The 115343-nt window shown below is 60.1% G+C and carries 99 protein-coding genes (2 of these 99 only partly in view); 59 read left to right on the forward strand and 40 right to left on the reverse strand.

Going from position 1 to position 115343, the window contains the following annotated elements; translation table 11 throughout:
• The 5 genes from serS to ftsK form a co-directional block, all read right to left on the reverse strand.
• Nucleotides 1-1131, reverse strand: the 5' portion of a protein-coding gene (serS, locus tag ACP7D9_RS23145; protein WP_065616030.1) for a serine--tRNA ligase. 150 nt of this gene lie to the left of the window's left edge; 1131 of the gene's 1281 nt are visible here — the first part of the coding sequence; it begins with the start codon at nt 1129-1131; the stop codon falls past the left edge of the window.
• Nucleotides 1132-1146: 15 nt separating this feature from the next.
• On the reverse strand, nt 1147-1521 hold the full coding sequence (gene crcB / locus ACP7D9_RS23150) for a fluoride efflux transporter CrcB (RefSeq protein ID WP_016775261.1): 375 nt from the start codon (nt 1519-1521) through the stop codon (nt 1147-1149).
• Complete coding sequence (locus ACP7D9_RS23155; RefSeq protein ID WP_426159715.1) at nt 1521-2843, reverse strand: replication-associated recombination protein A; 1323 nt, start codon at nt 2841-2843, stop codon at nt 1521-1523. The genes crcB and ACP7D9_RS23155 overlap by 1 nt, the downstream gene beginning before the upstream one ends.
• Before the next feature lie 152 nt (nt 2844-2995).
• Nucleotides 2996-3616, reverse strand: a complete 621-nt coding sequence (gene lolA / locus ACP7D9_RS23160; RefSeq protein ID WP_426159716.1) for an outer membrane lipoprotein chaperone LolA — start codon at nt 3614-3616, stop codon at nt 2996-2998.
• A gap of 67 nt (nt 3617-3683) precedes the next feature.
• The gene (ftsK, locus tag ACP7D9_RS23165; RefSeq protein ID WP_041477069.1) at nt 3684-6092 is read right to left on the reverse strand and encodes a DNA translocase FtsK; all 2409 of its coding nucleotides are present in this window, start codon (nt 6090-6092) and stop codon (nt 3684-3686) included.
• 522 nt (nt 6093-6614) lie between these two features.
• On the opposite strand from ftsK, the gene aat reads away from it, so the two are divergent.
• From aat to infA, 3 genes are all read left to right on the forward strand, one after another.
• Nucleotides 6615-7295, forward strand: a complete 681-nt coding sequence (aat, locus tag ACP7D9_RS23170) for a leucyl/phenylalanyl-tRNA--protein transferase (RefSeq protein ID WP_101159099.1) — start codon at nt 6615-6617, stop codon at nt 7293-7295.
• Nucleotides 7296-7353: 58 nt separating this feature from the next.
• Complete coding sequence (locus ACP7D9_RS23175; protein ID WP_101159100.1) at nt 7354-8061, forward strand: arginyltransferase; 708 nt, start codon at nt 7354-7356, stop codon at nt 8059-8061.
• Nucleotides 8062-8173: 112 nt separating this feature from the next.
• Nucleotides 8174-8392, forward strand: a complete 219-nt coding sequence (gene infA, locus ACP7D9_RS23180) for a translation initiation factor IF-1 (protein WP_002553999.1) — start codon at nt 8174-8176, stop codon at nt 8390-8392.
• 535 nt (nt 8393-8927) lie between these two features.
• Here the strand turns inward: infA and clpA are convergent.
• Both clpA and clpS read right to left on the reverse strand, forming a co-directional pair.
• Nucleotides 8928-11198: an ATP-dependent Clp protease ATP-binding subunit ClpA gene (gene clpA / locus ACP7D9_RS23185; RefSeq protein ID WP_016775266.1), complete on the reverse strand. Its 2271-nt coding sequence runs from the start codon at nt 11196-11198 to the stop codon at nt 8928-8930.
• 30 nt (nt 11199-11228) lie between these two features.
• Entirely contained in the window at nt 11229-11612 is a 384-nt protein-coding gene (gene clpS / locus ACP7D9_RS23190) for an ATP-dependent Clp protease adapter ClpS (protein ID WP_011334948.1), read from the reverse strand.
• A 224-nt stretch (nt 11613-11836) separates the two neighbouring features.
• Here clpS and cspD point away from each other — a divergent pair, with 224 nt between their 5' ends.
• Complete coding sequence (cspD, locus tag ACP7D9_RS23195) at nt 11837-12097, forward strand: cold shock domain-containing protein CspD (RefSeq protein WP_101159101.1); 261 nt, start codon at nt 11837-11839, stop codon at nt 12095-12097.
• 74 nt (nt 12098-12171) lie between these two features.
• Here the strand turns inward: cspD and icd are convergent, their stop codons facing one another.
• Nucleotides 12172-13428, reverse strand: coding sequence for an NADP-dependent isocitrate dehydrogenase (gene icd / locus ACP7D9_RS23200; protein WP_024013414.1), 1257 nt, complete (start codon nt 13426-13428; stop codon nt 12172-12174).
• A gap of 481 nt (nt 13429-13909) precedes the next feature.
• Here icd and ACP7D9_RS23205 point away from each other — a divergent pair, with 481 nt between their 5' ends.
• The 30 genes from ACP7D9_RS23205 to ACP7D9_RS23350 all read left to right on the forward strand — a co-directional run bounded on the left by ACP7D9_RS23205 (nt 13910) and on the right by ACP7D9_RS23350 (nt 48085).
• On the forward strand, nt 13910-16135 hold the full coding sequence (locus ACP7D9_RS23205; RefSeq protein WP_426159717.1) for an NADP-dependent isocitrate dehydrogenase: 2226 nt from the start codon (nt 13910-13912) through the stop codon (nt 16133-16135).
• A gap of 211 nt (nt 16136-16346) precedes the next feature.
• On the forward strand, nt 16347-16793 hold the full coding sequence (locus ACP7D9_RS23210) for an NUDIX hydrolase (protein ID WP_426159718.1): 447 nt from the start codon (nt 16347-16349) through the stop codon (nt 16791-16793).
• Nucleotides 16794-16852: 59 nt separating this feature from the next.
• Nucleotides 16853-17977, forward strand: coding sequence for a tRNA 2-thiouridine(34) synthase MnmA (gene mnmA / locus ACP7D9_RS23215; protein WP_313002364.1), 1125 nt, complete (start codon nt 16853-16855; stop codon nt 17975-17977).
• Entirely contained in the window at nt 17974-18597 is a 624-nt protein-coding gene (gene hflD / locus ACP7D9_RS23220) for a high frequency lysogenization protein HflD (RefSeq protein ID WP_016775273.1), read from the forward strand. The genes mnmA and hflD overlap by 4 nt, the downstream gene beginning before the upstream one ends.
• A gap of 126 nt (nt 18598-18723) precedes the next feature.
• The gene (gene purB, locus ACP7D9_RS23225; protein WP_003223822.1) at nt 18724-20094 is read left to right on the forward strand and encodes an adenylosuccinate lyase; all 1371 of its coding nucleotides are present in this window, start codon (nt 18724-18726) and stop codon (nt 20092-20094) included.
• 85 nt (nt 20095-20179) lie between these two features.
• Nucleotides 20180-21349, forward strand: a complete 1170-nt coding sequence (locus tag ACP7D9_RS23230) for a cupin domain-containing protein (RefSeq protein WP_130900627.1) — start codon at nt 20180-20182, stop codon at nt 21347-21349.
• Nucleotides 21342-21767 carry a GNAT family N-acetyltransferase gene (locus ACP7D9_RS23235; protein ID WP_025108996.1) on the forward strand — a complete coding sequence of 142 codons (426 nt, stop codon included), beginning with the start codon at nt 21342-21344 and terminating at the stop codon, nt 21765-21767. The genes ACP7D9_RS23230 and ACP7D9_RS23235 overlap by 8 nt, the downstream gene beginning before the upstream one ends.
• A 145-nt stretch (nt 21768-21912) precedes the next feature.
• Nucleotides 21913-22674 carry a secretin N-terminal domain-containing protein gene (locus ACP7D9_RS23240; RefSeq protein ID WP_426159719.1) on the forward strand — a complete coding sequence of 254 codons (762 nt, stop codon included), beginning with the start codon at nt 21913-21915 and terminating at the stop codon, nt 22672-22674.
• Nucleotides 22675-23148: 474 nt separating this feature from the next.
• Entirely contained in the window at nt 23149-24474 is a 1326-nt protein-coding gene (aceA, locus tag ACP7D9_RS23245) for an isocitrate lyase (RefSeq protein WP_016775277.1), read from the forward strand.
• Between the two features lie 380 nt (nt 24475-24854).
• Nucleotides 24855-26279, forward strand: a complete 1425-nt coding sequence (locus ACP7D9_RS23250) for an amino acid permease (protein WP_101159106.1) — start codon at nt 24855-24857, stop codon at nt 26277-26279.
• 141 nt (nt 26280-26420) lie between these two features.
• Nucleotides 26421-26957, forward strand: a complete 537-nt coding sequence (locus ACP7D9_RS23255; RefSeq protein WP_313002334.1) for a 2,4'-dihydroxyacetophenone dioxygenase family protein — start codon at nt 26421-26423, stop codon at nt 26955-26957.
• 42 nt (nt 26958-26999) lie between these two features.
• Nucleotides 27000-27911, forward strand: coding sequence for a LysR family transcriptional regulator (locus tag ACP7D9_RS23260; protein ID WP_426159720.1), 912 nt, complete (start codon nt 27000-27002; stop codon nt 27909-27911).
• A gap of 31 nt (nt 27912-27942) precedes the next feature.
• Entirely contained in the window at nt 27943-29112 is a 1170-nt protein-coding gene (locus tag ACP7D9_RS23265; protein ID WP_426159721.1) for an aminotransferase class III-fold pyridoxal phosphate-dependent enzyme, read from the forward strand.
• A 365-nt stretch (nt 29113-29477) separates the two neighbouring features.
• Entirely contained in the window at nt 29478-29891 is a 414-nt protein-coding gene (locus ACP7D9_RS23270) for an NADH-quinone oxidoreductase subunit A (protein ID WP_003223812.1), read from the forward strand.
• A gap of 10 nt (nt 29892-29901) precedes the next feature.
• On the forward strand, nt 29902-30576 hold the full coding sequence (locus tag ACP7D9_RS23275) for a NuoB/complex I 20 kDa subunit family protein (protein WP_016775278.1): 675 nt from the start codon (nt 29902-29904) through the stop codon (nt 30574-30576).
• A 69-nt stretch (nt 30577-30645) separates the two neighbouring features.
• Entirely contained in the window at nt 30646-32430 is a 1785-nt protein-coding gene (gene nuoC / locus ACP7D9_RS23280) for an NADH-quinone oxidoreductase subunit C/D (protein WP_426159722.1), read from the forward strand.
• A 2-nt stretch (nt 32431-32432) separates the two neighbouring features.
• Nucleotides 32433-32930, forward strand: a complete 498-nt coding sequence (gene nuoE / locus ACP7D9_RS23285) for an NADH-quinone oxidoreductase subunit NuoE (protein ID WP_003223804.1) — start codon at nt 32433-32435, stop codon at nt 32928-32930.
• Complete coding sequence (gene nuoF / locus ACP7D9_RS23290) at nt 32927-34282, forward strand: NADH-quinone oxidoreductase subunit NuoF (RefSeq protein ID WP_064363636.1); 1356 nt, start codon at nt 32927-32929, stop codon at nt 34280-34282. Before nuoE ends, nuoF begins: the two co-directional genes overlap by 4 nt.
• Nucleotides 34283-34418: 136 nt before the next feature.
• A complete protein-coding gene (nuoG, locus tag ACP7D9_RS23295) occupies nt 34419-37133 on the forward strand; it encodes an NADH-quinone oxidoreductase subunit NuoG (protein ID WP_426159723.1) in 2715 nt (904 codons plus the stop codon).
• The gene (nuoH, locus tag ACP7D9_RS23300; protein WP_039763316.1) at nt 37130-38137 is read left to right on the forward strand and encodes an NADH-quinone oxidoreductase subunit NuoH; all 1008 of its coding nucleotides are present in this window, start codon (nt 37130-37132) and stop codon (nt 38135-38137) included. The genes nuoG and nuoH overlap by 4 nt, the downstream gene beginning before the upstream one ends.
• Before the next feature lie 11 nt (nt 38138-38148).
• Nucleotides 38149-38697, forward strand: coding sequence for an NADH-quinone oxidoreductase subunit NuoI (gene nuoI / locus ACP7D9_RS23305; protein WP_016775283.1), 549 nt, complete (start codon nt 38149-38151; stop codon nt 38695-38697).
• 9 nt (nt 38698-38706) lie between these two features.
• Complete coding sequence (gene nuoJ / locus ACP7D9_RS23310; RefSeq protein WP_090284375.1) at nt 38707-39207, forward strand: NADH-quinone oxidoreductase subunit J; 501 nt, start codon at nt 38707-38709, stop codon at nt 39205-39207.
• A 3-nt stretch (nt 39208-39210) separates the two neighbouring features.
• Entirely contained in the window at nt 39211-39519 is a 309-nt protein-coding gene (nuoK, locus tag ACP7D9_RS23315) for an NADH-quinone oxidoreductase subunit NuoK (RefSeq protein ID WP_003180046.1), read from the forward strand.
• On the forward strand, nt 39516-41369 hold the full coding sequence (nuoL, locus tag ACP7D9_RS23320; protein WP_101159112.1) for an NADH-quinone oxidoreductase subunit L: 1854 nt from the start codon (nt 39516-39518) through the stop codon (nt 41367-41369). The genes nuoK and nuoL overlap by 4 nt, the downstream gene beginning before the upstream one ends.
• Nucleotides 41370-41408: 39 nt before the next feature.
• Nucleotides 41409-42941 carry an NADH-quinone oxidoreductase subunit M gene (gene nuoM, locus ACP7D9_RS23325; RefSeq protein ID WP_016775285.1) on the forward strand — a complete coding sequence of 511 codons (1533 nt, stop codon included), beginning with the start codon at nt 41409-41411 and terminating at the stop codon, nt 42939-42941.
• Between the two features lie 7 nt (nt 42942-42948).
• Nucleotides 42949-44412 (forward strand): NADH-quinone oxidoreductase subunit NuoN, encoded by a 1464-nt coding sequence (gene nuoN / locus ACP7D9_RS23330; RefSeq protein ID WP_101159113.1) that lies wholly within the window; start codon nt 42949-42951, stop codon nt 44410-44412.
• Between the two features lie 467 nt (nt 44413-44879).
• On the forward strand, nt 44880-45008 hold the full coding sequence (locus ACP7D9_RS23335; protein WP_256589828.1) for a hypothetical protein: 129 nt from the start codon (nt 44880-44882) through the stop codon (nt 45006-45008).
• Between the two features lie 46 nt (nt 45009-45054).
• Entirely contained in the window at nt 45055-46281 is a 1227-nt protein-coding gene (locus ACP7D9_RS23340) for a YcaO-like family protein (protein WP_426159724.1), read from the forward strand.
• Between the two features lie 41 nt (nt 46282-46322).
• Complete coding sequence (locus tag ACP7D9_RS23345; RefSeq protein WP_426159725.1) at nt 46323-47240, forward strand: class I SAM-dependent methyltransferase; 918 nt, start codon at nt 46323-46325, stop codon at nt 47238-47240.
• Nucleotides 47231-48085 carry an alpha/beta fold hydrolase gene (locus ACP7D9_RS23350; RefSeq protein WP_426159726.1) on the forward strand — a complete coding sequence of 285 codons (855 nt, stop codon included), beginning with the start codon at nt 47231-47233 and terminating at the stop codon, nt 48083-48085. Before ACP7D9_RS23345 ends, ACP7D9_RS23350 begins: the two co-directional genes overlap by 10 nt.
• A 101-nt stretch (nt 48086-48186) precedes the next feature.
• Here ACP7D9_RS23350 and ACP7D9_RS23355 read toward each other — a convergent pair whose 3' ends face one another.
• Genes ACP7D9_RS23355 through ACP7D9_RS23380 form a run of 6 tightly spaced genes read right to left on the reverse strand, consistent with a single transcriptional unit; the run spans nt 48187 to nt 54139 of the window.
• Nucleotides 48187-49929, reverse strand: a complete 1743-nt coding sequence (locus tag ACP7D9_RS23355) for an ABC transporter substrate-binding protein (protein ID WP_101159117.1) — start codon at nt 49927-49929, stop codon at nt 48187-48189.
• Between the two features lie 47 nt (nt 49930-49976).
• Nucleotides 49977-50249 (reverse strand): DUF2160 domain-containing protein, encoded by a 273-nt coding sequence (locus tag ACP7D9_RS23360; protein WP_038861868.1) that lies wholly within the window; start codon nt 50247-50249, stop codon nt 49977-49979.
• Between the two features lie 10 nt (nt 50250-50259).
• The gene (locus tag ACP7D9_RS23365; RefSeq protein ID WP_426159727.1) at nt 50260-51060 is read right to left on the reverse strand and encodes a carbohydrate ABC transporter permease; all 801 of its coding nucleotides are present in this window, start codon (nt 51058-51060) and stop codon (nt 50260-50262) included.
• Nucleotides 51061-51069: 9 nt separating this feature from the next.
• A complete protein-coding gene (locus ACP7D9_RS23370) occupies nt 51070-51936 on the reverse strand; it encodes a carbohydrate ABC transporter permease (protein ID WP_101159118.1) in 867 nt (288 codons plus the stop codon).
• On the reverse strand, nt 51933-53045 hold the full coding sequence (locus tag ACP7D9_RS23375; protein WP_426159728.1) for an ABC transporter ATP-binding protein: 1113 nt from the start codon (nt 53043-53045) through the stop codon (nt 51933-51935). The genes ACP7D9_RS23370 and ACP7D9_RS23375 overlap by 4 nt, the downstream gene beginning before the upstream one ends.
• Nucleotides 53045-54139, reverse strand: coding sequence for an ABC transporter ATP-binding protein (locus ACP7D9_RS23380; RefSeq protein WP_426159729.1), 1095 nt, complete (start codon nt 54137-54139; stop codon nt 53045-53047). Before ACP7D9_RS23380 ends, ACP7D9_RS23375 begins: the two co-directional genes overlap by 1 nt.
• A 384-nt stretch (nt 54140-54523) precedes the next feature.
• On the opposite strand from ACP7D9_RS23380, the gene ACP7D9_RS23385 reads away from it, so the two are divergent.
• Complete coding sequence (locus tag ACP7D9_RS23385; RefSeq protein ID WP_426159730.1) at nt 54524-56359, forward strand: sigma-54-dependent Fis family transcriptional regulator; 1836 nt, start codon at nt 54524-54526, stop codon at nt 56357-56359.
• 201 nt (nt 56360-56560) lie between these two features.
• Here the strand turns inward: ACP7D9_RS23385 and cysS are convergent, their stop codons facing one another.
• The gene (gene cysS, locus ACP7D9_RS23390; RefSeq protein ID WP_426159731.1) at nt 56561-57943 is read right to left on the reverse strand and encodes a cysteine--tRNA ligase; all 1383 of its coding nucleotides are present in this window, start codon (nt 57941-57943) and stop codon (nt 56561-56563) included.
• A 21-nt stretch (nt 57944-57964) separates the two neighbouring features.
• Nucleotides 57965-59662, reverse strand: a complete 1698-nt coding sequence (locus ACP7D9_RS23395; protein ID WP_426159732.1) for a glutamine--tRNA ligase/YqeY domain fusion protein — start codon at nt 59660-59662, stop codon at nt 57965-57967.
• A gap of 249 nt (nt 59663-59911) precedes the next feature.
• On the opposite strand from ACP7D9_RS23395, the gene ACP7D9_RS23400 reads away from it, so the two are divergent.
• Together ACP7D9_RS23400 and lpxH are read left to right on the forward strand one after the other, a co-directional pair.
• Nucleotides 59912-60415, forward strand: a complete 504-nt coding sequence (locus tag ACP7D9_RS23400; protein ID WP_426159733.1) for a peptidylprolyl isomerase — start codon at nt 59912-59914, stop codon at nt 60413-60415.
• Nucleotides 60412-61164: a UDP-2,3-diacylglucosamine diphosphatase gene (lpxH, locus tag ACP7D9_RS23405; protein ID WP_426159734.1), complete on the forward strand. Its 753-nt coding sequence runs from the start codon at nt 60412-60414 to the stop codon at nt 61162-61164. Before ACP7D9_RS23400 ends, lpxH begins: the two co-directional genes overlap by 4 nt.
• 126 nt (nt 61165-61290) lie before the next feature.
• On the opposite strand, the gene ACP7D9_RS23410 is transcribed toward lpxH, so the two are convergent.
• The 8 genes from ACP7D9_RS23410 to ACP7D9_RS23445 all read right to left on the reverse strand — a co-directional run bounded on the left by ACP7D9_RS23410 (nt 61291) and on the right by ACP7D9_RS23445 (nt 73665).
• On the reverse strand, nt 61291-62820 hold the full coding sequence (locus tag ACP7D9_RS23410) for a DHA2 family efflux MFS transporter permease subunit (protein WP_397479662.1): 1530 nt from the start codon (nt 62818-62820) through the stop codon (nt 61291-61293).
• 156 nt (nt 62821-62976) lie between these two features.
• Entirely contained in the window at nt 62977-64179 is a 1203-nt protein-coding gene (locus tag ACP7D9_RS23415; protein ID WP_426159735.1) for an HlyD family efflux transporter periplasmic adaptor subunit, read from the reverse strand.
• Nucleotides 64180-64194: 15 nt separating this feature from the next.
• Nucleotides 64195-65664, reverse strand: coding sequence for an efflux transporter outer membrane subunit (locus ACP7D9_RS23420; RefSeq protein ID WP_426159736.1), 1470 nt, complete (start codon nt 65662-65664; stop codon nt 64195-64197).
• The gene (locus ACP7D9_RS23425; protein WP_426159737.1) at nt 65654-66136 is read right to left on the reverse strand and encodes a MarR family winged helix-turn-helix transcriptional regulator; all 483 of its coding nucleotides are present in this window, start codon (nt 66134-66136) and stop codon (nt 65654-65656) included. Before ACP7D9_RS23425 ends, ACP7D9_RS23420 begins: the two co-directional genes overlap by 11 nt.
• 566 nt (nt 66137-66702) lie before the next feature.
• Nucleotides 66703-67122: a hypothetical protein gene (locus tag ACP7D9_RS23430; protein ID WP_426159738.1), complete on the reverse strand. Its 420-nt coding sequence runs from the start codon at nt 67120-67122 to the stop codon at nt 66703-66705.
• Nucleotides 67123-67549: 427 nt separating this feature from the next.
• Nucleotides 67550-71224 (reverse strand): translocation/assembly module TamB domain-containing protein, encoded by a 3675-nt coding sequence (locus ACP7D9_RS23435; RefSeq protein WP_426159739.1) that lies wholly within the window; start codon nt 71222-71224, stop codon nt 67550-67552.
• The gene (locus tag ACP7D9_RS23440) at nt 71221-72948 is read right to left on the reverse strand and encodes an autotransporter assembly complex protein TamA (protein WP_426159740.1); all 1728 of its coding nucleotides are present in this window, start codon (nt 72946-72948) and stop codon (nt 71221-71223) included. The genes ACP7D9_RS23435 and ACP7D9_RS23440 overlap by 4 nt, the downstream gene beginning before the upstream one ends.
• Nucleotides 72949-73014: 66 nt before the next feature.
• Nucleotides 73015-73665, reverse strand: a complete 651-nt coding sequence (locus tag ACP7D9_RS23445) for a GNAT family N-acetyltransferase (RefSeq protein ID WP_101159132.1) — start codon at nt 73663-73665, stop codon at nt 73015-73017.
• A 297-nt stretch (nt 73666-73962) separates the two neighbouring features.
• Between ACP7D9_RS23445 and xthA the strand changes: the two genes are divergently transcribed.
• Together xthA and ACP7D9_RS23455 are read left to right on the forward strand one after the other, a co-directional pair.
• Nucleotides 73963-74775, forward strand: coding sequence for an exodeoxyribonuclease III (gene xthA / locus ACP7D9_RS23450; protein ID WP_426159741.1), 813 nt, complete (start codon nt 73963-73965; stop codon nt 74773-74775).
• Between the two features lie 103 nt (nt 74776-74878).
• Nucleotides 74879-76213, forward strand: coding sequence for a substrate-binding domain-containing protein (locus ACP7D9_RS23455; RefSeq protein WP_426159742.1), 1335 nt, complete (start codon nt 74879-74881; stop codon nt 76211-76213).
• A gap of 138 nt (nt 76214-76351) precedes the next feature.
• Here ACP7D9_RS23455 and ACP7D9_RS23460 read toward each other — a convergent pair whose 3' ends face one another.
• On the reverse strand, nt 76352-77581 hold the full coding sequence (locus tag ACP7D9_RS23460) for an acyl-CoA dehydrogenase (RefSeq protein ID WP_101159135.1): 1230 nt from the start codon (nt 77579-77581) through the stop codon (nt 76352-76354).
• A gap of 170 nt (nt 77582-77751) precedes the next feature.
• Between ACP7D9_RS23460 and ACP7D9_RS23465 the strand changes: the two genes are divergently transcribed.
• From ACP7D9_RS23465 to ACP7D9_RS23475, 3 genes are all read left to right on the forward strand, one after another.
• Entirely contained in the window at nt 77752-78681 is a 930-nt protein-coding gene (locus tag ACP7D9_RS23465) for a LysR family transcriptional regulator (protein ID WP_426159743.1), read from the forward strand.
• Between the two features lie 189 nt (nt 78682-78870).
• Nucleotides 78871-79269, forward strand: coding sequence for a MerR family transcriptional regulator (locus tag ACP7D9_RS23470; protein WP_101159136.1), 399 nt, complete (start codon nt 78871-78873; stop codon nt 79267-79269).
• Between the two features lie 144 nt (nt 79270-79413).
• The gene (locus ACP7D9_RS23475) at nt 79414-80313 is read left to right on the forward strand and encodes a hydroxymethylglutaryl-CoA lyase (protein ID WP_426159744.1); all 900 of its coding nucleotides are present in this window, start codon (nt 79414-79416) and stop codon (nt 80311-80313) included.
• A gap of 592 nt (nt 80314-80905) precedes the next feature.
• On the opposite strand, the gene ACP7D9_RS23480 is transcribed toward ACP7D9_RS23475, so the two are convergent.
• Nucleotides 80906-82603: an AMP-binding protein gene (locus ACP7D9_RS23480; protein WP_426159745.1), complete on the reverse strand. Its 1698-nt coding sequence runs from the start codon at nt 82601-82603 to the stop codon at nt 80906-80908.
• A 296-nt stretch (nt 82604-82899) separates the two neighbouring features.
• Between ACP7D9_RS23480 and ACP7D9_RS23485 the strand changes: the two genes are divergently transcribed.
• From ACP7D9_RS23485 to ACP7D9_RS23500, 4 genes are read left to right on the forward strand one after another with little or no spacing between them, the layout of a single operon-like run.
• Nucleotides 82900-84063 carry an isovaleryl-CoA dehydrogenase gene (locus tag ACP7D9_RS23485; RefSeq protein WP_426159746.1) on the forward strand — a complete coding sequence of 388 codons (1164 nt, stop codon included), beginning with the start codon at nt 82900-82902 and terminating at the stop codon, nt 84061-84063.
• A gap of 12 nt (nt 84064-84075) precedes the next feature.
• Nucleotides 84076-85683, forward strand: coding sequence for a carboxyl transferase domain-containing protein (locus ACP7D9_RS23490; RefSeq protein WP_101159140.1), 1608 nt, complete (start codon nt 84076-84078; stop codon nt 85681-85683).
• 13 nt (nt 85684-85696) lie between these two features.
• Complete coding sequence (locus ACP7D9_RS23495; protein WP_426159747.1) at nt 85697-86509, forward strand: gamma-carboxygeranoyl-CoA hydratase; 813 nt, start codon at nt 85697-85699, stop codon at nt 86507-86509.
• Complete coding sequence (locus ACP7D9_RS23500) at nt 86509-88458, forward strand: acetyl/propionyl/methylcrotonyl-CoA carboxylase subunit alpha (protein WP_426159748.1); 1950 nt, start codon at nt 86509-86511, stop codon at nt 88456-88458. Before ACP7D9_RS23495 ends, ACP7D9_RS23500 begins: the two co-directional genes overlap by 1 nt.
• A 42-nt stretch (nt 88459-88500) precedes the next feature.
• Here the strand turns inward: ACP7D9_RS23500 and ACP7D9_RS23505 are convergent, their stop codons facing one another.
• Nucleotides 88501-89157, reverse strand: coding sequence for a LexA family protein (locus tag ACP7D9_RS23505; RefSeq protein ID WP_101159143.1), 657 nt, complete (start codon nt 89155-89157; stop codon nt 88501-88503).
• Nucleotides 89158-89287: 130 nt separating this feature from the next.
• On the opposite strand from ACP7D9_RS23505, the gene ACP7D9_RS23510 reads away from it, so the two are divergent.
• The gene (locus ACP7D9_RS23510) at nt 89288-89641 is read left to right on the forward strand and encodes a DUF6124 family protein (RefSeq protein WP_101159216.1); all 354 of its coding nucleotides are present in this window, start codon (nt 89288-89290) and stop codon (nt 89639-89641) included.
• Nucleotides 89642-89790: 149 nt separating this feature from the next.
• Here the strand turns inward: ACP7D9_RS23510 and ACP7D9_RS23515 are convergent, their stop codons facing one another.
• On the reverse strand, nt 89791-90009 hold the full coding sequence (locus ACP7D9_RS23515; protein ID WP_157830902.1) for a hypothetical protein: 219 nt from the start codon (nt 90007-90009) through the stop codon (nt 89791-89793).
• Nucleotides 90010-90104: 95 nt separating this feature from the next.
• Between ACP7D9_RS23515 and ACP7D9_RS23520 the strand changes: the two genes are divergently transcribed.
• Nucleotides 90105-91256 (forward strand): M14 family metallopeptidase, encoded by a 1152-nt coding sequence (locus tag ACP7D9_RS23520; protein WP_426159749.1) that lies wholly within the window; start codon nt 90105-90107, stop codon nt 91254-91256.
• A gap of 60 nt (nt 91257-91316) precedes the next feature.
• Here ACP7D9_RS23520 and ACP7D9_RS23525 read toward each other — a convergent pair whose 3' ends face one another.
• Nucleotides 91317-91862 (reverse strand): cytochrome b, encoded by a 546-nt coding sequence (locus ACP7D9_RS23525; protein ID WP_426159750.1) that lies wholly within the window; start codon nt 91860-91862, stop codon nt 91317-91319.
• On the reverse strand, nt 91859-92965 hold the full coding sequence (locus ACP7D9_RS23530; protein ID WP_426159751.1) for a catalase family peroxidase: 1107 nt from the start codon (nt 92963-92965) through the stop codon (nt 91859-91861). Before ACP7D9_RS23530 ends, ACP7D9_RS23525 begins: the two co-directional genes overlap by 4 nt.
• Nucleotides 92966-93121: 156 nt before the next feature.
• Here ACP7D9_RS23530 and ACP7D9_RS23535 point away from each other — a divergent pair, with 156 nt between their 5' ends.
• The 4 genes from ACP7D9_RS23535 to ACP7D9_RS23550 all read left to right on the forward strand — a co-directional run bounded on the left by ACP7D9_RS23535 (nt 93122) and on the right by ACP7D9_RS23550 (nt 97082).
• Nucleotides 93122-93628: a sigma-70 family RNA polymerase sigma factor gene (locus tag ACP7D9_RS23535; RefSeq protein WP_041477125.1), complete on the forward strand. Its 507-nt coding sequence runs from the start codon at nt 93122-93124 to the stop codon at nt 93626-93628.
• Complete coding sequence (locus ACP7D9_RS23540; RefSeq protein ID WP_426159752.1) at nt 93625-94380, forward strand: anti-sigma factor family protein; 756 nt, start codon at nt 93625-93627, stop codon at nt 94378-94380. The genes ACP7D9_RS23535 and ACP7D9_RS23540 overlap by 4 nt, the downstream gene beginning before the upstream one ends.
• 117 nt (nt 94381-94497) lie before the next feature.
• Complete coding sequence (gene zapE / locus ACP7D9_RS23545; protein WP_426159753.1) at nt 94498-95628, forward strand: cell division protein ZapE; 1131 nt, start codon at nt 94498-94500, stop codon at nt 95626-95628.
• Between the two features lie 140 nt (nt 95629-95768).
• On the forward strand, nt 95769-97082 hold the full coding sequence (locus ACP7D9_RS23550; RefSeq protein WP_426159754.1) for a leucine-rich repeat-containing protein kinase family protein: 1314 nt from the start codon (nt 95769-95771) through the stop codon (nt 97080-97082).
• Between the two features lie 102 nt (nt 97083-97184).
• On the opposite strand, the gene ACP7D9_RS23555 is transcribed toward ACP7D9_RS23550, so the two are convergent.
• Complete coding sequence (locus tag ACP7D9_RS23555; RefSeq protein ID WP_073471330.1) at nt 97185-97889, reverse strand: YebC/PmpR family DNA-binding transcriptional regulator; 705 nt, start codon at nt 97887-97889, stop codon at nt 97185-97187.
• Between the two features lie 221 nt (nt 97890-98110).
• Here ACP7D9_RS23555 and ACP7D9_RS23560 point away from each other — a divergent pair, with 221 nt between their 5' ends.
• The gene (locus ACP7D9_RS23560) at nt 98111-99499 is read left to right on the forward strand and encodes a type VI secretion system Vgr family protein (protein ID WP_426159755.1); all 1389 of its coding nucleotides are present in this window, start codon (nt 98111-98113) and stop codon (nt 99497-99499) included.
• Nucleotides 99500-99507: 8 nt separating this feature from the next.
• On the opposite strand, the gene ACP7D9_RS23565 is transcribed toward ACP7D9_RS23560, so the two are convergent.
• The gene (locus ACP7D9_RS23565) at nt 99508-100899 is read right to left on the reverse strand and encodes an FAD-dependent oxidoreductase (protein WP_426159756.1); all 1392 of its coding nucleotides are present in this window, start codon (nt 100897-100899) and stop codon (nt 99508-99510) included.
• 72 nt (nt 100900-100971) lie between these two features.
• On the reverse strand, nt 100972-102297 hold the full coding sequence (locus ACP7D9_RS23570; protein WP_101159153.1) for an MFS transporter: 1326 nt from the start codon (nt 102295-102297) through the stop codon (nt 100972-100974).
• A 270-nt stretch (nt 102298-102567) separates the two neighbouring features.
• On the opposite strand from ACP7D9_RS23570, the gene ACP7D9_RS23575 reads away from it, so the two are divergent.
• Entirely contained in the window at nt 102568-103446 is an 879-nt protein-coding gene (locus ACP7D9_RS23575; protein ID WP_101159154.1) for a LysR family transcriptional regulator, read from the forward strand.
• A 107-nt stretch (nt 103447-103553) separates the two neighbouring features.
• Here the strand turns inward: ACP7D9_RS23575 and ACP7D9_RS23580 are convergent, their stop codons facing one another.
• Nucleotides 103554-104420 (reverse strand): LysR substrate-binding domain-containing protein, encoded by an 867-nt coding sequence (locus ACP7D9_RS23580; RefSeq protein WP_426159757.1) that lies wholly within the window; start codon nt 104418-104420, stop codon nt 103554-103556.
• 113 nt (nt 104421-104533) lie between these two features.
• Here ACP7D9_RS23580 and ACP7D9_RS23585 point away from each other — a divergent pair, with 113 nt between their 5' ends.
• Nucleotides 104534-105643, forward strand: a complete 1110-nt coding sequence (locus ACP7D9_RS23585; protein ID WP_426159758.1) for a 2-aminoethylphosphonate--pyruvate transaminase — start codon at nt 104534-104536, stop codon at nt 105641-105643.
• Nucleotides 105644-105704: 61 nt separating this feature from the next.
• Nucleotides 105705-106532: a phosphonoacetaldehyde hydrolase gene (phnX, locus tag ACP7D9_RS23590; RefSeq protein WP_426159759.1), complete on the forward strand. Its 828-nt coding sequence runs from the start codon at nt 105705-105707 to the stop codon at nt 106530-106532.
• A gap of 107 nt (nt 106533-106639) precedes the next feature.
• On the opposite strand, the gene ACP7D9_RS23595 is transcribed toward phnX, so the two are convergent.
• Nucleotides 106640-107380, reverse strand: coding sequence for a hypothetical protein (locus ACP7D9_RS23595; RefSeq protein WP_426159760.1), 741 nt, complete (start codon nt 107378-107380; stop codon nt 106640-106642).
• A 324-nt stretch (nt 107381-107704) separates the two neighbouring features.
• Here ACP7D9_RS23595 and ACP7D9_RS23600 point away from each other — a divergent pair, with 324 nt between their 5' ends.
• Complete coding sequence (locus tag ACP7D9_RS23600; RefSeq protein WP_426159761.1) at nt 107705-108253, forward strand: cytochrome b; 549 nt, start codon at nt 107705-107707, stop codon at nt 108251-108253.
• 3 nt (nt 108254-108256) lie between these two features.
• Here the strand turns inward: ACP7D9_RS23600 and ACP7D9_RS23605 are convergent, their stop codons facing one another.
• Complete coding sequence (locus ACP7D9_RS23605; RefSeq protein ID WP_426159762.1) at nt 108257-109183, reverse strand: 1-aminocyclopropane-1-carboxylate deaminase/D-cysteine desulfhydrase; 927 nt, start codon at nt 109181-109183, stop codon at nt 108257-108259.
• Between the two features lie 125 nt (nt 109184-109308).
• Complete coding sequence (locus ACP7D9_RS23610; protein WP_313002115.1) at nt 109309-111348, reverse strand: NADPH-dependent 2,4-dienoyl-CoA reductase; 2040 nt, start codon at nt 111346-111348, stop codon at nt 109309-109311.
• Between the two features lie 207 nt (nt 111349-111555).
• Here ACP7D9_RS23610 and ACP7D9_RS23615 point away from each other — a divergent pair, with 207 nt between their 5' ends.
• Nucleotides 111556-112686 (forward strand): nitrilase-related carbon-nitrogen hydrolase, encoded by a 1131-nt coding sequence (locus ACP7D9_RS23615; RefSeq protein WP_426159763.1) that lies wholly within the window; start codon nt 111556-111558, stop codon nt 112684-112686.
• Between the two features lie 3 nt (nt 112687-112689).
• Nucleotides 112690-113730, forward strand: coding sequence for an AraC family transcriptional regulator (locus ACP7D9_RS23620; RefSeq protein WP_426159764.1), 1041 nt, complete (start codon nt 112690-112692; stop codon nt 113728-113730).
• 3 nt (nt 113731-113733) lie between these two features.
• Here the strand turns inward: ACP7D9_RS23620 and ACP7D9_RS23625 are convergent, their stop codons facing one another.
• The 3 genes from ACP7D9_RS23625 to ACP7D9_RS23635 all read right to left on the reverse strand — a co-directional run.
• Nucleotides 113734-113925 carry a hypothetical protein gene (locus ACP7D9_RS23625; RefSeq protein WP_157830904.1) on the reverse strand — a complete coding sequence of 64 codons (192 nt, stop codon included), beginning with the start codon at nt 113923-113925 and terminating at the stop codon, nt 113734-113736.
• 129 nt (nt 113926-114054) lie between these two features.
• Nucleotides 114055-114921 (reverse strand): DUF2242 domain-containing protein, encoded by an 867-nt coding sequence (locus ACP7D9_RS23630; protein ID WP_426159765.1) that lies wholly within the window; start codon nt 114919-114921, stop codon nt 114055-114057.
• A gap of 293 nt (nt 114922-115214) precedes the next feature.
• Nucleotides 115215-115343 carry the 3' portion of a SurA N-terminal domain-containing protein gene (locus ACP7D9_RS23635; protein WP_426159766.1) on the reverse strand. Its footprint extends 1743 nt past the window's final position, so 129 of the gene's 1872 nt are visible here — the last part of the coding sequence; its start codon lies off the right edge, out of view — the gene reads right to left on this strand; the stop codon is at nt 115215-115217.

Here is a 115343-nt window from a genome sequence, read left to right on the forward strand (position 1 = left end):
CTTGCCGGTTTCCGGGTTGCGGAAACGCGCTTGCATACGACGGGCCTGGAAGTCGCCGCAGTTGGAGCACGAAGAGATTTCGCGGTATTTGTCCTGGCTCGGAATCCACACTTCGAGGTCGTAGGTCTTGACCGCGCTGAAGCCCATGTCACCGGTGCAAAGTGCCAGAGTGCGGTAAGGCAGACCGAGCAATTGCAGAACCTTTTCAGCGTTGGCGGTCAGGCCTTCCAGCGCTTCCATCGATTGCGACGGCTCGACGATCTGGACCATTTCGACTTTGTCGAACTGGTGCTGGCGGATCATCCCGCGAGTGTCACGGCCCGACGCACCGGCTTCACTACGGAAGCACGGGGTATGCGCGACGAACTTGATCGGCAGCGATTTGGAATCGACGATTTCGCCGGCAACGATGTTGGTCAGCGACACTTCAGCAGTCGGGATCAGATACAGGTCGGCTTCGCCTTCGCGGGCGATCTTGAACAGGTCTTCTTCGAACTTCGGCAGTTGCCCAGTGCCTTGCAGCGCCGGGGCCTGAACCAGATAAGGCGTGTATGCCTCTTCGTAGCCATGTTCATTGACGTGCAGATTGATCATGAACTGTGCCAGCGCGCGATGCAGACGCGCGATCGGGCCACGCAACAGCGCGAAACGTGCGCCAGACAGCTTGGCAGCGGTTTCGAAGTCCAGCCAGCCGAACTTCTCGCCGAGGGCGACGTGGTCTTTGACTTCGAAATCGAACTGGGTCGGGGTGCCCCAGCGGCGCACTTCGACGTTGTCGTCTTCGTCCTTGCCGACCGGAACCGACTCGTGCGGCAAATTCGGGATACCGAGCAGGATCGAATCCAGTTCGGTCTGGATCGCATCCAGCTCGACCTTGCCAGCGCTCAGTTCGCCCGCCATGCGCTCGACATCCGCCATCAACGGCGCAATGTCTTCACCGCGCTGCTTGGCCTGCCCGATGGATTTGGAACGCGCGTTACGCTCAGCCTGCAGTGCTTCGGTGCGGGTCTGGACGGTCTTGCGCTGTTCTTCTAGCGCTTCGATGCGCGCGGTGTCCAGGGCAAAGCCACGGGAAGCCAGGCGGTCCGCTACGTCCTGAAGGTTGCTACGTAACAGTTTGGAATCGAGCATGTCGGTTTCTCGTTATCAAAGTTTGGTCAGGGACAGGCCGGCCCACGTGGCGAGCAGCCCGCCGAATACGCTGAGTGCCGCGTAGCCCAGGGCCAGCAACACTTGCCCGCTTTCCAGCAGGCGCACCGTATCCAGTGAAAAGGATGAAAAAGTCGTCAGCCCCCCAAGGAAGCCGACCATCAACCCGGCACGCACCTCGATCGGCACCTCCGGACGTATCAAAAACAGGCCGTACAACACGCCAATCAGCAGGCAGCCCACGATATTAACGGCCAGCGTCGCGGTATAGAAGTGCCGCGGCCAATTGGCGCTGACCCAATTACCGGTGGCGAAGCGCAACAAGGTGCCGGCAACGCCGCCAACCGACACTGCGAGGATCAAGGGAACCACTATTTTCTCCGCTGCCGAGGGCTCAACCGGTCGAGTTGGGCAAGGTGATTGAGCTTCTCACCGATCTTCAACTCCAGGCCACGGGGCACTGGCTGATAGAACGGAATCGGCTCGAGTTCTTCAGGAAAATAGTCTTCACCGGCGGCGTAAGCGTCCGGCTCGTCGTGGGCGTAACGGTACTCGTCGCCGTAACCCAGTTGCTTCATCAGTTTGGTCGGTGCATTGCGCAGGTGCAGCGGCACTTCCAGCGAGCCGTTTTCGGCAGCCGCACGCAGTGCGGTTTTGAAGCCCATGTACACCGCATTGCTTTTCGGCGCGCAGGCCAGATAAGTGATGGCCTGGGCCACCGCCAATTCGCCTTCCGGGCTGCCGAGACGCTCCTGCACCTCCCACGCGGCGAGACACAGGCTCAGCGCACGCGGGTCGGCGTTGCCGATGTCTTCGCTGGCCATGCGCACCACGCGCCGGGCCAGATAAAGCGGATCGCAGCCACCGTCGATCATCCGCGCAAACCAGTACAGCGCGCCGTCGGGGTTGGAGCCGCGCACCGATTTGTGCAGCGCCGAGATCTGGTCGTAGAACGCTTCACCGCCTTTGTCGAAACGCCGGCGTGTATCACCGAGCAGGCTTTGCAGCAGCTCGGTGCCGATTTCGCTGTTGTCTTCAGCCAGGTCGGAGGCGTTCTCCAGCAGATTGAGCAGACGCCGCCCATCGCCATCAGCGGCGGACAGCAGCATATGAAAACCTTCATCGCTCAGCGTCAGGTTGCGCTTGCCCAGCCCGCGCTCTTCGGTGAGTGCGCGGTGCACCAGTTTGCGCAGCGCCGCTTCGTCGAGGCTTTTCAGCACATAGACGCGAGCACGCGACAACAGAGCGTTATTGAGTTCGAAAGAGGGGTTTTCAGTGGTGGCACCGATAAAGATCAGCGTGCCGTCTTCAACGTAGGGCAGAAAGGCATCCTGCTGCGACTTGTTGAAGCGGTGCACTTCATCGACAAAGAGGATCGTGCGTTTGCCGTACTGGCCGGCCTGCTGCTTGGCGATTTCAACGGCCTGACGGATTTCCTTGACCCCGGCGAGCACCGCCGAAACCGTTTCGAAGTGCGCATCGGAGACTTCCGCGAGCAAGCGTGCAAGGGTGGTTTTGCCCACGCCCGGCGGCCCCCAGAAGATCATCGAATGCAGCGCGCCCTGCTCCAGCGCCTCACGCAGAGGCTTACCGCGAGCGAGCACGTGTTCCTGACCGACGTACTCATCCAGATTGGCCGCACGCAGACGCGCGGCCAGAGGTTGGGCAATCGGTGCACTGCGAAACAGATCCATCACGTAGCGTTGAAACCTCTATTTGAATACCAGGACCAACATTACACCCTGTGGGAGCGGGCTTGCTCGCGAATGCGGTGTGTCAGTTGGCATGTGAATAAACTGATACACCGCACTCGCAAGCAAGCCCGCTCCCACATTTGGAATGGTGGTTACTCCTGGATAACGTCGGCACCCTTGGGAATGTCGAACTTGAATTTGGACGACGGCACGGCTTCGTTGGCCTTAACCCCGGTAAACAGGATATTGGTGCGCTGGCCAACGCTGTCAATCAGTTGCATGTCATTGAGCAGGCCGTTGCGGAACGACAGGCGCAGGTTGTCGAACAGGGTATCTTTGGTCTTCGGCTTGAGGGTGAAATCGATCACACCGCCCGCCTCTTTCGCGCTGATATCGAAGCTCTGGCTGATCTTCGACACATCACCGGACAGCAGCAGCGCCGGCGTCTGGGTCAGACGCTCGTCGAGCTTCTTGATAGTCGCCTGTTCCAGGTCCGGGTCCCACAGGGTAACCTTCTTGCCGTCGGAAACCATGGTCTGCTCGGCCGGTGCGTTGGTGTGCCAGTAAAACAGGCCCGGACGCTGCAGGGTCATGTTGCCGGTCGTCTCCTGCAATTGGGTGCCGCTGCCGTCGAGGGTCAACTGCGAAAAGTTCGCCGACAGGGTTTTCGATGTTTCGAGCAATTGGGTCAGACGCGCCACGTCCTTTTCATCGGCGTGCGCCGTGAGTGTGGTCAGCGCCAGTACTGGCAACAGCATGCGGATAAGGCGCATGAGAGTCCTCTTGAATACTCGTGGAAGAGCAGGTGGCGCGTCATTGCGCCACCCGAGTCGTAGCGTTTCAGTCGCGTACCGGGCCCGGGGCCAGGACTTCACGCGAACCGTTGGTGTTCATTGAGGTAACGACGCCGGCCATTTCCATCGCCTCGATCATACGCGCGGCACGGTTGTAGCCGATCTTCAGCTTGCGCTGAACGGCGGAAATCGACGCACGACGGCTTTCGAGGACGAACTGCACCGCTTCGTCATACAGCGCGTCGGCTTCCGGATCATCACCGTCGCCACCACCGCTACTGCCTTCAAAGCCGCTGCCCGCCTCTTCGACACCGTTGAGGATGTCGTCGTTGTACTCCGGCGCGCCGCGCAGTTTCCACGCCTCGACCACGCGGTGAACCTCATCGTCGGAGACGAACGCACCGTGGACCCGGATCGGCAGGCTGGTGCCCGGCGGCATGTAGAGCATGTCACCGTGACCCAGCAGTTGCTCGGCGCCACCCTGATCGATGATGGTTCGCGAGTCGATCTTGCTCGAAACCTGGAACGCCATGCGAGTCGGGATGTTGGCCTTGATCAGGCCAGTGATCACGTCTACCGAAGGACGCTGGGTCGCAAGAATCAAGTGAATCCCCGCCGCACGCGCCTTCTGCGCAATACGGGCGATCAGTTCTTCAACCTTCTTGCCGACGATCATCATCATGTCGGCGAATTCGTCGACCACCACGACGATGGTTGGCAGTTTTTGCAGCAGCGGCGCTTCATCGTGAATGCTTTCGCGCTTGTACAGCGGATCGCTCAACGGTTCTCCGGCATCCTGGGCCTCCTTGACCTTGGCGTTGAAGCCGGACAGGTTACGCACGCCCATTTTCGCCATCAGCTTGTAGCGCCGCTCCATCTCGGCAACGCTCCAGCGCAAGGCATTGGCAGCGTCCTTCATGTCCGTCACTACCGGGCAGAGCAGGTGCGGAATACCTTCGTAGATCGACAGCTCGAGCATTTTCGGGTCGATCATGATCAGCTTGGCATCGTCCGGGCCGGACTTGAACAGGATCGACAGGATCATTGCGTTCACGCCCACGGATTTACCGGAACCGGTGGTACCGGCCACCAGCAAGTGCGGCATCTTCGCCAGGTCGGTGATGACCGGCTTGCCGCCGATGTCATGACCGAGCGCCAGGGTGACCGGCGATTTGAAGTTGTCGTACTCGGGGGTCGACAGCACCTCGGAGAAACGCACGATCTGGCGGTCTTCGTTGGGGATTTCGATACCGACGGTAGTCTTGCCCGGAATCACCTCGACCACCCGCACACTGGTCACCGCCAGCGAACGCGCCAAGTCTTTGGCCAGGTTGGCGATGCGGCTGACTTTCACGCCTGCAGCCGGCTGGATTTCGTAACGGGTAATCACCGGGCCCGGATGGATCGAATCCACCGTGACCTCGACACCGAACTCCTTGAGCTTGATTTCCAGCAAGTGACCGACCGCTGCCAGCGACTCGGGCGAATAGTTGAGCTGTTTCTTTTCCGCAGGATCAAGAATCGAGATCGGCGGCAACGTGCCTTCCACCGCGCTGTCGACGAACAATGGCGCCTGCTTCTCTTTCTGCACGCGCTTGCTCGGCTCTGGCGCCTTGGCCGGTGCCGGCGCAATGACCGGTGGCACCTGCTTCTCGCGGTCGGACATGTGCTTGCTCAGCGCTTGCTCGCGCTCGATGAGGCGTTCCTTGACCTTGGCCTGCTCGCGCTTGTCGGTGACAGTCGGTGCAACCACATCGTGGACGCGGTCATCGACCTCACGCAATTGCGCGACCAGTTGTTTGCGCTCGGTGCGCGCCGACCACCAGCGGTTGAGCGCCCCCTGGAACAGTTCGAACAGGTCGAGGGTGATCTTGCCGGTGACGTCCATCACCTTGAACCACGACAGATCGGTGAATACGGTCAGACCGAACAGGAACAAAGCGATAAACAGCAGCGTACTGCCCTGAATGTTCAGCGCATTCTTCGCCAGATCGCCAAGGCTTTCGCCCAGGGCCCCGCCAGCGCCGGCCGGCAAACCGGTCGCGGCGTGGAAATGAATGTGCGCCAGCGCAGCACCGGAGAGCACGAGGAATACCAGACCGATCAGGCGCCAGGAAAACAGCCAGCCGCTCCACTGCCACGGTTCATGGCGTTGACGGAAGATCTGATACGCCTTGACCGCCAGCAGCAACGGGAAGATATAGGCGAAGTAGCCGAGCACCATGAACAGGATATCGGCGCTGTACGAGCCGGCCGGGCCGCCGAAGTTCTGCACATCGTCGATCTTGCTGTTATGGCTCCAGCCCGGATCGTCCTTGCCGTAGGTCAGCAAGGCCATCATCAGGAACAGGCACAAGGCGCCAATGGCAATCAGTGCACCTTCCTTGAGCCGGTAGTGCAGTTGCTGGCGCCAGAGCGGAACGACTGTTTTGGGTGCTTCGGTGGTCTTCTTCAAAACGCTTCTTTTCCTGCGCCCGAGGCGCGTCCATCTATTGAATGACGATAAAAAACTGCCCAGTCCAGGCAGATAGAAAAGGTGAAAAGCTCAACTGAGACTACTTTTAACACTGTGCCACTGGTTTTATAAACACAGCCATAAACACGGTGCGCAACATAAAGTGCGTCACAACCCGGCATTGTACGGGTTTGCGCGTCCGATGCCATGCTTGCGGCCTCGACCTTGAGCATCGCCAAATGCACACGCACTGGGTTGCAATTGGAGCATGCATTGTCTTTTGTGACAAAGGCTTATGAGCTGTAATTGATGAACGTAGCGAAGCTTGCCAGCGCCACCGCACGTAAATGCCTAAAAGGCATCGATACGGTCACGCTTACGACCACGGACGACACATCAAGTTGCAGCTCAATGCGCAACCGCACCAGACATCTGTGCAGGACATCGGCGCCGTTTCGCGGCAAACTCTTTCACGGGCGTGCGCGCCCCTGACCGCCCTCCCCTTCTGCAAGCCTGGATGCCATGCTGACTTGGTTACAACGTACCTCCCTGACCTTTCCGCCACTGGAAAAAGCCATGCGCGAGCCGAACGGATTGCTCGCCGCCGGTGGTGATCTGTCCGCTGATCGCCTGATCCAGGCCTATCGCCATGGTTGCTTCCCCTGGTTTTCCGAGGGCCAGCCGATTCTCTGGTGGTCACCGGACCCACGCACCGTGCTGTTTCCCGACGAGCTGCACGTTTCGCGCAGCCTCGGCAAACTGCTGCGCAAGCAGCGTTACCAGGTGACCTTCGATCAGGATTTCGACGCCGTCATCCGTGCCTGCGCCGCGCCCCGCGACTACGCCGACGGCACCTGGATCACTGAGCCCATGCAAAACGCTTACGTGGAGTTGCATCGGCGTGGTTTCGCCCATTCGGTAGAGGTCTGGGACGATGGACAACTGGTTGGCGGGCTGTATGGCCTGGCGATGGGCCAATTGTTTTTTGGCGAGTCGATGTTCAGCCGCGCTGACAATGCTTCCAAATACGGCTTCGCCACCCTGGTAGCGCATTTGAAAGCCACCGGATTTGTACTGATCGACTGTCAGATGCCGACCGATCACCTGCACAGCCTGGGTGCGCGCTCGATCCCGCGCGGCGAATTCGCCGAGTATCTGCAGCGTCATCTTGATCAACCGAATTCGGCGACCTGGGTTTGCTGAGCGACATTTGCGCAGGTGGCTTACACTTAATCCACCAGCTTATCCCGAGGGTTGATTCATGACCGAGTTGGCGCGTTTGAAGTTCTATGCCACTCAGCCCCATTCCTGCAGTTATCTGCCCGAGGAGCAGGCCACGACGCTGTTCCTCGACCCGAGTCAGCCCATGGATGTGCATGTCTACGCAGACCTGTCGGAAATGGGCTTTCGTCGCAGTGGCGATCATCTGTACCGGCCGCATTGCCAGAACTGCAATGCCTGCGTACCTGCGCGCATTCCTTCCGGGCAGTTCCTCGCCAATCGCCAGCAGAAGCGTATCTACAAACGTAACGCCGATTTGCAGGTGCAACCGGTCAAACCACAATTCAGCGAAGAGTATTTCGACCTCTACCAGCGCTACATCGAACAGCGCCATGCCGACGGCGACATGTACCCGCCGAGCCGTGATCAGTTTTCGACATTCCTGGTGCGTGACCTGCCCTTTTCGCGCTTCTATGAATTCCGGCTCGACGGACGGTTGCTCGCGGTGGCGGTGACCGATCTGCTGCCTAACGGCTTGTCGGCGGTGTACACCTTTTACGAACCGAACGAAGAACGCCGCAGCCTCGGTCGTTACGCGATCCTTTGGCAAATCGCCGAAAGCCAGCGGCTGGGGCTTGAGGCGGTGTACCTGGGTTACTGGATCAAGAACTGCAAAAAGATGAACTACAAGACGCAATATCGGCCCATAGAATTGCTGATCAATCAGCGCTGGGTCGTCCTGAACTAAACCTGCGGCCTAAACCCCTTGGCGTAAACCCCATTTTTCGGGCACAATGCACGCCGCTTTTGCCTGGCGCAGTTGCACCGGGCCATTCATTGGATACCGAGGGCTTTACTGCATGTCGAAAGAAGACAGCTTCGAAATGGAAGGCACTGTCGTCGACACCCTGCCCAACACCATGTTTCGTGTGGAGTTGGAAAATGGGCACGTCGTAACCGCGCATATTTCCGGCAAGATGCGCAAGAACTACATTCGTATTCTTACCGGTGACAAAGTGCGCGTCGAGCTGACGCCCTATGACCTGAGCAAAGGGCGTATCACTTACCGCGCTCGCTAATCAAGTCAATACAGAACGCCCGGGTTATGCCGGGCGTTTTTGTGTCTGCGGTTTGAGGCTTGGGGGCTGGGGACTTATCCGTTGCTGGGGGCGTTGCCGCTGGCGGTTTCGCGCTTACAGCATGCAAATCAAAAGATCGCAGCCTTCGGCAGCTCCTACACAATGAGCGTTAGCTCGAGTACCGCTTTTGATCTTGATCCACCGGCGACGTCGGAAGGCTGAGTGGAGGGATTGATCCGGGCGTAGGAGCGCAGCGACCGTACGACGCAGTCGTACACAGCGCAAGGAGGTGCAGCGAAGCAAACCGTAGCCGCTGCGCCCGGATCAGTCCCGGAGCGAAGGAACCCGAGCCTGCGAGGGCCGAACGCAGGAGCTAGCGTTTTGGGTTACCTTTTTGGCGCTTGAAAAAGGTGACTCGCCGTAAGGGCGAAACCGCAATAAGCCATCCCCGCAGCAACGGATATGCACCCAAAGCCCAAAAACACCGGACAACAAAAAGGCGCCCGAAGGCGCCTTTCCAATCCACATCAAGCCGTCAGGCCATTTCTGCCGTAGTCTCGAAGTCAAACGTCAGCTCACCATCCTTGATGTCGATGTGCACCACACCGCCATGCTCGGCGAGTTCGCCAAACAGAATCTCTTCCGCCAGCGGACGCTTGATCTTGTCCTGGATCAGACGCGCCATCGGACGTGCACCCATCGCCGAGTCATAACCACCCGCCGCCAGCCAGCTGCGCGCCGCATCGGTCACCTCGAGCAACACACGCTTGTCTTCCAGCTGCGCCTGCAACTCGGTGAGGAACTTGTCCACCACGCTTTTGATGACCTCATGACTGAGGCGACCAAACTGGATAATGGTGTCCAGACGGTTACGGAATTCCGGCGTGAAACTCTTCTTGATCACTTCCATCGCATCGGACGAGTGGTCCTGATGGGTGAAACCGATCGAAGCGCGAGCAGCCGTTTCGGCACCGGCGTTAGTGGTCATGATCACGATCACATTGCGGAAATCCGCCTTGCGCCCGTTGTTGTCGGTCAGCGTACCGTGATCCATGACCTGCAACAGCAGGTTGAAGACTTCCGGATGCGCCTTCTCGATTTCATCGAGCAGCAATACGCAATGCGGCTGCTTGGTGATCGCCTCGGTCAGCAGACCGCCCTGATCAAAACCGACATAGCCCGGAGGCGCACCGATCAGACGCGATACGGTGTGCCGCTCCATGTACTCGGACATGTCGAAACGCACCAGTTCAATGCCCAGCGCCTTGGCCAGCTGTCGCGCGGCCTCGGTTTTACCGACACCGGTAGGCCCGGCGAACAGGAACGAACCGACCGGTTTGTCCGGCGACTTGAGGCCGGCGCGGGACAGCTTGATCGCCGTCGACAGCGAATCAATCGCCGCGTCCTGACCAAACACCGTGAGCTTCAGGTCACGCTCAAGATTACGCAGCAGCTCCTTGTCGGAACTGGTGACGTGTTTTGGCGGAATTCGGGCGATTTTCGCAACGATGTCTTCGACCTGCGGCACTTCGATACGTTTAACGCGCATCTCCACCGGCTGCAGACGCTGGTAGGCGCCCGCCTCGTCGATTACATCGATGGCTTTGTCCGGCATATGCCGATCATTGATGTAGCGCGACGCCAGTTCAGCGGCGGCACGCAACGACTCGTCGCTGTATTCGATATTGTGATGCTGCTCGAAACGCCCTTTCAACCCGCGCAGGATACCGATGGTGTCTTCCACCGACGGCTCCACAACATCGACCTTCTGGAAGCGACGCGCCAAGGCACGGTCCTTCTCGAAGATGCCGCGAAACTCCTGGAACGTGGTCGAGCCGATGCAACGAATGTCGCCAGACGACAGCAGCGGTTTGAGCAGGTTGGACGCGTCCATGACACCACCGGACGCAGCACCCGCACCAATGATGGTATGGATCTCGTCGATGAACAGGATCGCCTGCGGGCGTTTTTTCAGCTCATTGAGCAGCGCCTTGAAGCGCTTCTCGAAATCACCGCGATATTTGGTGCCCGCGAGCAAAGCGCCAAGATCGAGGGAATAAACAACCGCATTGGCCAGCAGATCCGGCACCTGGTTGTCGACGATGCGCTTGGCCAGGCCTTCGGCAATTGCGGTTTTACCCACGCCTGCTTCGCCGACCAGCAGCGGATTGTTCTTGCGCCGGCGCGCGAGGATCTGCGCGACTCGCTCAACTTCCGATTCACGACCGACCAGCGGATCAATGCGACCCTGGCGCGCAAGTTCGTTGAGGTTGCTGGCATAAGCATCCAGAGGATTGCCTGAAGAAGAAGACTCACCGCCCTCGTCGTCCTGCATATCTTGTTCACCTTCAGAGTGATCGCCGTGCCCCGGCACTTTCGAAATGCCATGGGCGATGTAATTGACGACATCAATGCGTGCCACGCTCTGCTGTTTCAGCAGGAACACGGCCTGACTCTCTTGCTCACTGAAGATGGCCACAAGCACGTTGGCGCCGGTCACTTCGCGCTTGCCCGAGCTCTGTACGTGAAAAACAGCACGCTGCAGGACACGCTGGAAGCCCAGGGTAGGCTGGGTTTCGCGATCCTCGTCATGCACGGGGATCAATGGTGTGGTGGAGTCGATGAACTCCTGCAGATCATGCTTGAGTTTGTCGAGGTTTGCGCCGCAGGCACGCAAAACGGTGGCGGCAGCCTCATTATCCAATAGGGCCAGCAGGAGATGTTCGACGGTCATGAACTCATGACGCTTCGAACGAGCCTCCTTGAAGGCAAGATTGAGGGTGACTTCGAGCTCGCGGTTTAACATAGCTTCACCTCATACCCAAGTGGTCGGCGATTAACCGTCCTTCTCGATTTCACAGAGTAGCGGATGCTGGCTTTCCCTGGCGTACTGGTTGACCTGCATGGCCTTTGTCTCGGCGATGTCGCGGGTAAACACTCCACATACTGCCCGCCCTTCTGTATGGACGGCCAGCATGACCTTGGTCGCCAGCTCGCGATTCAGGTTAAAAAACACCTCGAGCACTTCGACGACGAAATCCATCGGTGTGTAGTCATCATTGAACAAAACCACCTTGTACATAGGCGGCGCCTGTAACGCGGGCTTTGCTTCCTGAACAGCAACGCCTGCCGAATCGTCGTCGTGCTCCTGTGGAAGATCCTTTTGGAGAAGCGGGCGATCCTGATTGAATGTTAGTCGAATCTGGCTGATTGCATGCATGGAAAAAAAGGTTCGTCAGTTGTGCGAATACAGTGGTGGGGGCGGTTGCACACGTTTTCAACTACGACTGCCCGGTCACCTTGACTATCGGGAAAACGGTGTTACAACCAATAGAGCCCACAGTGGGTAAAAAAGATCCGCAGAGTCAATTCTTTTATCGAATTCGATTGCGGATGTCGTGGATGATACTCCAGCGATGGAGACTGTTGCAGAGGGATTTGAGCATGGCGGTCGGCAAGGTGAAATGGTTCAACAATGCCAAGGGGTACGGGTTCATCAACGAGGATGGCAAGACAGAAGATCTGTTTGCACATTACTCGGCAATCAAGATGGATGGATACAAGACCCTCAAGGCCGGCCAGGCCGTGAAATTCGATATCATTCAAGGGCCAAAGGGCCTGCATGCGATCGAAATTCACAACGTCGTTGTTGCCGCGTCCGACCCCGCTGTCGGCGTTGCGGCGACGGCTCAAGCGATCAGCTGACTGATTTCCGCCTGAACCCCAGCCATTAAAAAAACCGCCTGAAAAATCAGACGGTTTTTTTGGTTGTCCGCGCTTTACATATGCGAAATCAACGCATCTCCAAACCCGGAAGACGACACCAGCTTCGCGCCATCCATCAAACGCTCGAAATCATAAGTAACAGTCTTCGCGCCGATCGCACCGTTGGTGCCCTTGATGATCAGGTCTGCAGCTTCTGTCCAGCCCATATGACGCAGCATCATCTCGGCCGAGAGAATCAGCGAACCGGGGTTGACCTGATCCTTGCCGGCGTACTTCGGCGCAGTACCGTGGGTCGCCTCGAACATCGCCACGGTGTCGGACAGGTTGGCGCCCGGCGCAATACCGATACCCCCCACTTCCGCAGCGAGGGCGTCGGACAGGTAGTCGCCGTTGAGATTAAGCGTAGCGATCACATCGTATTCGGCCGGACGCAGCAGGATCTGCTGGAGCATGGCGTCGGCAATAGCGTCCTTCACCACCACGTTCTTGCCGGTTTTCGGGTTCTTGAACTGCATCCACGGACCGCCGTCGAGCAGGGTCGCGCCGAATTCTTCGGCCGCTACTTCGTAAGCCCACTCCTTGAAGGCACCTTCGGTGAACTTCATGATGTTGCCTTTATGCACGATGGTCAGCGAATCGCGGTCGTTATCGACCACATATTGCAGAGCCTTGCGTGCCAGACGCTTGGTGCCTTCGCGCGATACCGGCTTGACGCCTATGCCGCAGTTTTCGTCGAAACGGATCTTGGTAACGCCCATTTCTTCTTTAAGGAATTTGATGACCTTGGTGGCTTCCGGCGAACCGGCCTTCCATTCGATACCGGCGTAAATGTCCTCGGAGTTTTCGCGGAAGATGGTCATGTCGACATCGCCGGGCTTTTTCACCGGGCTCGGCACGCCTTCGAACCAGCGCACCGGACGCAGGCAGACGTACAGGTCGAGTTGCTGACGCAGGGCCACGTTCAGCGAGCGGATGCCACCACCGACCGGTGTGGTCAGCGGACCTTTGATGGAAACCACGTAATCCTTGACGGCGTCGAGGGTTTCCTGCGGCAGCCAGGTGTCCTGATCGTAAACCTGGGTGGCTTTCTCGCCAGCGTAGACTTCCATCCAGGAAATCTTGCGCTTGCCGCCGTAGGCCTTTTCAACAGCAGCATCGACAACCTTGATCATCACCGGACTGATGTCGACACCAATACCGTCACCCTCAATGAAGGGGATGATCGGGTTATCAGGAACATTGAGAGAATGGTCTGCATTGACGGTGATTTTGTCGCCGACGGCCGGAACCTGAATCTTCTTGTAACCCATGCTGAACTCCATTGTTTGGATTGAACACCTGGCTTGCTTCGAGCGTAACCCAGTTGAATCAACACGCAAACCCTATGTTCCGGCGCCGCGCACATCTCGTTTCGTACAAGCCTGAATGCAAAGGGAAAAGCGCCAAACTCCAGCATTCATGACAAGTCTCTGCCCGGCCGCGCCCTGCGACCTTTAGACCAATGGACGAGAATCGTTGCATATGAACCATCGGCAGATTGCCAGCTACCTATGTATAATGCCGCCCGCTGACCACAGGGTCACGACGGCTGGCCTCTCTAGCACGAGACTTTCCGCCTGATTGGTCGGGTTGTTACCGCAGCCTGACTGCTTGACGCTCTACTGATGCACCCAACATCACCGCGAAGAATCTCGACATTCGGTTCATGGATGACTTTGAACGAACGCGCTTACCCGGCGCCCCTCGAGTTTCTGCGCACGCTTTAGCAAAGAAGAGAGAGTTAATCCGAATATGCCCACCCGCTCGAAGATCATCTATACCTTCACCGACGAAGCTCCTGCCCTCGCCACCTATTCCCTGCTGCCGATCATCGAGGCCTACACCGCCTCGGCCGATATCGCCGTGGAAACCCGCGATATCTCTCTTGCAGCACGTATTCTGGCCAGCTTCCCCGAGCAACTGGGCGACAAAGCCGTAGCCGACCACCTCGCCGAACTGGGCGACCTGGCCGTTACGCCTGAAGCCAACATCATCAAGCTGCCGAACATCAGTGCTTCGGTGCCACAACTGCAAGCCGCGATCAAAGAGCTGCAGGCGCAGGGCTACAACCTGCCGGACTATCCGGAAACCGTGATCAGCGACGCCGACAAAGACGCCAAGGCGCGTTACGACAAGGTCAAGGGCAGCGCCGTGAACCCGGTTCTGCGTGAAGGCAACTCTGACCGTCGCGCACCGCTGTCGGTGAAGAACTATGCGCGCAAGCACCCGCACAAAATGGGCGCTTGGGCCAAAGACTCCAAGTCCCACGTCGCTCACATGAGCACCGGCGATTTCTACGGCAGCGAAAAAGCTGCCCTGATCGACGCCGCTGACGCCGTGAAGATCGAACTGATCGCCAAAGACGGCACCGCGACCGTTCTGAAAGAAAAAACCACCGTTCAGGCCGGCGAGATCCTCGACTGCGCCGTGATGAGCAAAAACGCCCTGCGCGCGTTCATCGCTGCTGAAATCGAAAGCGCCAAAGCCCAAGGCGTACTGCTCTCGGTTCACCTGAAAGCGACCATGATGAAGGTCTCCGACCCGATCATGTTCGGCCAGATCGTTGCCGAGTTCTATAAGGACGCGCTGACCAAGCACGCTGACGTGCTGAACCAGATCGGCTTTAACCTGAACAACGGCATCGGTGATCTGTACGCACGGATCAAGGCCCTGCCAGCCGAGCAGCAAGCGCAGATCGAAGCGGATATCGCAGCGGTCTACGCGGTTCGTCCGTCGCTGGCGATGGTCAACTCCGACAAAGGCATCACCAACCTGCACGTGCCGAGCGACGTTATCGTCGACGCCTCGATGCCAGCGATGATCCGTGATTCGGGCAAGATGTGGGGCACCGACGGTCAACTGCACGACACCAAGGCTGTGATCCCGGATCGTTGCTACGCGACCATCTACCAGGCCGTGATTGAAGACTGCAAAGCCAATGGCGCTTTCGACCCAACCACCATGGGCAGCGTGCCGAACGTCGGTCTGATGGCGAAAAAAGCCGAAGAATACGGCTCGCACGACAAGACCTTCCAGATCAAGGCTGACGGCGTGGTTCGCGTGACCGACAGCAAAGGCAAGCTGCTGATGGAACAGGCTGTCGAAGCCGGCGACATCTTCCGCATGTGCCAGACCAAAGACGCGCCGATCCAGGACTGGGTCAAACTGGCCGTCAACCGCGCTCGCGCGAGCAGCACTCCGGCAATTTTCTGGCTCGACCCGATGCGCGCTCACGACGGCGTGGTGATCGAGAAGGTTCAGGCTTACCTGAAGGATCACGACACCGCCGGTCTGGACATCCAGATCATGGCGCCGGTCGATGCAATGAAATACACCCTGCAGCGCACTCGCGAAGGCAAGGACACCATTTCGGTGACTGGCAACGTACTGCGTGACTACCTGACCGACCTGTTCCCGATCATGGAACTGGGCACCAGCGCCAAGATGCTGTCGATCGTGCCGCTGATGAATGGCGGCGGTCTGTTCGAAACCGGCGCTGGCGGTTCGGCACCGAAGCACGTGCAGCAACTGGTTGAAGAAAACTTCCTGCGCTGGGATTCGCTGGGTGAGTTCCTCGCCCTCGCCGCCTCCCTCGAGCATCTGGGCGTGAACTACAACAACCCGAAAGCACTGGTGCTGTCGAAAACCCTGGACCAGGCTACTGGCCAGTTCCTCGACAACAACAAGTCGCCATCGCGCAAAGTCGGCAACATCGACAACCGCGGCAGCCACTTCTATCTGGCGATGTACTGGGCTCAGGCCCTGGCCGCCCAGACTGAAGACGCTGCACTGCAAGCGCAGTTCGCGACTCTGGCGAAAACCCTGACCGAGAACGAAGCAACCATCGTTGCCGAGCTCAACGCCGTTCAGGGCAAGCCAGTCGACATCGGCGGTTACTACCACGCCGACGCCGAGCTGATCAGCAAGGCCATGCGCCCAAGCGCAACCTTCAACGCGGCGATTGCTGCGCTGGTTTAAGGTTGTAATGCGGTAAACAAACCCCGGCCCTGTGCCGGGGTTTGTGTTTGTGCCTCACATCCATTTACCTTTGAAATACAGATCGATGTAGGAGCGGGCTTGCTCGCGAATGCGGTTTATCATTCAACCTCTTCGGTGACTGACCCGTCGCTTCGCGAGCAAGCCCGCTCCCACATCGATTTCATTACGTTTTCAAAATTGAGGATGACTTATGGAATGGCTCCCCCACATCACCGTCGCCACGATCGTCGAGGACAATGGCCGTTTCCTGATGGTCGAAGAGCACAAAGGCGGGCGTAATGTGCTCAACCAGCCCGCCGGGCATCTCGATCCGGATGAAACGCTGATCGACGCTGCCATTCGCGAAACCCTCGAAGAAACCGGCTGGGACGTCGAACCCACCGGGGTGATCGGCATTTATCTGTACACCGCGCCGAGCAATGGCGTGACTTACCAGCGCGTATGCTTCAGCGCCAAAGCGGTGCAGCACCATCCGGATTACCCGCTAGACGACGGCATCGTCGGCGCCAAGTGGCTGACCCGCGAGGAATTAATCGCCCAGCGCGACAACTGGCGCAGCGAGCTGATCATCCGTTGCATCGACGATTATCTGGCCGGTCATCACTTCAGCCTCGAACTCATCCGCCCTTCTCTTTAGCCTTGCGGCTGCGAGCCTGCTAGAATCGCGCCCTTTTCCAAGACACTCATTGAATCCCTATGCGTGATCCAGCCCCTTCTGATACATCCAAGAAGCGCGTCATTGTCGGCATGTCCGGCGGCGTGGACTCTTCCGTTTCTGCCCTTCTGCTGATCGAGCAGGGTTATGAGGTGGAAGGCCTGTTCATGAAGAACTGGGAAGAAGACGACGGAACGGAATACTGCACCGCCATGGACGACCTGGCGGATGCTCAGGCTGTCTGCGACAAGATCGGCATAAAACTGCACACCGCCAACTTCGCTGCCGAGTACTGGGACAACGTGTTCGAGCACTTCCTGGCCGAATACAAGGCCGGACGCACGCCGAACCCGGACATCCTGTGCAACCGCGAGATCAAGTTCAAGGCGTTCCTCGACTACGCGATGATGCTGGGCGCCGACCTGATCGCCACCGGCCATTACGTGCGCCGCCGCGACATCGATGGCCGCACCGAACTGCTCAAGGGCCTCGATCCGAACAAGGATCAGAGCTACTTCCTGCACGCCGTCGGCGGCGAACAGATTGCCAAGACCCTGTTCCCGGTCGGCGAACTGGAAAAGCCTGAAGTCCGCGCGATTGCCGAGAAATACGAACTGGCGACCGCCAAGAAGAAGGATTCCACCGGAATCTGCTTCATTGGCGAGCGCCGTTTCAGCGATTTCCTCAAGCAATACCTGCCGGCGCAACCGGGTGAGATCAAAACCACCGAAGGCGAAGTCATCGGCCGTCACCACGGCTTGATGTACCACACCATCGGCCAGCGCCAGGGCCTTGGCATCGGCGGTTTGAAAGATGCCGGCGATGAGCCGTGGTACGTGCTGCGCAAGGATCTGGAAACCAACGAGCTGATCGTCGGCCAAGGCAACAACCATCCGTGGCTGTTCTCCGGCGCCCTGCTCGCTTCGGACATCTACTGGGTCAACCCGATCGACCTGAGCCAACCGCTGCGCCTGACGGCGAAAGTGCGTTATCGCCAGAGCGATCAGGCCTGCACCCTGGAAAAAACCGCCAGCGGTTATCGCGCCGTGTTCGACGAACCGCAGCGCGCGGTGACGCCGGGCCAATCGGTGGTGTTCTATGACGGCGAGATCTGCCTCGGCGGTGGTGTGATTGAAGTGGCAGAGCCGTGGAGCGGCCAGGCATGAGCCCGACTCAGGAGCAACTGACGGCGCTGGGTGGTGTGTTTCTCGCCGCCGTGCTGGTCGACCGCATCGCCAAGACCGGCCAGACCAACGAGGCCGGCCTGAGCTGCATGCTCGGCAGCCTGCTGGTGCGTGATCCGAAAGATACCCTCGATGTGTACGGCGGCGATGACATCAATCTGCGCGAGGGTTACCGCGCATTGATTGGCGCCCTGGAGCGCGATCCGAGCACCTTGCAGCGCGAGCCATTGCGCTACGCCTTGTCGATGCTGGGTCTGGAGCGGCAACTGGCCAAGCGTGACGACATGCTCGAAACGATCGCCAAACGCCTGCCGCAGATCCAGGCGCAGGTGGAGCACTTCGGCCCGGCCCACGAAAACGTCGTGGCCGCTTGCGGTGCGCTGTACCAGGACACCTTGAGCACCCTGCGCCAGCGCATTCAGGTGCATGGCGACATGCGCAACTTGCAGCAACCAAGCAACGCTTCGAAGATTCGCGCCCTGCTGCTGGCCGGGATTCGTTCGGCACGCCTGTGGCGACAACTCGGCGGCCACCGCTGGCAGCTGGTGATCAGCCGCCGCAAGCTGCTCAAAGAGCTTTATCCGTTGATGCGCAGCGAGTAAACGTCGCGTGATGAAGGCTTTATAGTCTGTAACGCGTAATACGCCGGTCAGTTGGCGACGGACCGGCGGATTTTTTCATGTATGATACGCGCCCCATTTCGTTGCCCGACTGTCCGAGAACACCCCATGCAGCTCTCTTCGCTCACTGCGGTTTCCCCTGTTGACGGCCGCTACGCCGGCAAAACCCAGGCCCTGCGCCCGATTTTCAGCGAGTACGGCCTGATCCGTGCCCGCGTTCTGGTTGAAGTGCGCTGGCTCCAGCGCCTGGCCGCCCACGCTGGCATCCCTGAAGTGCCGGCCTTCTCCGCCGAGGCCAACGCCGTTCTCAACGAACTGGCTGAAAACTTCTCGCTGGAGCACGCCGAGCGCGTCAAAGAGATCGAGCGCACCACCAACCACGACGTCAAAGCGATCGAATACCTGCTCAAAGAGCAGGCGGCCAAGCTGCCGGAGCTGGCCAAGGTCAGCGAATTCATCCACTTTGCCTGCACCAGCGAAGACATCAACAACCTGTCCCACGCGCTGATGCTGCGCGAAGGCCGTGACGACGTGATGCTGCCGCTGATGCGCCAGACCGCCAACGCCATCCGCGAACTGGCCATCCGTTTCGCCGACGTGCCGATGCTGTCGCGCACCCACGGTCAGCCGGCTTCGCCGACCACTCTGGGTAAAGAGCTGGCGAACGTGGTTTACCGCCTCGAGCGCCAGATCGCTCAGGTCGCTGCGGTGCCACTGCTGGGCAAGATCAACGGCGCTGTGGGCAACTACAACGCGCACCTGTCGGCCTACCCGCAGATCGACTGGGAAGCCAACGCCCGCGCCTTTATCGAAGACGAGCTGGGCCTGGGCTTCAACCCGTACACCACGCAGATCGAACCGCACGATTACATCGCCGAGCTGTTCGACGCGATCGCGCGCTTCAATACCATCCTGATCGACTTCGACCGTGACATCTGGGGCTACATCTCCCTGGGTTATTTCAAGCAGCGCACCATCGCGGGCGAAATCGGTTCGTCGACCATGCCGCACAAGGTCAACCCGATCGACTTCGAAAACTCCGAAGGCAACCTGGGCATCGCCAACGCATTGTTCCAGCATCTGGCGAGCAAACTGCCGATCTCCCGCTGGCAGCGCGACCTGACCGACTCCACCGTCCTACGCAACCTCGGCGTCGGCTTCGCCCACAGCGTGATCGCTTACGAAGCCAGCCTCAAAGGCATCAGCAAACTCGAACTCAACGAGCAGAAGATTGCCGCTGACCTCGACGCGTGCTGGGAAGTCCTGGCCGAGCCGATCCAGACCGTGATGCGCCGCTACAACATCGAAAACCCGTACGAAAAGCTGAAAGAACTGACCCGTGGCAAGGGCATCAGCCCTGAAGCGTTGCAGACTTTCATCGATGGTCTGGACATGCCAGCCGAAGCCAAAGCCGAGCTCAAGCAACTGACGCCGGCCAACTACATCGGCAACGCTGTGGCACAAGCCAAACGCATCTGATCGACCGTTTGCCCGTTTGAGACGCCCGGCCGCGCCGGGCGTTTTTATTCCCGTCTGAAAAAGCACTTTTTTCAATAGGTTACATATGAATTCCGATATTCCTCTTCAACTTCTGGGCGGCCTCACAGCACGCGAATTCCTGCGCGACTACTGGCAGAAAAAACCGCTGCTGATCCGTCAGGCAATTCCTGACTTCGAAAGCCCGATCGACGCCGACGAACTGGCTGGCCTGGCCCTTGAAGAAGAAGTCGAATCGCGTCTGGTCATCGAACACGGCGAGCGCCCGTGGGAACTGCGTCGCGGCCCGTTCGCCGAAGACGAGTTCAGCAAACTGCCGGAGAAAGAGTGGACTCTGCTGGTGCAGGCGGTGGATCAGTTCGTGCCGGAAGTCAGCGAACTGCTGGAAAACTTCCGCTTTCTGCCGAGCTGGCGCGTCGACGACGTGATGATCAGCTTCGCCGCACCGGGCGGCAGCGTCGGCCCGCATTTCGACAACTACGACGTCTTCCTGCTGCAGGGCCACGGCAAGCGCAACTGGAAAATCGGCCAGATGTGCGATTCCGAGAGCCCGTTGCTGCAACACGCCGATTTGCGCATCCTCGCCGAATTCCATGAGACCGAAGAATGGGTGCTGGAGCCGGGCGACATGCTCTACCTGCCGCCGCGTCTGGCCCATTGCGGTGTCGCAGTCGATAACTGCATGACCTACTCGGTCGGCTTCCGCGCGCCAAGTGCCGCTGAAGTGCTGACCCACTTCACCGACTTCCTCAGCCAGTTCCTGACTGACGAAGAGCGCTATACCGATGCCGACGCCAAGCCGGCGGTCGACCCGCACCAGATTCAACACGATGCGCTGGATCGCCTGAAAAGCCTGCTCGCCGAACACATGAGCGACGAGCGCCTGCTGCTGACCTGGTTCGGCCAGTACATGACCGAGCCGCGCTACCCGGAACTGGTGGTCGGTCCGGAAGACGTCGAGGAGGAAGATTTCCTCGCCGCCCTGCAGGACGGCGCCGTGCTGATCCGCAACCCGAGCGCGCGTCTGGCCTGGTCGGAAGTCGATGACGACCTGCTGCTGTTCGCCAGCGGCCAGAGCCGTTATCTGCCGGGCAAATTGCGCGAGCTGCTGAAGCTGATCTGCGCCGCTGACGCCCTGCACGCTGACAACCTCGGCCAGTGGCTGAGCGATGAAGACGGTCGCAGCCTGCTCTGCGAACTGGTCAAGCAAGGAAGTCTGGGGTTCGCCGATGAATAAAATTCGCGTTCGTGTCGCAGACTGGCAGAAGGATATCGCCGAGATCCGGCGCATTCGTGAAACGGTGTTCATCGCCGAACAATCGGTGCCACCCGAGCTTGAGTGGGACGCGGATGACGCGACCGCCGTGCATTTTCTGGCGTTCGAAGGCGACTTCCCGATTGGCACGGCACGACTGCTGCCCGATGGGCACATCGGGCGGGTCTCGGTGCTGAAAGACTGGCGCGGAATGAAGGTCGGCGATGCGCTGATGCAAGCGGTCATCGCCGAAGCTGAAGCGCGCGGATTGAAGCAGCAAATGCTCAGCGCACAGGTGCAGGCCACGGCGTTCTATGAGCGCCTGGGTTTCAGCCTGGTCAGCGAGGAATTCCTCGAGGCCGGGATTCCGCATGTCGACATGGTTCGGCATTCGGCTTAAGACCGCGGCGCGACCTTCGCGAGCAGGCAAAACACGCCCCGCCATCCACCGATGCCGGGGCGTTTTGCTGTCTACGATTCAACTTGCCCCACCCCGGGCCGACAAACTGGCAATATCAAGCCTTTCGAACGAGGAGATAACGGACATGTCCCTACGCACCCTGCTCACCACCCTGCTGCTCGGCTGCAGTTTTTCGGTGCTGGCAGCCACAGAAATCGTCCCCCTCAAGTACCACACCAGCGCCGACATGCTGCCGGTCGCGCAGGACTTCATCGGCCAGGACGGTCAGGTCAGCGCTTACGGCAACCAACTGATCGTCAAAGCCGAGCCGGGCAAGATTCAGGAGCTGAAGGACCTGCTGGCGCAACTCGACACTGCGCCCAAGCGCTTGCTGATCACCGTCGATACCAATGAAAACAATGGCCGCGGCGACGAAGGCTACTCGGTCAACGGCGCCCAGCCGAGTCAGACCCGGATCATCAGCCGCAGCACCACCAGCCGTAACGGCGGCGTCCAGCAAGTGCACACCAGTGAAGGCACGCCGGCGCTGATTCAGGTCGGCCAGAGCGTACCGATCACCAACACGCAAAGCGATTCCTACGGCGGTTACAGCAGCGAGACTCAATACCGCAACGTCACCCAGGGTTTCTATGTCACCGCCAGCGTCACTGGCGAAACCGTTCATCTGGCGATCAGTACCAACCGTGACCGCATGAGCCAGGAACGTCCCGATGTAGTGAACGTGCAAAGCACCGACACAACAGTCACCGGACGCCTCGGCGAATGGATCACTCTGGCAGGTGTCAACAGCCAGACACAGGCCGATAAACAAGGCCTGACCCGCAGCTACTCGACTCAAGGCCGCGATGACATGACCTTGCGGGTGAAAGTCGACACGCTGGACTAAAGCACCGAAAACTGACTGATTAGTCGTATTAGACGAAAGATGTAGTGCCTCAAAAAAAGCACTACAAAACGTTTGACGAGGCAAAAAAGCGAAGGCATGATGGCCTCGCTCCCGCTAATCAGAGGCCCTGGCAAGGGCCTTCGAAGCGCCCCTCGCACCTACCCCGCGAACCGCTTCGTGTCTGTACCGCCCACAAGGTGTGTTTGACGAGGTTGCCGACTGGAACGAAGTTGTCCCGAGGGACGGAAGCGTATTTAGGTAACCCGGCTTCACGCTGTTGTCCGTATAAAGGCCCACGACGCCCGCATGCGCCCGCAGTCCGCCACTACCTGCTCACTTCCCCTCGAGCTCATCGTTCATCCCGTCGCCTACCCCGCCAAATCCCACTTGACCACCTAAGCTTCTGGTCAGCGAGCGCAGGAATTTTCCACCGCAGAACAACTTTTCATAAAAGACGCGACGAGGTTTATCTCCATGGCACTGACACGCGAACAGCAAATTGCAGCCCTCGAAAAAGACTGGGCTGAGAACCCGCGCTGGAAAGGCGTGACACGCACTTACTCCGCTGCTGACGTGGTCCGTCTGCGTGGCTCGGTTCAGCCTGAGCACACTTTCGCGAAGATGGGCGCCGAGAAGCTGTGGAACCTGGTCACCCAGGGTGCCAAGCCGTCCTTCCGTCCAGAGAAAGATTTCGTCAACTGCATGGGCGCCCTGACTGGCGGCCAGGCTGTTCAGCAGGTCAAGGCCGGTATCCAGGCGATCTACCTGTCCGGCTGGCAGGTGGCTGCGGACAACAACTCCGCCGAATCCATGTACCCGGATCAGTCGCTGTACCCGGTGGACTCGGTGCCGACCGTGGTCAAGCGCATCAACAACTCGTTCCGTCGCGCTGACCAGATCCAGTGGAAAGCCGGCAAGAACCCGGGCGATGACGGCTACATCGATTACTTCGCGCCAATCGTCGCGGACGCTGAAGCCGGTTTCGGCGGCGTACTGAACGCCTACGAGCTGATGAAAAGCATGATCGAAGCAGGCGCCGCCGGCGTTCACTTCGAAGACCAGCTGGCTTCCGTGAAGAAATGCGGCCACATGGGCGGCAAGGTTCTGGTGCCAACCCAGGAAGCCGTGCAGAAGCTGACCGCTGCGCGTCTGGCGGCTGACGTTGCCGGCACCCCAACCATCATTCTGGCGCGTACCGATGCCAACGCGGCAGACCTGCTGACTTCCGACTGCGACCCGTACGACCAGCCCTTCGTGACTGGCGAGCGCACCCAGGAAGGTTTCTACAAGGTTCGCGCCGGTCTGGATCAGGCCATCGCCCGTGGTCTGGCTTACGCGCCATACGCCGATCTGATCTGGTGCGAAACCGCCAAGCCGGATCTGGAAGAAGCCCGTCGCTTCGCTGAGGCGATCAAGAAGGAATACCCGGACCAGCTGCTGTCGTACAACTGCTCGCCGTCCTTCAACTGGAAGAAGAACCTGGACGACGCGACCATCGCCAAGTTCCAGCGTGAACTGTCTGCCATGGGTTACAAGCACCAGTTCATCACCCTGGCCGGCATTCACAACATGTGGCACAGCATGTTCAACCTGGCGCACGACTACGCCCGCAACGACATGACTGCCTACGTGAAGCTTCAGGAGCAGGAATTCGCTGACGCCGCCAAGGGTTACACCTTTGTTGCGCACCAGCAGGAAGTGGGCACCGGCTACTTCGACGACATGACCACCGTGATCCAGGGCGGCTCGTCGTCGGTGACCGCGCTGACCGGTTCGACCGAAGAAGAGCAGTTCCACTGATAGTGCTTCGCTGAGCAAACGGCCTCTGCGGATCGAACAAAAGCTAACCGCAGAGCCGCAAGACTGACGCCCCGACTGGTTCGGGGCGTTTTTTTGTCTGCGATTCAGCCCCGCAATGCGCCCTTGAACAAATGCCCCCGCCCCAGCAGGAGTCGCCACAGGCTGCGATCTCTTGATCTTTATCCTGAAAAACCAGATCAAAGGATCTCAGCCTACGGCAACTTCAACGTCAATTCCCGCTACCTGTGACGACAGTTCACACCCTGTTTGAACCGTTTGGGGCTAATGCCTTTTTCTCTAAACGCTTAGGGTACGGCCCATCGCCGTGTCGTTGCGGCGCTCCAGACAATAATAAAGACGTTCATTCGAGGTATCAGCCGATGCGTGATGACAAAGACAAGGCTAACAACGAGCTAGGGAATGGCTTGAAAGGACGGCAGGTGACGATGATTTCGATCGGCGGCGTGATTGGCGCCGGTCTTTTTGTCGGTTCAAGCAATGCCATCGCCACCGCCGGCCCTGCGGTGCTGGTGTCGTATGTCTGCGCAGCGGTCATCGTGGTGCTGGTCATGCAGATGCTCGGCGAAATGGCGACTGCACGGCCTGACACGGGGTCGTTCTCTTCCTACGCCGATCAGGCGATCGGTCGCTGGGCCGGTTTTTCCATTGGCTGGCTGTACTGGTGGTTTTATGTGTTGGTGATTGCCATTGAAGCCATTGTCGCCGGCAACATTCTTGGCGACTGGCTGGGGATTGCCCATTGGATGGCGGCTTTCGGCGTGACGTTTGCGTTGATCCTGTGCAACAGCCTCAGCGTCGGCTCGTTCGGTACTCTGGAATACTGGTTGTCATTGTTCAAGGTCGTGTCGATCGTGGGTTTCATCATCCTCGGCGTGCTGGCGATTTTCGGCATTTTGCCGGGTTCCTCAACGAGCGGGATTTCCAATCTCTACGCCAACGGTGGCTTCGCCCCCAATGGCAATGTGGCAATCGTCGCCGGGTTGCTGACCGCCATGTTCAGCTTTCAGGGCAGCGAAGTGGTCACTATTGCCGCCGCTGAATCCAGGGATCCCAAGGCTAATATCAAGAAAGCCATTCGCGCCGTGGTCTGGCGTCTGGGCCTGTTCTACCTCGGCTCGATGTTCGTGGTGGTCTGCCTGATTCCGTGGAACGCTGCGGATCTGGCGCAGGGTTCTTACCAGGCGGTATTGAGTGCGATGAACATTCCATGGGCGCCGCAGATCATGAGCATCGTCGTGCTGGTGGCGGTAACCAGTTGCCTGAACTCGGCGATTTATACCGCTTCACGCATGGCTTATTCGCTGGCCCGTCGCGGTGATGCGCCTAAAGCCGTTTCGCACACCACCCGTCACGGCGTGCCGTTGCTGGCCGTCGCGCTGACATCGCTCGCCGCCCTGACGGCACTGACCGCCAACTACCTGCTACCCAGGCAAGTGTTTCAGTTCCTGCTGGCCACCAGCGGCGCATTGGCCTTGCTGATGTATCTGGTGATTGCCGTTACGCAATTGTGCATGCGCCGAAAACTCGTCGCCCAAGGCAAGAAACTCGAAGTGCGAATGTGGATGTTTCCGTACCTGACCGTTCTGACGATCGGGTTCATCCTCGGGGTATTCGCGATCATGGCGGCCTTCCCCGGCCAACGCGCAGAACTGCTCTCCACCCTCGGCCTTACGACGGTGCTGGTGATCATCGGCGCTTGTTTGCAGAAATCGCAGCCCGAGCTGTCGGCGCGACGCAGCGCCATGGCCCCGACTGAAAACGTCACGGCGCAAGCATTGTCCTGAAAACCGGCTGCCGCTATGACGTGGCGTCATAGTGAGTGTGCCGACGAGCCTCTTTTTCACAACCGATCCGCTCCCTAATCTGCTTAAGCCCCGGCCAACCTACCTATCGCCGGGGTTTTCAAAAACCACAAGGAACGCCTGATGACGATTGCGCCCAAACCTGACGAACTGGCCATCCCTTATCAACTGCCGCAAGTGCCATACATGGCACCTGACATGGTCCACCCTGGCGTACTCGACCAATGGCTGGAAGACGATCAACTGTGGGTGCCGGTGACGGATTCGGTGTCGTTCAAACCGGTACTGCTCAGTGTTTCCGGTGGCTACTACATCAATCTGTTGCGCGTGCGCAAAAGCGGTGTGCTCTCGCGTCACCGCCACACCGGCGGGGTCCACGCGATGGTGCTGAAGGGCCGCTGGTATTATCTGGAGCATGACTGGGTCGCCGAGCAAGGTTCATTCGCGTTCGAGCCGCCGGGAGAGACTCACACATTGTTCGTGCCGGAAGATGTCGAAGAAATGATCACCTGGTTTCATGTACAGGGCGGTTATACCTACGTCGATCCACAAGGCGTAGCGGTCGGCTACGAAGACGTTTTCACCAAACTGGAAACGGCCCGCGCGCATTACAAAAAGCTCGGACTGCCAGACGACTACATCGAACAGTTCATTCGCTGATCCGCGCCGTGGCAGGCGCCTGATCGACACGGGAGGCAAGCATTGGATAACTACTCGCAGCTGTTGGCGTTTCTTTGGGCCACAGAGCACGGTAACTTTTCAGCGGCCTCTCGCGCGCACGGTCTGACGCCTTCGGCCATCAGCAAGCTGATCTCCCGCCTGGAGGATCGCTTGCAGGTGCGCCTGTTTCAACGCGGCACACGCAGTTTGTCGCTGACTGAAGAAGGCGCCGCGTATCTGGTCAGCGCCCGTGCGGTAATCAATGCGATGGCCGAGGCGGACTCACTGGCCGAAGCGTTTCCGACGCGGGTCAGTGGCACGCTGCGGATTCACACGATGTCGACGTTCGCCAAACACCAGATCATTCCATGGCTGCCGGAGTTTTTAGCGGCCTACCCCGGGCTTGCTGTCGATATCCAGATCGGCGCGCAGTTCTCCGATCAGTTCGACCAAGGCCTGGATCTGGCGATTCACAGCGGCGTATTGCCTGACTCCACACGGATCGCTCGCAAAATCGGCCAGAGTCGCTGGATCATCTGCGCGTCCCCGGACTACCTCGCCCGCCAGGGAACGCCGGAGCACCCGCGGGAGTTACTCGATCACACGTGTTTCAGCTTTGGCTTCAATAGTGTGTGGAATGACTGGGATTTTCTCATCGATGGCCACCCGATCAGCATCCCGGTGATTCCCAAAGCGACGTTCGCCCAAGGCGATCTGCTGCGTGACCTGGCACTCAGCGGGGCCGGCATTGTGCAGTTGGCCGAGTTTCATATCGGCCACGACATCCGCGAAGGCCGCTTGATCCCGCTGCTGCAAAGCTACGGCCCGGACCGTTTCGAACCGATTTATCTGATCTACACCAATCGCAAGCACCTCAGCCCCAGGATCCGCGTGTTCCGCGACTTTCTTGAACAGAAACTCGCGCAGAGTCCGTGGAACACCGAGCGCGGCTGATCGCTCACCTATCATTAGTACAGAGGCTTCTATGCGTAACCTGATTGGCGATGTATCCAGCGCCGCGCGCATCCTCCCGCAACTCAATGGCGAAACGCTGTTTATCCGCAACGGCAAGGATGCTTACGTTTATGACGATAAAGGTCGCCGCTACATCGACACCGCGCTCGGCTTTGGCGCGGTACTGCTGGGGCATGCCAATAATCGCGTCAATGAACAAGTCGCGGCGGCACTGGCTGACTCTGCCGCGCCGTCATGGGCGCATGTTCGCGAACACCCTGCGGCCTCAGCACTGGCGGCGCACACCGGCGCGCTGAGCAAAGTGATTTTCACCAACTCCGGCAGCGAAGCGGTGCATCTGGCCTGCCGCGCTGCCCGCGCCTATACCGGGCGCGGGCGCATTGCGAAAATGGCTGCGGGCTTCGACGGTTGGTTCGACGACGTCAGCTTCGGCAACGTTTCGTCCAGTGAGGCGAATTTCGTTGATGGTCAGCGACCGGCCACGCCGCGCACCACGCTGCTGCGTTTCAATGACTTCGATGATGTCGAGCGACTGTTCGCTGAGGACTCGGATATCGCTGCGGTGATCCTCGAACCGATGCTCGCCAATGCTGGCTGCATCATGCCGGCACCCGGCTATCTGCTGCATGTGCAGCAAGTCGCACATCGGCATGGCGCGCTGGTGATCTGCGATGAAGTGCTGATGGGTTTTCGCTTGTTCGCCGGGCTCGCGGGTTTACAGGCGGGGCTGGATCCGGACATCGCCAGTGTCGGCAAGGCCATTGGCAATGGTGTGCCGGTGTCGGCGATCGTCGGCAAGCCACATATTCTCGCGGGCTTTGAGCAAGGTCGCGTGCTGCGTGGCGGGACGTTCAGCGGCAATCCGATGGCGTGTGCAGCGGTCACCAGCACCCTGGATCAATTGGATGACGCGGATTATCAGCGCTTGATTGCCCGGGGCGAGGCCCTGCGAGTTTCGGTGCAGGCCTCGTTCAAGGCGCATGGGTTGACGGTGAGTACCAGCGGTTACGGGAATGTGTTCGGGATCTGGCCGTCGGCGCAGGTGCCGAGCAATTATGCCGAGGCGCTGGAGCGTGGAGATGCGCAGTTTAGCCAGGCGCTGCATCTGGCCTTGCGCGAAGCCGGCGTGCTGGTGATGCCCTCGCCTTATGGTCGGATTTATCTGTCGTTCCGCACATGATGAAGCGGTGGTTGAAGAGATGAAGGCAGCAGTAATCGGCAAGTAAGACAACTTCCCAACCCTTAACTCGTTAAACAGTTACAAAACCACCGCAAACGATATCAATTATCATTTAGCCGCAACTATGTTCATTACATAGCCCACAAAACATAATTGACGCAAACCCGGCTAATGCCCGCAACGCATGGGCCGCAGGGCGTTGAGCAAGCGCTATGTCCTTAATCCGGTAAATAATTTCGCCTTTGGAATTTTACTTGCCGGGTGTTTAGCCATAAAATCAGCCCGATTGATTGCTGCGACATATCGTCACTGCCATTTTCTTTATCAAGCTCAGAGACCTTTGCTCTCTGTTAAGGATTACCAGCATGCCCGAAGCGACAGGACTCATGGCCCACAACTGGGGCTTTGCCATTTTCCTTCTGGGTGTCGTCGGCCTCTGTGCCTTCATGCTTGGCGTCTCCAGCCTCCTCGGGTCAAAAGCCTGGGGTCGCAGCAAAAACGAACCGTTCGAGTCGGGCATGCTACCTACCGGTGGCGCCCGCTTGCGGCTCTCAGCCAAATTCTATCTGGTCGCGATGCTCTTCGTGATCTTCGATATCGAAGCCCTCTTTCTCTTTGCCTGGTCTGTGTCCGTCCGCGAAAGCGGCTGGACCGGATTCGTCGAAGCTCTCGTTTTCATAGCAATTCTGTTGGCAGGTCTTGTCTACCTGTTCCGAGTGGGCGCCCTTGACTGGGCTCCGGAAGCTCGTCGCAAGCGGCAGGCGAAGCTGAAACAATGAGGCTTTGGCAATGCAATACAATCTCACCAGGATCGACCCCGATGCTCCTAACGAGCAGTATCCGATTGGCCAGCGGGAAACCGTTGCTGATCCGTTAGAAGATCAAGTCCACAAAAACATTTTCATGGGCAAGCTGGAAGACGTGCTGAGTGGCGCGGTCAACTGGGGACGTAAAAACTCCCTGTGGCCGTACAACTTCGGCCTGTCGTGCTGCTACGTGGAAATGACCACCGCCTTCACGGCGCCCCACGACATCGCGCGCTTTGGTGCCGAAGTCATCCGGGCCTCGCCGCGTCAGGCCGACTTCATGGTTATCGCCGGGACCTGCTTCATCAAGATGGCGCCGATCATTCAGCGTCTCTACGAGCAGATGCTCGAACCGAAATGGGTTATTTCCATGGGTTCGTGCGCCAACTCCGGCGGCATGTACGACATCTACTCCGTGGTTCAAGGCGTGGACAAGTTCTTGCCCGTGGACGTCTACGTACCTGGCTGCCCGCCCCGTCCGGAAGCATTTCTGCAAGGCTTGATGCTGTTGCAGGAATCGATTGGACAGGAGCGCCGTCCGCTTTCCTGGGTCGTTGGTGATCAAGGCGTCTATCGCGCCGACATGCCATCGCAGAAGGAACAGCGCCGCGAACAGCGAATCGCAGTCACCAACCTGCGCAGCCCTGACGAAGTCTGATCCAGATCTGTTCCTAGTAACGAGAAGCTGGCTTCATTCTTTACGTTGACCGAAAGCGAAAAAATAACCATGACTACAGGCAGTGCTCTGTACATCCCGCCTTACAAGGCAGACGACCAGGATGTGGTCGTCGAATTGAACAACCGCTTTGGCGCCGAAGCGTTCACCGCTCAGGCAACCCGCACCGGCATGCCGGTGCTGTGGGTGGCCCGCGCCAGACTGGTTGAAGTCCTGACTTTCCTGCGCAACCTGCCCAAGCCGTACGTCATGCTCTATGACCTGCACGGCGTGGACGAGCGTCTGCGCACCAAGCGTCAAGGGCTGCCGACCGGCGCCGATTTCACCGTGTTCTATCACCTCATGTCGCTGGAGCGTAATAGTGACGTGATGATCAAGGTCGCCTTGTCCGAAGGCGACCTCAGCATGCCTTCCGTCACCAGCATCTGGCCGAACGCCAACTGGTACGAGCGCGAAGTCTGGGACATGTTCGGCATCGACTTCAAAGGCCACCCGCACCTGTCGCGCATCATGATGCCGCCGACCTGGGAAGGTCACCCGCTGCGCAAGGACTTCCCGGCGCGCGCCACCGAATTCGATCCGTTCAGCCTCAACCTCGCCAAGCAGCAGCTTGAGGAAGAAGCCGCGCGTTTCCGCCCTGAAGACTGGGGCATGAAGCGTTCCGGCGCCAACGAGGACTACATGTTCCTCAACCTCGGCCCGAACCACCCTTCGGCGCACGGTGCGTTCCGCATCATCCTGCAGCTGGACGGTGAAGAGATCGTCGATTGCGTTCCCGACATCGGTTACCACCACCGTGGTGCCGAGAAGATGGGCGAGCGTCAGTCCTGGCACAGCTACATTCCCTACACCGACCGCATCGACTACCTCGGCGGCGTGATGAACAACCTGCCGTACGTGCTCTCGGTCGAGAAGCTGGCCGGCATCAAGGTGCCGCAGAAGGTCGACGTCATCCGCATCATGATGGCCGAGTTCTTCCGGATCACCAGCCACCTGCTGTTCCTGGGTACCTACATCCAGGACGTCGGCGCGATGACCCCGGTGTTCTTCACCTTCACCGACCGCCAGAAGGCGTACACGGTGATCGAAGCCATCACCGGTTTCCGTCTGCACCCGGCCTGGTACCGCATCGGTGGTGTTGCCCACGACCTGCCGCGCGGCTGGGAAAAACTGGTCAAGGATTTCGTCGAGTGGATGCCCAAGCGTCTGAACGAATACACCAAGGCTGCGCTGCAGAACAGCATCCTCAAGGGGCGTACCGTCGGCGTTGCTGCGTACAACACCAAAGAAGCCCTGGAATGGGGCGTCACCGGTGCCGGCCTGCGTTCGACCGGTTGCGATTTCGACCTGCGTAAAGCGCGTCCGTACTCGGGCTACGAGAACTTCGAATTCGAAGTGCCGCTGGCCGTCAACGGCGATGCCTACGACCGCTGCATGGTCCGCGTCGAAGAGATGCGCCAGAGCATCAAGATCATTGATCAATGCATGCGCAACATGCCGGAAGGCCCGTACAAGGCGGATCACCCGCTGACCACGCCGCCGCCCAAAGAGCGCACGCTGCAGCACATCGAAACCCTGATCACGCACTTCCTGCAGGTTTCGTGGGGCCCGGTCATGCCGGCCAACGAATCCTTCCAGATGATCGAAGCGACCAAGGGCATCAACAGTTATTACCTGACGAGCGACGGCGGCACCATGAGCTACCGTACCCGGATCCGCACACCGAGTTTCCCGCACCTGCAGCAGATCCCTTCGGTGATCAAAGGCAGCATGGTCGCGGACTTGATTGCGTACCTGGGTAGTATCGACTTCGTTATGGCCGACGTGGACCGCTAAGCATGAACAGCACGCTTATCCAGACAGACCGTTTCACCTTGAGTGAAACCGAGCGCTCGGCCATCGAGCACGAGCTGCATCACTACGAAGACCCGCGCGCGGCGTCGATCGAAGCCCTGAAGATCGTTCAGAAGGAACGCGGCTGGGTGCCGGACGGCGCGTTGTACGCCATCGGCGAGATCCTCGGCATCCCGGCCAGCGACGTTGAAGGCGTGGCGACGTTCTATAGCCAGATCTTCCGTCAACCGGTCGGCCGCCACATCATTCGCGTCTGCGACAGCATGGTCTGCTACATCGGTGGCCACGAATCGGTGGTCAGCGAAATCCAGAACAATCTGGGCATCGGCCTGGGTCAGACCACCGCCGACGGTCGTTTCACCCTGCTGCCTGTCTGCTGCCTCGGCAACTGCGACAAGGCACCGGCGCTGATGATCGACGATGACACCTTTGGCGACGTGCAGCCTGCTGGCGTGGCCAAACTGCTCGAGGGCTACGTATGACCCTGACATCTTTCGGTCCTGCCAACCGCATTCAGCGATCGGCCGAGACTCACCCGCTGACCTGGCGTCTGCGCGATGACGGCGAAGCCGTATGGCTCGACGAGTACCAGGCCAAGAACGGTTACGCTGCTGCGCGCAAAGCCTTCGCCGACATGGATCAGGACGCCATCGTTCAGACCGTGAAAGACGCCGGCCTCAAAGGTCGCGGCGGTGCAGGTTTCCCCACTGGCGTGAAGTGGGGCCTGATGCCCAAGGACGAATCCATCAACATCCGCTACCTGCTGTGCAACGCGGATGAAATGGAGCCGAACACCTGGAAAGACCGCATGCTGATGGAGCAACTGCCCCATCTGCTGATCGAAGGCATGCTGATCAGCGCTCGCGCGCTGAAAACCTACCGTGGCTACATCTTCCTGCGCGGGGAATACACCACCGCCGCCAAGCACCTCAACCGTGCCGTGGAAGAAGCCAAGGCTGCGGGCCTGCTGGGCAAGAACATTCTGGGCAGCGGTTTCGATTTCGAGCTGTTCGTCCACACCGGCGCCGGGCGTTACATCTGCGGTGAAGAAACCGCACTGATCAACTCCCTCGAAGGCCGCCGCGCCAACCCTCGCTCCAAGCCGCCCTTCCCTGCCGCCGTTGGCGTGTGGGGCAAGCCGACCTGCGTGAACAACGTCGAAACCCTGTGCAACGTGCCGGCGATCATCGCCGACGGCGTCGACTGGTACAAATCGTTGGCTCGCGAAGGCTCCGAAGACATGGGCACCAAGCTCATGGGCTTCTCCGGCAAGGTCAAGAACCCGGGCCTGTGGGAGCTGCCGTTTGGCGTCACCGGTCGCGAGTTGTTCGAAGACTACGCCGGCGGCATGCGCGACGGCTTCAAGCTCAAGGCCTGGCAGCCAGGTGGCGCCGGTACCGGTTTCCTGTTGCCGGAACACCTCGACGCACAGATGTATGCCGGCGGCATCGCCAAGGTCGGCACCCGTATGGGTACCGGTCTGGCGATGGCGGTGGACGACAGCGTCAACATGGTCTCGCTGCTGCGCAACATGGAGCAGTTCTTCGCCCGTGAATCGTGCGGTTTCTGCACTCCGTGCCGCGATGGCCTGCCATGGAGCGTCAAGCTCTTGATGGCCATCGAACAGGGCAAGGGTCAGCCAGGCGACATCGAGACCCTGCTGGGTCTGGTCGGTTTCCTCGGCCCGGGCAAGACCTTCTGTGCTCACGCACCGGGTGCCGTGGAGCCATTGGGCAGTGCCATCAAATACTTCCGTCCAGAGTTCGAAGCCGGTATCGCGCCTGTCAGCGCCGCCGTCCCGCCTCTGGCAAGGCCGATCGTAGTCGGCGCGTAAACGCTTAAAAAGGCGAAGGGTCCGTGCCCTTCGCCTTTCGTCCGATGACGCCCTTCGGGGCTGACTGGATTCGGACGCATCACAAGATTCCATTAGCCACGCCCGCTGACACCGGGCCAACGAAGACCTTTGAACCATGGCCACTATCCACGTAGACGGCAAAGCGCTCGAAGTCGACGGGGCAGACAACCTGTTACAGGCATGTCTGTCGCTGGGCCTCGACATTCCATATTTCTGCTGGCACCCCGCGCTTGGTAGCGTCGGGGCCTGCCGCCAGTGCGCGGTCAAGCAGTACACCGACGAGAACGACACCCGTGGTCGCATCGTCATGTCCTGCATGACGCCTGCCACCGACAACACCTGGATCTCCATCGACGATGAAGAATCCAAGGCGTTCCGCGCCAGTGTTGTCGAATGGCTGATGACCAACCACCCGCACGACTGCCCGGTGTGCGAAGAAGGTGGCCACTGCCACCTGCAAGACATGACGGTGATGACCGGCCACAACGAGCGCCGTTATCGCTTCAGCAAACGCACCCACCAGAACCAGCAACTGGGCCCGTTCATTTCCCACGAAATGAACCGCTGCATCGCCTGCTACCGCTGCGTGCGTTTCTACAAGGACTACGCTGGCGGCACCGACCTCGGTGTATTCGGCGCCCACGACAACGTGTACTTCGGTCGCGTTGAAGACGGCACCCTCGAAAGCGAGTTCTCCGGCAACCTCACCGAGGTCTGCCCGACCGGTGTGTTCACCGACAAGACTCACTCCGAGCGCTACAACCGCAAGTGGGACATGCAATTCGCCCCGAGCATCTGCCATGGCTGCTCGAGCGGCTGCAACATCTCGCCGGGCGAGCGTTACGGTGAACTGCGTCGCATCGAAAACCGTTTCAACGGTTCGGTGAACCAGTACTTCCTCTGCGACCGTGGCCGTTTCGGTTATGGCTACGTCAACCGCACCGATCGCCCACGTCAGCCGCTGCTGGCCGACGGCACCAGGCTGAGCCTGGACGACGCGCTGGATAAAGCCGCCGACCTGCTGCGCGGCCGCAACATCGTCGGTATCGGTTCGCCGCGTGCCAGCCTCGAAAGCAACTACGCGTTGCGCGAACTGGTCGGCGCCGAGCACTTCTACTCGGGTATTGAAGCGTCCGAACTGGAGCGCATCCGTCTGGTTCTGCAGGTGCTGAAAGACAGCCCGCTGCCCGTGCCGAACATGCGCGACATCGAAGATCACGACGCGATCTTCGTCCTCGGCGAAGACCTGACCCAGACCGCCGCGCGTATGGCGCTGGCCCTGCGCCAATCGGTCAAGGGCAAGGCTGAAGACATGGCTGAAGCCATGCGCGTCCAGCCCTGGCTCGACGCCGCTGTGAAGAACATCGGTCAGCACGCGCTGAATCCGCTGTTCATCGCCAGCCTCGCTGAAACCAAACTCGACGACGTCGCCGAAGAATGTGTACACGCCGCTCCCGACGATCTGGCACGCATCGGTTTCGCCGTTGCTCACGCGCTGGATGCCAGCGCCCCGGCCGTTGAAGGCCTGGACGCCGAAGCTCTGGAACTGGCGCAGCGCATCGCCGACGCCCTGCTCGCGGCCAAACGTCCGCTGATCATCGCCGGCACTTCGCTCGGTTCGAAAGCGCTGATCGAAGCCGCAGCGAACATCGCCAAAGCCTTGAAGCTGCGCGAGAAGAACGGTTCGATCAGCCTGATCGTGCCGGAAGCCAACAGCCTCGGTCTGGCCATGCTCGGTGGCGAATCGGTCGACGCCGCGCTGCAAACGGTCATTGATGGCCAGGCTGATGCGATCGTCGTGCTGGAAAACGATCTGTACACCCGCACCGCCAAAGCCAAGGTCGACGCTGCACTGAACGCTGCGAAAGTGGTGATCGTTGCCGACCATCAGAAAACCGCGACGACCGAACGCGCGCAACTGGTTCTGCCAGCAGCGAGCTTCGCCGAAGGCGACGGTACGCTGGTCAGCCAGGAAGGTCGCGCCCAGCGCTTCTTCCAGGTTTTCGACCCGCAGTACCTCGACGCGAGCATTCTGGTACACGAAGGCTGGCGCTGGCTGCACGCTCTGCGTGCGACCCTGCTGAACCAGCCGATCGACTGGACGCAACTCGACCACGTCACCGCTGCCGTGGCCTCGAGCACCGAACAGCTGGCGCGCATCGTCGATGCCGCGCCGTCCGCGGCGTTCCGCATCAAGGGTCTGAAACTGGCGCGTGAGCCGCTGCGTTATTCCGGTCGCACCGCGATGCGCGCCGATATCAGCGTCCACGAACCACGCATGCCGCAAGACCAGGACACCGCGTTCGCCTTCTCCATGGAAGGTTACTCGGGCTCTGCCGAACCGCGTCAGCAGGTGCCGTTTGCCTGGTCGCCGGGCTGGAACTCGCCACAAGCGTGGAACAAGTTCCAGGACGAAGTCGGTGGTCACCTGCGTGCTGGCGATCCGGGCACCCGCCTGATCGAAAGCACCGGCGACTCGCTGAACTGGTTCGCCGCCGCGCCGCGTGCATTCAACCCGGCGCCGGGTACCTGGCAAGCCGTGCCGTTCTTCCACCTGTTCGGCAGCGAAGAAAACTCTTCGAAAGCCGCACCGGTGCAAGAGCGCATTCCGGCCCCTTACGTGGCACTGGCGAAATCCGAAGCGGATCGTCTGGGCGTCAACGACGGTGCCCTGCTGAGCCTGAACGTGGCCGGCCAGACCCTGCGTCTGCCGCTGCGCATCAATGAAGAACTGGGCGCCGGTCTGGTGGCATTGCCTGCGGGCATCGCCGGCATTCCACCGGCATTCGCCGGTGTGTCCGTCGACGGTCTGCAGGAGGCAGCGCAATGACCTGGTTCACCCCTGAAGTGATCGATGTGATCCTGACGGTCATCAAAGCCATCGTGATTCTGCTGGCCGTGGTGGTCGCAGGTGCGTTGCTGAGCTTTGTCGAACGTCGCCTGCTGGGCTGGTGGCAGGACCGTTACGGTCCGAACCGCGTTGGCCCGTTCGGCATGTTCCAGATCGCCGCCGACATGTTGAAGATGTTCTTCAAGGAAGACTGGACCCCGCCGTTTGCCGACAAGGTGATCTTCACCCTGGCACCGGTGGTGGCCATGTCCGCCCTGTTGATCGCCTTCGCGATCATCCCGATCACCCCGACCTGGGGCGTGGCGGATCTGAACATCGGCCTGCTGTTCTTCTTCGCAATGGCTGGTCTGTCGGTGTACGCGGTGCTGTTCGCCGGCTGGTCGAGCAACAACAAGTTCGCCCTTTTGGGCAGCTTGCGTGCCTCGGCGCAGACCGTGTCCTACGAAGTGTTCATGGGCCTGGCCCTGATGGGCATCGTGGTGCAGGTCGGTTCGTTCAACATGCGCGACATCGTCGAATACCAGGCGCAGAACCTGTGGTTCATCATTCCGCAGTTCTTCGGCTTCTGTACCTTCTTCATCGCTGGCGTCGCCGTGACTCACCGTCACCCGTTCGACCAGCCGGAAGCGGAACAGGAACTGGCCGACGGTTACCACATTGAATACGCCGGTATGAAATGGGGCATGTTCTTCGTCGGTGAATACATCGGCATCATCCTGATCTCGGCGCTGCTGGTCACCCTGTTCTTCGGTGGCTGGCACGGTCCGTTCGGCATCCTGCCGCAACTGTCCTTCGTCTGGTTCGCACTGAAGACCGCGTTCTTCATCATGCTGTTCATCCTGCTGCGCGCGTCCATCCCGCGTCCGCGTTATGACCAGGTGATGGATTTCAGCTGGAAATTCTGCCTGCCACTGACCCTGATCAATTTGCTGGTGACCGCTGCGGTTGTGTTGTTGAACACGCCTGCGGTTGCGGTTCAGTGAGGATTTGACCCATGTTCAAATATATTGGCGACATCGTTAAGGGTACCGGTACCCAGTTGCGCAGCCTGGTCATGGTCTTCGGCCACGGCTTTCGCAAGCGCGACACCCTGCAATACCCCGAGGAGCAGGTCTACCTGCCGCCGCGCTACCGTGGCCGCATCGTCCTGACCCGCGACCCCGATGGCGAAGAACGCTGCGTAGCCTGCAACCTGTGCGCCGTGGCGTGCCCGGTGGGTTGCATCTCGCTGCAGAAAGCTGAAACCGAAGACGGTCGCTGGTACCCGGACTTCTTCCGCATCAACTTCTCGCGCTGCATTTTCTGCGGTCTCTGCGAGGAAGCCTGCCCGACCACCGCGATCCAGCTGACGCCGGATTTCGAGATGGCCGAGTTCAAACGTCAGGACCTGGTGTACGAGAAAGAAGATCTGCTGATCTCCGGCCCCGGCAAAAACCCTGATTACAACTTCTATCGTGTTGCAGGTATGGCAATCGCTGGCAAGCCGAAAGGCGCTGCGCAGAACGAAGCCGAACCGATCAACGTGAAGAGCTTGCTGCCTTAAGGAAGAACGATGGAATTCGCTTTCTATTTCGCATCGGGTATTGCTGTGGTGTCCACGCTTCGTGTGGTCACCAACACCAACCCTGTGCACGCCCTGCTCTACCTGATCATCTCGTTGATCGCTGTGGCCATGACGTTTTTCGCGCTCGGCGCACCGTTTGCCGGTGTGCTGGAAGTGATCGCCTACGCCGGCGCCATCATGGTGCTGTTCGTGTTCGTGGTGATGATGCTGAACCTTGGCCCGGCCTCGGTTCAGCAGGAACGCACCTGGCTCAAGCCCGGCATCTGGGCGGGCCCGGTGATTCTTGCCGGTCTGCTGCTGGCCGAACTGCTGTATGTGCTGTTCGCTCACCAGAGCGGTCAGGCCATCGGCCACACCACCGTAGACGCCAAGGCCGTGGGCATCAGCCTGTTCGGCCCGTACCTGCTGGTGGTCGAACTCGCCTCGATGCTGCTGCTCGCCGCAGCCGTCACGGCGTTCCATTTGGGCCGTAACGAGGCGAAGGAGTAAGACATGCCTGCTATCCCTCTCGAACATGGTTTAGCCGTTGCCGGCATCCTGTTCTGCCTTGGTCTGGTCGGCCTGATGGTCCGCCGCAACATTTTGTTCGTGTTGATGAGTCTGGAAGTGATGATGAACGCCTCTGCCCTGGCCTTCATCGTCGCGGGCGCCCGCTGGGCGCAGCCGGATGGACAGATCATGTTCATCCTGGTGATCAGCCTGGCAGCCGCCGAGGCCAGTATTGGTCTGGCGATCCTGCTGCAACTGTATCGCCGCTTCCACACGCTCGATATCGACGCTGCCAGTGAGATGCGCGGATGAACCTGATCTTTCTGACTTTCGTATTTCCTCTCATCGGTTTCCTGCTGCTGTCGTTCTCCCGTGGACGCTGGTCGGAAAACCTCTCGGCGCTGGTCGGCGTGGGTTCCATTGGCTTGTCGGCGATTGTCACCGCCTACGTCATCTGGCAATTCAACGTCGCGCCGCCCGAAGGCGGTCACTACACCCTGGTGCTGTGGCAGTGGATGGCGGTGGAAGGCTTCAAGCCTGATTTCGCCCTGTACATCGACGGCCTGTCGATCACCATGCTCGGCGTGGTGGTCGGCGTCGGTTTCCTGATCCACCTCTTCGCGTCGTGGTACATGCGCGGCGAAGCGGGCTACTCGCGCTTCTTCTCGTACACCAACCTGTTTATCGCCAGCATGCTGTTCCTGGTGCTCGGCGATAACCTGTTGTTCCTGTACTTCGGCTGGGAAGGCGTGGGCCTGTGCTCGTACCTGTTGATCGGTTTCTACTACAGCAACCGCAACAACGGTAACGCGGCACTCAAGGCCTTCATCGTGACCCGGATCGGTGACGTGTTCATGGCCATCGGCCTGTTCATCCTGTTCCAGCAAGTGGGCACGTTGAACATTCAGGAACTGCTGGTGCTGGCACCGCAGAAATTCCAGGTCGGCGACTTCTGGATCACCCTGGCCACCCTGATGCTGCTGGGTGGCGCGGTCGGTAAATCGGCACAACTGCCGCTGCAAACCTGGCTCGCTGATGCGATGGCCGGCCCTACCCCGGTGTCGGCACTGATTCACGCCGCGACCATGGTAACCGCCGGTGTCTACCTGATCGCCCGTACCCACGGTCTGTTCACCCTGGCGCCGGATATCCTGCACCTGGTCGGCATCGTCGGTGGTGTGACGCTGGTACTGGCCGGTTTCGCCGCGCTGGTGCAAACCGACATCAAACGTATCCTCGCCTACTCGACCATGAGCCAGATCGGCTACATGTTCCTGGCGCTGGGCGTGGGTGCCTGGGAAGGCGCGATCTTCCACCTGATGACCCACGCCTTCTTCAAGGCCCTGCTGTTCCTTGCCTCCGGTGCGGTGATCGTTGCCTGCCACCACGAGCAGAACATCTTCAAGATGGGTGGTCTGTGGAAGAAACTGCCACTGGCCTACGCCAGCTTCATCGTCGGTGGTGCTGCACTGGCTGCTCTGCCACTGGTCACCGCAGGCTTCTACTCCAAGGACGAAATCCTCTGGGAAGCGTTCGCCAGCGGCAATCAGGGTCTGCTTTACGCAGGTCTGGTCGGTGCGTTCATGACCTCGCTGTACACCTTCCGCCTGATCTTCATCGCGTTCCACGGTGAAGCCAAGACCGAAGCCCATGCCGGCCACGGCATTGCGCACTGGCTGCCACTGTCGGTGCTGATCGTGCTGTCGACTTTCGTTGGCGCGATGATCGTGCCGCCGCTGCACGGCGTGTTGCCGCAAAGCGTTGGTCATGCCGGTGGCGAAGCCAAGCACAGTCTGGAAATCGCCTCGGGCGCCATCGCCCTGGCCGGTATCCTGCTGGCGGCCCTGCTGTTCCTCGGCAAGCGTCGTTTCGTCACGGCGATCGCCAACAGCGGCATCGGCCGTTTCCTTTCGGCCTGGTGGTTCGCTGCCTGGGGCTTCGACTGGATCTACGACAAACTGTTCGTCAAGCCGTACCTTGCGATCAGCCATGTACTGCGCAAAGACCCGCTCGACCAGACCATCGGTCTGATCCCGCGTATGGCCAAGGGTGGTCACACTGCCCTGAGCCGTACCGAGACCGGTCAACTGCGTTGGTACGCCGCCTCGATGGCTGCTGGTGCCGTGCTGGTAATCGGCGCCATCGTGCTGGTAGCGGTCTGATATGAACCTTGCGAATTTGCGAAAGGAAACGAGCCCGTCATGATTCTGCCCTGGCTAATCCTGATCCCCTTCATCGGCGGCCTGCTGTGCTGGATGGGTGAGCGCTTCGGCGCTACCCTCCCGCGCTGGATTGCGCTGTTGACCATGACCCTGGAACTCGCCCTTGGCCTCTGGCTGTGGGCCCACGGTGACTATTCATTCGCACCGGCGCCAGGCGCCGATCCGACTTGGGCGCTTGAGTTCAAGCATGTCTGGATCCAGCGTTTCGGCATCAACGTGCATCTGGCCCTCGACGGCCTGTCGCTGTTGATGATCCTGCTGACCGGTCTGCTGGGTATCCTCTCGGTACTCTGCTCGTGGAAAGAGATTCAACGTCACGTTGGCTTCTTCCACCTGAACCTGATGTGGATCCTGGGCGGTGTGGTCGGCGTGTTCCTCGCCCTCGACCTGTTCATGTTCTTCTTCTTCTGGGAAATGATGCTGGTGCCGATGTACTTTCTCATCGCGCTCTGGGGTCACAGCTCTTCGGACGGCAAGAAAACCCGGATCTACGCAGCGACCAAGTTCTTCATCTTCACTCAGGCTTCCGGCCTGATCATGCTGGTGGCGATCCTCGGTCTGGTGCTGGTCAACTTCAACAACACTGGCGTGATCACCTTCAACTACGCCGACCTGTTGAAAACCAAGATGTCGATGACCACCGAGTACATTCTGATGCTCGGTTTCTTCATCGCCTTCGCGGTCAAGCTGCCGGTCGTGCCGTTCCATTCGTGGCTGCCTGATGCCCACGCCCAGGCGCCGACGGCCGGTTCCGTCGACCTCGCCGGTATCCTGCTGAAAACTGCGGCCTACGGCCTGCTGCGTTTCGCCCTGCCGCTGTTCCCGAATGCCTCGGCCGAGTTTGCGCCGATCGCCATGACCCTCGGTCTGATCGGCATCTTCTACGGCGCGTTCCTGGCGTTCGCACAAACCGACATCAAGCGTCTGATCGCCTTCTCCTCCGTTTCCCACATGGGTTTCGTGTTGATCGGCATCTACTCCGGCAGCCAACTGGCCCTGCAGGGCGCAGTGATCCAGATGCTCGCGCACGGTCTGTCGGCGGCGGCACTGTTTATCCTCAGCGGTCAGTTGTACGAGCGTTTGCACACTCGGGACATGCGTGAGATGGGCGGCCTGTGGTCGCGTATTGCGTACCTGCCGGCGATCAGCCTGTTCTTCGCGGCGGCGTCGCTGGGCCTGCCGGGTACCGGTAACTTTGTCGGCGAGTTCCTGATCCTGATCGGTTCTTTCGCCAGCGCTCCATGGGTCACGGCGATTGCCACCTCCGGTCTGGTGTTCGGTTCGGTCTACTCGCTGATCATGATCCACCGTGCCTACTTCGGCCCGTCGAAATCCGACGCGGTGCTGCACGGCATGGATGCGCGCGAACTGATCATGGTGCTCGGTCTGGCGGTGCTGCTGATTTACCTCGGCGTCTACCCTCAACCGTTCCTCGACACCTCTGCCGCCACGATGCATGGCGTGCAGCAGTGGCTCGGCACCGCCTTCTCTCAACTCGCTTCGGCCCGGTAAGAGCGCTATGGAATTCACGATTCAACACTTTATTGCGCTTGCGCCACTGTTGATCACCAGCCTCACCATTATCGTGGTGATGCTGGCAATCGCCTGGCGCCGCAACCACTCGCAGACCTTCCTGATTTCGGTGGCGGGTCTGAACCTGGCGTTGCTGTCGATCCTGCCGGCTCTGAAAGTCGCGCCTCTGGCCGTGACGCCTTTGCTGCAGATCGACGCGTTCGCCTGCCTGTACATGGCGATGATCCTGGTCGCCACCCTCGCCTGCGTCACCCTCGCCCACGCCTACCTCGGTGATGGCGGTTCGGGTTACCCGGGCAACCGCGAGGAACTGTATCTGCTGATCCTGATGGCCGCCGCCGGTGGTCTGGTTCTGGTCAGCGCGCAGCACCTGGCCGGTTTGTTCATCGGTCTGGAACTGCTCTCGGTACCGGTTTACGGTCTGGTGGCTTACGCCTTCTTCAACAAACGTTCGCTGGAAGCCGGCATCAAGTACATGGTGCTTTCGGCCGCCGGTTCCGCGTTCCTGCTGTTCGGTATGGCGCTGTTGTACGCAGACGCAGGCTCGCTGAGCTTCGTTGGCATCGGTCAGGCGCTGGCTGCAACGGGTCTGCCAAGTCCGCTGGCGCAACTGGGCCTGGGCATGATGCTGATCGGCCTGGCGTTCAAGCTGTCGCTGGTACCGTTCCACCTGTGGACGCCGGACGTTTACGAAGGCGCTCCGGCACCGGTGGCGGCGTTCCTCGCCACCGCGTCGAAGGTGGCCGTGTTTGCGGTGATGGTGCGTCTGTTCCAGATCTCCCCTGCCGCCAGCAGCGGTGTGCTGAGCGACGTGCTGAGCGTCATCGCCGTTGCCTCGATCCTGTTCGGTAACCTGCTGGCCCTGACCCAGAGCAACCTCAAGCGTCTGCTCGGTTACTCGTCCATCGCGCACTTCGGCTATCTGCTGATCGCGCTGGTGGCGAGCAAGGGTCTGGCGGTGGAAGCCATCGGCGTGTACCTGGTCACCTACGTGATCACCAGCCTCGGCGCGTTCGGCGTGATCACCCTGATGTCGTCGCCGTACAACGGCCGTGACGCCGACGCCCTGTACGAATACCGCGGCCTGTTCTGGCGCCGTCCGTACCTGACCGCCGTGCTGACCGTGATGATGCTGTCCCTGGCCGGTATCCCGCTGACCGCAGGCTTCATCGGCAAGTTCTACATCATCGCCAGCGGCGTCGAAACGCGTCAGTGGTGGCTGGTCGGCGCTCTGGTGCTGGGCAGCGCCATCGGCGTCTTCTACTACCTGCGCGTGATGGTCACCCTCTACCTGATCGAGCCAAACCTGCGTCGCCACGACGCTCAGCTGCACTGGGAACAGAAGGCAGGCGGCGTGATGCTGCTGGCCATCGCCCTGGTCGCATTTTTCCTGGGTGTTTACCCGCAGCCATTGCTCGTGCTGGTACAGCAGGCGGGCCTGGCGGGCTGATTGCTCGGCTCATCTGGCTACAAATGGAAACGGCACCTTCGGGTGCCGTTTTTGTTTCCGTTGAGTTCATGACCAGCCGCGCGGCCTCGTTGCCGAGCCAGGACGAGCGCGAATGTAGGAATTCTCTCAATTGGCGGCAGGAGAGCTCACCGCAAACACACGAAAGTCTGATGATCAGGTTTTCCAAGGCCTGACTTTCTCAAAACCTCCGCTGAAATATCCCACAGTCGCCCGGCATCATGCCTCGCCGGTACTTCCAGTTTCCTGCGCCGAATGCTGGGCGTTCCCCCGGCAACGCGGCTTAAACCGCAGATCTTGCCTCTCAACCTCAGAATGTTGTGCATGTGTTTCGACGACCGTTCAATCCCGATATCGACACTTCTGGACATTTTTGACCGGGCGCGGCCCGGCTTATAGATTCGAGTCGTGCAAACAAGCACGTTCATCCACACAACAGGAATCGAACCATGGGCTACATGAGCAGTTGGAACGCCAACCGAATTGTCGAGCTGGACGATGAGCAGACCAGCGAAACGGATCAGATCGAAACGCTGCAACTCAGTGAGGAAGAACTGGCGGAGCTGGACGCACAGTGAGTAATGAACGGGGGGTATCCCCTCCCGTTCTCTATCAGGAGGGATCATGAACGCAATCACAATGGTCGAACGCGAACTGACAGCTGACCAGGCCTGCCAGCGCATCCAGACCGAATTGAGTCGGCTGGCAATGACTCCCGTCATACGCACCCTTGGCCAGAAAGTTGTTGCGGTACAAGTGACCCTTATCGATCGCGAAGGAGTGCCTGCCGCCCGAGGCGCTGGCAAGGGCTATGCAGTGCAGGCTGGCATCGGCGCGCTCTATGAATCTCTCGAACACTATTGGACCGATCGACTCTCGGCAACGGATGTTCATCACGTTCCGGTGGACTACTTTTCGGACAGGCTTTTCGACAACGATCCCGTGCGAATGCTTGTGAAACAGCCGAACCGCCGTATCGCCTGCCGACGCTACAGCTGTCCTCCTTGCGGACACTTCTACTACCCGCTCGCGCTGACGTCACCGCACTCACTCGAGGTTTTCGCCCAGGACGCGGCGGACAGCCGCGCCCTGCGTCGATATTCCAGCAACAGCGGCACCGCCATTGGCGCCAGTTACAACGAGGCGTTGTTACACGCCATCAACGAATGCATTGAAAGAGACGCGGTTTCGCTGTTCTTGCTGGACCACTTTTACTATCAGAATCACCCCCCCCTGCGCAGAGTCACCCGTCCTGGTGAGCGTGATGCGCTCGGGCAATTATGGACGGATGCCGAAAGGGAACTCGGCGCTGAGGTCGTGCTGGTGGATATCAGTACCGAGTTCGTCGCTCGCACTTTCCTGGCTTTTTCCGCAGCGCCCGGAACGCACATCCGGGTATTCGGTTCAGGCTGTTCCCTCTGCCCGAGCCACGCCGCCTGGCGCGCACTGACCGAACTGGTACAACTGCATCACGCCGCAGCGGGGGAAGAATTCGCCAGATCGCTGCGCAACGCAAAGCGCCACCTCTCACCTTTTCCACGCCTGCTGCGCTGTCTGCTGTTCAATCCCGATGTTTTGCTGCATCGCTGTGCTCATCACGCCGTGACATTGCCCGAAGCCGGAGCGCAAGCACCATTGGCTTCGCAGATCGAACAGTTGAGCGAAAGTCTGCGCCAGCATGGGCATGACTTCGGCATTTCCATCGTTCATCAAACCAACCTGGGCACCAGCCTGATCAATGTGGTGATACCCGCACTGGAGCGATTTTTCATCGTCTCGAGCGGCAATGTCGTGGTTCCCCACGCTCGCGGTCGTACGTTACGCAGGTTGCGCGCAGAGGTGTGTTCATGAATAACCGGACACCTGCGCTCTCAAACTTGAATGAAATGGCAATGGCGAAGAATTTGTCCGCACACATCGAATACGCCGGCCCGATCGGTTGTTTCGTTGAACCGACCCGACAGGGTTTGCATCAGGTATTTTTCTTGCGGGTCCGTGGTCGGGACTGGATCGGCCGCAAGGTCTTGCAACGCGACGCCGATCATCGCTGGAGCATGAACAGCCTTTTGAATCCGGCCATGTTGCTCGGCCCCCACCTGCAGTCGCAATGGAGCGATGACGGCGTGTCGTTCTACTTTCATACCGCTACGCTGGAGGAGCGAGCCGAAGTTTTCCAAGCCGCGCGCAGGGACCTGCACAGCGAGATCCATTTCCCTTTCACGGCGACCGATCATGACGGTAACGAGGCCGTTTGCCCGGCGGATTACTGGCAGGGTCACGAGTCGCTGGCCGAGCAGCTGAACGCAGACGAACTGCACTTTCGCGAACATTGCGTGGCAGTGCTGGGCCCATTGCTCAAACCCGGCGATCTGGTTTACGACCCGGCCTGCTCTACGGGCGAGTTCATCGCCTGTCTGGCCGCCGAACTTGCCGGTGGGCATTTCGTCGGCAGTGATCGTTCGGCCACGATGATCGAATACGCCAGGCGCCACCACGCAGACTCGCGTGCCGAATACCACGTCATGGAGGCGGCAAGGGCTGCTGACGCGGGTATGCGCTGCGACGTTCTGATCCTGCGCTTTCTCAATGCCGAAGTCCTGACCCGTCGCGAGGCGAACTGCGCGTTTTCAAGTCTGTTACGTTGCGTAAAACCCGCAGGCACAATTCTGTTGTTTGGCCATACGCCGGTATTGTCCGCCGTGCCCTGGCTGGCTTATACCCATGGACTTGCAAGGGTATCGAGCACAGGGGCGCGCAGCGGGCACCAGGAATTGTTTCAGTTCTATCACATGAAGGCGCCATGCCCTTGAACGAAGCCAGCGGTTACTTGACGCGGCAGAATGGCCATCGGCTTTACTGGGAACGCCACGGAACGTTTGGGGCCGAGCCGGTGTTCTTTTTACATGGAGGGCCGGGCGGCTGCTGCAGCCGTCAGCATCTGGGGTTTTTCGACCTGCGTCACTTCGACGTCATTTTGCTGGATCAGCGCGGCTGCGGCCGATCACGCCCGCATGGGCAGAGGCGCCACAACAACTCGCGTCTGTGCGTTCAGGATATTGAGGCCTTGCGCCTGCACTTTGGCCTGGAGCAAATCAGTCTGCTAGGCATTTCCTGGGGAAGCTGGCTGGCCATCCAGTACCAGCAGCAGTACCGCTGTGCGTTGAGGAAAACCACTCTGGTCTCGATTTTCGTTCCGTTCCCGGCCAACGTTCGCACTTTCGACAGGGCAATCAATGCTGCTTTGCAGGTAGCAGGCAGCGGTTCAAGTCGCAGCCTCTATCACAAACTCGACCAAGGCTCTGAGGATCAACAGCGACAGGCGGCGATGCAATGGTTGCAAGCGACGCTCGGACTGAACGGGCAGTCGATGCCCAACGAGGTGTTGGCGCGGTTTACCGATCAAGAAGCCATTCGCGCTGTTCGTCTGGAATTGCATTATCACCTCAATCGCTACTTCTTCAGCCAGGCAGACGAAAACCTCTCGCTCAGCAGCGATACCCTGGTGATTCAAGGCGTCAAAGACACCTACGGCATGTCCAGCCTGCGCTGGTTGCGTCAGCGCCAGTTCGTCGAGGCCCGTTTGTTGCGCTCGGGGCATAACGCCTTTGAGCCCGCCGTGCTGGATGCCGTTCGTCACGCATTGAGACGGGATTGATATCAGCTACCAAGCTGCGGCCCACGCCCATGGCGGAGTGGTGTCCAACCAGCATGAAAAACGGCACCTTCCGGTGCCGTTCGCTTTCTCCATTTCAGCTGTTACTTACGCGCATCCGCCCACGATTTCAGCAGTTCGCTATAACTCACGGTTTCGCCTTTAGGCTTCTCGTTGGCCAGTTTCGGCTTCGGTGCGCCCGGCTGGTCGAACCAGTACTGCGCGTCGCGTTCCGGGTTCATCTTCGGTGCGCACACGGCCTGAGCCTTGGAGCGTTCGAGGCGTTCCATGATGCGGTCCTGGTCTTTCGCCAGGCCATCGAGCGCCTGTTGCGGGGTCTTCTCGCCGCTGGCCGCTTCGGCGATGTGGCTCCACCACAGCTGCGCCAAACGCGGATAGTCCGGCACGTTGGTCCCGGTCGGCGACCACTGCACGCGGGCCGGGCTGCGATAGAACTCGACCAGCCCGCCAAGTTTCGGCGCCAGATCGGTCATCGCTTGCGAGTTGATGTCCGACTCACGAATCGGCGTCAGGCCGACGATGGTTTTCTTCAGCGACACGGTTTTCGAGGTGACGAACTGCGCGTACAACCACGCTGCCAGTTTCTGTTTCTCAGGGGTGGATTTCATGAATGTCCACGAACCCACGTCCTGATAGCCCAGCTTCATACCCTCTTCCCAATACGGGCCTTTGGGCGATGGTGCCATGCGCCACTTCGGCGTGCCGTCGGCGTTGACCACCGGCAGGCCCGGCTTGGTCATGTCGGCGGTGAACGCGGTGTACCAGAAGATCTGTTGGGCAATATTGCCCTGCGAAGGCACCGGCCCGGACTCCGAGAAAGTCATGCCAGCCGCTTCCGGTGGTGCGTATTTCTTCAGCCAGTCGACGTATTTGGTGGTGGCGAACACCGCCGCCGGGCCGTTGGTGTCGCCGCCGCGGGTCACGCTGGAGCCGACCGGATGGCAGTCTTCGACGCGAATACCCCACTCGTCCACTGGCAAACCATTGGGCAGCCCCTTGTCGCCGCCCCCGGCCATGGAGAACCAGGCATCGGTGAAGCGCCAGCCCAGCGACGGGTCTTTCTTGCCGTAGTCCATGTGCCCGTAAACGCGTTTGCCGTCGATTTCCTTGACGTCTTCACTGAAGAATTTGGCGATGTCTTCATAGGCCGACCAGTTCACCGGGACGCCCAGCTCGTAACCGTACTTTTCCTTGAACTTGGCTTTCAGATCGGCGCGCTCGAACCAGTCGGCGCGGAACCAGTACAGGTTGGCGAATTGCTGGTCGGGCAGCTGATAAATCTTGCCGTCCGGCGCGGTGGTAAAAGAAATGCCGATGAAGTCCTTGATGTCGAGGGTCGGCGAAGTGAAGTTCTTGCCTTCGTTGGCCATCAGGTCGGTGATCGATTCGGTCTTGCCGTAGCGAAAGTGCGTGCCGATCAGGTCGGAGTCGTTGACCCAGCCGTCATAGATGTTCTTGTCCGACTGCATCACCGTCTGCATTTTCTCGACCACGTCGCCTTCCTGCAGCAGGTCGTGGGTGAGCTTGATCCCGGTGATTTCGCTGAACGCCTTGGCCAACACTTTCGATTCATATTCGTGGGTGGTCAGGGTCTCGGAAACGACCTTGATGTCCATGCCGCGAAACGGCTCGGCGGCCTTGATGAACCACTTCAATTCTTCCAGCTGCTGTTCGGCCGTCAGGGTCGAGGGCTTGAACTCGCTGCCGATCCATTTTTTCGCAGCATCTTCGTAGGCGTCGGCCCAGGCAGATGCGCTCAAACCGCTGAGTGCCAGCATGGCTGCCAATGAAATGCTATGTCGCAGCTTATTGTTTTTATCGAACATAGAGACCTCCTGTTTAAGTTGTGGAGCCGCGTTGCCGAACGATTCGACTAGCCCCAACGCATCACAGCCAACAGCCACACCAGGGACAACGCGGACGCCACCCAGATGCTCCAGTCGGTGACGCCGATTACCAGCAAGTGCAGGTAGGCGCTGCCGAGAAGACCAATAAACAAGCGATCGCCACGGGTGGTGGCAATCGGCAAAAACCCTCGCCGCAAGATGCTCGGCGAGCGCAATTCCCAAGTGGTCATGCCCACCAGAATCAGACCGATGCCGATGAAGAACGCGGCGGTCGGTGTCGTCCAGCTCATCCATTCCATCATCAGCTCCTCAGACTCGACCGAGGGCAAAGCCCTTGGCCACGTGGTTGCGCACAAACCAGATCACCAGCATGCCCGGCAGGATGGTCAGCACCCCTGCCGCTGCCAACACGCCCCAATCAATCCCCGATGCCGACACTGTTCGCGTCATGACTGCCGCAATCGGCTTGGCGTTGACCGAGGTCAGCGTGCGCGCCAGCAGCAGTTCGACCCAGGAAAACATGAAGCAGAAAAACGCCGTGACACCGATGCCCGAGCCGATCAACGGGATGAAAATCTTCACGAAGAACTTGGGAAAACTGTAGCCATCGATGTAGGCGGTTTCGTCGATCTCCTTGGGCACACCGGACATGAAGCCTTCGAGAATCCACACCGCCAGCGGCACGTTGAACAGGCAGTGCGCCAGCGCCACAGCGATGTGTGTGTCGAACAGGCCGATCGACGAATACAACTGAAAGAACGGCAGCAAAAACACCGCCGGCGGCGCCATGCGGTTGGTCAGCAGCCAGAAGAACAGGTGCTTGTCGCCGAGGAAACGATAGCGTGAAAACGCGTAAGCCGCCGGTAACGCCACGCTCAGGGAAATCACCGTGTTGAGGCTGACGTAATACAGCGAATTGAGATAACCGGTGTACCAGCTCGGATCAGTAAAGATCACCTTGTAGTTCGCCAGCGTGAAGGCCTGTGGGAAAAGCGTCAGGCCGCCGAGGATTTCGGTGTTGCTCTTGAACGACATATTCAGCAGCCAGTAGATCGGCACTAGCAGGAACAGGACGTACACCAGCAACGGAATAAGCTTTCTCTTGCTCATGGCCGGGCCTCAGCGGTTGGCGTCGGAGTGCGTCATGGCGGTATAAAACAGCCACGACACCAACAGGATGATCAGGAAGTACACCAGCGAAAACGCCGCTGCCGGACCAAGGTCGAATTGCCCTACAGCCATCTGCGTCAACGTCTGACTCAAGAAAGTCGTGGCATTACCCGGCCCGCCGCCGGTGAGCACGAACGGCTCGGTGTAGATCATGAAACTGTCCATGAAGCGCAGCATCACCGCGATCAGCAGCACGCTTTTCAGCTTGGGCAATTGAATGTGGCGGAACACCGCCCAGGCCGAGGCGCGATCGATGCGCGCGGCCTGGTAATACACGTCGGGAATCGCCCGCAGGCCGGAGAAGCACAGCAGCGCCACCAGTGAAGTCCAGTGCCAGACGTCCATCACCAGCACCGTCACCCAGGCGTCCATGGTGTTGGCGGCGTAGTTGTAGCTGATGCCCATGGCATTGAGGCTGGAACCGAGCAGGCCGATGTCGGCGCGGCCGAAGATCTGCCAGATGGTGCCGACCACGTTCCACGGAATCAGCAACGGAATCGCCAGAATGATCAGCACCACCGAAGACCAGCGGCCCTTGGTCGGCATAGTCAGCGCGACGGCGATGCCCAGCGGGATTTCGATCAGCAACACGCAGGCCGAGTAGATGAACTGGCGCAGCAGCGAGTCGTGCAGACGCGGGTCGAGCAGCACCTGCCTGTACCAGTCGGCACCGACGAAGTAGCGGCTGGACTGGTCGAAGATGTCCTGCACCGAATAGTTGACCACGGTCATCATCGGGATCACCGCACTGAACGCCACCAGCAGAAACACCGGCAACACCAGCCACCAGGCCTTGTTGTTCTGCACCTTGTTCATGGCTGCACCTCCTCGTCGCTGACTTCCAGGAGAAACTCATCGGCATAGACCATCAGCCATTGCGCCGGAAAACTGATGTAAGCCGTGCCTTGAGGCACCGGCTTGTCTTCAGCCAGGCGCACCTTCAACGGCGCACCGTCGAGGTTGAGGGTCATGATCTTGTAGGTGCCGAGGTCTTCGACGTGTACGACGTTGGCCTGCATCGCGTCGTCAAACGGCTCGTCCCAGACGTGAATAAACTCGGGACGGATGCCGACCTTGAGATTTTTCCACTGGCCGTGCTCGATATGGCGCTGCAAGGCGTCGGACAACGGCAAGTGCGTCGAGGCGAAACCGACGCCACCGGGCTGCGGCTGCACCTCGATCAGATTCATCCCCGGGCTGCCGATGAAGTAGCCGACAAAGGTATGGCTCGGCCGCTCGAACAATTCCCGTGGCGTGCCGAACTGAACGATCTGGCCGCCGTACATCACCGCGATCTTGTCGGCGAAGGTCGAGGCTTCCAGTTGATCGTGGGTGACGTAGACCATGGTGATGTTGAACTGCTCGTGGATCTGCTTGAGCTTGCGCCGCAGTTTCCACTTCAGGTGCGGGTCGATCACCGTCAGCGGCTCGTCGAACAGAATTGCGGAGACGTCGTCGCGCACCAGCCCCCGGCCCATCGAGACTTTCTGTTTTTCGTCGGCGGTGAGGTTGCGCGCCTTCTTGCTCAGCAGATTCTGCAGGTCGAGGACTTCGGCGATTTCCTGCACCTTGCTGTGCACTTTCGCCTCGGCCATGCCCTGATTGCGCAAGGGAAAAGCGAGGTTGTCGAACACGCTCATGGTGTCGTAGACCACCGGAAACTGAAAAACCTGGGCGATGTTGCGCTTCTCCGGGGTCAGGTCGTTCACCGCTTTGCCGTCGAACAGCACATGGCCCTGCGAGGGGCTGAGCAGGCCGGAAATGATGTTGAGCAAGGTCGACTTGCCGCAACCTGACGGGCCGAGCAAGGCGTAGGCACCGCCCTGCTCCCAGATGTGATCCATCTCGCGGATCGCGTAGTCCTCAGCGCCGCTCGGGGTTTTGCTGTAGCTGTGGGCGAGGTGCTGCAAACGGATTTCGGCCATCAGGCAACCCTCGCGACACGCCGGCCCGGTGCTTGCACCAGACGGCCCTGCGCATCGAAAACGAACAGTTTGTGGGTCGGGATATAAATGCGGATCGGCGCATCGACGTCGTATTCGTGAACACCCGGCAGATGCAGCACCAGCAAGAAATGCTCGTTGCGCACGTGCAGGAAGGTTTCCGAACCACTGATTTCGGCCACTTCGACGGTCACCGCCAGTTCCAGATCATCGTCGTTGCTCGGCACCAGCGAGATATGGCTGGGTCGTACGCCGAAACGGAACTCGCCCTCACCCACCGGGCGCAGGTCGACGTTCAACGGAAAGTGGACGAAATTGGCGAAGCTGACTTCGTTGCCGGCAATGCGTCCCGGCATGAGGTTGATCGGCGGCTCGGAAAACAATTCGGCGGCCAGTACGGTTTGCGGCTGGTGATACACCGAAGTCGACGGCCCGCTCTGGATCACCCGACCTTCGTGCAGGATGGTGGTGGTGCCGCCGAGGGCCAGCGCTTCGTTGGGTTCGGTGGTGGCGTAGATGGCGATGGTGTGGCGCGCTTTGAACAACTCACGCATTTCCTGACGCAGTTCTTCGCGCAGCTTGTAATCGAGGTTGACCAGCGGCTCGTCGAACAGAATCAGCTCGGCATCCTTGACCAGGGCGCGGGCCATGGCCGTGCGCTGCTGCTGCCCACCGGACAGCTCCAGCGGATAGCGCTGCAGAAACTTCTCGATGCGCAGCATCTTTGCGGTTTCCAGCACTTTGCTGTGGATGATGTCTTTCGCCACACCGGCCTGGCGCAGCGGCGAGGCGATGTTCTCGAACACGGTCATGGTCGGGTAATTGATGAACTGCTGATAGACCATCGACACATTGCGCAGCCGCACCGGGCGCTGGGTGACGTCGACGCCGTTCATCAGCACGCGGCCGCTGTCGGGCTTGTCGAGGCCGGCCATCAGGCGCATGAGACTGGTCTTGCCGGACAGGGTGCGCCCGAGCAGAACGTTGAAGGATCCGGGTTCGAATTTCAGGCACGCATCATCGATCCAGATCTGGCCCTCGACGGTACGGCTGACGTGCTCCAGGGTGAGTGACATGGCTCGGCCTTTTTTATTTTTGGAGTCAAGCGACCGGAGCAACAGAGCGACATTCATGCCAGAAATGGCAAGTGGTTGATTTGCTTTGAGAAGCAGTATTCATGGGGGCGAGCGGCGTTCACAGCTGAACACTTTTGAACAGTCGGGGTGATTGACAATGAACAATAGTGAACAACACTCTATGCACGCTTTTGCCCAATCTCATGAACACCGAAGATCCCATGTGGGAGCGGGCTTGCTCGCGAATGCGCAGTATCAGTCACCGAATCAGTTGAATGACACACCGCATTCGCGAGCAAGCCCGCTCCCACAATGGACTTGTGGTGATTTGAAGATCCGGGTTCATAACAATAATAAAATCGCTGCACTCAGAGGCTCGCCCCCATGGCCGCACCTGCTTCGCCGCTGTCCCACGACGTGATCGTCCAGACCTCCTGGCAGCGTTGCCGCGCATTCGGCCTCGACCACCAGAGCGCCCCGGCCTTCGATCAATTGCCCGCCGTCGGCATTGCGCGGTTGCTCGACAGCCATCACTCGCTGGTGCAGACCACGCATCAGGAAGTCCTGCCCTACTACGAAAACATCCTCAGCAATTCGAACTGCCTGATCATGCTCGCCGACAATCAGGGCCAGGTGCTGACTTCGTGGGGCACCCAGCGTTTTATCGAACCGAACCTGGCGCGCGGCTTTCAGGCCGGGGCGAGCTGGATGGAGCGCTGCAGCGGCACCAATGCGATCGGCACCGCGCTGGCCTGTGAGCAGGCGGTGCACATCGAACACGACGAACACTTTCTCAAGGCCAACCGCTTCATGACCGGCTCCGCCGCGCCGATTTTCGACGCCGAACGCAAAGTCATCGCCGTGCTCGATGTCTCCAGCGACAGCTACCTGCCGCCCTCGCACACCCTGGGCATGGTGAAGATGATGAGCCAGTCCGTGGAGAACCGGCTGATCCTCAACCTGTTCCACGGTCAGCACTTTCAACTGACCTTCAACACCGGGTTGAACAACCTCGACAGCCAGTGGGCCGGGTTATTGATCTTCGATGAAAGCGGTCAAGTGCTGTCGGCCAATCGCCGTGCCGACAATCTGCTCGGTGTGCGACTGTCCCGCGTCAGCGTTGAAAGCCTGTTCAAAGTGTCATTGCTGGAGCTGATCAACCAGCCCGAGGGTCTGCCATTTGCCCTGCAGACCTCCGGGCGCAACCGTTTCCAATGCTTGCTGAAGCGGCCGAAACAGGCGCCGGTGCAAGCGCGGGTGTTTGTCGCCGAGGACAAGCCTGCGCCAGCCAGTGCGATCAGTCTCAATACGCTGCATTTCGGCGACAGCCGTGTGGAAAAAGCCGTGCGCCAGGCCGAACGCCTGCTGGAAAAAGACATTCCGCTGCTGATTCACGGCGAAACCGGTGTCGGCAAAGAGGTGTTCGTCAAAGCCCTGCATCAGGCCAGCTCGCGCAGTAATCAGGCGTTCATCGCAGTGAACTGTGCAGCGATCCCCGCCGAACTGGTCGAGTCTGAATTGTTCGGCTACGAAAAAGGCGCATTCACCGGGGCCAATCAGAAAGGCAGCATCGGCCTGATCCGCAAGGCCGACAAAGGCACGCTGTTTCTCGACGAGATCGGCGATATGCCGCTGCCAACTCAGGCGCGCTTGTTGCGGGTTTTGCAAGAGCGTTGCGTGCAGCCGGTGGGCAGCAGTGAGTTGTTTGCGGTGGATCTGCGGATTATCTCGGCGACCAACCGATCCTTGCGCGAACAGGTGCAGTTGGGTCGGTTTCGTGAGGATTTGTACTACCGCATTGGTGGGCTGACTTTGGAATTGCCGCCACTGCGTGAGCGCAGTGATAAACAAGCGCTGTTCAAACGACTGTGGGAACAGCATCGCGAGCCGACGCAATGGGCGGGGCTGAGCCCGGAGGTGCTGGAGCTGTTTGAAAAGCATCCGTGGCCGGGGAATCTGCGTCAGGTCGGCAGTGTGATGCAGGTGGCGTTGGCCATGGCCGAAGAGCAACCGGTACGGCCGGAGCATTTGCCGGATGTTTTTTTTGTCGATCTGGAGATGGAGCCGGTGGAAACGGCGGCTCCGTTGGGGCTGGATTTGAATGATATCGAGGCGTTGAATCGCGAGTTGAAAGCGGCCGGGGGGAATATTTCGCACCTGGCGCGGCGCTTGGGGGTGAGTCGGAACACACTGTACAAGCGGTTGCGGCAGGCTGAATGACACGTTGTCTGGACGGGCCTCTTCGCGAGCAAGCCCGCTCCCACAGGGATTTGTGTCGTTCACAACAATCAGGCATGACCCCATACGAATGTGGGAGCGGGCTTGCTCGCGACGGCGTCAGCTCTGCCGCCAGTGCATTGCCAGATACCTCACAACACAAAACCCGCACAAGGCGGGTTTTGTCTGTAACAGGTAAGGCTATCAGTCAGCCAGACGCCAGGTCGTCCCACCCTTGCCATCTTCCAGCACCACACCCATCGCTGTGAGCTGATCACGAATCCGGTCCGACTCGGCCCAATCCTTCGCAGCCCGAGCCGCCAGACGCGCAGCAATCAACGCATCAACCTCAGCCGCATCGACCCGCCCTTCAGCGCCTGCCTGGAGGAAATCATCGGCCTCAAGCTGCAACACGCCCAGCACGCTGGCCAGTTCTTTCAGGCGCGCCGCCAGACCTGCCGCCGCATCCAGATCGCTCTCGCGCAGACGGTTGATCTCACGCACCATCTCGAACAGCACGGCGCAGGCTTCCGGGGTGCCGAAGTCGTCGTTCATCACCGTGGTGAAACGCTCGACAAACGCCTCGCCACCGGCCGGCGCCACGCTCGGCAGACCTTTCAACGCGTGGTAAAAACGCTCCAGTGCGCCCTTGGCGTCCTTGAGGTTGTCTTCCGAATAGTTGATCGCGCTGCGGTAGTGGCTCGACACCAGCAGGTAGCGCACGACTTCCGGGTGGTACTTGTCGAGCACGTCGCGGATGGTGAAGAAGTTGTTCAACGACTTGGACATCTTCTCGCCATTGATGCGAATCATGCCGCAATGCATCCACGCGTTGGCGTAGGTCTTGCCGGTGGCCGCTTCGCTCTGGGCGATTTCGTTTTCGTGGTGCGGGAACTCGAGGTCGCTGCCGCCGCCATGAATGTCGAACGTCTCGCCCAGGCAGCAGGTCGACATCACCGAGCACTCGATGTGCCAGCCCGGACGCCCGGCGCCCCATGGCGATTCCCAGCTCGGCTCGCCCGGCTTGGCAGCTTTCCACAGGACGAAGTCGAGCGGATCTTCCTTCGACTCGTCGACTTCGATGCGCGCGCCGATACGCAGGTCTTCGATCTTCTTGCGCGACAGCTTGCCGTAGCCCATGAACTTGGCGACGCGGTAGTACACGTCGCCGTTGCCCGGAGCATAGGCGTAACCCTTGTCGATCAGGGTCTGGATCATCGCGTGCATGCCATCGATGTGATCGGTGGCGCGCGGTTCCATGTCCGGTTTCTGGATGTTCAGGCGCGCTTCGTCTTCGTGCATCGCGGCGATCATGCGCTCGGTCAACGCTTCGAACGATTCACCGTTCTCGTTGGCGCGGTTGATGATCTTGTCGTCGATGTCGGTGATGTTGCGCACGTAGGTCAGGTCGTAACCGCTGAAGCGCAACCAGCGCGTCACCAGATCGAACGCGACCATGCTGCGGCCGTGGCCGAGGTGGCAGTAGTCGTACACGGTCATCCCGCAGACATACATGCGCACCTTGTTGCCATCCAGCGGCTTGAAGACTTCTTTGCTCTTGGTGAGCGTGTTGTAGATCGTCAGCACGTTAATTTCCTTGACGCTGTCTCACTGGCCCCACGAATCACGCAGGGTCACGGTACGGTTGAATACCGGCTGACCGGGTTTCGAGTCCTTCAGATCCGCGACGAAGTAGCCTTCGCGTTCGAACTGGAAACGGTCTTCCGGCTGCGCATTGCCGAGCGATGGCTCGGCGCGACAACCGGTCAGCACTTGCAGTGAGTCAGGGTTGATGTTGTCGAGGAAACTCGCGCTGTCTTCGGCTTTTTCCGGGTTGGGCGAGCGGAACAGGCGATCGTACAGACGCACTTCGCACTCGACGCTGGCGGCGGCCGGCACCCAGTGGATCACGCCTTTGACCTTGCGCCCTTCCGGGTTCTTGCCGAGAGTTTCCGGGTCGTACGAGCAACGCAGTTCGACGATGTTGCCATCGGCGTCCTTGATCGCTTCGTCGGCACGGATCACGTAGCTGCCGCGCAGACGCACTTCGCCGGCCGGTTCCAGGCGCTTGTAGCCTTTTGGCGGCTCTTCCATGAAGTCGTCACGGTCGATGTAGATTTCCCGGGCGAACGGCAAGGCGCGCACGCCCATGTCCTCTTTCGGGTGGCGTGGCAGTTCGAGGTTTTCGACCTGGCCTTCCGGGTAGTTGGTGATGACCACTTTCAGCGGACGCAGCACGCACATGGCGCGCGGTGCGCTGTGGTCGAGGTCGTCGCGGATGCTGAATTCGAGCATGCCGAAGTCGACCACGCCGTCGGAACGGTTGGTGCCGATCATTTCGCAGAAGTTGCGGATCGATTTCGGCGTGTAGCCACGGCGGCGGAAGCCCGACAGCGTGGACATGCGTGGGTCGTCCCAGCCGTTGACGTGCTTTTCATCGACCAGTTGCTTGAGCTTGCGCTTGCTGGTGATCGTGTAGTTCAGGTTCAGGCGGCTGAACTCGTACTGACGCGGCTGCGCCGGCACCGGCAGGTGCTCCAGGAACCACTCGTACAGCGGACGATGGCTTTCGAACTCCAGGGTGCAGATCGAATGGGTGATGCCTTCGATGGCGTCCGACTGACCGTGGGTGAAGTCGTAGTTCGGGTAGATGCACCACTTGTCGCCGGTCTGGTGGTGATGGGCGTGACGGATGCGGTACATGATCGGGTCGCGCAGGTTCATGTTCGGCGAGGCCATGTCGATCTTCGCCCGCAGCACGCGCGCGCCGTCGGGGAATTCACCGGCCTTCATGCGCGCGAACAGGTCGAGGTTTTCCTCTACCGAGCGGTCGCGGAACGGGCTGTTCTTGCCTGGCTCGGTCAGGCTGCCACGGTATTCCTTGGCCTGCTCGGGGGTCAGGTCGTCGACATAGGCCTTGCCGGCCTTGATCAGCTCGACAGCCCAGTCGTGCAACTGGTCGAAATACTGCGAGGCGTAGCGCACTTCACCGGACCATTCGAAGCCCAGCCATTTGACGTCGCTTTCGATCGCGTCGATGTATTCCTGGTCTTCCTTGGCCGGGTTGGTGTCGTCGAAACGCAGGTGCGTGACGCCGCCGAACTCCTGGGCCAGACCGAAGTTGACGCAGATCGACTTGGCGTGGCCGATGTGCAGGTAGCCGTTGGGCTCCGGCGGGAAGCGAGTCACGATCTGGGTGTGCTTGCCCGAGTCCAGGTCTGCCTGGATGATCGGCCGCAGGAAGTTGACCGGCACGGCAGGGCCGGACTTGGCATTCGAGGTAGGGTCGACAGTGGGCTTGCTCATAGGATCCTTGACGTACAGGTGCGCGGCCGCAGAAGGGGCCAGACAAAACAAAGCCGCTATCATAGCCGATGCTGTCAAGGGGCTGACAGAGCAGGCTCCATAAAGCAGCGCATTTAATCGCGGTGAAATGAAAAACCGCCTCGAAATTCGCGCCTGTCACGCTAAACTGCGCACCTTGGCCGAAGCAGGCTGAACCGGTTGCGGGGCTGAAGGTCCCAAAACCACGAATTCCTCAGAAGAGTAGCGATCATGACTCAAGTCAAACTGACCACCAACCATGGCGACATCGTCATCGAACTGAACGCTGAAAAGGCGCCGATTACCGTCGCCAACTTCATCGAATACGTTAACGCCGGTCACTACACCAACACCGTGTTCCACCGCGTCATCGGCAACTTCATGATCCAGGGCGGCGGTTTCGAGCCAGGCATGAAAGAGAAGAAAGACAAGCGTCTAAGCATCCAGAACGAAGCCGACAACGGTCTTTCCAACGACAAGTACACCGTTGCCATGGCCCGCACCATGGAGCCGCATTCGGCTTCGGCACAGTTCTTCATCAACGTCGCCGACAACACTTTCCTCAACCACAGCGGCAAGAACGTGCAGGGCTGGGGCTACGCGGTATTCGGTAAAGTCACCGCAGGCACCGACGTTGTCGACAAGATCAAAGGCGTGTCGACCACTTCCAAGGCCGGCCACCAGGACGTACCCGCAGACGACGTGATCATCGAGAAAGCCGAGATCATTGAGTGATATTGCTGATTTCAGACTTGCATCTGGAAGAGGAGCGCCCGGACATTACCCGGGCGTTTCTGGATTTGCTCGCCGGACGCGCCCGCTCGGCGAGTGCCTTGTACATCCTCGGTGACTTTTTCGAGGCGTGGATCGGCGACGACGCCATGACGCCCTTCCAGCGTTCCATCTGCCAGGCCCTGCGCGAATTGAGCGACAGCGGCACGGCCATTTTCCTCATGCACGGCAATCGCGACTTCATGCTCGGCAAGGCCTTTTGCAAACAGGCCGGCTGCACGCTGCTGAAGGATCCGAGTGTCGTGCAGTTCTACGGCGAGCCGGTGCTGCTGATGCACGGCGACAGCCTGTGTACCCGCGATGTCGGCTATATGAAGCTGCGCCGCTACCTGCGCAACCCGATCACTTTGTTCATCCTGCGCAATCTGCCGTTGCGCAGCCGCCACAAACTGGCGCGCAAGCTGCGTAGCGAGAGCCGTGCACAGACGCGGATGAAGGCCAATGACATCGTCGATGTCACCCCGGAAGAGATTCCGCGAGTGATGCACGAATTCGGCGTGAAGACTCTGATCCACGGCCACACCCACCGCCCGGCCATTCACAAGTTGCAGCTTGGTGAACAAGCGGCGAAGCGGATTGTGCTGGGGGATTGGGATCGTCAGGGTTGGGCGTTGCAGGTCGATGAGAGCGGGTATGCCTTGGCGCCGTTCGACTTCGCCCCGCCACCCGCCCTGCCTGCCCCCGCAATCTAACGCCAAATACAACACAAAAGTGGGAGCGGGCTTGCTCGCGAAAGCGGTGTGTCAGACAAATCAATGCTGAATGACACGCCGCATTCGCGAGCAAGCCCGCTCCCACATTTTTGATCGCGTAATGCCTCAGTGACCGCTGGCAGCCGGCCCGGCCTTCGCGGCAAACGGCGGCTTCGCCAGCCATACGATCAGAATCAACCCCATGAACCCCCACCCGAGCAGCGTGAAGTAATCCACGGTGGAGAGCATGTACGCCTGGCTGGTCAGGATCTGATCCATCTGCGCATACGCCGGCTGACTCGCCCCGCCCAGCGCGTGCAAGGTCTCGCGCGTGGCCGGTTCGAAGGTGCTGATGCTCTCGCTCATATAGGCATGATGCTGATTTGCCCGGCGAATCCAGATCCACGTGGTCAGCGATGCCGCAAAACTCCCGCCCAATGTGCGCAGGAAGGTCGCCAGACCGGCGCCATCGGCAATCTGGCTCGGCGGCAAGTCCGACATCAGAATGCTCAGCGTCGGCATGAAGAACAGCGCCACGCCAATACCCATGAACAACTGCACCAGAGCGATAGTCTGGAAGTCGACCTCGTTGGTGAACTCGGCGCGCATGAAGCAGCTCAGGCCGATCGCCAGAAACGCCAGCCCGGCGAGCAGTCGCAAGTCGAACTTGTGCGCGTATTTGCCGACAAACGGCGACAGCAGCACCGGCAGAATACCGATCGGCGCCACGGCCAGACCGGCCCAGGTCGCGGTGTAGCCCATCTGCGTCTGCAGCCATTGCGGCAGGATCAGGTTGATGCCGAAGAATCCGGCATAACCCAAAACCAGCACCAGCGTGCCGATGCGAAAGTTGCGATAGGCGAACAGGCGCAGGTTGACCACGGGATGCTGGTCAGTCATTTCCCAAATCACGAACACCGCCAGCGCGACCACGGAAATCGCCGCGCCGATGATAATGAAGTTCGACTCGAACCAGTCCAGGTCATTGCCCTTGTCGAGGATCACCTGCAACGCGCCGACACCGATAATCAGCGTGATCAGACCGACGTAATCCATCGGCTGGCGGCTGGTCACCACCGGCCGCTTGGCCAGTTGCGAACGCACCACCATCACCGCAAAAATCCCGATCGGCACGTTGATGAAGAAGATCCACGGCCAGCTGTAACTGTCGGTGATCCAGCCGCCGAGAATCGGCCCGGCAATCGGCGCGACCACCGTGACCATCGCCAATAACGCCAGGGCCATCCCGCGTTTCGCCGGCGGATACACCGCGATCAACAGGGTTTGCGTCATCGGATACAACGGCCCGGCGACCAGACCTTGCAGGACGCGGAAGCCGATCAGCTCGGGCATCGAGGTGGAAATACCGCAGAGAAACGACGCCAGCACGAACAGCATCGTCGCCCACAGAAACAGTTTCACCTCGCCGAAACGGCGGCTGAGCCAGCCGGTCAGCGGCAGCGCGATCGCGTTGCTCACGGCGAACGAAGTGATCACCCAGGTGCCCTGCTCGGAACTCACCCCCAGGTTGCCGGAAATCGTCGGCAACGCCACGTTGGCGATGGTGGTGTCGAGCACTTGCATGAACGTCGCCAGCGACAGGCCGATGGTGCTGAGCAACAGGCTGGGCGGCGTGAAAGAAGCGTTATTGCTCATTGTGAATCCTATGAAACCAGATTGGCGCTGCGTCAATTGTGGGAGCGGGCTTGCTCGCGAAAGCAGTGTGTCAGTCAACATCCATGTTGAATGTCAGTCAGCATTCGCGAGCAAGCCCGCTCCCACAGGGCCTTGGGTCAGTTCGGGAATCGGATTTCAGCGCTGCGCGGTCTTGCCCGCCGCTGCGCTGTTGTCGTGGATCAACTGGACAATCATCGCGTCCGCCTCGGCCAGTTGGCGCTCGTAGACGTTGGTGCTGAACGAGGCTTTTTGCGGTGGCTGCTGTGCCAGCACCGGGCCGCTCTGGTCGTGCAGATTCACTTCAACGTTGGTCGACAGACCGACCCGCAGCGGATGCCTGGCCAATTCCTCGGCATTGATGTGAATGCGCACCGGCACGCGCTGGACGATCTTGATCCAGTTACCGGTGGCGTTCTGCGCCGGCAGCAAGGCAAACGCACTACCCGTGCCGGCGCCGAGGCTGTCGACGGTGCCGCTGTACTTGACGTCGCTGCCGTACAGGTCGGCTTCGATGTCCACGGGCTGACCGATGCGCATGTCACGCAGTTGGGTTTCCTTGAAGTTGGCGTCGATCCACAGTTGATCCAGCGGAATCACCGCCATCAGCGCGGTGCCCGGCTGTACGCGCTGACCGAGCTGCACGGTGCGCTTGGCGACGTAACCGGTCACCGGGGCGATCAAGGTGCTGCGGGCATTGGTCAGGTAGGCCTGACGCAGATCCGCCGCCGCCGACATCACATCCGGGTGCGACGACACCACGGTGTCGTCGACCAGCGCGCTGGTGGTTTTCAGTTGCTGTTTGGCATTGGCCAGGGCGTTCTGCGCCGAGGTCAGGTCGTCACGAGCGTGGGACAGTTCCTCCTGGGAAATCGCCCCGCCCTGCGCCAGATTCTTGCGGCGGTTGTAGTTGTCCTGCGCCTTTTGCACTTCGGCCTGTTGCGCGTTGACCTGGGCTTTCATGCCATCGACGTTGCTGTACAAGCCGCGAACCTGACGCACGGTGCGCGCCAGCTTGGCCTTGGCACTTTGCAGGCCGACTTCGGCATCGTTGGGGTCAAAGTTGACCAGCACCTGGCCTTCCTGGACCAGATCACCGTCGTCGGCGCCAATGCTGACCACGGTGCCGGTGACCAGCGGTGTGATTTCCACGACGTTACCGTTGACATAGGCATCGTCGGTGCTTTCGTTAAAGCGCCCGATGAATTCGTGATAGGCCCAGACGCCGGCGATGGCGAGCAGGACGACCACGGCGAGGGCCAGCAGCATCACCTTGCGCTTGCGCGGGTTGCCGGTGTCCGGGGTGTTGTCTTGAGCTTGGGTGTTTTCGGCAGTGGCCATGACAAATACCTTGAATTAGTAGTGCGACGAGGCTGGGCTGGCGTTGGCTGCATTCAGGTTTTCTGCCTGAAAGCCGCCGCCCAGCGCTTGCATCAGTTGAATCGACAGGTCGATCTGCTCGGCATTGAGCGTCGCCAGCTGACGCTGGGCCTGGAGCAATTGCTGCTCGATGCTGAGCACGTCCAGGTAGTTGCCGATGCCGGAACCGTAACGCTGGACTGCGGTGTTGTAAGAATCCTGAGCGATGTCGGTGGCGTGCTGCTGCGCGCCGATCTGCCGGCCGATATCGCGCAGCTGATTGATGGCGTCACCGACATCGCCGAGGGCTTTCACCAGACTTTTGTTGTACTGCGCCACGGCGAGGTCGTAATCGGCGTCACGCGCATCGAGGTTGGCGCGCAGGCGCCCGCCATCGAAGATCGGCAGCGACACGGTCGGCGCAATGTTGAAGAAACGGCTGGCCGAACCGAACATCGCGTCGCCCAAGAGAGACTCGGCACCGGCCGACGCACTCAGGTTGAGATTCGGATAAAACCGCGTCTTCGCTGCGTCGATATCCTTGCTCGCCGCCTCGACACGCCAGCGCGCCGCGACCAGATCCGGGCGACGGCCGAGCAGCTCGGCAGGCAACACCGATGGCACCGCGACGGCGCTGGCTTGCAGGACTTTTGGTCGAGCGATTTCGTTGCCGCGATCCGGGCCTTTGCCGAGCAATACCGCCAGTGCAACTTTTGCACTGTGCAGGCGTTTTTCCGCATCGATCAGGCTGGCCTGGGAACTGGCTTCCAGACTCTGGGTTTGCTGGAACTGGTACTGGCTGTCGATCCCCGAACTCAGGCGGCGCTGGCTCAGGTCGAGCATCTGCCGGGTGCGTTTGAGGTCTTCATTGGCCAGGTCATAAACGATATGCGCTTGCCCCAAATCGCTGTAAGCGCGGGCGACGTCAGCGGCGAGGGTCAACTGCGCAGCCTGACGATCGACTTCGGCGGCGCGCGCCTCACCGAGCGCGGCTTCCCAGGCATCACGCTGGCCGCCCCACAGGTCGAAGTTGTAATTGAAGCCGGCGCTGACATTGCGCACCGTCGAATAGGCGCCGCCCTGCCCCAGCGGATCCTGATCACGGGCCAGCCGCGAACGGCTGATGCCGGCGCTGGCGTCGAGGGTCGGATAGCGTTCGGCATCGGCGGCATACGCGGCGGCGCTGGCCTGATGGGCGCGGGCGGCGGCGATCGGCATGTCCGGGCTATCTTGCAGCGCTTCGCGGATCAGGCCGTCGAGCTGCGGATCGCCGAGGCTGGTCCACCAATCGCTCTTCGGCCACGCCGCCGGCGACAGGCTGACGCCGTCCAGAGACTGCGCTGTCTTCAGGTTCGCGGCGTCGAGTCGCTGACCTTCAGTATCGAGGCCGCTGTAGTTGGCGCAACCGGCGAGGATCATCGCCGACAGCAGCAGGGTCAGGCTGCTGCGCAAGGTTTTACCGCTCATTGTGATCACCTAAGCGCTGGAGGGTGATCGGGTCACCGGCCGCCAGCAGGATTTTCTTGAGGATGTATTCAAGGGTTTTCAGCTCTTCGCGGGAGATGGCACCGGCCAGTTCATTCATCGCATCGGCACCGATCTGCGGCAGGCGATCGGTCAGTTGCTGGCCCTGTCCGGTCAGCTTCAACTGCACCTGCCGGCGGTCGTCTTCGCTGCGTTGGCGCAGCAGAAAACCTTTCTGCTCCAGCCGATCGAGCATGCGCGTCATTGACCCGCTGTCCAGCGACAGGTGCCGGCACAGCTCGGCCGGAGTGTCGACGCCGAACTGGGCCATGATGATCAGCACCTTGAACTGCGCGGCGGTGATGCCATGGGGTTCCATGTGCGTGTCGATGATCCGGTCTTTGAGCAGCGCGGCACGGCCGAGCAACAGGCCGAGATGGCAATGCTTGAATTCATCGGGGGTGAAATGCTTCATCGATCCACCTGATAACTGCCTAGGCAGTGAATGTATGTCGAGATGTTACTGCCTAGGCAGCGAATGTCAACGCAATAGTTAGGCGGCTTAGTAATTAGTTGATCACAGAGTTCATTTTTGCGTTGCGCAGACGGAAGCCATCGTTAGCAGACTGGCTGCCACAGCGATCTGCGGCGAACACCACACTCGTGTGCGGCAAGGATCCAGTGTGGGAGTCACACTGCTAGCGATGGCAGCGACTTGGTTCAGAAGCAAACGCGGCTTGCAAAATCGCGTTTGTAAAGACGTCTAGCGGACTGCCAGCCCGCCGTCCGGCAAAAATGACAAGGTGACAGGCGGGTCGCTTTGTTACGGGGAGAGAGTGGCGAGAAACGTCGGCAAAACAGGATCACAGCATTCGGCAGGTCTAGGGATGGAAAACCAACCTCTAGTGCCGCCGGATCCTGTGATCCCTGTATCTTTCACCCGAGACGGGACGGCTGTGCAGGAATTGACGGATTCCAGCGAGGCATTGAACACTCGGGTACTGTCATACCAGCGATAACCAGTACCTACTCAGCGGCAGATCATTTGAATTTGCATTCACCCGGTGCAACGCCTGCACAACGTGGCAATACCGTGGCATCAGTCTGCTTTTGGTCAACCCAAGCCGAGCCAGCCGGTTTGGCCTGGCCGGAGGTTTTCAGTGCCATCCGTACGCCTTCCAGTTCAGGGCCAACGTAATCGCAGGCCACAAAGTTTTTGGGGTTGACGATGTAAGCTTCTTTGAAGACTACTTTAGCCAGGTCTCCCGCATCTGCGATCGGGTTCTCGCCGATCCACTGCACGCCATTAGCCGCCACGGCTTTATATTTAAAGCCGCCATACTCAGAGGCCTCTTGCTCAATTGCGCTGACTGCCGGGCAGGCATTACCTGCATAAGCATTAGTAATCAGGCCCAACATTACGACCAAAGCGGCAGAAATTTTCAAGGTAATACGCTTCATATTTACAGCTCCATTATTTAATCAGGATGGATCTTTCATCGAACACTTTTTTCCCTGACTTAACAGCCCGAGGATTCATGTCAGCTCAACGAAGACGAGACCATCCTAATACGAATTACTTCTGGAACACATGAATCAACACCACCTTAAAAACCTCAAAACATGTCGACCAACAGCATAAACAATTAATACAACACAATAATAACCAACAATTTTATTGATATAAAACAGTCACTTATTGGAAATATACACACATCTCAAAATCCGCTAAATCGCAAAAAGACCGAATTAACTTACAACACTCAAAGTTTCGCCCTGCAACATAAAGGAAGCTGACCTATAAGCTCGATCGAATATTCCTACAAACAATCTCGCCTCTTGAAGGCTCAAGAGGCGAGACAGTAAGACAATCCACTTAGTTGATCGGTTAAAAATCGCGCTTGTAGAAAATATCCAGCGAACTCGCCACGCCGCTCGCCGCTTCGACGTAGACCTTCTTGCTCAGTTTGTAGCGCAGGGCAATCGTGCTGGCCGGTTCGAAGACGCCGACGCCGTAACGCAGGCTGAGTTTTTCGGAGATGTTGCCGCTGGCAACGACGCTGGTGTCATTGCCGCTGCCCTGGGTGTCGAGCTGGAAATCCTCGATGCCCAGATCCTTGGCCAAACCACTGGTGACCCCGGCACTGCCCATCAGACCCAGGCCCAGCGCGGCTTGCGCGAGCATGTTGTTGTCTTCGCCGTTGGTGCTCAGCGGACGACCCAGCACCAGATACGAAAGTGCCTGTTCCTGGCTCATCGCCGGTTCGGAGAAGATTTGCGTGGTCGGCTGTTCGGCGCTGCCGCTCAGGCGAATGCCGGCGATCACGTCGTCGGTCTGGCGGATCGCTTCGATGTCCAGATACGGCTGGTCGACGGGGCCGGCGAACAGCAGACGCGCACGCCGCACCGTCAGGCGCTGGCCGTAGGCGCGATAGCGGCCGTCGTTGAGCCAGAGTTCGCCGCGGGTATCCATGTTGTCGCCGATGTGCACCTGACCCTGCAGATTGGCAGTCAGGCCGAAACCGGCGAAGCTCAGCTTGTCCTGGCCGACAATCACGTCGATGTCCATTTTCATCGCGATCGGCGGTTTGCCCTCTTCGGTCTGCGCGCCAACGATGATGGTGTCCTCGGAGACCTTCACGGTCGATGGCGGCAGCTCACGCACGGTGATTTCGCCTTTGGGCACAAGCACCTTGCCGGCAACCTTCAGCTCGTCGCCGGCCATGGAAATTTTCAGATCCGGGGCCATTTCGAGTTTGGCGTAAGGTTCGACGCTGACGGGCAATTGCGTGCCCTTGAGCGCAAGATCGACCACCAGCGCCTGCCCCCAGGCGACATTGCCATCGAGGCTGCCCTGGCCGGTCTTGCCGCTTTTCCAGCCGCCGTCCAGACGTACCGATTCGCCGGCGATCGCAGCGGTCAGTTGCAGGTTCTGCAGCTCGATCGGCAGTTCCGCGCCGGACACTTCGCCGTCGCTCAGTTGCACGGTGCCGTTGACCAACGGCGCGAGCAGGCCGCCGGAAAGCGTGCCGCTGCCGTTAAGACGCCCGGTGAGTTTTTCCACCATCGGCACAAACGGCCGCGCTACCGACAGGTCGAGACCGGAGAGGCGGAACGAGCCGCTCAGCGGTTTGTTTTTCGGCAGCGGATCAAGCTGCGCCCGCACCATCAATTCGCCGAGTTTGCCGCCGACAAAATCGAGTTCGGTATCGACGCGCTTGGGCGTGAGTTTGCTGCTGAGTTTGAGCGTCTGGTAGGGGAAATCCAGCCAGCGATCCTTGTCGCGCACGCGCAAAGTGCCGCCGCTGGCATCGACACTGACCACGCCGTTCGGGCCGCTCGCTGGCAGGTCCAGTTGCAGATCAGCGTTGAGCCGGCCCTGCCACGCGAAGTCTTTCGGCAGCCACTGCGCGAGGCTTTCGATCGGGAATTGCTTGAGGTGATAACGCAGTTTCGGCTCCGGCATCAGGCGCTGATCTTCACCACACAGGCTGGCGTTACCCGATAGCCAGCAATGCGCGCCGAAATTGATCTGGCCGTCCGACAGGCGCTCCAGTCTGGCAGGGCGTTGCAGCTTCCAGTCCTGACCACCGGCCTGAATGTCGCCACTGGCCAGGCGTCCGCGCCAGTTGCCCTTGTCCAGATTGCCGTCCAGACCCAGCGTCAGTTTCAGCTTCGGCCCGATCAAATCAAGGTTGAGTTTCTGGCTTTTGATATCGCCCTGAGCACTGGCAGTCAGGGTGCCCAGCGCGGTGTCGCCGGTCTGAATGCCGCTGCCTTTGAGATTGATCTTCGCCCGCTGCGCGCTGTCGAGCGTGGCGTCGAGGTTGAGGCTTTGCAGGCGGTTGTCCTGAAAGGCCAGTTGCGAGCCTTGCAGATCGAGCTTGCCCTGCGGCGCTTTCAGCGTACCGGCAACGTTGACCTGACCGTTGACCTGCCCGCGCAATTGCGGCCAGAGCTGGGCCAGACGCGGCAACTTGATGTCGATCTGGCCGCCGAGTTTGTCCTGCAGGCCGCCCTTGCCGTTGATGCTGTTGTCGCCGAGGCGGATTTGCAGGGCGTTGAGGTTCCACCGCTCGCCGGCGCCGTCAGCCTTGGCCTGCAGAATCGCCGGTTGCCCGCGCAGTTTGCCTTTGAGGTCGAGGTCGGCGCTGAGGCTGAGCTGATCATTCTTCATCTCGCCTTTGCTCCTCAACGGCCCGGCCAGCGTGCCCGGCAGCTCCGCGACCCAGTACGCCGGGTTGAGCGCCGACAGGTCCAGCGCGGTATCCCAGGCGATGCCGTCGGCGAAGCGCACATTGACATGCCCTTCGGCCTTGCCCTGCCCGGCTTGCATGATCAGTTGCGGCAAGGCGATCTGTTCAAGGTTGCCGCTGAACGGACTGCTGAGGGTGAACGCCCCGGCCGGGCCATCCAGCGCAGCGTCGAAGTTGCCGAGGTACTGACCGTCGGTGTAGGACACTTCGCCAGTGAGAGTACGCAACGTGACTTGCGGCTCGTCGATCTCTGGATAGAGCCGGTGCCACGGAAAGTCTTGCCAGTTGACATTGGCCTGAGCGCTGAGGCCTTTGCTCCAGTCGAGATTGCCGGTGAGCTTGAGGCTTTGCGTGTCGTTGGCGTTGAGGTCGAGCCCGGCGATCTGCGCACCATTGGCGTCGACCTTGCCTTTTAGCAGCAGCGCCACCGGGGATTTGTCGGCGGGCAGCGTGGCATTGCCGAGCAGTTGGTAACCGTTTTTCAGGTCGCCTTCGCCCGTGAGCACAAGCTGATTGAATTGCAGGGTGTCCGGCAGATCGGCGCTCGGCTTGAACGCGTCGCTGGTGATACGCAGCCTGGCCGGAAGGTTTTCGGCCAACGCTTGCAGTTCTCCGTTCAACTGGCCGTCGAGGTAGCCTCGGCTGTCGGCGTGCAGGTTAAGGGTTTTCAGCAGGTCGCCGTCGACCTTCAGCGCCAGCGTCCACGGCTCGTTGCCCGGAGCGGGCAAAGTCAAATCGCCTTGAATATTCAGCGGCCAGTTGCCGCTCGGTTGCAGCAGGCCGGAGAGGTTCAGGCTGAGTTCGTCGCGCTGCAATTTCACGCTGTCGATCTGCAGGCCCTGTGCGGTCCAGTGCGCCGCCAGTTGCAGGCCCCTGAGCTGTTCGCTGCCGTTGAACAACAGGCTGCCGACCTCGACATCGCCCAGTTCGACAGCCAGCGGCAATTGCAGGTCCGGCAGTTTGACCGGGCCGCTCTCGGTGGTTTCTTCGCTCGGCGGGAATTGCAGGATCACCTGATTGGCCTTGAGCTGATCGATGCACAAAGTCATGCGCGTCAGGCACAGCGGCGACCAGGCGAAGATTGCCTTGTCCAGCTCGACACGGCTGGTGTCCTGCTGCCAGACCAAGTGATCGGCGCTCCATTGCCCAGCGAGGCGACCGTGGAAATTTTCCACGCTCAGGCCCGGCACCAGACCCAGCACCCAGCGGCTGCCCGCCTGCGTGCCAAGCAACGAGGCGAGGCTCAAGACGATCAACAAGACCAGCGCCAACAGCGTCAGCGCCGTTATTTTCACACCACGCTTCACAGCTCAGGCCCCATGGAAAAGTGCAGCCGGATGCCGCCGTCGTCGTCCAGCGCATGGGCCAGGTCAAGGCGGATCGGCCCGACCGGTGAGACCCAGCGCACACCCACACCGACCCCGGTCTTGAGGTCGGGCAGTTCGAGTTTATTGAAAGAGTTGCCCTGGTCGACGAAGGTCGCGACGCGCCATTTCTCGGCAATCGAATACTGATACTCGACGCTGCCGGCAATCATGTAACGGCCACCGATGCGGTCGCCGTCAGAGTTTTTCGGCGACAGGCTCTGGTAGTCATAACCGCGCACGCTCTGATCGCCACCGGCGAAGAAGCGCAGCGACGGCGGTATCGAGTTGTAGCCATTGGCGGCGCTGCCGCCGACCTGCACGCGACCGAGCAAGCGATGCTTGTCAAACACCGTCGTCAGGCCCTTGACCAGCGCGGTGCCATATAAAAGGTTGTTGTCCGATCCCAGTCCTTCCTTGGCCACTTTGCTTTCGAAGCTCAGGCGATAGCCATTTCGCGGGTCGATGCGGTTATCGCTCTTAAGGTACGAATAGCTGATACCGGGCATCAACAAGGTGCTCAGGCCCGAGTCGTCGCCGAGTTCGTATTCTTCGCGCTGCCATTTCAACGAGATCACCCGCTGCCAGCCGCTGGGGAGCTTGCTGTGCCATTCGGGGCCGAAGGTCAGCAGCTTGCTGAGGGTGTCGGAGCCTTCGATGTCTTCGAACTGATAGCCGCCGGCCCAGCGCAGTTTGTCAGTCAATGGCGGGTCGAGCGGAATGTCGTAGAACAGCCCGACGTTTTGCCGTGGCGCTGAAAGCTCGGCTTCCCAACCATAACTGTCGCCCTGCGGATTGACCCAGTGGCGCGTCCAGTTGGCTTTGATGCGCGGGCCGACGTCGGTCGAGTAACCGAGGCCCAGGCCCATGGTGCGAGGTTTGCGCGTGTCGAGTTTGACGTCGACCGGGATCACCTGGCCTTCGGCCGCCGTCGGTGCCGCGTCGACGCGCACGCCTTCGAAATAGCCGCTCGATTGCAGGTCGCGGTTGAGTTCGGCGATCAGTTCGGAATCATAAGGCTCGCCGGCCTTGAACGGCACCATGCGTTGCAACAGGTCTTCGTCGAACGGCGTATCGCCCTCGAAACTGACTTTGCCCAGCGCATAACGCGGGCCGCTGTCGTAGATCAATTCGATATCGGCCACACCTGCGCGCGGATCGACCATAAGTTTTTGACTGGTAAAGCGCCCGCTGAAATAACCGAAACGCGAGGCCTGATTCTGGATCAGCCGTTTGGCGTCCTCGTAACGGCCGTGGTTGAGCACAGCACCGGACTTGAGCAGGTCGCTTTTCGGCACGCGGAAAGATTTGAGTGAGGCCGCCGGGCCGTCGACGCGGACGGTGACGTTGCGCAGGCGAATCGGCTCGCCGGGATCGATGTTGAGCACCAGTCGCGGTTTTTCTCCGCCCTTGACGTCACTGTCGATCTGCGGCTGATAGTAGCCCAGCGCTTGCGCTGCTTTGCGCGCCTGCTCTTCGGCGCCGCGACTGAAGCGCAGCAAGGCTTCTTCGTCGCGATCGCCGAGGCTGCCGATATAGCCTTCTATATTGGCTTTGAGTTCATCGTTGGACGGCTTGATCCGTACATCCAATTCACTTTGCGCCAGCGCCGCGCAGCTGGATAACAGCATCAGCACGCCGCTGGTAAATCTTCGTGGAAACTTCATAGGCGCGGATGCTATCACGGGCTCGGGAGCCTGATAGAACAGCAAATTTCCCAAGGAGTTCTACGGTTAACCCGTTGCTGTTTGTAACACCTGCGGATTGGCGTGAAAAAATACGTGTTCGCGCACCGGCCCGACGGCAACCTCGCCGATCTCCTGATAACCCTGCCTTTTATAGAAATCCAGGTAGCGCGGGTTGCCAGTGTCGAGCACCACGCCTTGTGAGGTTTCATCAACCGCGCACCAATTGTGCACGGCAGTGAGCAGTTGTTCGCCGTAGTGTTGGCCTTGAAACTGCGGATGCACGCCAAGCAACGGCAGCATGTGCACCGAGTCACCGGGCACGCACGCGGCAACGGCATCGTGGTATTCCAGATAACGCCGGGTGCAGCGAAAACCGGTGCTGAGCACCATGCGCAGGCGCCACGCCCAGCTTTCGGTAACACCCAGGCGCCGTTGCGGCGGTGCGATCAGGGCGATGCCGATCAGGCGGTCGTTGACCAACAGGCCGATCGCTGGCAAATCCTGGAGAAAATGCTGTTTGACCAGCTCGCGGACTGTGGCGCGCACGCGTTGTTCGTAGCCGGGGCGTTCAGCTTCGAACAGATAGCCGAAGGTCGGCTCGTGGCGATAGGCCTGATACAGCAACGAGCGGGCTTCGCGCGAATAGCCGCGGTCGAGCATGTGGATGTCGGCAACGGCGGACTGGGTTTCAGGCATTGCAGTGATTCTCCCCGGGGTGCGCTCGGAGGCTGGCGCGCTTGATGGTACGAACCTTGGGCGGGTGTGGTGGTTCCCCTGACAGGGTAGACCAGCCCTGGATCTTCATCGACCGGCCGGACGCCTTCGCGAGCAGGCTCGCTCCCGAATTTCGATCGCATTTCCCTGTGGGAGCGAGCTTGCTCGCGAAGAGGCCCTTACAGGCAGCACAAATCCCACAGGCCAAAATGATTTGTCCCACACTGGCCCATCTCCCCCATGTCAGCTAGCATCGCCCTTTTGCCAGGACTGCCGACCATGAAGATTGTTTCCTTCAACATCAACGGACTGCGTGCCCGTCCGCATCAGCTGGCAGCGCTGATCGAAAAACATCAGCCCGACGTGATCGGCCTGCAGGAAACCAAGGTTCACGACGACCAGTTCCCCCTCGAAGACATCCGCGCCCTTGGCTATCACGTGCACTTCCATGGCCAGAAGGGCCATTACGGTGTCGCCCTGCTCTCGCGCAACGAACCGATCGCGATTCACAAAGGTTTCATCACCGACGAAGAAGACGCGCAGCGTCGTTTCATCTGGGGCACTTTCGCTGACGACAATGGCGTGCCGGTGACGATCATGAACGGCTATTTCCCACAAGGTGAAAGCCGCGATCACCCGACCAAATTCCCCGCCAAACAGCGCTTCTACAGCGACCTGCAAGCGCTGCTGGAAAGCCAGTTCCACAATGAACAGCCACTGGTGGTGATGGGCGATGTGAACATTTCCCCGGAAGACTGCGACATCGGCATCGGCCCGGACAACATGAAGCGCTGGCTGAAAACCGGCAAATGCAGCTTCCTGCCCGAGGAACGCGAATGGATGGCGCGCCTGAAGAATTGGGGCCTGACCGACAGCTATCGTCACCTCAACCCCGACGTGACCGATATGTTCAGTTGGTTCGACTACCGCAGCCGTGGCTTTGAAGACGAGCCTAAGCGTGGGCTGCGGATTGACGTGATTCTGGCTTCCCACGGTTTGCTGCCACGGGTCAAGGATGCCGGCGTGGACTACGAACTGCGCGGCATGGAAAAGCCATCGGACCATGCGCCGATCTGGCTTGAGCTGGCCTGATTTTCAACCGCCACAATTCCCCTGTGGGAAATCAGTGTCATCTGGAGGTCATCTTTCTGACTTAATCTCCCCGGCAATCCCCTTGGCTTGATTCGGTGCCGGCATGACCCTGCGTGTTATCTGCGTTTTCCTGTTGAGTGGCTGGCTGTCCGTTTACGCGGCCGCCCTGCCGATCCCCGAAAACGGCTTGGCATTACGCATTCAGGGTTCCAATACCATCGGCGCCGAACTCGGCCCGGCGCTGATCGAAGGCCTTTTGCACGAACAAGGCCTCCTGAAAAACCACCGCGAAACCCCGGACACCGCCAACGAACAACGCATCATCGGCCAGACCGCACAAGGCCAACGCGTTGTCATCGAAGTTGCCGCCCACGGCTCCAGCACCGGTTTTGCTGCGTTGAAAAACGCCAGCGCCGATCTGGCCGCCTCCTCCCGCGAGATCAAGGACAGCGAACTGCTCGCCCTGCAGACCCTCGGCGACCTGAAAAGTCCGGCGGCCGAGCAAGTCATTGCGATCGACGGCCTGGCGATCATCCTCAACCCGGCCAATCCGCTACAGCAGTTGAGCACCGAGCAATTGGCGCGAGTGTTTGCCGGCGAAGTGAAAACCTGGGAAGACATCGGTGGCCGTGGCGGCGCCATACATTTGTATGCGCGGGATGACCAGTCGGGGACGTACGACACGTTCAAGGAGCTGGTGCTGAGCCACCGTGGGAAAAGTCTGAGCAGCGCAGCGAAACGTTTCGAATCCAGCGAGCAATTGTCCGATGCGGTCAGCGCCGATCCGCAAGGTATCGGCTTCATTGGTTTGCCTTACGTGCGTCAGGCCAAAGCCGTGGCAATTGCCGATGGCGCCTCGCAAGCAATGCTGCCGCTGAACAGTCTGATCGCCACTGAAGACTATCCGCTGTCGCGGCGTTTGTTCTTTTATCTACCGCCGGACAGCCGCAATCAATGGGCTCAGGCGTTAGCCAAATTTGCACAGAGCCCACGGGGGCAGGCGATCGTTGCGGCCAGCGGGTTCGTCAGTCAGACCGTGCAGGCCATGAGCGTGGCGCCGAATGCGCTGATGCCCGAGGGTTATCAATCCCTCAGCCGGCATGCCCAGCGTCTGACAGTGAATTTCCGTTTTGCCGAGGGTAGCGCCAGTCTGGACAACAAGGCGCGGCAGGATCTGGCGCGGGTGCTCGACTATATAAAGCGTAATGGCAAGACCGATCGGGCGGTAACGCTGGTGGGCTTTGGTGACCTCAAGGACGACCCGGCGCGGGCCGATCTGCTGTCGAAGCTGCGGGCGATGGCGGTGCGTCGCGAGCTGGTCAAGAACGGCGTGGTGCTGCGCGAAGTGCGCGGCTTCGGCGCGCTGATGCCGGTGGCGACCAACAGTGCGGATGAAGGAAGGATCAAGAATCGGCGGGTTGAGGTTTGGGTGTATTGACCCGGATCCTGTGGTGGTGAATTCGAAGCCCCCTTCGCGAGCAAGCCCGCTCCCACATTTTGAGCGCATTTCAAATGGACGAATGCGGTCGAATGTGTGAGCGGGCTTGCTCGCGAAGAACGATGACGCGGTCTCGGATCAGCGCTCGCTACGCAGCATTTCCTTCGGCACATACTTGCCGATTTCGAACTTGCCGATCGCCGCGCGGTGCACTTCGTCCGGGCCGTCGGCCAGGCGCAGGGTGCGCTGCATGGCGTACATGTAGGCCAGCGGGAAATCGTTCGACACCCCTGCTCCGCCATGCATTTGAATCGCCCGGTCGATCACGCGCAAGGCGACGTTCGGCGCCACCACCTTGATCTGCGCGATCTCGCTCTTTGCTACTTTATTGCCAACGGTGTCCATCATGTACGCCGCTTTCAACGTGAGCAGGCGGGCCATGTCGATCTCCATCCGCGAGTCGGCGATCTTGTCGATGTTGCCGCCCAGACGCGCCAATGGTTTGCCGAACGCAGTGCGGCTCACCGAGCGTTTGCACATCAATTCCAGCGCCCGTTCAGCCATGCCGATCGAGCGCATGCAGTGGTGAATCCGCCCTGGGCCAAGGCGACCCTGGGCGATTTCGAAGCCGCGTCCTTCACCGAGCAGGACGTTTTCGTACGGCACCCGCACGTTGTCGAACAGCACTTCGGCGTGACCGTGCGGCGCGTCATCGTAGCCAAACACCGGCAGCGGCCGGACGATTTTCACCCCCGGAGTGTCGACCGGTACGAGGATCATCGAGTGCTGGGCGTGGCGCGGCGCGTCGGGGTTGCTCAGGCCCATGAAGATCAGAATCTTGCAGCGCGGATCGCAGGCACCGGAGGTCCACCACTTTTTGCCGTTGATCACCCACTGATCGCCATCGCGCACGGCACGGGCGGCCATGTTGGTCGCATCGGAAGACGCCACATCAGGCTCGGTCATGGCGAACGCCGAACGAATCTCGCCGCGCAGCAGCGGTTCGAGCCAGCGCTGTTTCTGTTCTTCGTTGGCGTAACGCACCAGCACTTCCATGTTGCCGGTGTCCGGCGCCGAGCAGTTGAACGGCTCGGGCCCCAGCAGGGAGCGACCCATGATTTCCGCCAGCGGCGCGTATTCAAGATTGCTCAGGCCGGCACCCAGCTCGGACTCAGGCAAAAACAGATTCCACAGACCCTCAGCCTTGGCCTTGGCTTTGAGCTCTTCCATGATCGCGGTCGGCTGCCAGCGATCGCCCTCGGCGACCTGGCGTTCGAACACGGCTTCGGCCGGGTAAACGTAAGTGTCCATGAACGCGGTCACGCGCTCACGCAGTTCTTGCACCTTGGGCGAATAAGCGAAATCCATGGGTATTTACCTTCTCGGGCAGAGGTTGTTCAAGTCATGCAATCGATGCTAGAACAGCGTTGATCATTTACCTAGCCTATTCTCGGCGTGTATAAACATTCATCACCAATATATGATCCGCTGATCGTCAGCCCCAAAACACTTGCACTAATAACAAGAGAAGCCGCGTTATGAATCTGAGCAAGGTCGACCTCAACCTTTTCATCGTCTTCGACGCGATCTACACCGAAGCCAACCTGACCCGCGCCGGGCAAATTGTCGGCATCACCCAGCCAGCGGTGTCCAACGCCCTGGCACGGTTGCGCGAGACGTTTAACGACCCGCTCTTCGTGCGCACCGCTCAAGGCATGGTGCCGACGCCGATGGCGCAGAACATCATCGGCCCGGTGCGCAATGCCCTGTCGCTGCTGCGCGTGTCGGTGCATGAAAGTCGCATCTTCAACCCGGCGCAGGCAGTCAAGACTTACCGCATCAGCATGACCGACCTCACGGAAGCGATCATTCTGCCACCACTGTTCCAGCGTCTGCGCCGCCTCGCGCCGACGGTGATCATTGAAAGCTTTTTATCGAAACGCCGGGAAACCACCAAGGAACTGGCCGCCGGACGGTTGGATTTCGCCGTCGATGCGCCGCTCAACACCGACCCGCAGGTGCGCCACGTCAAACTGATGGACGACCGTTATGTCTGCGCCATGCGCAAGGGCCATCCGATGGCGGGCAAGGAAAAACTCAGCCTCGATGATTATCTGTCGCTGACCCACATCCATATCTCCAGCCGCCGCAGCGGTCTGGGTTATGTCGATCTGGCACTGGGCAAAATGGGCATTCAGCGCAAGATCGCCCTGCGTTCGCAGCACTATCTGATGGCTTCGCAAGTGATGCAGCAGACCGACATGGTCATGACCGTGCCGGAACGCTTCGCCCGCCGCCATGACCTGCAATCGTTCAATTTGCCGGTGAATGATGTGCCGTCGGTGGAAACGCATTTGTACTGGCATGAAAGTACGGACCAGGACCCGGCCAATCGCTGGATGCGCGAGCAGATGATCGAGTTGTGCCAACAGGTGACGGCACAGGAGAAGAAGCTGGAGAAGGTGTAGGACACGACACCGTGTCACCGTTCTTCGCGAGCAAGCCCGCTCCGACATTGGATTGCATTTCATCTGGAGGAACGCGTGTGCGGGCTTGCTCGCGAGGAGGCCTGCACAGACAACAGCAAATCCATCCCGCTTGACGTAAACGTAAACCTCCGATTAGCTTAGCGCCATGCCCCCTTTCCGAGCGCTTTCATGAGCAGTCAGACCTACAGCATTTCCGATCTCGCCCGCGAGCTGGACATCACCACCCGGGCGATCCGCTTTTATGAAGAGCAAGGCCTGCTCAGCCCCGAGCGTCGTGGCCAGGAACGCATCTATTCACCGCGCGACAAGGTCACCCTGAAGCTGATCCTGCGCGGCAAGCGCATCGGTTTTTCCCTGGCCGAATGCCGCGAGCTGATCGAACTCTACGACCCGTCCAGCGGTAACACCCGACAGTTGAACAGCATGCTGGCGAAAATCAGCGAACGCCGCGAACAGCTCGAACAGCAGTTGCTGGATATCGAACAGATGAAGCTCGAACTGGATACAGCCGAAGAGCGCTGCGTGCAGGCGCTGGAGCAGACGCTCAAGAGCCAGCAAGCGATTTAACGAATCACCGCTTCCCCTGTGGGAGCGAGCTTGCTCGCGAATGCATCTGTCATCCAGCATTGACGGTGACTGACGCTACGCTTTCGCAAGCAGCTCGCTCCCGCAGGGTTCTTCGTGAACCCGAAAAAACAGGCAGGTCCCGCCATGTCCCTCCCCTCCCAAGTACGCCTGATCGAAGTCGGCCCGCGCGATGGCCTGCAGAACGAAGCCCAGCCGATCAGCGTCGCTGACAAGGTGCAACTGGTCGACGCGTTGAGCAACGCCGGGCTTGGCTATATCGAAGTCGGCAGTTTCGTCTCGCCCAAATGGGTGCCGCAGATGGCCGGGTCCGCCGAGGTGTTTGCGCAGATCCAGCGCAAGCCCGGCGTGACCTACGGTGCGCTGGCGCCGAATCTGCGCGGTTTTGAAGATGCGCTCGCGGCCGGGGTCAAGGAGGTCGCGGTGTTTGCCGCCGCGTCCGAAGCGTTCTCGCAGCGCAACATCAACTGCTCGATCAGCGAAAGCCTGGCGCGGTTTGCGCCGATCATGGAAGCGGCGAAACAGCACGGCGTTACCGTGCGCGGTTACGTTTCCTGTGTGCTGGGCTGTCCGTATGAAGGCACGGTTGCGCCGGAGCAAGTGGCGATGGTTGCGCGCGAGTTGTACACGATGGGCTGCTACGAAGTGTCGCTGGGCGACACCATCGGCACCGGCACGGCGGGCGCCACCCGGCGGCTGTTCGAGGTGGTGTCGGCGCACGTGCCACGGGGCAAACTCGCCGGGCATTTCCACGACACCTACGGCCAGGCCATGACCAATATCTATGCCAGCCTGCTCGAAGGCATTGCGGTGTTCGACAGCTCTATCGCCGGGCTCGGCGGCTGCCCTTACGCCAAAGGCGCAAGCGGTAACGTCGCCACAGAAGACGTGGTGTACCTGCTCAATGGCTTGGGCATCGAGACCGGTATCGACCTGGACGCCTTGATTGCCGCGGGCCAGCAGATCAGTGCAGTCCTCGGTCGCCCCACCGGTTCGCGGGTGGCCAAGGCACGCAGCGCCCAGTGAGGTGTTACCGCTGCGTCAGCAATGTGGGCAAAAGCGAGTAACACGGAAACAAATTGTCTGGCTTTGCCCAAAGCTGAAAAAGCCTGAAAATCCTAAGATGTTGATTTAAAAGGATTTTTAAAAGTTGGCACGACACCTGCTATCTCTATCGCATAACAAGAATAAAAAGCCGCAAACCAATAAAAACAAGACGAAACGACTCTGACATAACAAGAACAACACGGCAGAGACGCAGCTAACAGATTTTTTTGGAGAAGGTGTGCTTTTCAGGGTGCTCTCAGGAGTGACCCGCAACCGGGCAGAGAACAATAAAACTACCTTCAGGTAGCTCCCGAATCGGTTGGATCGTTAAACGAGAAAGCAGATCAGCGCTCAAAAAAATACGTTTGCTCTTGACCCCGGATGGGGGTCGCCAAAAAGCTGTACAGGGCCACGGTTGCCAAAAACAACAACAGACCGACCCTCAATAATAAAAAGAGCACGCAACGACAAATTAAAGGGGAGCCTCGGCTCCCCTTTGTGCTTTCTGTAATTTCTGAAATATTCCCTAATTTCCTTGTGGGAGCAGGCTTGCTCCCACATTTGATCTACATCAGACCTGCCTTTCACGCAGCTCTTCGATACTGATGTCCCGCATGCGAAATTTCTGGATCTTCCCCGTCACCGTCATCGGAAACGCTTCGACAAACTTGAAGTAACGCGGCGTCTTGAAGTGGGCGATACGTTCCTTGCACCAGGCTTGCAGCTCCAGCTCCGAGGCGCTGTGGCCGGGGTGGAATTTGATCCAGGCGACGATTTCTTCACCGTAGCGCGAGCACGGAATGCCGATCACCTGCACATCCGCTACCGCCGGGTGGGTGAAGAAGAATTCCTCCAGCTCACGCGGATAAACGTTCTCGCCGCCACGAATGATCATGTCCTTGTTCCGCCCGGCGATGTTGACGTAACCCTCCTCGTTCATGCTCGCCAGGTCGCCCGTGTGCATCCATCCCGCCTCATCGATGGCTTCGGCAGTAGCCTGCGGGTTGTTCCAGTAGCCGAGCATCACGCTGTAACCGCGCGTGCACAATTCGCCGATGGTGCCGCGTGGCACGACGTTGCCAGCGTCGTCGATGATCTTGCTTTCCAGTTGCGGCTGGGTGCGGCCGACGGTGGTGACGCGCAATTCCAGGTCATCCGCCGGCCCGGTCTGCAGCGACACCGGACTGGTTTCGGTCATGCCGTAGGCGATCTGCACTTCGCTCATGTGCATCTCGTTGATCACCCGGCGCATGACCTCGATAGGACAGGTCGCGCCGGCCATGATCCCGGTGCGCAGGCTCGATAAATCAAAGGTCTGCCGCTGCGGCTGATCGAGCATGGCGATGAACATGGTCGGCACACCGTACAGCGCCGTGGCCTGTTCTTCCGCTACTGCTTGCAGCGTCAGCGCCGGATCGAAAGCATCGTTGGGGTAAATCATCGTACTGCCATGGGTGACGCAACCGAGGTTGCCCATGACCATGCCGAAGCAGTGATACAGCGGCACTGGAATCACCAGTCGATCGTCAGCCGTCAGGCCGAGGCTTTCGCCGACCATGTAACCGTTGTTGAGAATGTTGTAGTGGCTGAGGGTTGCGCCCTTGGGGAAGCCGGTAGTGCCGGAGGTGTACTGGATGTTCACTGGCTGATCGAAATGCAGGCTGGCGCTACGCTCGCGCAGTTGATCGGGCGAGACGCTGGCGGCCAGCTCGCTCAATCGTGACCACGGCAGAAAACCGGCTGGCGGATTTGCATCGAGGCTGATCACGCCGCGCAAGTCCGGCAGGCGTTCGCTGCGCAGGTGACCGATGGCGTGATCGGCCAGTTCCGACGCCAGGCTCTGGAGCATTTCGTGATAGTTCGAGGTTTTGAACGCGCCCGCACAGACGAGCCATTGGCAGCCGGATTGCTTGAGCACGTATTCCAGTTCGGAGCTGCGATAGGCGGGATTGATGTTGACCAGGATCACGCCGATCTTCGCCGTGGCGAACTGGATAATGCACCACTGCGCGCAATTCGGCGCCCAGATGCCGAGGCGATCGCCCGTCTGCAAACCAAGTGCGAGCAAAGCGCTGGCCTGCTCGTCCACCGCTTCGGCAAGTTGCCGCCAGGAGTAACGCAACTGCTGATGGCGCACCACCAACGCCTCACCGTCCGGGTGTTGCGCGACAGTCTGATCGAAGCGCTGGCTGATGGTCATCGCCAGCAAAGCTTTGTCCTGAGTACCACGGCTGTAGCTGCGCTGCGGGTTTGCACTGGGTTGATCCATGACGACCCCTATTATCTTTATTAATGGGTTGGCCAGATTTAATCCCAGTGGGAGCGAACTTGCTCAAGAAGAGGCCAGCATACTCAGCATAAATGCTGACTGAACTGACGCTTTCGCGAGCAAGCCCGCTCCCACAGGTTTCATTCGGCTTGCAATCCTGAATGGCCCTACTCTCGCCCAAGTTGACGCTTACGTAAAGCCGATTGACAGTAGAACTCGCGAAGCTTTACGTTAACGTAAAGCTGAACGCCGATTCGTCGTGCGCTCCACCCGATAAAAAAGCCAAAAGGTGACCCATGAGCTATCCATCCCTGAACTTCGCCCTCGGTGAAACCATCGACATGCTGCGCGATCAGGTTCAGTCCTTCGTCGCCGATCAGATCGCCCCGCGTGCAGCCCAGATCGATCACGACAACCTGTTCCCCGCCGACATGTGGCGCAAATTCGGTGACATGGGTCTACTCGGCATCACTGTGCCGGAAGAGTACGGCGGCGCAGGTCTGGGTTACCTGGCGCACGTGGTGGCGATGGAAGAAATCAGCCGTGGCTCGGCGTCGGTGGCGTTGTCCTACGGCGCGCACTCCAACCTTTGCGTCAACCAGATCAACCGCAACGGCAACCACGAACAGAAAACCAAATACCTGCCGAAGCTGATCAGCGGCGAGCACGTTGGCGCCCTGGCGATGAGTGAGCCGAATGCCGGCTCCGACGTAGTCTCGATGAAACTGCGCGCCGACAAACGCGGCGACCGTTTCGTGCTCAACGGCAGCAAGACCTGGATCACCAACGGCCCTGACGCCAACACCTATGTGATCTATGCCAAGACCGATCTGGAAAAAGGCCCGCACGGCATCACTGCGTTCATCGTCGAGCGTGACTGGAAAGGTTTCGGCCGCAGCAACAAGTTCGACAAGCTCGGCATGCGCGGCTCTAACACCTGCGAGCTGTTTTTCGATGACGTCGAAGTACCTGAGGAAAACATTCTCGGCGTGCTCAACGGTGGCGTGAAAGTGCTGATGAGCGGCCTCGATTACGAACGCGTGGTGCTCTCCGGCGGCCCGACCGGGATCATGCAATCGTGCATGGACCTGATCGTGCCGTACATCCACGACCGCAAGCAGTTCGGCCAGAGCATCGGCGAATTCCAGCTGATCCAGGGCAAAGTCGCCGACATGTACACCCAGCTCAACGCCAGCCGCGCCTACCTCTATGCGGTGGCGCAGGCCTGCGAGCGCGGCGAAACCACGCGCAAGGACGCCGCCGGGGTAATCCTCTACACCGCCGAACGCGCCACACAAATGGCCCTCGACGCGATTCAGATTCTCGGCGGCAACGGCTACATCAACGAGTTCCCCGCCGGCCGCCTGCTGCGTGACGCCAAGCTCTACGAGATCGGCGCCGGCACCAGCGAGATCCGCCGCATGCTGATCGGCCGCGAACTCTTCAACGAAACCCGCTAAACGGAGCTGACCATGGCCACTCTGCATACTCAGCTCAACCCGCGCTCAGCGGAGTTTGCCGCCAACAGCGCGGCGATGCTCAAACAGGTCGACGCGCTGCACACCCTCCTCGCCCAAGTGGCGCAGGGCGGCGGTGCCAAAGCTCAGGAACGACACACTTCGCGCGGTAAATTGCTGCCGCGTGAACGCATCAATCGCCTGCTGGATCCGGGCTCACCGTTTCTCGAAATCAGCCAACTCGCTGCTCACGCGGTGTATGGCGAAGACGTGCCGGCCGCCGGTGTAATCGCCGGTATCGGGCGCGTCGAAGGCGTCGAGTGCATGATCGTTGCCAACGATGCGACGGTCAAAGGTGGCTCGTATTACCCGCTGACCGTGAAGAAGCACCTGCGCGCGCAGACCATCGCCCAGCAGAATCGCCTGCCGTGCATTTATCTGGTGGATTCGGGCGGCGCCAACCTGCCGCGTCAGGACGAAGTGTTTCCGGATCGCGAACACTTCGGGCGGATCTTTTTCAACCAGGCCAACATGAGCGCGATGGGCATTGCGCAAATCGCGGTGGTCATGGGCTCGTGCACCGCAGGCGGCGCGTATGTGCCGGCGATGGCAGACGAAGCGATCATGGTGCGCAACCAGGCGACGATTTTCCTCGCCGGCCCGCCGCTGGTAAAAGCCGCGACGGGTGAAGTGGTCAGCGCCGAAGACCTCGGCGGTGCCGATGTGCATTGCAAGACCTCCGGTGTGGCCGACCATTACGCCGAGAACGACGAACACGCTCTCGCCCTGGCCCGCCGCAGCATTGCCAACCTCAACTGGCGCAAGCTCGGCGAGGTGCAGCAACGCACGCCGATTGCGCCGCTGTACGCCAGCGACGAGTTGTATGGCGTGGTTCCGGCTGACGCCAAGCAGCCATTCGATGTGCGCGAAGTGATTGCGCGGCTGGTCGACGGCTCGGTGTTCGATGAATTCAAAGCGCTGTTCGGCACCACGCTGGTCTGCGGTTTCGCTCACTTGCACGGCTACCCGATCGCGATCCTGGCAAACAACGGCATCCTCTTCGCCGAAGCCGCGCAGAAAGGCGCGCATTTCATCGAACTGGCCTGCCAACGCGGCATCCCCCTGCTGTTTTTGCAGAACATCACCGGTTTCATGGTCGGCCAGAAATACGAGGCCGGCGGCATCGCCAAGCACGGCGCCAAACTGGTGACCGCGGTAGCGTGCGCCAAGGTGCCGAAATTCACCGTGATCATCGGCGGCAGCTTCGGTGCCGGCAACTACGGCATGTGCGGTCGCGCTTACGACCCGCGCTTTTTGTGGATGTGGCCGAATGCGCGGATCGGCGTGATGGGCGCCGAACAGGCCGCCGGCGTGCTGGTGCAGGTCAAACGCGAACAGGCCGAACGCAGCGGTCAGGCGTTCACCGTCGAGCAGGAAAGCCAGATCAAGCAGCCGATTCTGGACCAGTACGAAGAGCAGGGTCACCCCTATTACTCCAGCGCACGGCTGTGGGACGACGGCGTCATTGACCCGGCGCAGACCCGCGACGTGTTGGCCCTGGCCTTGTCTGCGTCGCTGAACGCGCCAATCGAACCGAGCCGCTTCGGCGTGTTCCGGATGTGATGGGGAGAATCTGATGAGCGACTTCAATACCCTCGAGTTGCAAACCGATCCACGCGGTTTCGCGACGCTGTGGCTCAACCGCGCCGAGAAAAACAACGCCTTCAACGCCGAAATGATCCGCGAACTGATCCTCGCCCTCGACAAGGTGGCAAGCGACTCTAGCCTGCGTTTCCTGCTGCTGCGCGGGCGCGGCAAGCATTTCAGTGCCGGCGCCGACCTGGCCTGGATGCAGCAATCGGCCGATCTGGATTACCACACCAACCTCGACGACGCCCGCGAACTGGCCGAACTGATGTACAACCTCGCCAAACTGAAAATCCCTACGCTGGCCGTGGTTCAGGGCGCGGCGTTCGGTGGTGCGCTGGGCCTGATCAGTTGCTGCGACATGGCGATCGGCACTGATGACGCGCAATTCTGCCTGTCGGAAGTGCGCATCGGCCTGGCGCCGGCGGTGATCAGTCCATTCGTGGTGCAGGCCATCGGTGAACGGGCGGCGCGGCGTTATGCGCTGACGGCCGAGCGCTTCGGCGGCCAGCGGGCGCGGGAAATCGGCTTGTTGTCTGATAGCTATCCGGCCGCTGAACTCGAGCAGCAAGTCGAGCAATGGATCGACAATCTTTTGCTCAACAGCCCCGCTGCCATGCGTGCCAGCAAGGACTTGCTGCGCGAAGTCGGCAATGGCTCGCTGACGCCAGCGCTGCGCCGTTACACGGAAAACGCGATCGCGCGAATTCGTGTCAGCGCCGAAGGCCAGGAAGGCTTGCGCGCATTTCTGCAAAAACGCCCGCCGAGCTGGCAAGCCGCATCCTCCAAGGAGTCGCGTTGATGAGCGCACCTGTGATTACCACCCTGCTGGTGGCCAACCGTGGCGAGATCGCCTGCCGGGTCATGCGCACCGCCAAGGCTTTGGGCCTCACCACCGTCGCCGTGCACAGCGCCACCGACCGCGATGCGCGACACAGTCGTGAAGCCGATATCTGCGTTGATCTGGGCGGCAGCAAGGCAGCTGACAGTTATTTGCAAATCGATAAATTGATCGCCGCCGCCAAGGCGAGCGGCGCTCAGGCGATTCATCCCGGCTACGGTTTTCTCTCGGAAAACGCGGGCTTCGCTCGCGCAATCGAAGCCGCCGGACTGATCTTCCTCGGCCCGCCCGCCTCGGCCATCGATGCGATGGGCAGCAAATCCGCCGCCAAAGCACTAATGGAAAAGGCCGGCGTGCCACTGGTGCCGGGCTATCACGGCGAAGCGCAGGATTTCGACACCTTCTGTGAAGCCTGTGAGCGCATCGGTTATCCGGTGCTGCTCAAGGCCACCGCTGGTGGTGGCGGTAAAGGCATGAAAGTGGTCGACAACGTCAGCCAGTTGGCCGAAGCCCTCGCCTCAGCGCAGCGCGAAGCACAATCGTCGTTCGGCGACTCGCGAATGCTGGTAGAGAAGTATTTGCTCAAGCCGCGTCACGTCGAGATACAGGTGTTCGCCGATCAGCACGGTCACTGCCTGTACCTCAACGAGCGCGATTGCTCGATCCAGCGTCGGCACCAGAAAGTCATCGAAGAAGCCCCGGCGCCGGGCCTGACGCCCGAGTTACGCCGGGCGATGGGCGAAGCGGCCGTGCGGTCGGCGCAGGCGATCGGTTATGTCGGCGCTGGTACGGTCGAGTTTCTGCTGGATGCGCGCGGCGAGTTCTTTTTCATGGAAATGAACACGCGACTGCAGGTCGAGCACCCGGTGACCGAAGCGATCACCGGGCTAGATCTGGTCGCCTGGCAGATTCGCGTCGCCCGTGGTGAAGCGCTGCCGATCACCCAGGCGCAGGTGCCGCTCAACGGTCATGCGATTGAAGTGCGTTTGTATGCCGAGGATCCGGCGAATGATTTTCTGCCGGCCACCGGGCGTCTGGACTTGTACCGCGAATCGGCGCAGGGACCGGGGCGGCGGGTGGACAGCGGGGTGGAGGAAGGCGACGAAATTTCGCCGTTCTACGACCCGATGCTCGGCAAACTGATTGCCTGGGGTGAAGATCGCGAACAGGCGCGCTTGCGTCTGTTGAGTATGCTCGATGAGTTTGCGATTGGCGGGCTGAAGACCAATATCAATTTCCTGCGCCGGATCATCGCGCATCCGGCGTTTGCCGCTGCGGAACTTGATACCGGGTTTCTCCCCCGTCATCAGGAGCAATTGTTGCCAGCACCAGGCGCGTTGAGTGATGAGTTCTGGGAGGTGGCGGCGCAGGCGTTTGCGCAGAGTTTGCCGCCCCGTACACGCACCGATGATCGCGCATCACCATGGTCCAGCGGCAGTGGTTTGCGAGCAGGTTTGCCGGCGGAAATCACTTTGCATTTGAGCTGCGAGGGACAGGATCGTGCACTGACGCTGGGAGCTGTGGCCCCTGCCGAACTGCTGAGCGAGGCGCTGACCGTCGAGCATGACGGCGTGCGTCGTACGTTGCGGGCGATTCGTCAGGGCGGTTCATTGTATTTGGAGTGGGATGGGGAGTTACGGCGCGTCGAGGCGTTCGATCCGATCAGCGCTGTCGATGCCAGCCACAGCCATCAGGGCGGCCTGAGCGCACCAATGAACGGCAGCATCGTGCGCGTGCTGGTGGAAGTCGGGCAAACCGTTGAAGCCGGAGCGCAATTGGTGGTGCTGGAAGCCATGAAGATGGAACACAGCATCCGCGCGCCGCAGGCCGGTGTGATCAAAGCGCTGTATTGCCAGGAAGGCGATATGGTCAGCGAAGGCAGCGCTCTGGTTGAACTGGAAGAGGGTTGAAATCAGAGAATCGATCCTGGCCCTTGGCGAGGATCGATTCTTTCAATAACGCGCTGTTGCCTGAACCACCACGCCGATAATCCGGCATTCATCGGTGAGCAAAGTTTTCGGCCAGGTCGGATTGAGCGGCACCAGGTACCGCTGGCCGCCCTGTTCGTCGAGTTTGCGGAAAATCGCTTCGTCGCTGTCCGGCCACTGGGCGATCACCAGTCTGCCCGGCACCGCCTCCAACTGCGGATCGACCAGAATCAACATGCCCTCGGCAATGCTCTGACCGCTCGGCGCGGTCATTGAATCCCCCGTGACCGTGAGCCAGAACGCCGCACCGCGAGCGTGGTAATCCGTCAGTTCGAAGCGCTGCTTGACCGCGACGCCGCCATAACTGGCCGCAGCGTCGCGCACCTCACACGGCGCTCGCCAGTCGTAGATCGGGTAACGGAAGTACGGGTTGTACTTCTGTGCCAGCGGCATCTCGTCATCCGCTGTGGGCTGCGGTTCGCGGATGACCAGCACGACTTCGAGGAAGTCCATTCCCAGCGCCTGCAGCACGCGATTCATTTCGGTAACACCGGGTTCGCGACGTTTGTTCAGCCAATGACCGATCCCGCCCTGGGACATGCCGACGCGCTCTCCGAGCTCTGTTTGAGTGACTTTGAGTTCACTCATCTTGGCCTTGACCAACTCAATCCATTTATCCATGTGCCGCACCTTACGCGGACGTCTTCGACCGGCAAAACACATATTGTAGTATTTAAATCCTCGTCACAAATACAGAGAGTACTATCCTAGGCAAACGGATTTTCAATCGAACATGGAGTGGCTTTTCATGATGAACATCAGCAGCAAAGACCTGCCGGATCTGCAAATCGACACCAGCTTCACCTCGCCCCAAGGCAACGCCGCTGCACAACGCGCGCTGGACTATTACTTGAAACCGGCTGTTTCAGAACTGGGGACGGATGAGCGTTTCTTCGATGTTAAAAGTCATCTCAGCGGCGAGGAAGCGCTGGTGCATGCCTCGGATTTGTTGCGATGTGCAGCCGCCACTGCGTTCAAGGCCGCAGAAAACCTGCAAGGCACGAATCGCGACCTGGCGTTTTCGGTGGTGCATATGGTGGATATGGCGCGGGCGATGGTCGACCATTCGATCGACAACGACGAAGTGACGGCAAGCAAGGTGTGAACGGACAGGAAAGAATTTTCCTATCGGACAGATAAAAACATTTGACTTGCAAATGATAATGATTATTATTGCAAGCAGCTGGTCGCGAGATCAGTCGATGGACCAGAGACCTTAGGTCGGTCTTCTGGACTATCTCCTCATCAGGCTAATCACGGTTTTTGACCCGGCTTTTTGCCGGGTCTTTTTTTGCCCGTTTTCCGGGCTTGTGTCTTCAGGCTAATGAAGTCTTTGGGTGCTGCAAATTCGGTTGCGCGGATAATATCAAAAGAACATTGATTGGCAAGCCGAGGCCAGCCACATTGGGCAAAACTAATGGCAATCAGCACTTGAGAATCAATCGCACAGTCTCTAAGCTGCTGACGCGTCACGGAAGACGCCCCCCGCTACACCCGTAATTCCCCTCGGTTTCACCCCAACCTGCGTGTAGAGTACCGGTCATAAAAATCCTGCTCAGGAAGCGACCATGACCGTGGCCAAATCTTCGTTCGACATCAGCGCCAATTTCGACAGCGGCAATATCCAAGTCATCGACATCAGCAATCCGCTCAATCCGGTTCTGGCCATTCGCCCGGATACCCGCAGCGCGCATTTTCAGTGGTTTCACTTCAAGGCCAGCGGCCTGCACGTGCATCAGGAACACTGGTTTCGCCTGATCAATGCCAGCCAGTCCTCCTATAACAAAGCCTGGACCGGCTACCAGGCAGTCGCTTCCTACGACCACGTCAACTGGTTCCGCATTCCCACCAGTTTCGAAGGTGACAGCCTGCGCTTCTGCCTCGAAGCCGAACACACCCACGCCTGGTTCGCCTATTTCGAACCTTACAGCCGTGGCCGTCACGACTGGTTGATCGACCAGGCGCTGAGCAAGGCTGGCACACAATTGCTGGCGACCGGCAAAAGCGTCGAAGGCCGGGATATCCAATTGCTGCGCAAAGGCAGCGGTGCCGAAGGCCAGCGCAAGATCTGGATCATTGCCCAGCAGCACCCGGGCGAGCACATGGCTGAATGGTTCATGGAAGGCGTGATCGAGCGTCTGGAACGGCAGGACGATCCGATACTGAACCACCTGCTGGCCGGTGCCGATCTGTATCTGGTGCCGAACATGAACCCGGACGGCGCCTACCACGGCCACCTGCGCACCAACGCCATGGGTCAGGACTTGAACCGGGCCTGGCAGAACGCCAGTCAGGAAATCAGCCCCGAGGTGCTTTTCGTCCAGCAGCAGATGGAAAAATACGGCGTCGATGCGTTTATCGACGTACACGGCGACGAGGAAATCCCCCACGTATTCACCGCAGGCTGTGAGGGCAACCCGGGCTTCACACCGCGCATCGAAAAGCTTGAAGAGCATTTGCGCAGCCATCTGAAACACACCACCAAAGACTTCCAGACCACCTACGGCTACACCCGCGACGAACCAGGTCAGGCCAACATGACGCTGGCCTGCAACAGCGTCGGGCAGAAATACGACTGCCTGTCGCTGACGCTTGAGATGCCGTTCAAGGACCACGATGACCACCCGGACAAGATCACCGGCTGGTCAGGCAAACGCTCGAAACAATTGGGCAAGGACGTGCTCACCACACTCGCCGACATGGTCGACACCCTGCGCTGACGCTCCCCGCCCGCCCCGGAAAAAGATCGCAGCCGGCCTGCGATCTTTTGCTTGGAAGGCTCAGCCGCGATCACGCCCACGCAACATGCTGTCGAGCACTTCATCGCGACGCACCCAGCCGTGAAACAGCGCCGCCGCCAGGTGCAGCAGCACCGTCAGAAACAGCAGATAAGCCAGATAGCCATGCGACTTGCGCAACAGCGCAAACAGTTGCGCATCTGCCGGCGCAATGGCTGGCAAATGCAACGACGCCGTGAGCATCACGGGCTCGCCCGAAGCACTGATCATCGCCCAGCCGAGCAGCGGCAAGACCAACATCAACGCATACAACAAGACATGGGAGGCCTTGGCCGCCAGCACCTGCCAGCCCGGCAAATCATCCGGCAGCGGCGGTTGGCGTGTGGTGAAGCGCACCAGCAGGCGCACGATCACCAGCGCCAGAATCGCGATGCCCAGCGGTTTGTGCAGATGAATCAGCCACTCATGGCGAGACGACACCGAAGTGACCATGCCCGCGCCGATAAACAGCATGGCGATGATCATCAGCGCCATCAGCCAGTGCAGCAGACGCGCTAGCAAGACGAAATGAGTCGGTTGCTTGTTCATGGACGAGCCTCCTGTTTGGCGGCGGGCAACTGGCTGACTTCGCTGGTGCGACGCAGGTAGGAATCGGCATAGCCGGCCGAGCGCGCGGCGAGCAATGGATCTCCCGAGCCTTGAATCCCGGCCGGGAGCACCAGCGGGTCGTAGTTGATGTCGCGGCATTCGCCACTCAGCTGCGGCTGGGCTTTCTCCAGCACCAGCGTACCGGCGTTCAACACTTTGCGATCGGCGGGCCAGGATTTGCTGGCATCGTTTACCGGATCGTCAGTGTTGGCCAAGGTGATGTTCAACTGGAAGCGCAAGGGTGCAGCAGCCAAGCGTTGCACCAGATCCTTCTCGAGAAAGTCCGCGCCTTCAGGGGCGGTGGCACCCGCTGCGTCCTGCGCCAATGGCGTCATACTCCAGCGCACCGCCTGTTTTTTGCCGTTGCCATCGACCAGATAGAACGCATTGATGCTGTTATAGGTTTCAGTGGCGTAGCTGGCCGAAGGCCTGGCGGTCTTCACCCAAGTCAAAAACGGCACGGCTTCGGGATGTGCGGCAAAGAACGCCGGCACCTTCGTCGGGTCGGGCTTGCCGGTGGCCGGATCCGGCGACTGTGCCTGCTGCAGTTGATAGAACGCTTCAGGCGTGCCCACCGGAAATACCGGCATGCTGTTCATGCCGGTGCGCCACTGCTGGCCGTCCGCCTGAGTAAAACGTAGCGCCAGGCTGCGGATCGGTACGGCGCTGTCCGGCGCATAGGGATTGCCGGCTGGCAAAGCGAAACGCCCCACCACCGGCGTCTGCGGCAGGTTGAACACTTGCGCAGTGGAGTACGCTCGCGCCTCGCCGCTGCTTTCGAAATGACCGGTCACGCAGACACCTTTGGCGTGATTGCGACGAAAACCGGGATGCACGCCGTTGTTCTTTTCCAGCACATCGACCAGCGCTTTGGGCGTCAGTCGTTGTGGGTCAAGGTTGCCATGCACGTAGGCAAACGCCCCGGCCACGGCGGCGACGACCACGGCAATGGCGCCAAGACGCAACACCAGACTCGCGGCGCTCAGTGGCTGGCGCGGCGGCCTGCCGGGCGGTGCAGCATTGGGGGACGAGCGATCAACCATGAATAACTCCAGGCCATCGGCCACAAGTGGAAAGAGTCAGCAAGACGCACGCCGTCCGGGTTTATTCCACGGCGCGGTATTTATTTCTGCACACGGGGAATAACCTGCGCTGACGGGCGTCTTCCTAGTCCACAGCGTAGCGACCAGCAGAAATTCATGAGCGAATTCGACGAACAGTTGAGAGAAATCATTCCCAGATTGCGCCGCTTCGCCGTGTCGTTGACGCGCAACAGCAGCAGCGCTGACGATCTGGTCCAGGCCAGCCTTGAGCGGGCGCTGTCGGCCTGGGGCGAGAAACGCGCCGACGGCGATTTGCGCGCCTGGCTGTTTGCGATCCTCTATCGGCAATTTCTTGATGCCCACCGTCGTTCGCGGCGCTATGCGCGCATGCTCGAATTTTTCACCGGTCGCGACGATGCCGAACCTTCGGTGGAACGCACGGTGATCGCCCAGTCGACCCTGCAAGCCTTCGAACGCCTGCCCACCGAACAACGCGCTTTGCTGCTGATGGTGTCGGTGGAAGGCCTGTCCTATAAAGAGGTCGCCGAGATTCTCGGCGCCCCGATCGGCACCGTGATGTCGCGCCTGTCCCGCGCCCGCCAGGCTTTGCGCCAGCTCAGCGACGGCGAAATCAGCAGCCCTTCCTTGCGGATACTCAAATGATCAGCCTGCCTCCCAGTGAACGAGACATGCACGCCTACGTCGACCACCAGCTCAGCGACGCCGACCGGCGCCTGCTCGAGACCTGGCTGGCCAGCCACCCTGAAGAAGCGGCGCAGGTTCGCGCCTGGCAGCGCGACGCGCAGCAACTGCGCGCAGCGCTCAGTGGCGCGCTGCAGCAACCGGCCAATCCGGCGCTTGACCCGGCGATGATTCGCCAGCGCCGCCGCCAGCAATCGCGTCGGCATCTGGCCAGCGCGGCGGTGCTGTTGATGGCCGTCAGCATCGGCGGTTTCAGTGGCTGGCAGGCGCGGGAAATGACCCTGGTGCGCACGGCGCAACTGCCCATGACTGACGCGTTGCAAGCCTATCGCCTGATCGCTCAGCAAGGCGTGCTGCCCGCCGATTACCAGGTCGACAGTGACGGTGATATGCAGCGTTGGCTCGACCGCTACTTCAGCGGTGCCAAGCGCTTGCCGGATCTCAAGGCGGCCGGTTTTGAACCAGTCAGCGGTCGCTTGCTCAGCACCGATGAAGGCCCCGCAGCGATGGTGATGTATGAGGACGGCAGCGGCCACAAGGTGAGTTTCTACTTGCGTCCGCCGGGGCCGAAAAACACCCTGTTGCCGCGCGGCTCACGCAGCGATGGGGATCTGCAGGCCGATTATTGGTCAGGGCCGGGCTATAACTATGCGGTGGTCAGCCCGACCGACTCGCCGGCAGCAGAGTTGCTCAAGCAATCGCCACCGTTCTGAAATCCGCTCCTACAGGGGACCGTGCACATATTTCATGGAGCCAACGCCTGAGGTCTGGTTACACTTGGATCGCCGCGCTCCCGGTGAGCCGGCCCAATCACCAGGAGCCTGTGCCGCGTGCCCGCAAGAACGCCGAAACGATCACGACTGAGCCAACGCTGGCCGTTGCTGCGCCGCCTGTTCGGCAACGGGTTGCCGGCGAGCGCCGGGCACGATGCCCACGCCGCGACCATCCGCGATTACTTCCGCAATAAGGCCCACAGCCAGGGCTACAGCCTCAGCCGCAGCCAGCAACAAGTCATCGACTGCATGGCGCAGCAAGCCAGCGTGCTGTTGGGCGACAGTGGGCACACACCGCCAAGTCTGTATCTGTACGGCGCAGTCGGGCGTGGCAAGAGCTGGCTGCTCGACGGTTTCTTCCAGGCGCTGCCAATCACGCGCAAACAGCGCCTGCATTTCCATCAGTTTTTCGCTCGGTTGCACGACGGCATGTTCCGTCATCGCCAGCAGGAAGACGCGCTGGAAATCACCCTGGACGAGCTGCTGGAAGATTGTCAGGTGCTGTGTTTCGACGAGTTTCACGTGCATGACATCGGCGACGCGATGCTCATCACGCGTCTGTTCAAGGCGCTTTTCAAACGACGGATCATGCTGCTGGTGACGTCCAACTATGCACCCGAGGGCCTGCTGCCCAATCCGCTGTATCACGCACGCTTCAAACCGGTGATCGAGCTGATCAACACGCGCATGCAGGTGATGGAAGTAGGCGGCGCGCACGACTACCGCACGCTCAACCGCCAGCACACGCACCAGGTGTTTACCCAGGGGCATTACGTGTGGCCGGCCACGTCAGCGCAGCGCCAGGCCCTGAACCTGCCACCAGCCGACGCGCCCGCCCTGGCTCTCGAGGTGGGCAAGCGCCAGCTGCAGGCCCGATTGTGTGAGGGCCGGCGGGTCGCGTTCACCTTCAACGATCTGTGCGAACAGCCGACGGCGGTGATGGATTATCTGCAGCTATGCCAGCGCTTCGACCAGTGGATCATCGATGACCTGCCGCAGCTCGGCGAGTGCCCGATCGCCGTGCAACAGCGCTTCATCAATCTGATCGACGTGCTCTACGATCAGGACAAACACCTGACCCTGCTCGGCCAATGGCCGCTGGGCCAGAGCCTGGAAGGCCACGCGATCGACCTGGCGCGCACGCGCAGCCGTCTGGGCCAGTTGCAGGAAATCCACGCATCCAATTGATCCCCTACCTTGTGGGAGCCTGCTCGCTCCCACAAGGTACCGGGGCAACTGAAAACCCGTTCAGCATCCGCTTTACCGCTATCATGTCGCCCATTCCAGCGCCCCCGCGTCGCTCCACCGATCAGTAGCGAAACAAAAACATGCACACCCTTGCTCAACTGCGCGCCGGCGAGCTGTCTGGCATTACCCGACTCGACTTGTCTTGCGGGCTGACCGAATTCCCTCGCGAGATTTTCGCATTGGCCGACACGCTGGAGGTGCTCAACCTCAGCGGCAATGCGTTGAACAGCCTGCCTGATGACCTGCATCGCCTGACACACCTGCGCGTGCTGTTCTGCTCCGACAACCGCTTCACCGAACTGCCGGCCTGCCTCGGCCGATGCACTGCGCTGACGATGGTCGGCTTCAAGGCCAACCGCATCGTCGACGTCCCCGCTGCCGCCCTGCCGCCGCAGCTGCGCTGGCTGATCCTCACCGACAACCGCATCGAAACCCTGCCCAGCGAACTCGGTGAACGCCCCGCCCTGCAGAAGCTCATGCTCGCTGGCAATCGCCTGCGCTCGTTGCCAGAATCCTTGCGCCATTGTCATCAGCTGGAATTGCTCCGCATCGCTGCCAACCAACTCGACGAGCTGCCGCTATGGCTACTGACCCTGCCGAGCCTGACCTGGCTGGCTTACGCCGGCAATCCGCTGGAAACCGAGGCCGATGCTGCCGCTCTGGACGCCACGCCACTGATCGACTGGTCGGCGCTGCGCCTGGAACGACAACTGGGCGAAGGCGCCTCCGGGGTGATTTATCGAGCGCTCTGGCAGCGCGACGATGGCAGGGCGCAGGCGGTTGCGCTGAAGTTGTACAAAGGAGAAATGACCAGCGACGGCTCGCCGCTGCACGAGATGAACGCCTGCATCACCGCAGGTCTGCACCCCAACCTGATCAGCGTCGAGGGCCGCATCAGCGGCCATCCCGATCAGCAACAAGGGTTGGTGATGCAACTGATTGATCCAAGCTTCCGCAATCTCGCCGGTTTGCCAAGCCTGGCCTCATGCTCGCGGGATGTTTATGCCGAAGATTGCCGGTTTAAGGCCGACGTTGCCCTGCGCCTCGCCAAGGGCGTCGCTTCGGCGGCAGAGCATCTGCATCGACAAGGCATTACCCACGGCGATCTCTACGGCCACAACATACTGTTGAATGATCGGGGCGATTGTCTGCTCGGGGATTTCGGCGCGGCGTCGTTTCATGCCACCGGTGATGACGCGTCGACACGCGCCTTGCAGCGTCTTGAAGTACGCGCATTCGGGGTGTTGCTGGGGGAATTGCTGGCCCGTATGAACTCGGGGTTGAGTACTGAACGGCGCTCTCAACTCGAGGCGCTGGAACGGCGTTGCTGCCAGCCCGATGTGCTGGAACGGCCGGGTTTCAGCGAAGTGGTTGAGATTCTGGAAGGCCTGTGACCGCTGCGCGGCCCTTCGCGCACAGGCTCGCTCCGACCTTGGCAATACACCGCCATGTGGGAGCGAGCCTGCTCGCAAAAAAATGTTTACTGGCGCAAACGATCAGCCAGCCAGACCCACAAACATATCCTGCACATCATCATGGTTATCGAGGCCTTCAAGGAACGCTTCGACTTCAGCCATCTGCTCGTCGCTCAAACCGCTGACCGGGTTCTTCGGCTGGTAGCCGAGCTTGGCCGACAGCACGGTGAAGCCTTGTTCGGGCAGTGCTTTCTGCACGGCATCGAGATCGGTCGGATCGGTGAGGAACAGCGTCGCGCCCTCTTCACCCGGCTCGAAATCCTGGGCACCGGCTTCGATCGCAGCCATTTCGGGGTCGGCGTCCGGGCTGTCCGGCGAGGCTTCGATCATGCCGACATGGTTGAACATCCACGCCACCGAACCGGAAGCACCCAACTGGCCCTTGCGAAACGCCACGCGGATTTCCGCGACGGTGCGGTTGATGTTGTCGGTGACGCATTCGACGATCAGCGGCACCTGATGCGGGGCAAAGCCTTCGTAGGTAACGCGATGGTATTGCACGGTTTCACCCAGCAGACCGGCGCCTTTCTTGATCGCGCGGTCGAGGGTTTCTTTTGGCATCGAGGCTTTCTTCGCCTGTTCGACCACCAGACGCAGGTGTGCGTTGGTGGCGGTATCGGCACCGTTGCGTGCAGCAATGGTGATTTCCTTCACCAGTTTGCCGAAGATCTTCCCTTTGGCGTTGGCTGCCGCTTCTTTGTGTTTAACCTTCCACTGTGCGCCCATTACTCACTCTCTTGATCTGTGGCGCCGAGACATCTATTGGCCGACGCGTGGCGGCAAGTTTATACGGCCTAAAGTCGGCAATCGACCAAAAAAACAGCCCGCAGAATCGACATCTTCACCAAAGCATGTAGGGGGATTCTGAAAAACGCCTTTGAGATGACCATTCAGCCTGACGGTTTCGTACCCTTGAAACCCCGTATCGCCTGACAGGGCCTGCTCGAATGTTCAATGACAAGGAAAGTCCGTTCACCCTTACCCTGACCGACAGTGGATTGCGCCTGCCGGTGGTGCGTTTTCACGGCGAGGAAGCGCTGAACCAGCCCTACCGTTTCGACATCGAATCGCTCGGCCTCGCCCCGGCCATCGCGCCGGGTTCGTTTTTGCACCGGCCAGCCTTTCTGCGGCTGAGTGGGCAGCAGGGGTTCCACGGCGTGATCTGCAGCGCCAGTTGCGAACATCGCGGCACTCATCGGATCGGCTATCGCCTGATTCTGGTGCCGCATCTGCAGCAACTGGCGCAAGCGAATAGACGACGCGTGTTTACCCACCTCAGTGCGCCGCAGATCATTGCGCATCTGCTCGAAGAACATGCCCTGCCGGCGCACAGCTACCGCATTGAAATGAGCGTCGGCCACTACCCGGCACGGGCCTTTTGCATTCAGTTTGAAGAAAGTGATCTGGCCCTGCTGCAGCGGCTCTGCGAAGAAGAAGGCATTCACTATCACTTCGAACATGGGCCTGACGGGCATGTCGTGGTGTTCGCCGACGACAGCCTGAGCCTGCCGCAGGAACCGGTCGAAATTCCTTTCAGTGCCGATGAGCAACCGCCATCGCCCTGCGTCAGCGTTCTCTATCAACAACATCGGGCGGCGCCGGTGCCGATGCTGCATGCGGTGCGCAATCGCGGTCAGCCTGCCGGCATGGATGAAGCAGCCAACGAAGCCTCGACCGAGTCGCAAACGCAGGCGCGGTCACTGGCACGCCTGTACGCCGAACAACGCAGCCGGCGCCATCTGCAACGCCAACGCAGCCAGTTACGCTCCATTCACGGGCGCAGCGATTGCTGCGATTTGCTCAGTGGCCGATTGCTGCTGGTGGCGGAGCATCCGATCCATCACTTCAACGAACAATGGTTGATCAGCGCCGTGCGCCACGAAGGGCAGCACCCTTCGATTCTTGATCCGGCGCCAACCGTTCACCGCTATCACAACGATTTTACCGCCCAACCCTGGTCCAGCGACTTTCGCCCGCCGCTCAAACAGCCGCGGCCGAACGTTGCCGGCTATCACCTGGCGCGGGTGGCGGGCGCGCCCGGGCAGCTCGCACAAGTCGATGAAAACGGCTGTCTGGCCGTGCGCTTATGGCCTGAAGAGGACGAATCTGACAGCGACGCCTTGTGGCTACCGATCGCCATGAGTCGAATCAACGGTCCTGTCGCCGCCGACGAGTTGCCACGTGCCGGCAACGACGTGTGGGTGAGTTTCCTCGACGCGGATCCGGACCGACCGATTCTGTGTTTTGGCACCGCGCGGCAGCCGCCGGCGCACGAGTCAGAGCCCGTGCGCGACAGCCTGCTGCTGGACTGGCTGATCAACCGCGCCGAGCACTGATCGGCGCCTCAGTCTTTGTCAGCCTTGCCCGCCGCCGCCGCGAACTTCGCCAGGCGCACGTCCAGATGCCTGGGCCGGCGTCCGTGATCTTCGGCGCGCTCTTTGCGGCGAATGGCGTTGCGCACCATCAGCGAGCCGAGGTAGCGGATCGGTTCCGGCGGGAAATAGCCCAACGGCCCGTTGACCAGCGGCGAGCGAGTCCAGGGGTTATCCAGGCCCTGCACCAGTGCGGCGAGAATCTGCCCGCCCATGTGACACGGGCCGACGCCGCTGCCGGAATAACCGAATCCATAAAAGACATTACCCGCCGCGCTCATCTGGCCGAAGAATGGCAAACCGGTGACCGAACGATCCGAGGGGCCGTTCCACGTCGCATCGACTTTCACCTCGGCGAACGCCGGGAAGAAATCCGCAAGACTGCGCTTGAGCAATGCTGCATAAGGCGACGGCTGATCGAATACCGGCAGCATTCGCCCGCCATAAGCGAAGGTGTTGCCGCCCTTGCCGAGCATGATCCGGCCGTCCGGGGTGTTGTGGTAGTAGTGCACGAAAATTCGCGAATCGAGCACGGTAACGCCGCTGGTCAAACCGATTTGCTGCAGCAGGTCAGGGCGCGGCTCGGTGATCAGCATGTCACTGGACACAATCGCCACACTGCGCTCGAACTGAGGAAACGCGCGGGCCATCCACGCGTTCATCGCCAGCACCACACGGTCAGCGATGACCTTGCCGCCGTGTGTGTGTATCCGTGCCGGGCGGCCCTCTTCCAGCCCGGTCATCGCCGTGCCTTCATGGATTTTCACGCCCAACTGCAGCGCCACCCGGCGCAGACCGCGCACCAGTTTGCCCGGTTGCACACTGGCCGCCGCCGGGGAAAACCAGCCCTCCAGGTGTTTTACTGAGCCAGCCATACGTTGCAGATCGGCGAGCGGTCGCTGGCTGAACGAGTTGATGCCGTTACGCTCCAGCGCCGCGATCACCGCATCGGTCGCCCCGACTTGGGCACGATTGGTTGCGGTGTACAGCGTGCCGTCGAGGCGGTAGTCGGCATCGATACCGTACTGCTCGCAGAACTCGCCGATCGCATGGATGCTGCGCTCCGACTCCTTGACCAGGCGCACCGCCTCTTCGACGCCGAACAAGCGCTCCAGAGTGAAATACTTTGCCGACCACGACAGCGCGCAGCCGCCGTTGCGGCCACTGGCGCCAGCGCCGCAGATGTCCGCTTCGATCAGCAGCACCTCCAGCTCGGGGTTCTGCTGCTTGAGTATGATCGCTGTCCACAATCCGGTGTAGCCGCCGCCGACGATGCACACGTCCGTGCGCACCTCGCCTTGCAGCGGTGGGCAGGGTTGGGATGGGCCGGTCTGCAAGGCTTGCTCGAGCCAGAAGGGTCGCATGGGAAATCTCCAGTCAGAAGGCCACGACGCAGCCTGCCGCTCACCGCGCAGCAGGCCACAGCGCGAAGGGTTTCAGGAACGCAGGGGTTTGACGCTCAACCGCCCATTGGGAATAGCGGCGCGCGGCTCCATGACTCCGACCGGTCGACTGTTCCAGTGCGGAATCAACACCAGCGCGGAGAACAGTGCACAGCCGGCAAAAACGATGAACACCGTCACCGAGTCAAAGTAGCCTGGCAGCAAACCGCCGAGCACCGCGCCGACCGAGCCGCAGCCGTTGACGAAACCGGCGGCAGTGGCACCGGCCTTGGCCTTGCCGAAATCGATGGCGGCGGCGCCGCTGATCATCGAGTCCGGGCCGTACAGAGTCAGCCCCATGACGAACAGCAGCGCGACGACCAACAACACGCTGCCGGTGTTGAGCGCAGCCATGAACAGCGCCAGCGTCACGGTCAGTGCCAGCAGACTCAGCACGCAGGCCGGCATGCGCCGGGCGCCGAAGAGTTTGTCCGAGGCCAGCCCGATCATGATCGGCCCCAGTAATCCAGCCAACTCAAACGCGGTGGGGATGATTGCAGCGCCGACTTTGCCGACGCTCGGCATCTGTTCGAAAACAATCACCGGCCCCCACAGCAGAATTGCGTAGCGCGCCGGTTTCAGCAGGAAATACGCCAGGCCCAGCACCAGCACCGTGCGATTGCGCAGGATCTCCTTCAACGGCTCCCACATGCTGAGTTTGCTGTTGGCTTCGGTTTCTTCGGCGCTGAGTTGCGGCTCTGGTTCCACTGCCGGCAGACCAACGTCTTCGGGTTTATTACGCTGAAAAACAAAGAACAGCACGGCCACCACCGCTACGACCGCCGCGCTGGAAATGAATGCCGCGTGCCAGGTGCCGACCAGCGTATAAGCCCACCAGCCGGCGAATGGCGAAGCGACCAGACCGCCAAATGCGTAGCAGGAACTCCACAAACCGAGCACCCGCCCACGTTGTTCGGCCGGGAAGAAACTGCCGAGGTTTTTACACAGTCCGGACCAGCCAGTCGATTGCGCCAAACCTTGAATCAGCATGCAGGTGGCGAAGATCGGCAACGTCGCGAAACTGCCCATCACCAGCGCCGCAGCGGCGGATATCAGCAAACCGCCGAGCACGACAACCCGCGGACCGAAGCGATCGGCGAGCATGCCCCAAGTGAACTGGCCGAGGGCGTAAGCCGCCAGATAGATCGCGTCGAGGTTGGCCATGGCCATTTTGTCGAGAGTGAAATCAGGGTCTTCGGCGATACCCAGTTTGGCCACCGAAAAGGCTTTGCGGGTGAAATAAAATGCGGCGTACGCGAGCCAGGTAATAGCGAAGATCTGCACGCGCCAACGCGCCAGGGTGCCGATATGCTTGTTCATGGTGGTTCTGACCTCAAGGTGTGAGTGTGCCGGCAGAATCGTTAAGAAAAACGCCTGTGTTTTTTATTGTTGAGCACTGCGATATCGCCCCTTCCCTCAAGCGATACCGGTCAGATGAGTCTGCTGTTGCACGCACAGGCTCATGCGCCAACGCCGCTGCACGACCGAGCAGTCAGCGATGGCGTGAGCCGATCAAAGCAATTACTGTTTAATAAATAAAATCGATTTATCGTATTTCACACATAAGCTCAGCTTGTTACTGGAGCCAACATGTCCGTCTCACACGCACAACTCAAAGCGTTCCACGCCGTGGCCGTCCATGGAAGCTTCACCCGCGCCGCCGAGCGGCTTTATCTGACGCAACCGGCGATTTCCGACCAGGTGCGCAAACTCGAAGAGCGCTTTGGTGTTCTGCTGTTTCACCGCAATAAACGCGCCGTGCGCCTGACCGATCTCGGCGAGCGTTTGCTGGCGATTACTCAACGCCTGTTCGTGATCGAGGCCGAAGCGCAGGAGTTGTTGCAGGAATCCCAGGCACTGCAGACCGGTAGCCTGATTCTGGCGGTGGACGCGCCCATCCATGTGCTGCCGCAGATCGCGCGGTTCTGTGAACGCTATCCGGGCATCAGCGTAAAAATCGAGACCGGTAATACCGATGAATCGCTGTTTCGCCTGTTCAACTATCAGGCCGATCTGGCGCTGCTCGGCCGTGATGTGACCGATGAACGCTTGATGTGCGTACCGTTGCGCAACGATCCGATGGTGGCGTTTGTTTCGCACAATCATCCGTGGGCCGAGCGCGAATCGATCTGTCTGGCCGATCTGGATGACACGCCACTGGTGCTGCGCGAGATCGGTTCGGTGACACGCCAGACCCTGGAAGAAGAAATGGCCCGCGCAGGTTTTCGCATTCGCCCGGCGATTCAGGTTGAAGGCCGGGAAGCGGCGCGCGAGGCGGTGGTGGTGGGGATTGGTGTGGGGGTTGTTTCAGCGGCAGAATTTGGCGCCGACTCACGGGTCTGCGCGCTGCCGATCACCGATTGCACCCGGCGCCTGACCGAGACGCTGGTGTGCTTGCGCGAACAGAGCTCGCGGCGTGTAGTGGCGACGTTCCTGGACATGGTTCGTGAAAGCCTCCCCGGTTCCTGATCGTTCCCACGCTCTGCGTGGGAATGCCGCAACGGACGCTCCGCGTTCGGCTTTGGATGGGACGCAGAGCGTCCCGGGCTGCGTTCCCACGCAGAGCGTGGGAACGATCACGGTGCGGCTGGCGCAAGACCAAAGAACGCCTGAATCAAACGCAACTCGCGCCGCCGCTCCATGCAGCCAATCATGTGTCGGTTCACCAGCCCTTCGCCGGCAATCGGGATCGCGACCACGCGTGGGTCATGGCTGACCTCCACCGATGACACCACACCAACGCCCAACTCGGCCGCAACCGCTTCGGTCACCGCCTCGCGACTGTCCAGCTCCAGCAACACCCGCGGCTGAATCGAGGCCTGAGAGCATGCCTGGTCAAAGGTGCGGCGGGTGATCGAACTCGGCTCGCGCAGAACCATGATCACGTGGTCCAACGCTTTGAGTTTCACTTCACCCGGGCGCATCGCCCAGGGATGCCCCGCCGGCACCAGCGCGCAGATCCGTGACTCGCTCAGCGCTTGCAGATGCAGCCCCTTGCGCGGCTCGACCTGCGTCAGCACCGCGACATCGGCGTGTTCCGACAACAGCGCCGCCAGGGTTTCCTGGGCATTGCCCAGGCGCAGGTTCACGGTGATCCCCGGATAGCGCGCGCGCAAACTCGCCAGCATCGGCATGACCATGTGCGGTCCATCTGCGGCCACCTCCAGACGTCCGGTCAATAACTGCCGGTTCGCCTCAAGCAGCGTCTGCGCTTCTTCCGCCAGGCCAAACATGGCCCGGGTGATCGCCGCCAGTTTGGTCCCCTCCTCGGTCAGTTCCACCCGTCGCGCGGTGCGCCGCAGCAAGGTGATCTGGTAGTGCTCCTCAAGCGCCTTGATGTGCCCGGTGACCGCTGGCTGGCTGATAAACAACCGCGCCGCAGCACGGGTGAAGCTGCCTTCACGGGCCACAGCATCGAAGGCACGGAGCTGAAACAGATTCATGAATAACCCTCACTGATGGCTGGCATAACAACAAACAATTTGATTGATGCAAGCGCGAATTGCAACGTAGGCCCCGTAGCTTCATCCCACAGCGTTTTCGCGAGGACACACGAATGAGTACCGCCGCACCGATTCTGCTCACTCCCGGCCCGTTGACCACGTCGGCCCGCACCCGCCAGGCCATGATGGTCGACTGGGGTTCGTGGGATGACCGCTTCAACCAGTTGACCGCCAGCCTGTGCGAGCAATTGCTGGCCATCCTCAACGGCGCCGCCAGCCACCACTGTGTGCCATTGCAAGGCAGCGGCACTTTCGCCGTCGAAGCGGCGATCGGCACGCTGGTGCCGCGCGACGGCAAAATCCTGGTATTGATCAATGGCGCCTACGGCAAGCGCCTGGCAAAGATCTGCGAAGTGCTCGGCCGCTCTTTCAGCACGTTCGAAACCGCCGAAGACGAACCGACCACCGCCGCCGACGTCGACCGACTGCTGCGCGCCGACGCTGACATTACTCACGTGGCGCTGATCCACTGCGAAACCAGCACCGGCATTCTTAATCCGTTGGCGGAAATCGCCGAGGTCGTTGCGCAACACGGCAAACGCCTGATCATCGACGCCATGAGCTCCTTCGGCGCATTGCCGGTGGATGCGCAAAAAGTGCCGTTCGACGCGCTCATCGCCGCCTCCGGCAAGTGCCTGGAAGGCGTGCCGGGGATGGGTTTTGTCTTTGCCCGCAAGGAATCACTGGCCGCCGCCGCCGGCAACTCACACTCGCTGGCGATGGACCTGTACGACCAACACGCCTACATGATGAAAACCGGACAATGGCGCTTCACGCCGCCGACCCACGTCGTCGCGGCGCTTCACGAAGCGTTGCTGCAATACAGCGAAGAAGGTGGCCTGCCGGCGCGGCACGCACGTTATGCAGCCAATTGTCAGGCGTTGATGGAAGAGATGAGCAAAATCGGTTTGCGCAGCTTTTTGCCGGCGGCCATTCAGGCGCCAATTATTGCCACTTTCCATGCGCCGCAGGATCCGCGTTACCAGTTCAAAGACTTCTATGAACGCGTCAAGGCCAAGGGTTACATCCTCTACCCCGGCAAATTGACCCAGGTCGAAACCTTCCGCGTCGGCTGCATCGGCCACGTCACCCCGGACGAAATGCGCCAGGCCGTAGCAGCGGTTGGCGAAGTGCTACGCGAGATGGAAGTGCTCGACATCTGAAGGCCCCACGGTCCTACAGGATCGCCAAATTCGAACAGCTTTTTCACAGGAATTGATTGCCATGAACTACACCAACCCAACCAAGCTGCAAGCCGCGATCCTCGACTGGGCCGGTACTGTAGTCGATTTCGGCTCGTTTGCGCCGACGCAGATTTTCGTCGAAGCCTTCGCCGAGTTCGATGTGCAGGTGTCGATCGAAGAAGCCCGTGGGCCGATGGGCATGGGCAAGTGGGATCACATCCGCACCCTCTGTGATCAGCCGCAGGTTGCCGAACGTTATCGCAATGTGTTCGGCCGCACGCCCACCGACGATGACGTTACCGCTATCTACAACCGTTTCATGCCGTTGCAGATCGAGAAAATCGCCGAACACTCGGCACTGATCCCCGGTGCGCTGGACACTATCGCTCAACTGCGCGCGCAAGGAATCAAGATCGGTTCCTGCTCCGGCTACCCGAAAGCCGTCATGGACAAAGTCGTCGAACTGGCCGCCAGCAACGGCTACGTCGCCGATCATGTAGTCGCCACCGACGAAGTGCCCAACGGTCGCCCATGGCCAGCGCAAGCGTTGGCCAACGTGATCGCGCTGGGCATCGACGATGTGGCGGCATGCGTGAAGATCGATGACACGGCGCCGGGCATTCTCGAGGGTCGCCGCGCCGGGATGTGGACCGTTGCGCTGATTTGTTCAGGCAACGCGTTGGGGCTGGACTACGAGGGTTTTCGCGCGCTGGATAGCAATGAACTGGCCAGCGAGCGCAAGCGCATCCACGTGCTGTTCGAAAGTTCGCGCCCGCATTACATGATCGACACCATCAGCGATTTGCCAGAAGTGATCGCCGACATCAACAAGCGCCTGGCCAATGGTGAAATGCCGCAGCAACACTGACTTAATGCCAAAGAACAGCGCTGACTGCTTACGCAGCAAGCGCTGTTTTCGTATGTATCCTGCAAATATCATTGAGCAAATAACAACAGCACTCATCAACTTCGCACTTACTCGGAAATCAGGTTTCCTGCGGCATCATAGGCCAGTCCGTCCGGATACTTGATACTTCCGTCTGGAAACTTTGTGGTGCCATCCGCCCAGACAATGTGCCCATCTGCATATTCGACCGTGCCATCGGGCCACACGATTCGCCCGTCCGGATACTGCACTCGACCGTCCTCGTGTTGAATGATGCCATCGGGTCGAGTGATGGATGTTTTATCCGCATCGATCAGGCTACCGTCCGGCAATGTCGTCGAGCCATCTTGGTGGGTTGTGGCGCCGAGTGTTTGTATCAGTGCAATCAAAGCCAACGGATCAACATTGACGTTAACTGTCGGCCACGGCATTGGCGGTCGTTTGGTGCTGGCCGGATCAGTCGGACTGATGGGGGCAACAGGGCGGGTCGGCTTCACCGGGCGGGTGGGCGATACAGGCGTGGTCGGTTTCACCGTACCGGTCGGCGCTACAGGCTTGGTCGGCTTCACCGTACCAGTCGGCGCTACAGGCTTGGTCGGCTTCACCGTACCAGTCGGCGCTACAGGCTTGGTCGGCTTCACCGTACCGGTCGGCGCTACAGGCCTGGTCGGCTTTACCGTACCGGTCGGCGCTACAGGCCTGGTCGGTTTCACCGTACCGGTCGGCGGCTTGCCTGGGGTGACGGAGGGCCGCGGACGTGCTCCAGGGGCCTTGGTCGTTGCTTTTCTCAGGGTATATTCGTTTGCTTTGCGGGAAATAAAGTTGATCATAATTATTAAAACTCAAGCAATTAGATTTGGTAGTCCTGATTCTCGAAACCTTATCAAGAACCTGAGCAAACAGTATCTATCATGCTCAGACAACTCAAACCCATGTAAACACAAGATATAAACAACAACCCGTTACACCCACCTGACAAACACGCCGCCAACTTTCAATCTGCACACCCTGAAACAACAAAGCGAGTTTTTCAACATTCAATGCCCCTGACAAAAACATAATAACCAAGGCAGAAACATGGCCTGAGGTTTAGAGTTGGTATAGGTCATCGGATGTCGATGGCACAGTCAACCATGCCCCGAGAGGAACCCCCTATGCCATGGACAAATTCCGAATCGCGTTACAGCACTGTTTCGATTCTGCTGCACTGGCTGATGCTCGTGCTGTTGGTACTGGTTTACGCCAGCATGGAATTGCGCGGTTTCTTCCCCAAGGGCAGCGGCGCTCGCGCGCTGATCCGCGAAATGCACTATCTGCTGGGCCTGACCGTGTTTGTACTGGTGTGGTTTCGCCTGCTCGCACGCAGCCTCGGCCCTGCGCCGAAAATCTTCCCCGCATCACCCGCCTGGCAGACCGTCGTGGCGCGGCTGATGCACTGGGCGCTGTACCTGTTCATGCTGGGCATGCCGATTCTCGGCTGGCTGATCACCAGTGCCGAGGGCCATCAAGTCATGTTTTACGGTTTCGATTTGCCGTTATTGGTCGGCGAAGACAAGACGCTCGCCAAACAAGTTGAAGGCTGGCATGTACTGATCGCCACGATCGGCTATTGGCTGATCGGCCTGCATGCGCTGGCGGGTATTTATCACCACTACGTGGTGCGCGATAACACCCTGCTGCGGATGATGCCCAAGCGCGGCTGAGCGTCAGGGCATCGTGGCAAACCCGCGTCGCCCTTGCAGGCCGCCCGTGTGAATGAAAATCAGACGAGTGCCGACGGCGAATCCGCCAGACTCGACATGCTGCTTGAGCGCCAGCAAGGCTTTGCCGGTGTAAATCGGCTCGAGAGGGATGCCGCTGGTTTGCTCGGTCAGTTCGATGAAGGTCAGCAACCCTTCGTCAACCTTGGCGAAGCCACCGCGGCTGGCGTCGATCAGTCGATAGCTCGCCGCAGGCTCGGCGGCGTGCGCAAGGATGGACTCGATGTTCGGCGCTACGCCGTGATCGTCCGGCACCGCCAGTGCGCCATACAGTGAGCGCTGGCCTTTCTCGGCGAGCGCCAGTCCGGCCAGTGTCGTGCCGGTGCCACAGGCCAGCCACCAGGCGTGGAAATCATTCCAGCCCAGCGTGGCCAGTTGTTCATCGACCTGCTGCCTGATCGCTGCGCAACCCAGTGCGCCGGCCATTCCGCCACCGCCCTCGGGCACGGCATGCAGCGTCGGATATTGCGCTTGCCACGGCGTCCAGAATCCTGGTTCGTGCCGCGCGCGATAGCCCCCGTAACCCAGCCAATGCAACTGCATGCCAAATGCTTGCAGATCCCGCGCTGTGGGCGTGTCCTGGGGATGGCCACGCAGCAGTCCCACGGTTTTGAAGCCCAGCCGTTTGCCTGCTGCCGCCAGCGCGTGCAGATGATTGGAATGCGCACCGCCGAGGCTGATGATGCCATCGGCACCAGCGCGCTCAGCGGCTTTGAGGTGTTCAACGAGTTTGAACCATTTGTTGCCGCTGATCAGCGGGTCGATGCGGTCGAGGCGCAGGATCGCGACTTCGATGCCGGCGCTTGCGAGCCAGTCCAGGCGGAGCGGTTCGAGGGGGGCGTGGGGTAGCCAATCAAGAGGAGGCAAAAGCATGGGCACTGCGCAATCAGGAAAAGACCACATACTAGTAGGAGCTGTCGCAGGCTGCGATCTTTTGATCTTGCATTTAAATTCAGGATCAACAGATCGCAGCCTGCGGCAGCTCCTACAGAATGTGTTTACAACTCAGCCGCGAGGCGCGAACCCTGATTGATCGCGCGCTTGGCATCAAGCTCTGCGGCGACATCCGCGCCGCCGATCAAGTGCACGTTCTGCCCGGCTTCGACCAGGCCGTCGTGCAACTCACGCAGCGGATCCTGCCCGGCGCAGATCACGATATTGTCCACCGCGAGCAGTTGCGGCTCGCCGGTTTCGCCGATGCGTATGTGCAGGCCGTCGTCATCGATGCCGAGGTATTCGACGCTGTTGAGCATCTGCACCTGCTTGTTCTTCAGACCGGTACGGTGAATCCAGCCGGTGGTCTTACCGAGGCCGTCACCAACCTTGGTTTTCTTGCGCTGCAACAGGAACACCTCTCGGGCGGGAGCGTGCGGCGCGGCTTTGACGCCCGCCACACCGCCACGGGCTACCAGCTGCATGTCGATGCCCCACTCCTTCCAGAACGCCGCGCGATCCAGACTGGTGGCCACGCCTTGATGAACAAGAAACTCCGACACATCGAAACCGATACCGCCAGCTCCGATCACCGCGACACGCTTGCCGACTGGCTTGCGCTCGAGAATCACATCCAGATAACTCAGCACCTTGGCATTCTCGACGCCCGGAATCGCCGGCACGCGTGGTGCAATACCGGTGGCGAGAATGATTTCGTCATAACCGCCCTCAACCAGTTTCGCCACGTCGACGCGGGTGTTCAGGCACACCTCGACATTTGTGGTCTGTAACTTGCGGTTGAAGTAGCGCAGGGTTTCGAAAAACTCTTCCTTGCCCGGCACGCGCTTGGCGATGTTGAACTGGCCACCGATCTCGCTGGCGGAATCGAACAGCGTCACCTGATGACCGCGCTCAGCGGCCACGGTGGCGGCAGACAACCCCGCAGGACCGGCACCGACCACGGCGATTTTCTTGATCTGTTGCACCGGCAGGTAATTGAGCTCGGTTTCGTGGCAGGCGCGCGGGTTGACCAGGCAACTGGTGAGTTTGCCGCCGAAGGTGTGGTCGAGACACGCCTGATTGCAGCCGATGCAGGTATTGATTTCGTCGGCGCGGCCTTCAGCGGCTTTATTGACGAAATCCGGATCGGCAAGAAACGGTCGCGCCATCGAGACCATGTCGGCATCGCCTTCGGCGAGAATCTGCTCGGCGATTTCCGGGGTGTTGATGCGGTTGGTGGTGATCAGCGGAATGCTCACCGAGCCGCGCAGCTTGGCCGTGACCTTGCTGAACGCTGCACGCGGCACCTTGGTGGCGATTGTCGGAATCCGCGCTTCGTGCCAGCCGATTCCGGTGTTGATAATGGTCGCGCCGGCCTGTTCGATGGCTTTGGCCAGTGTGACGATTTCATCCCAGGTGCTGCCACCCTCGACCAGATCGAGCATCGACAGGCGGAAAATGATGATGAAGTTCGGCCCGACCGCTTCGCGCACACGACGGACGATTTCCACCGGCAGGCGCATGCGGTTTTCGTAACTGCCGCCCCAGCGGTCGGTGCGGTGATTGGTATGGGCGGCGAGGAACTGGTTAATGAAATACCCTTCCGAACCCATGATTTCAACGCCGTCGTATTCGGCGGTTTGCGCCAATACCGAGCAGGTGACGAAATCGCTGATCTGCTTTTCGATGCCCTCTTCGTCCAGCTCTTTGGGCTTGAACGGATTGATCGGCGCCTGAATCGCACTCGGGGCTACCTGTTTCGGGCTGTAGGCATAACGGCCAGCATGGAGAATCTGCATGCAGATCTTGCCGCCCGCCTCATGCACCGCGCGAGTGACGATGCGGTGCTTGAGCGCCTCTTCTTCGGTTGTAAGCTTGGCCGCGCCGGAATACACGCCGCCCTCGTCATTCGGGCCGATACCGCCGGTGACCATCAGGCCGACACCGCCACGGGCACGTTCGGCGAAGTACGCCGCCATGCGTTCAAAGCCACCCGGCTTTTCTTCCAGGCCGGTGTGCATCGAGCCCATCAGGGTGCGGTTGCGCAGCGTGGTGAATCCCAGGTCCAGCGGGGCCAGCAGATGCGGGTAATGAGCGGCGGTCATCGGTAACTCCACAACGAGCGATCACGGAAATTTGCGGGAGCTCTGCGTCCCCCGTCAGTCATGTTCGACAGACTAAGAGTCGCACCGCTGTCACTCAATGACCGTAACTGACAAGTTATTGATCCAAATGCGCAGCGCCCCTTGGCAACCCAAGCCATGGGCCCTACCCTAGTCGCCACATCCTGTATCCGGCTGTTGTTGGTTTTCATGCGCAAACTTCTGTATCTGTTTTTCTCCATGGCCCTCGTTGCCGCCCTGACCACCTACGCCACGTGGGCGGCGGACCGGCCGGCGGGGCATTACCTGTCGGACCTGCGCATCAAGCTCGCCGTCGATCAGGGCACGCCCGCCGACCGTGGCAATCTACTGGGCATCCAGCCCGAACTGTTCCCGACTGATTACCAAAGCTCCGCACGCCTGCACCGAAAACTCGCGGCGTATCTGCAGCAGGCGCGGGATCAAGGCTTGCTCAACGAAAAAACCGTGGTGGTTATGCCTGAGCACGTCGGCACCTGGCTGATGATCAGCGGCGAAAAAGACGAGCTGTATCAGGCGCCGACGCAGGCAGAGGCGATGAACTGGCTGGCGGCAAGCAATCCGCTGCTGTTCGCCCGCGCCTGGCTGCGGGCCAAGGGCGAGCAGCGTCTGGATGATGCTTATCTGCGGATGAAATCCAAGGTCATGGCCAAGGATTATCAGGCGCTGTTCGGCGGTCTGGCCAAGGAGTTCCAGGTCACTCTGGTCGCCGGCTCCATTGTGCTGCCGGAACCAAGCATTCGCGACGGTCAGCTCAAACCCGGCAGCGGCGCCCTGTTCAACAGCAGTGTGGTATTCGGCCGCGACGGCGCGCCGCTGGGCCAGCCGCAACGGCAGATGCACCCGATTTTCGATCAGCAGGGTGTGATTCAGGCGGAAGACAAACACGCCATACAGGTCGTCGATACCCCGGCCGGGCGCCTCGGCGTCCTGATTGGCAGTGACAGCTGGTACCCCGGCAACTACCGCACCCTCGATGAACACGGCGCGCAACTGGTAGCCGTGCCCGCGCAAGTTGTCGGCCAAGGCGCCTGGGACAAACCGTGGCGCGGTTACAAGGGTTCAAGCACGCCGGGATCGGTAAGCCTCAAGCCCGGCGACCTCAGCGAAGGTCAGGCCTGGCATCGACTGACTCTCACCGCACAACCGCCGAGCAGCCGCGCGATTGCCGGCGTCAGTGTGTTCATGCGCGGGCAGTTCTGGGATAAACCAAGCACCGGCACAAGCTTCCTCAGCAGCAACGGCCAACAGTTCGCCGATGGTGAGTCCCGTGGTGCGCGTTTGCTGAACGTGTGGCTGTAAACCATGAAGCCGCAGCCGATGCGCCTCGGGGATCTGTCGGTGGGCTTCGTCCACAGTCTGGCCGATGCCGTGCGCAGCCACAACGCCGACCCGCTGCCTTTACTTGAGCAGTACGGCCTCGATGCCGCGCGGCTGGCGGAGGCTGGTGCACGCTTGTCGATACCGCGTTACATGCGCTTGGGTCATGCGGCGATTCAACTCACCGGCGACCCGGCGCTGGGCCTGCGCATGGGGCGAAAGATCCGCTTGAATCAGGCGGGCCTGGCCGGCATCACCGCCGCGCAAGCGCCCACCGTGCGCGAAGCCGCCCGCTGCCTGACTCGCTTCGAACCGCTTTACGGCTCCAACTACCGCGGCCAATCCAGTTTCCATGAAGACGCCAACGGCGCCTGGCTGCGCTTCTACTCGATCAGCCCGTACAACGCCTATAACCGCTTCGTGGTCGACTCGATCCTGGCCGGCTGGCTGCACCAGTTGTCGAGCCTGTGCGGCCAGTCGTTGCGCGCCGAACGCCTCGAAATCGAATTCGAAGCACCGGATTACCGCGACGCCTACACAGTGCTCGGCGATTGTCCGATCCAGTTCGGCGCCGAGCGCAATCAACTGCGCCTGAGCCTCGCCAGCCTTGCCCTGCGCAACCCCGAACATTGCCCGAGCACCTGGAGACATCTGCTGCAACTGTGTGAGCGCGAACTGGAACAACTGACACGCACGCGCAGCCTGCGCGAGCGCATTACTCAATTGCTCGGCCCGTTACTCAATGGGGGCCGCGAGCCGGATCTCGAAGAAGTCGCGGCACGCCTGAAACTGCCAACCTGGACCTTGCGGCGCAAACTTGCCGAGGAAGGTACGCAGTTCCGCGCGATCCTCAATGACACACGCCGTGACCTGGCGATGACCTATATCCGCGACACCGAACTGGCATTCGGCGAAATCGCCTACCTGCTGGGGTTCGCCTCCGCCGAAGCGTTCCAGCGCGCATTCAAGCGCTGGAGCGCCCAGACGCCCGGCGAGTTTCGCCGTAGTCATCGCTCGGGGGCTTGAAGCTCAGAGCTCGGTTGCGTCGTCCGCCGGCTCCGGCTGATCCAGCTCAAAGGCCTGATATTCGAGCAGTTCTTCCTGATACTCATCCATCGTATAAATCCCCCAAACTGCTCGCTGTGAAAATGGCCTGATCAATCGACCTGTGCCCTGAGCATAAAGTGCCCGTGTGAAGGAAAAGTGAAGCGCGACCTTCATGAATAAAACGTAGCAGGCGGTTTGGGATTTATCGCGGGAAGGTTGCCGGGGGAATGTAACCGGATCTTTAAGCGAACCGGGAACCCCTGGGGGAGCGAGCAGATTTGCTCCCGCAGGGGTTCGCTGACGTTATTGGCCCGACGCGGGCATCGCCGGAATCGGCTCGGACGGTGGCGCAATATCCGGGTTGGTCGGTGGCGTGATGGTTTCGCTGGCCGGCGCTGGCTCTTCGACCGGCGCCGGTGTTGGCGCGATCGGTGCCGACTCCGCTGGTGGCACGACGGGCTCGGAACTCACTGGCGCAGCTTCAACCGGGGCCGGAGCAGGCTCGGCAGCCGGCGCTGGTGTCACCGCCGGTTCCGCTGCAGGTGTCGGTACCAGTGGCGCAGCCACCGGTGCAGGCGTCGCTTTCGGCTCCGGCACACCGAGGTCGGTTTGCGGTTTTTCTTCGATATGTGCCGCTTTCTTCGCATCAGCGGGCAGGAACTGCTCCACCAGCGTGAAGAAGCGCTCATAGAATTTCTGCGCAGTGACCGTCTCGCTGGCGACTTTGACCATCGAATCGTCCGAGGAGCCGATCGGCATCGACACCGAACCCAGCACACCGACGCCGAGGCTCGCAGAATTATTGGTCTTCTTCAGCGCATAACGGTCCTGCAGGGCGTTGGCGAACACCGTCGCATGATGCCCGGCGCTGCCGTCTTCGGCGCAGACCACGTTGAAGCTGATCTCCAGGTGCGTCTCGCCGGTCTGCTGGAAACTCTTGTGACCGCTGACCAGTTTCGGATCACTGCTGGTAATGATGTAGCCCTGACTGAGCAACGCGCGCCTGGCTGCTTCGCAACTGGCGGTATCGGTCACCGGGTAGTTGCGCGAAAAGGTGCCGGAGTCATCGAAGTTCTCATGCTCATAGATCGGCTTGTCCTTCGAACAACCGGCTACCGCAGTCAACAAAAGCGCCAGCCCGACAACACGCATGGGATTGGAAATCAACATTGAACATCCTGAGGAAAACAGTCCGGGGCGTATTGTGCAACAGATCGTCGCCCCATGGCGCATGGAATAGTGTCAAGAATCGGTTACAACTTTACCGATCATGGCCATCGGGAAAAGCTGTGCTGACAAATGATCGATCAACGCGCGCAATTTCGCCGTCCCTTGTCGGCTGGACGGCCACAGTACCCAGCCTGGCAGACTCGTTGGAGCATGCCCGACCCAATGGTCGCCGAGCCCCCCAAAAAAAACCCCGACCAATCAGGCCGGGGCTTCTTCAAACGCCATTCAAAAGATCAAAACCGCTCGATCTTCGCCTCGGCCTCCAGCTGCTTGCGATAAGCCGCAAAGTCCTGCTGCCCCTCACGGGAAGCCAGGAAGCGACGATATTGCGCCTTCTCTTCTTCCGTCGGCGCAGCCGCTTC

Source organism: Pseudomonas sp. TSRC2-2, from assembly GCF_049897785.1.
Taxonomy (GTDB): Bacteria; Pseudomonadota; Gammaproteobacteria; order Pseudomonadales; family Pseudomonadaceae; genus Aquipseudomonas.

Excerpts from the sequence above, each read along its gene's own strand:
- ACP7D9_RS23410 (WP_397479662.1), bottom strand. The coding sequence starts at position 62,820 with ATGAGCAATAACGCTTCTTTCACGCCGCCCAGCCTGTTGCTCAGCACC.
- ACP7D9_RS23595 (WP_426159760.1), bottom strand. The coding sequence starts at position 107,380 with ATGATCAACTTTATTTCCCGCAAAGCAAACGAATATACCCTGAGAAAA.
- ACP7D9_RS23425 (WP_426159737.1), bottom strand. The coding sequence starts at position 66,136 with ATGAAGCATTTCACCCCCGATGAATTCAAGCATTGCCATCTCGGCCTG.
- ACP7D9_RS23380 (WP_426159729.1), bottom strand. The coding sequence starts at position 54,139 with ATGTCACTCACCCTGGAGCACGTCAGCCGTACCGTCGAGGGCCAGATC.
- ACP7D9_RS23400 (WP_426159733.1), top strand. The coding sequence starts at position 59,912 with ATGACTCAAGTCAAACTGACCACCAACCATGGCGACATCGTCATCGAA.
- ACP7D9_RS23445 (WP_101159132.1), bottom strand. The coding sequence starts at position 73,665 with ATGCCTGAAACCCAGTCCGCCGTTGCCGACATCCACATGCTCGACCGC.
- ACP7D9_RS23460 (WP_101159135.1), bottom strand. The coding sequence starts at position 77,581 with ATGGATTTCGCTTATTCGCCCAAGGTGCAAGAACTGCGTGAGCGCGTG.
- ACP7D9_RS23525 (WP_426159750.1), bottom strand. The coding sequence starts at position 91,862 with ATGAACAAGCAACCGACTCATTTCGTCTTGCTAGCGCGTCTGCTGCAC.
- ACP7D9_RS23270 (WP_003223812.1), top strand. The coding sequence starts at position 29,478 with ATGCCCGAAGCGACAGGACTCATGGCCCACAACTGGGGCTTTGCCATT.
- ACP7D9_RS23430 (WP_426159738.1), bottom strand. The coding sequence starts at position 67,122 with ATGAAGCGTATTACCTTGAAAATTTCTGCCGCTTTGGTCGTAATGTTG.
- nuoN (WP_101159113.1), top strand. The coding sequence starts at position 42,949 with ATGGAATTCACGATTCAACACTTTATTGCGCTTGCGCCACTGTTGATC.
- ACP7D9_RS23475 (WP_426159744.1), top strand. The coding sequence starts at position 79,414 with ATGTCCCTCCCCTCCCAAGTACGCCTGATCGAAGTCGGCCCGCGCGAT.
- clpS (WP_011334948.1), bottom strand. The coding sequence starts at position 11,612 with ATGCATGCAATCAGCCAGATTCGACTAACATTCAATCAGGATCGCCCG.
- ACP7D9_RS23510 (WP_101159216.1), top strand. The coding sequence starts at position 89,288 with ATGAACATCAGCAGCAAAGACCTGCCGGATCTGCAAATCGACACCAGC.
- aat (WP_101159099.1), top strand. The coding sequence starts at position 6,615 with ATGCTGACTTGGTTACAACGTACCTCCCTGACCTTTCCGCCACTGGAA.
- ACP7D9_RS23360 (WP_038861868.1), bottom strand. The coding sequence starts at position 50,249 with ATGGAATGGATGAGCTGGACGACACCGACCGCCGCGTTCTTCATCGGC.
- cspD (WP_101159101.1), top strand. The coding sequence starts at position 11,837 with ATGGCGGTCGGCAAGGTGAAATGGTTCAACAATGCCAAGGGGTACGGG.
- ACP7D9_RS23265 (WP_426159721.1), top strand. The coding sequence starts at position 27,943 with ATGCGTAACCTGATTGGCGATGTATCCAGCGCCGCGCGCATCCTCCCG.
- ACP7D9_RS23470 (WP_101159136.1), top strand. The coding sequence starts at position 78,871 with ATGAGCAGTCAGACCTACAGCATTTCCGATCTCGCCCGCGAGCTGGAC.
- ACP7D9_RS23480 (WP_426159745.1), bottom strand. The coding sequence starts at position 82,603 with ATGGATCAACCCAGTGCAAACCCGCAGCGCAGCTACAGCCGTGGTACT.
- ACP7D9_RS23560 (WP_426159755.1), top strand. The coding sequence starts at position 98,111 with ATGTTCAATGACAAGGAAAGTCCGTTCACCCTTACCCTGACCGACAGT.
- ACP7D9_RS23615 (WP_426159763.1), top strand. The coding sequence starts at position 111,556 with ATGCGCAAACTTCTGTATCTGTTTTTCTCCATGGCCCTCGTTGCCGCC.
- ACP7D9_RS23620 (WP_426159764.1), top strand. The coding sequence starts at position 112,690 with ATGAAGCCGCAGCCGATGCGCCTCGGGGATCTGTCGGTGGGCTTCGTC.
- nuoM (WP_016775285.1), top strand. The coding sequence starts at position 41,409 with ATGATTCTGCCCTGGCTAATCCTGATCCCCTTCATCGGCGGCCTGCTG.
- nuoF (WP_064363636.1), top strand. The coding sequence starts at position 32,927 with ATGACCCTGACATCTTTCGGTCCTGCCAACCGCATTCAGCGATCGGCC.
- mnmA (WP_313002364.1), top strand. The coding sequence starts at position 16,853 with ATGCGTGATCCAGCCCCTTCTGATACATCCAAGAAGCGCGTCATTGTC.
- ACP7D9_RS23395 (WP_426159732.1), bottom strand. The coding sequence starts at position 59,662 with ATGAGCAAGCCCACTGTCGACCCTACCTCGAATGCCAAGTCCGGCCCT.
- ACP7D9_RS23625 (WP_157830904.1), bottom strand. The coding sequence starts at position 113,925 with ATGAAGGTCGCGCTTCACTTTTCCTTCACACGGGCACTTTATGCTCAG.
- nuoI (WP_016775283.1), top strand. The coding sequence starts at position 38,149 with ATGTTCAAATATATTGGCGACATCGTTAAGGGTACCGGTACCCAGTTG.
- nuoC (WP_426159722.1), top strand. The coding sequence starts at position 30,646 with ATGACTACAGGCAGTGCTCTGTACATCCCGCCTTACAAGGCAGACGAC.
- ACP7D9_RS23600 (WP_426159761.1), top strand. The coding sequence starts at position 107,705 with ATGCCATGGACAAATTCCGAATCGCGTTACAGCACTGTTTCGATTCTG.
- hflD (WP_016775273.1), top strand. The coding sequence starts at position 17,974 with ATGAGCCCGACTCAGGAGCAACTGACGGCGCTGGGTGGTGTGTTTCTC.
- ACP7D9_RS23530 (WP_426159751.1), bottom strand. The coding sequence starts at position 92,965 with ATGGTTGATCGCTCGTCCCCCAATGCTGCACCGCCCGGCAGGCCGCCG.
- ACP7D9_RS23535 (WP_041477125.1), top strand. The coding sequence starts at position 93,122 with ATGAGCGAATTCGACGAACAGTTGAGAGAAATCATTCCCAGATTGCGC.
- icd (WP_024013414.1), bottom strand. The coding sequence starts at position 13,428 with ATGGGTTACAAGAAGATTCAGGTTCCGGCCGTCGGCGACAAAATCACC.
- ACP7D9_RS23275 (WP_016775278.1), top strand. The coding sequence starts at position 29,902 with ATGCAATACAATCTCACCAGGATCGACCCCGATGCTCCTAACGAGCAG.
- ACP7D9_RS23375 (WP_426159728.1), bottom strand. The coding sequence starts at position 53,045 with ATGGCCGAAATCCGTTTGCAGCACCTCGCCCACAGCTACAGCAAAACC.
- ACP7D9_RS23335 (WP_256589828.1), top strand. The coding sequence starts at position 44,880 with ATGGGCTACATGAGCAGTTGGAACGCCAACCGAATTGTCGAGCTGGAC.
- infA (WP_002553999.1), top strand. The coding sequence starts at position 8,174 with ATGTCGAAAGAAGACAGCTTCGAAATGGAAGGCACTGTCGTCGACACC.
- ACP7D9_RS23240 (WP_426159719.1), top strand. The coding sequence starts at position 21,913 with ATGTCCCTACGCACCCTGCTCACCACCCTGCTGCTCGGCTGCAGTTTT.
- nuoK (WP_003180046.1), top strand. The coding sequence starts at position 39,211 with ATGCCTGCTATCCCTCTCGAACATGGTTTAGCCGTTGCCGGCATCCTG.
- ACP7D9_RS23415 (WP_426159735.1), bottom strand. The coding sequence starts at position 64,179 with ATGGCCACTGCCGAAAACACCCAAGCTCAAGACAACACCCCGGACACC.
- ACP7D9_RS23385 (WP_426159730.1), top strand. The coding sequence starts at position 54,524 with ATGGCCGCACCTGCTTCGCCGCTGTCCCACGACGTGATCGTCCAGACC.
- ACP7D9_RS23230 (WP_130900627.1), top strand. The coding sequence starts at position 20,180 with ATGAATTCCGATATTCCTCTTCAACTTCTGGGCGGCCTCACAGCACGC.
- ACP7D9_RS23455 (WP_426159742.1), top strand. The coding sequence starts at position 74,879 with ATGACCCTGCGTGTTATCTGCGTTTTCCTGTTGAGTGGCTGGCTGTCC.
- clpA (WP_016775266.1), bottom strand. The coding sequence starts at position 11,198 with ATGTTAAACCGCGAGCTCGAAGTCACCCTCAATCTTGCCTTCAAGGAG.
- nuoG (WP_426159723.1), top strand. The coding sequence starts at position 34,419 with ATGGCCACTATCCACGTAGACGGCAAAGCGCTCGAAGTCGACGGGGCA.
- ACP7D9_RS23355 (WP_101159117.1), bottom strand. The coding sequence starts at position 49,929 with ATGTTCGATAAAAACAATAAGCTGCGACATAGCATTTCATTGGCAGCC.
- ACP7D9_RS23210 (WP_426159718.1), top strand. The coding sequence starts at position 16,347 with ATGGAATGGCTCCCCCACATCACCGTCGCCACGATCGTCGAGGACAAT.
- ACP7D9_RS23610 (WP_313002115.1), bottom strand. The coding sequence starts at position 111,348 with ATGACCGCCGCTCATTACCCGCATCTGCTGGCCCCGCTGGACCTGGGA.
- ACP7D9_RS23465 (WP_426159743.1), top strand. The coding sequence starts at position 77,752 with ATGAATCTGAGCAAGGTCGACCTCAACCTTTTCATCGTCTTCGACGCG.
- purB (WP_003223822.1), top strand. The coding sequence starts at position 18,724 with ATGCAGCTCTCTTCGCTCACTGCGGTTTCCCCTGTTGACGGCCGCTAC.
- ACP7D9_RS23485 (WP_426159746.1), top strand. The coding sequence starts at position 82,900 with ATGAGCTATCCATCCCTGAACTTCGCCCTCGGTGAAACCATCGACATG.
- ACP7D9_RS23155 (WP_426159715.1), bottom strand. The coding sequence starts at position 2,843 with ATGGATCTGTTTCGCAGTGCACCGATTGCCCAACCTCTGGCCGCGCGT.
- ACP7D9_RS23540 (WP_426159752.1), top strand. The coding sequence starts at position 93,625 with ATGATCAGCCTGCCTCCCAGTGAACGAGACATGCACGCCTACGTCGAC.
- nuoH (WP_039763316.1), top strand. The coding sequence starts at position 37,130 with ATGACCTGGTTCACCCCTGAAGTGATCGATGTGATCCTGACGGTCATC.
- nuoE (WP_003223804.1), top strand. The coding sequence starts at position 32,433 with ATGAACAGCACGCTTATCCAGACAGACCGTTTCACCTTGAGTGAAACC.
- ACP7D9_RS23175 (WP_101159100.1), top strand. The coding sequence starts at position 7,354 with ATGACCGAGTTGGCGCGTTTGAAGTTCTATGCCACTCAGCCCCATTCC.
- ACP7D9_RS23420 (WP_426159736.1), bottom strand. The coding sequence starts at position 65,664 with ATGAGCGGTAAAACCTTGCGCAGCAGCCTGACCCTGCTGCTGTCGGCG.
- ACP7D9_RS23440 (WP_426159740.1), bottom strand. The coding sequence starts at position 72,948 with ATGAAGTTTCCACGAAGATTTACCAGCGGCGTGCTGATGCTGTTATCC.
- ACP7D9_RS23575 (WP_101159154.1), top strand. The coding sequence starts at position 102,568 with ATGTCCGTCTCACACGCACAACTCAAAGCGTTCCACGCCGTGGCCGTC.
- ACP7D9_RS23205 (WP_426159717.1), top strand. The coding sequence starts at position 13,910 with ATGCCCACCCGCTCGAAGATCATCTATACCTTCACCGACGAAGCTCCT.
- ACP7D9_RS23235 (WP_025108996.1), top strand. The coding sequence starts at position 21,342 with ATGAATAAAATTCGCGTTCGTGTCGCAGACTGGCAGAAGGATATCGCC.
- lolA (WP_426159716.1), bottom strand. The coding sequence starts at position 3,616 with ATGCGCCTTATCCGCATGCTGTTGCCAGTACTGGCGCTGACCACACTC.
- ACP7D9_RS23255 (WP_313002334.1), top strand. The coding sequence starts at position 26,421 with ATGACGATTGCGCCCAAACCTGACGAACTGGCCATCCCTTATCAACTG.
- ACP7D9_RS23490 (WP_101159140.1), top strand. The coding sequence starts at position 84,076 with ATGGCCACTCTGCATACTCAGCTCAACCCGCGCTCAGCGGAGTTTGCC.
- phnX (WP_426159759.1), top strand. The coding sequence starts at position 105,705 with ATGAACTACACCAACCCAACCAAGCTGCAAGCCGCGATCCTCGACTGG.
- ACP7D9_RS23605 (WP_426159762.1), bottom strand. The coding sequence starts at position 109,183 with ATGCTTTTGCCTCCTCTTGATTGGCTACCCCACGCCCCCCTCGAACCG.
- ACP7D9_RS23585 (WP_426159758.1), top strand. The coding sequence starts at position 104,534 with ATGAGTACCGCCGCACCGATTCTGCTCACTCCCGGCCCGTTGACCACG.
- ACP7D9_RS23495 (WP_426159747.1), top strand. The coding sequence starts at position 85,697 with ATGAGCGACTTCAATACCCTCGAGTTGCAAACCGATCCACGCGGTTTC.
- ACP7D9_RS23250 (WP_101159106.1), top strand. The coding sequence starts at position 24,855 with ATGCGTGATGACAAAGACAAGGCTAACAACGAGCTAGGGAATGGCTTG.
- ACP7D9_RS23550 (WP_426159754.1), top strand. The coding sequence starts at position 95,769 with ATGCACACCCTTGCTCAACTGCGCGCCGGCGAGCTGTCTGGCATTACC.
- ACP7D9_RS23555 (WP_073471330.1), bottom strand. The coding sequence starts at position 97,889 with ATGGGCGCACAGTGGAAGGTTAAACACAAAGAAGCGGCAGCCAACGCC.
- ACP7D9_RS23345 (WP_426159725.1), top strand. The coding sequence starts at position 46,323 with ATGGCGAAGAATTTGTCCGCACACATCGAATACGCCGGCCCGATCGGT.
- ACP7D9_RS23570 (WP_101159153.1), bottom strand. The coding sequence starts at position 102,297 with ATGAACAAGCATATCGGCACCCTGGCGCGTTGGCGCGTGCAGATCTTC.
- xthA (WP_426159741.1), top strand. The coding sequence starts at position 73,963 with ATGAAGATTGTTTCCTTCAACATCAACGGACTGCGTGCCCGTCCGCAT.
- ACP7D9_RS23350 (WP_426159726.1), top strand. The coding sequence starts at position 47,231 with ATGCCCTTGAACGAAGCCAGCGGTTACTTGACGCGGCAGAATGGCCAT.
- ACP7D9_RS23630 (WP_426159765.1), bottom strand. The coding sequence starts at position 114,921 with ATGTTGATTTCCAATCCCATGCGTGTTGTCGGGCTGGCGCTTTTGTTG.
- nuoJ (WP_090284375.1), top strand. The coding sequence starts at position 38,707 with ATGGAATTCGCTTTCTATTTCGCATCGGGTATTGCTGTGGTGTCCACG.
- aceA (WP_016775277.1), top strand. The coding sequence starts at position 23,149 with ATGGCACTGACACGCGAACAGCAAATTGCAGCCCTCGAAAAAGACTGG.
- nuoL (WP_101159112.1), top strand. The coding sequence starts at position 39,516 with ATGAACCTGATCTTTCTGACTTTCGTATTTCCTCTCATCGGTTTCCTG.
- ACP7D9_RS23520 (WP_426159749.1), top strand. The coding sequence starts at position 90,105 with ATGACCGTGGCCAAATCTTCGTTCGACATCAGCGCCAATTTCGACAGC.
- ACP7D9_RS23365 (WP_426159727.1), bottom strand. The coding sequence starts at position 51,060 with ATGAGCAAGAGAAAGCTTATTCCGTTGCTGGTGTACGTCCTGTTCCTG.
- ACP7D9_RS23340 (WP_426159724.1), top strand. The coding sequence starts at position 45,055 with ATGAACGCAATCACAATGGTCGAACGCGAACTGACAGCTGACCAGGCC.
- ACP7D9_RS23500 (WP_426159748.1), top strand. The coding sequence starts at position 86,509 with ATGAGCGCACCTGTGATTACCACCCTGCTGGTGGCCAACCGTGGCGAG.
- ACP7D9_RS23580 (WP_426159757.1), bottom strand. The coding sequence starts at position 104,420 with ATGAATCTGTTTCAGCTCCGTGCCTTCGATGCTGTGGCCCGTGAAGGC.
- ACP7D9_RS23505 (WP_101159143.1), bottom strand. The coding sequence starts at position 89,157 with ATGGATAAATGGATTGAGTTGGTCAAGGCCAAGATGAGTGAACTCAAA.
- ACP7D9_RS23370 (WP_101159118.1), bottom strand. The coding sequence starts at position 51,936 with ATGAACAAGGTGCAGAACAACAAGGCCTGGTGGCTGGTGTTGCCGGTG.
- ACP7D9_RS23565 (WP_426159756.1), bottom strand. The coding sequence starts at position 100,899 with ATGCGACCCTTCTGGCTCGAGCAAGCCTTGCAGACCGGCCCATCCCAA.